We start from the raw sequence: 87,708 nt of genomic DNA, 5'->3' as shown, positions 1-87,708 counted from the left end.
ATCGGTGGATCAAGGCTTAGCGCTACTTTCCCGCGCATTGGTCCCTGACACCCGCCTCGGGCCCCTCGGCCGGCACCTACCGCTCCACCACTACGGGGTGGGGAGAATCCCGGACTTCGACACATATGAGGACAGACACTGTCCAGTCGTGCACAAAGGACGACAACAGGCTTGCCCTCCAGCTTCGGTCACAGGCGCGCTCACAGGAGACCGTTGGTCATACCAGACGCACGCCGTGCGGGCGCGAACGTAAAGGCGCTCCAGCGCATGCTTGGCCATGCCTCCGCGGCGATGACGCTCGACCGGTATGCCGACCTCTTTGAGGACGACCTTGACTCAGTCGCTGCAGCCCTCGACCAAGCCAGGGCAGAACAGCTCCAGCAGTAACGCAGCGGTAACGGAATACCTGCGAGCAGGTGTTTTCACGTGTGAGCAAATGATGGCAGATTCCGCGGAATCACAAGGAATTTGAGGGCGTTCCCCGTCATGACGCGGGCGTCCATATGGGTTCAAATCCCACCGTCACCGCCAAATAGCGAGGTCCCGCTTCCCTTATAACAAAGGGAAGCGGGACCTTTCTGCTTTGTCTAAAGAGCCTTGCGTGGCAACATTCTGACAACATCCGACCGTGAGACTGCGTTATCTGGAGCCTCGGCGGAGGTCATGCGGCGTCACCCTTGGATTGCCCGAGCGCTTGACCTTCTAGTGGTGAGAGATCTTCCCCGGACGATGGCGGCAGAAAGACCCAGGAGGGCTACCAGGGATCCAAACATGATGGCAACGCCTGAGAAGTATTCAGTGACAGTCATTTCGGTGCACCTTCCATCTAGTGGTGCACCGAAGCTACCCCTCCAAGCTCGGCATTAGCGGAGGATCGCCGCAGAGTTTGATCAAGTTTAGGAAACGGCCCGAAAGACCGGTTAAGTGTCCTAACTAGGTGCGGTGGCCCGCTCTGCCCCCATGCATCGGAGCGGGCCACCTACCGTAACCGTAGATCCTGTGAGGGGTCGCTGGCCGTTACGGCAACGGTAGATGAATGATACGACCGGCAGGTGAACGGCTTGCAACTTGCCAGCACGCTTATCAAGTTGAGTGACTAACCTACCCGCCGGTAGCGTCAGACACGGCAACCTCCGCATGTCCCCCATGTGCGGAGGTTGCTTCGTTAAGAACCCCGCCGGACACAATCTAGCGGGGTTCTCTACGACCCAGGATTAGATGTAGCTAGGCTCCTCTGTCAGCCAAGACATCCCGCGCTAACTGCAAAAGCTGAGGACGGGGCAGCGGCCAATCAGGTCCGATATCCCGCCGGATCCTAGCCTCAAGCTCGCCAGCCACCTCTGTTTCGGTCAGCGCCGCGTTCTCCTCACGGAGGTCATGCATTGCCTTCGCGCTCGCCATCGTGAACTTACCGACGAACGTCGCCCGCTCATCATCGTCTGGTATCAGGTCTTTCAAGCTCATGGTGTCCCCCAGTCTCGTTGAAGTCCGACGTGGTCAGCTTACGGCCCCGGCACCCCCACCGAAGCCCCATCCGCGGAACAAACGTTCTGGTATCACCGGTTTTAGTTATGAATATTGTCTTCGATATAGCGGGCGACCCATTCTTGAAGCTGTGCGGCGTTCCAGCTGGGTGTGGTGACAAGGAGCACTTCGCGGTCTTCACGGATAGCGCCGATGATCCCGTCCTCCTTCGCCAGGTTTTTGACCATACGGTCCACCATGCGGGAGTGCTCGTGGGCGATGTCTTCTCGCAAAGAGACCTCGAGCTCACGGCCGCGGAGCGCGTCCTCACCGAGGTCCTCGACCTCGACAAGCGGTTCGTCCTGGCCGACCATATCGTCATTGGCACCGTTCAGTCGCTTGATGGCCGCCGCGGCCGTGCGAGCCAGCTTGTCATCAGCGGACGGCACCCGCCCGCTGACCTGCCCTCGGGCAGCCCCCGGAACGATCTCAGCCATTGCGGCTTCCTCACCATCACTGGCGAGCACCGGATGGTTCTGCCAGATGTAGGACTTGATGCGGTGGTATCCGACCCGCCACCGCGCGCCGGGGGCACCGCGCTCCACGACCCGGCACAGGTAAGAGGTCACACCATCCACGACCGCAACAGACTCTGGCGACAACGTCGGCTCTGTGCCAATGCCGTAGCGAACCCACGAAGGGCTGGTCGAGGCATCCGACTCCGCGGTTTCCGTCGTCCGCTCGGTCAGTACCGATTTCACCCAGCGCCAGAGGGGTACGAGGCTCTCCACTGTCCCGTCCAGGGTTGACGGTTTCGTCAGAGTGGTTGGCCAGAGATCGGGTTAGATTCTCCAGCGCGCGCGGTCGCTCTTCCAAGAAATCCTGTAGCGCCGCGGCGGCCTCTTGCTTATTCATCCTCGCGTAGGTCTTCATGGCAAATGAGTAACACAGTTGAGTACGAGCCTCGTCCTTCTGGACGGGGCTCGTACTCGTTTTCCACTAATTGATCGGTGCGGGCGGCCGTTCGCCGCTGAGCACGGCGAGGGCGTTGTCTGCGGCGAGCATCGCCATCGCGGTTCGCGTCTCCACTGTGGCGGAGCCCAGATGCGGCAGTAGCACCACGTTCTCGAGCTCGAGCAACTCGGGGTGCACACGGGGCTCGTGCTCATAGACGTCGAGCCCAGCGCCCGCGATCCGTCCGTCGCGAAGCGCAGACGCGAGCGCCGCTTCGTCGACGATCGGTCCGCGCGCGGTGTTGACGAGGTACGCCGAGCTCTTCATCGCCGCGAGCTGTTCGGCGCCGATCAGATGGTGCGTGGCAGGCCCGTAGGGGCAGTGCAGCGAGACGACGTCGGAGACGGCCAGCAACTCGTTGAGATCGACCCGCCGGGCGCCTAGCTCGGCGGCGATCTCGGGATCGATGTCACTGCGCGACTGGTAGACGATGTCCATGCCGAAGGCCTTGGCCCGGCGCGCGGTCGCCTGGCCGATGCCGCCCATGCCGACGACGCCGAGGGTCTTGCCCTGCAGGCTGCTGCCGAGCAGGAAGAACATACCCCACTTCCAGGCCTGGCCGGAGCGGATGAGCCGTTCCCCCTCGCCGAGCCGGCGGGTCGACATGAGGATGAGGCCCATTGCGATGTCGGCTGTGGCGTCCGTGAGCACGCCGGGGGTGTTGGCGGCGACGATGCTTCGTTCGGTGCAGGCGGGCACGTCGATGTTGTCATAGCCCACGGCGACGTTCGCGACCACTTTGAGCTGCGGGCCGGCGGCGTCGAGCAGCTCGGCGTCGATGCGTTCGGTGAGCAGGCTCACCACGGCATCGGCCCCGGCTACTCGGCGCAGGAGCTCCTCGCGGCCAATCGACTCCGGACCCGGCCAGGCATCGACTTCGTGCTCGGCGCGCAGCTTCTCGATTGCGGCTTCGGGTACACGTCCCGTGACGACGACCCGGCTCATGCCGTCTCGATCCACTTGCGCAGGCGGCCGAGGCCGTCGCGGATATCGGCGACGTCGATGCCCGAGTAGGCGAGCCGGATGTACTGCCGCTCTTCGCCGGGCTGGCGGCGGCCGAAGTGTTCACGTGTGCAGAAGGAGACGCCGGTTTCGTACAGGGCTGCGGAGGCGAAATCGCCAACTGCCGAGTAACCCATGCGCTCCATGACCTCGGTGACGTCGGGGAAAAGGTAGAACGTCGACTGCGGCACGGCGACGTGCATGCCGGAGATGTCGTTCACGAGTTCGCATGCGGCATCCCGGCGCCCGCGCAGGATGTCGAGCATCTGCTGTACGGGTTCCTGGGTGCCACGGAGCGCTTCGATGCCGGCCCATTGCACGTAGTGCGTCGTGCACGACTCATCATTGGTGTTGAGTGTGCTGAGAATTTTGGCGATCTCGATCGGGGCGACGGCACAGCCCAGGCGGGATCCGGTCATGGCGAACTTCTTGCTGAATGTGTAGAGGATCACGGTGCGCTCCGCCATACCGGGAAGCGACGCGATCGAGCTCGAGACACCCTCATAGCGCGTCTCGAAGTAGGCCTCATCGGAGAGCACCCAGAGGTCGTGCTCCTGCGCAAGCTGCGCGATTGCCTCACGCTCGGCCGCCGTCGACTCGGCCGAGATGGGGTTCTGCAGGTCGTTGTAGATGATTGCGACCGTGTTCGGGGTGATCGATGCGCGCACCTGGTCGAGGTCGATCGCGAAGCCCTCGCTCGTGGGCAGGTAGCGGTAAGGCACGGCCGTGCCACCGAGGTACTCGATCTGCGATTCGTAGATCGGGAAGCCAGGGTTGGGGTAGAGCACTTCCTGGCCGGGGTTCATGACCGCCTGCAGGAACTTCGTGATGACGGGCTTGCCGCCGGTCATCACGACCACGTTTTCGGGGGAGAACTTGATACCGCGGCGCGAGCCGAGGTCATCGGCGAGGGCTTCACGCAGCTGCGGGATGCCGGGGCCGGGGCAGTAGCCCGTGTAGCCGTCACCGATCGCCCGGTTCATCGCCTCGACGATATGTGGGGCCGTCGGGATGTTGATGTCGCCGAGATGGAAGGGGTACACGAGGTTCCCCTTCGCTTTCCAGGCGGCCGCGGCTTGGGCGACGCTGAAGGCGGTTTCGGTGCCCAGACGTTCAAGCCGGTGCGCGAGTTGCTGCATGCTGTTCCACTCCTCATCGAGTTGACGATCGATCCTCCGGCGGATTCAGATCTAGTATAGGCTAATATATCAAACCGCGAAATAAGATATACGGATGAATCTCACAGGGAACAGCGCCCTCGAAGCGACGACCGCCAAAAAGCGAGGCCCCGGTTCCCTTTGTTGAAAGGGAACCGGGGCCTTCTGCTTTGCTGGTCTGTTTTGCACTCTGCGCTACATTGCGGCGGGGTGCTGGTCTCCCTTATGTCCGCGCAGATTTTCCTGGACCTTGCCGAACAGATCCTTGATGGTGGATTCGGTGTTGGTCAACATGTCCGGCTGGACGTAGATATTGTGGGTCGGCGACACCGTGTATGTGGTCTGGAGTCCGCCGCTGCTGTCCACTCCTTCCAAAGCGATGGTCACTCCGGAGTCCTTCCGCGCGATGGCGCCGATCCGTCCGAACACCAGTGTGGCCTCATCGGGCTGGAAGCTGACCGTCAGTCCGACGTGCGTCCGGTTAAGGTCTGTGGCCGCAACAGCCTTCTCGTTGCCAGTGCCTGCGTAATTCATGACTACTCCTTGCGTGAGAGAGAGCGACTTACGTCAGAAGTCTATGGCCGCCTCTTAACGCCGTACAGGGAGGCATTGAGCAGTCCGGCGGCAGGCGCTTGAATGGACTCCACATCCCCACCGGCAGGAGGCCGTCATGAATACCAAAGGCAGCAGAAGCACGGACTACACCTTCCTCACCACCTGGCGCGTGGCCGGAACCACGGAAGACGTCGCAGAACTCCTGAGCGACCCCGCCGGCCTCCCCCGCTGGTGGCCGTCGGTCTACCTGGCCGCGGAACTCCTCCACCCTGGCCAGGAGAACGGCGTGGGCCGGATGGCCCGGCTCCACACCAAGGGCTGGCTTCCCTACACCCTCCGCTGGACGCTGACGGTCACGGAACCAATCACCAACAGGGGCTTCGCGATCCGGGCCACCGGCGACCTGGACGGCACCGGCCGGTGGACCTTCGAGCAGGACGGCCCGGAGTCCGTGATCACCTATGACTGGCGGGTTACCGTCACCAAACCGCTGCTGAGGCGCCTCAGCTGGCTCCTCAAGCCCGGGTTCTCCGCCAACCACCGGTGGGCGATGGCCCGGGGGCAGGAAAGCCTGGCGCTCGAACTGCGCCGCGGGCGGACCGGAACCGACGCGCACACAGTGCCCGCACCGCCGCCGCCCACGTTCCCGCGTTTGGCGGGGCGTGGGCGGCGGACGGTCTAGCTACTCTGTGGGGTGTTGATCAGGCGTTGGCGAGCTCCGGTTCCCGGGGCGGCGCCTCATTCCTCTCCTTCCGGGATTTGCCGAACCGCAGGTAGAGCGACGGAACCACGAAGAGGTTAAGCAGGGTGGACGTCACCAGCCCGCCGAGGATCACGAGCGCCATCGGGTGCTCGATCTCGTGGCCCGGGATGTTGCCCAGGACCACCAGCGGAACGAGGGCCAGCCCGGTGGCGAGCGTGGTCATCAGGATCGGTGAAAGCCGCTCCCCCGCACCGCGCAGCACCAGCTCCGGACCAAAGCGCATGCCCTCATACTTCTCCAGGTGCTGGCAGTGGTTGATGAGCAGGATGCCGTTCCTTGCCGCGATGCCCATGACTGTCAGGAAGCCCACAATGGAGCCCAGAGACAGCACGCCACCGCCAAGGAAAGCGGCAAACACCCCGCCCACCAGGGCAATCGGCAGCGTGAGGATCACCAGCGTCGCCAAACGCCAGCTGCCGAAGGCTACCTGCAGCAGCAGGTAGATGACGGCCAGTGCCCCGATGGCGAGGGTTAGCAGCGTGTTGGTTGCCGCTTGGCGTTCCTGGAACTCACCCAGGATTCTCGTATGGAAGCCCGAGGGCAACTCCACTTTCTTGAGCCCTTCCTCCATGGCCGCAACAACGTGGCCCAGCTGGCCTTCCTTCACATTGGACTCGATATCGATCCGCCTCGAGTGTGCATCGCGCTGGATGACATTCGGGGTCGGCTTGAGCTGGATACTTGCCACATCGGACAGCAGGATTTTCTGCCCGCTGGGGGTATCGATCGGGAGGTTCCTGATGCTGGTGATGTCGGAACGGACCTCTGGCGGACTCCAGACCTGGACGTCATATGCCTTGCCGCCCCGGTAAACGTCACCGACTTCCTCGCCGGCCACGAGTGTAGCCGCAGCCCGCCGGACGTCGCCCGGCTTCAGCCCGTAGCTCTGGGCCTTTTCCAGATCAACCTCGATACTGATCTGCGGAATGTCCTTCTGCAGGGCTGTATGGGGGGAAACGGTTCCTTCAGTCTGCTCAAAGATCGCCTGGATCTCCGCGGCCTTTGAACGCAGGAGCCCCAAGTCGTCCCCATAAAGCCGGACGACGACGGCGTCGCTGGCGCCCGTGAGAACCTCACGGATCCTCTCCTTCAGGTAGGTTTGAACGTCGCGCACGATCCCGGGATACCCATCCACGACTTCATGGATTGACTTCAGTGTCTGGTCATAATCCACCGCGGGGTCGATGCTGATCCAGTTCTCACCGAAATACACACCCACGACCTCGTCGGCGTTGAATGCCTGCCCGATGTGCGAGCCGCAGTTCCGGACCCCCGGGATGGTCAGCAGTTCCGTACAGGCCTTCTGGCTGACGCGGTACTCCTCCGTGACCGAAGTGCCCGGCTGGGTCAGCCAGTGCATCAGGAAGTCGCGCTCCTTGAAGTCAGGCAGCAGCGACTGCCCCAGCAGCGGTGCCGTGATGGCACCGATGGCCGCCATGGCGCCGAAGGTGGCGTAACCTGCCACCGGACGCCGGATGCCCTTGCTGAGGATGCGGTGGTACCCGCGCTTGAGCACCCGGACCAAGGGTGGCTCCTGCTCCTTTAACGGGACCTTGCGCATGAAGATCAGCGCAAGGGCAGGGGTCACTGTCAAGGCCACGGCCATTGATGCCAGCACCGCCAGGGTGTAGGAGATGGCCAAGGGCCTGAAGAAAGCGCCCGTGAGTCCCTGGAGGAAGAAGATCGGCACCGCGGCCGCGATGATGATCAGCGTGGCATAGATGATGGGTCCGCGGACCTCCAGGGAGGCCTCCAGGACCACCGAGGCGGTGGAGCGGGTTCCGCCGGACGCCCGGTGCTGTCTCAGTCTTCGGATGATGTTCTCGATGTCGATGATGGCATCATCCACCACCACCCCCACGGCGATCACCAGCCCGGCCAGGACCATGGTGTTCACAGAAGCACCGGTCAGGTAGAGAACGGAGGCCGCCGTTACGAGCGAGAGCGGGATGGCGATCAGGCTGATGAGCGCGGTCCGCCACTGGAAGAGGAACGCTCCCAGCACCATTACCACGAGGATGCAGCCAAGCAGGAGCGCGCGGCTGAGGTTATTGAGGGATTCCTCGATGAAGGTCGCCGGACGGAAAATCTCGGTATCGATATTGATACCGCTGAGTCCCGGCTCCATCTGCCGCAGCGCTTCCTCCACGCCCTTCGTGACTTCCAGGGTGTTGCCCCAGGGAAGTTTCTCAACGATGAGCATCAGCCCCTCGCCCTGGTTGATCACGGCATCGCCAATGAGCGCCTGATGGTCTTCCACTACATTGGCCACGTCACCCAGGCGCAGCGGCTTCCCGTTCCGCTCCTCAATGGGCACTTGCGCGAGGTCCTTGGGAGTGGTGATGGGCAGTACGTGCCGGATGCCGAGCCGCTGGTTCGGCGTCCCGATGTAGCCGCCGGTGCCGATGACGGCGCCCGGCGAATACTGGAGCAGGCCGGCATCCAGGGCATCGGCCGTGACTTCCATGACCTGGTTCAGGGTGACGTCATTGGCCTTCAACTTCTCTGGGATGGCCTGGACCTGAAGCATCTGCAGCCGTTCGCCCCAGATGGCGATGTTGGCCACGCCGGGCACCCGCAGGAGGTGGGCGCGGATTTTCCAGTAGGTGATCATTGACATTTCCATCAGCGAACGCTCATCCGACGTCAGGCCGATTTTCATGACCCGGCTGGTGGATGACAGCGGCTGCAGCATCACCGGCGGCGCCGCCCACGTAGGCAACGACGGAGTGACGTTGGCGATGCGCTCCGAGACGAGCTGGCGGGCCTTGAGAAGGTCCGCCCCCGGGGCAAAAAGCAGCACGATCGAGGACAGCTGCTCCACGGATTTGGAGCGAATTTCGTCCAGTCCTTCGACGCCGTTGAGGGCGTCTTCGAGCGGAACGGTCACCAACTCTTCCACTTCGGACGCAGTCAGGCCAATGCAGATGGTCTGGATTTCGACCTTCGGTGGCGCGAACTCCGGGAAGACATCCACCGAGGCCGTGCTGAGCTGGACGCCGCCGAACGCCATAATTGCCACTGCTATGGCCACCACCAAGGCGCGGAATTTCAGGCTGAACCCGACAATCCGGCGCATGTCAATGCCCCTTCGTACCGAATTCGGCGCCAAACAGTTCCGCTGCGCCCACGGTGACAACATCGGTTCCTGCCGGCGGACCGGACCGGAGCTGGACCCTGTTGTCAGTGATCCGCTCCACCGTCACAGCGGCCCGGATGTAGGTCCGCGGCTCGGGATTCGTGTAAACCCAGGTCTTACCGTTCGCATCGTAAACCAATGCGCCGTATGGCATTTCCAGGGCGCCCCCCGTGCCCTTGGTGACCTTCGCTGTGGTCACCTCCAGCCGTTCCACTGCCTTGTCTGTCAGCGTCAGCCTGTTCAGATCCGGGCCCGCCTTTTCCATGGTGGCCGCGGCCTGCCCGGCGGGAGCAGCGGCAGGTTTTACTACCGCACATCCGGAGAGGCCCATTGACGCTGCGAAGACCAGCACGAGAATAGGACGCCAGCCCCCAAAACCACTATTGCTTTTCATGACAATTCCGACCTCTCTGGCAGAACCGGTCCGTTGTTAATCACCAATGAGCTCCCCCAGTCCGTGTTAGCAGCCGGACCAAAACGGAGGAACAGGACCGGCAGGACATACAGGGTGAGCAGGGCCGACGTGATCAGGCCGCCCCACACGATCAGCGCCAGCGGCAGCAGCATGCCGGAGCCGACAGACCCGCCAAGCAGGACAAGCGGCACAAGTGCCAGCCCTGTAATGACTGCGGACAGAATGGTCGGCTGGAGCCGTTCGGAAGCCGCGTGCTCCATGTGAACCGCCGGAGGCGCTGCCGGATCCTTGCTCTGCAGGGACTGGTAGGTCCCCATCAGCAGGACGACGTCCCGGATCGCAAAGGCCAGGACCGCAGCGAGCGCCACCAGCACGTACACCGAGCCGATTCCGCCTGCGAGTTCCGCGGCAACCACACCGCCGGCAAGGGCGACTGGCAGGAGCACGAAGGACAGCCCCGCGAGCCGCCAGCTGCCAAGGACCGTGAGGAGCAGGACCAGGACACCCGCCGCTGCTGCTGCTGCAAGCCACCAGAACAATGCGCCAGCGGCCTGCTGTTCACCGTACTGCGGAGGAATCTCTGCGTGGTATTCCAGCGGGAACTGAAGCGACCGGATCGCTGCCTGGACCTCTGCCTTGACGGCACCAAGATCCCGTCCCTGAATGCTGGCTACAACGTCGATGCGCCTCGAGGTGTCGTCGTGTTGGATCACCGTCTGGTTCGGCCGGAGTGTCACCTTGGCAACGTCGCCGAGCCGGACATATCCGCCCTCGGGCTTGTCCACCACCATGTCGGTAACGCTGTTGAGGCTGTTGCGCGTGGCCTGCGTTCCCTTGACGATGACCTGGAAGACTTTCTGCTGCTCGAACAGGTAACCGACTTCAATGCCTTGAAGGACGGTGGCTGCGGCACGCCGGACGTCGCCCGGCTTGATGCCTGCCTTTTGAGCCGCTGCCAGATCCACTTCGATCTCGGCAACAGGCTGCTCAATCGTGACGTCCACCCGCGGATCGACCACGCCGTTCGTCCGGGACAGGATCCCGCGGATTTCCTCGGCCTTCTCGCGGAGGATATCCAAGTCAACACCGTAGACACGTACCGTGAACTGCTGGTCATCGGATTGCGTGGCAGCGGCAAGCTGCTGTTCCGGATAGGTGGTGACAGTGGGCGTCAGGCCCGGGTAGCCCTCGACGATTTCCCTGACTTCGGAGCGGACCCTGGTGTAATTCGCATCTTCATCCATGGTCACCCAGATTTCGCTGGAGCTGACGTCGGATGACGTGTCCGACGTGATGGCACGCCCTACGTGACCGCCGACCGCCGAGACGCCGCGAATGGATCGCAGCTCGTCCGTGGCTTTGGTCATGACCCTGTTCATGACGTCCGTGCCTGTACCGGCGACGGACTCCCACTGAACGAGGATCGTCCGGTCAGGCACTGAAGCGACCACCGGCAGGTCCCTGGTCAGCCCGGGAACAATCGCAATGGCCGCAATGGCCATTACCGCCGCCGCCAGCGCAAACACGGTGGCGAGGGTTCCGGTGAAGGACTTAACGGATCGGCGGTAGCCGAGCTTGAATTTCCGGACAAAGGATGGCGTGCGCCGCTCCCGCTGGTGTCCACCCAACAGCACGCTGGCCAGCGCCGGCGTAACTGTCAGTGCAACGAGCATCGCAACAGCCGTAGCCAGCAGGTAGGACAGCACCAGCGGTTTGAGGAACGCCCCCTGGGCGCCGGGAACAAACAGCGACGGTGCAACTGCCAGTAGAGCGGCCAGGCCGGCGAAGAGAACGGGAACCCGGGAGCGCTTCAGCGCGTGCGCGAGCAGGCCCTCCCGTGTTGCCTTGTCGTCCGTCCTTTCCTGTCGGAAGCTGTAGAGATCGGTGATGACGTCTCCGATGACAACCACCAGGGCAAGCACAAGCCCGGCGAAGGCCATCGTATTAAGCACGGCACCTTGGAACTGCAGCACCAATGCGGCAGCTACGGCGGCAACCGAAACGGCAACGAAAGCCAGGAGGGCGTACCGCCAGGACCTGAAGATCAGTCCGACGGCGGCTGTGACCACCAGCAGGCTCACGAGCAGCGCCACACCGAGTTTGCCGACAGCCGACTCCACGAAGGATGCCGGGCGGAAGACGGTCGAGTCCACTGTGATGCCGGAAAGGCCCGGGCGGAGACCGTCCAGGACGTCTTCGACGCTCTTGGTGACTTCGGCGACGCTGGTGTCGGGGAATTTCTCGATGACGAGGAGCAGGCCGGGCGACTTGCCCGTGACCGCTTCACCGATCAGCGGCTGGTGATCCTCGCTCAGGGTGGTGACATCGGAGAGCTTCAGCGCCTTGTTCTGGGCTCCCTCGACGCTGACCTTGCCAAGATCTTCCGGAGTCCGGATGGGAAGGACGTGCTGGATACCGATGCGCTGATTTGCAGACTCCAGGAATCCGCCGGTGCCCGGCGTTGATGCCTCAAGGAAGCTCAGCGGTGAAACCCACACGGCGTTGCCGGCAGTCTCAATCACCTGGTTAAGCGTGACGTTGTTCGCCCGGAGCTTCTGCGGATCGACCTGGACCTGAATCTGCTGTTCGCGCTGCCCGAAAATGGACACATTGGCCACGCCGGGAACGCCCATCAGGGCCGGTTTGATGTTCCAGCGGGCGAGAACCGACATGTCGATCTGCGACACGTCCTCAGACGTGAGCTGGACCATCATGACGCGGCTCGTCGACGACAGCGGCTGCATCAGTACCGGCGGCTGCGAGACATTCGGCAGGGCGAAGGCCTGCGTAAGCCTTTCCGCCACCAACTGCCTCGCGCGGAGAATATCGGTGCCCGGTTCAAAGACCATCTCAATGGATGACAGGCCCGGAACTGACTTAGAACGGATCTCATCAAGCCAGGCAACACCGTTGAGCAGGTCCGCCTCCATGGGCGACGTAATGAGCTGTTCGACCTCAACGGCCGACAGCCCAAGTGCTTCGGTTTGAATCTCCACGTGTGGCGGGGAGAATTCGGGAAGATTGTCCACTGGCATGGTCGGCAGGCTCGTCATTCCGAACCCTAAGATGCCGGCCGCAGCGGCTAACACGATCAAACGAAATTTAAGACTCCAGCGGACAAGCCAACCGGTCATATCCTCAGCCCCCATCGTTATTGGCTCCGGCGGCGTTGCCGGGTGTGCCAATTACTGATGCGCCTATTCAGGAAACGCCCGCAGCGGCGTTGCCGCGGACGAATGCCGAGCTGCCTCCCTCAACCCTGCGTGCCCCCGTATCGGGGGCACTGCCGGCGGAGGCGGTATGGATTGCCTCGCCGGACTGTGAGCTATTAGCACCTGTTCGAATTAGATTCATTCAAGTGATGGACAAGCGAGACCAAGTTCATTCTGACACAGCGAAATCGGCTTATCAACGCAAATTTGGCCCGCAATTCCGCCGATTCTGCGGCAGCGCAAGGTTTATCGTTGCATCACTGGCGCGAAATTTCCGCCGGAGCCGAACACCGGTCTCCGGCTGCCCGGATGTCACAATCCGGGCACCAAATTCGCCCGGCCCCCGCGCCTTCGTTGACTCCGGCAGGAACGGCCGCAAAGGTAAAGCCATGAGGCTTCAGCGAATCACCAATGGACTGACATGCACGACGGCGGCTGCCGCACTCGCGCTCTTGCTGACCGCCTGCGGGCCCAGCCAGCCGGCCGGCCAAGGGAGCGCGGAGCCTGGCTCCCCCAGCACCAGCCAGGCTGCCCCCGAAACTTCCGCCCCGTCGTCGTCCTCCTCTTCTGCGGCACCATCTGGTCCTTCAGCGTCCCTGTCCTCTGGGGCGCCCCAGGCCAGTTCCGCCGGCGCCCAATTGTGCAAGGCCTCGACACTGAAAGCCACGACGGATGCCACCGGCGGCGGCGCGGCCGGCAGCGTCTACATGGAACTGATTCTGACCAACACCGGAAAGGCCTCCTGTCATCTCAAGGGCTTCGCCGGCGTCTCGCTGACCAGCGGCCCCAATGGCCAGCCGATCGGGGCGCCGGCCCAGCGCGACACGACGGTTCCCGTCGGCGACGTGCTGCTGGCCCCGGGCCAGTCCGGAACTGCCGTGCTCCGCTACACGCAGGCGGGCAACTACCCCGACTGCACCAAGACGCCCGCGGCCGGGTTCCGGGTCTACCCTCCCGAGGACACAGCGTCGCTGTTCGTGGCGCGGCCATCAGACGCCTGCAGCAACGCCTCCATTAAGCTTCTGAGCATCGGGGCGTTCCAGGCCCGCTAGGTCATTCGGGCCGCCGTCTGCCAGTTCCGTCTCAGAGCCTGTTCGGGTCCCGCATCCGTAAGTACACTTGCGCATACTCAGGGTCCTTGGTGGCAGCACCGGGCCCCCGCGGGATTGCCTCGCGGACTGGGCACGGGCCGAAGGCGGGTTGATAACGTGACGTCACTCTGGTTGGACCGCACCGATACTTTCAGCGGCGACGAATTCAGTCAGGGAGAGGCCTACGACACCGTCGTCGTCGGCGCCGGCCTGACCGGGCTGGTGACGGCTCTGCTGCTGGCACGGTCAGGGCAGAACGTCCTGGTCCTCGAGGCAAGAACCCCCGGAGCCGTGGCCACGGGCAACACCACCGCCAAAGTCACCGTCCTGCAGGGAACCGTCCTGTCCGGCCTGCGGCGACAGTATTCCGCCAAGATCGTGGACGCCTACGTGGCGGCCAACCGCGAAGGTCAGGCCTGGCTGCTGCGGTACATGGAAACCCGCAGGGTGCCGTTCCAGGAACGCGACGCATACACCTACGCCACCACGCCAAAGGGGACAGAGACGCTTCGCGAGGAACTCGCCGTGGCCCTGGCCGCCGGCGTCGAGGTGGATTATGTCCGCGACGCCGGCCTGCCTTTCCCGGTGCGCGGCTCCCTGCGCCTGGGCGGACAGGCACAGATCAATCCCATGGACGTTGTCCTCGCCCTGGCTGAGGACGTGCGCTCGCACGGCGGCAAAATCGTCTCCGGCGTCCGCGTCCAGAACGTCGGCGGAACGGACCCGGCCACAGTTGAGACCGACCACGGACGCGTGCATGCCAACGAAGTGGTGCTGGCCACGGGCACGCCCATCCTGAACCGCGGCCTGTACTTCGCCAAGCTCAAGCCCAACCGATCGTACGCCGCTGCCCTGGAGTTGTCCGGAGACGCCGTACCGCCGGACGGCATGTACCTGTCCGTGGAGCAGCCTGTCCGGTCACTGCGGGATTATCCTGCCGACGGGCGGCGCCTGCTGCTGGTGGGCGGCAACGGACATCCCGTGGGAAGGGCGCGATCGGAGCAGGCGCACCTGGACGAGTTGCTGGCCTGGGCGGCCTCACATTTTCCGGTGGCGAGGGTGACCAACACCTGGTCCGCGCAGGACTACCAGGCCACCAACCTCATGCCGTTCTTCGGAAAATTCCCCCGCGGACGGGGCCGCATCTACTTCGCCACGGGGTACAACAAGTGGGGCATGACCAATGCGGTGGCCGCGTCCCTTGGCATCGCCGCGGACATCCTCGGGGGCCAGTTGCCCTGGGCCAACACCATTCACCGCCGCGTGACGTCCCCTCCGGGTGCGGCATCCGCCGTGGCGCTCAACGCGGACGTTGCCGCAACGCTTGCGAAGGACTGGGCGCAGGCCGGCCTCAAGAAACTGCCACCGGAATCCGGAACCCCGCCTGCGGAAGGGACGGGCGCCGTGGCCCTGCGCGGCCGCAAACCCGTTGCAGCGTCAACCGTGGAGGGAACCACCTGTACGCTGTCCGCCGTCTGCACCCACCTCGGCGGGATACTCCACTGGAACGACAACGAAAAATCCTGGGACTGCCCCCTGCACGGTTCCCGGTTCAGCCACGAGGGGAAGGTCCTCGAAGGACCGGCCACGCACGATCTTCCCCAGGCTGAATGAGCCGGCGGGGCTGAGGCGGGGCTGACGCGGGGGCTGCGCGGGCTGAAGGGGGCTGCGCAGGGCGGATGCGGGCTGAAGCCGCAGGCAATACTGTCGGTGCCTTGGGGCATGATGGAGGCATGCAGTCGCAGGAGCCCGCCGGCACGTCCGGCGGCACATCTAGGGTGGACTCGATGGGCCAGTTCAGCCGGCCCACCCGGGAATGGTTCCTGGGTGCGTTCTCCGAGCCCACGCCCGCCCAGCAGGGCGCATGGGCGGCCATTTCCTCCGGTTTGCACGCCCTCGTGGTGGCTCCCACAGGATCCGGAAAGACGCTGGCGGCGTTCCTCTGGGCGCTGGACCGGCTGCTGGTTTCCGGCGCAGCAATGCCCGCGGAGCTGCCGGGGCTGGAAGACCCTTCCGCCGGAGTCGCGGGCGGCTCCCGGGCAGGCAAACAGCCCCGGGTCAGGAAGCCCAAACGGAAAACCCGCGTGCTGTACATTTCGCCGCTCAAGGCGCTTGGCGTCGACGTCGAACGCAACCTCCGCTCGCCCCTCATCGGCATCACGCAGACGGCCAAGCGGCTGGACCTGCCCGCGCCGCTGATCACCGTTGGCGTCAGGTCTGGCGATACACCTGCCTCGGACCGCCGCGCCCTGCTCAGCCACCCGCCGGACATCCTCATCACCACCCCGGAGTCCCTCTTCCTCATGCTGACGTCCAGGGCCCGGGAAACGCTGAGCGAGGTGGACACCGTCATCGTCGATGAGGTCCACGCCGTGGCCGGCACCAAACGGGGGGCCCACCTCGCGGTCTCCTTGGAGCGCCTCGATGCGCTGCTGCCCAAGCCTGCCCAGCGGATCGGTCTGTCCGCCACGGTGGAGCCAAGGGAGCTCGTGGCGCAGTTCCTGGCCGGTTCGGCTCCGGTCCAGATCGTGGCGCCTCCCTCGCGCAAGAACTGGGACCTCACCGTGTCTGTTCCCGTGGAGGACATGTCCGATCTCCAGGGCGCCGCCGGCGCTTTCGACTCCGGTCCCGCTTCAGGGCTGCAGCCGCAGGCCTCGATCTGGCCGCATGTGGAGGAAAAGATCGTTGACCTGGTGCTGGCCAACCAGTCCACCATCGTCTTCGCCAACTCGCGCCGGCTGGCGGAACGGCTGACAGCGCGGCTCAACGAGATCCACGCCGAACGGCAGCTCATGCCAGTCGGCGGCGGCTGGGAGGATCCGTCGCCCGCGGCGGGGATCCTGCCGGCGTCCACGGCCACGCCCGCGCACATGATGGCGCAGGCCGGCAGCACGGCAGGCGCCGATCCCCTCCTGGCAAGGGCCCACCACGGCTCGGTGTCCAAGGACCAGCGGGCCCTGATCGAGGACGACCTCAAATCCGGGCGGCTGCGCTGCGTCGTGGCCACGTCCTCCCTGGAGCTTGGCATCGACATGGGGGCGGTGGACCTTGTGGTGCAGGTGGAATCGCCGCCCTCCGTGGCCAGCGGGCTGCAGCGGGTGGGCCGCGCCGGCCACCAGGTGGGCGAAATCTCGCAGGGGTATCTCTTCCCCAAGCACCGCGCCGACCTGGTCCACACCGCCATCACTGTAGAGCGGATGCTGGACGGCAAGATCGAGCGCCTCAGCGTTCCGGCCAACCCGCTCGACATCCTGGCACAGCAGACCGTCGCCGCTACCGCCCTGGGCAGCATCGACGTGGAGGAGTGGTTTTCCACGGTGCGGCGGTCCGCACCCTTCGCCACCCTGCCCCGTTCCGCCTTCGAGGCCACCCTGGACCTGCTCGCCGGGCGCTACCCCTCGGACGAATTCGCCGAACTCCGTCCGCGCATCGTCTGGGACCGCAATGCCGGCACCATCGAAGGCAGGCCAGGCGCGCAGCGCCTCGCCGTCACGTCCGGGGGGACCATCCCGGACCGCGGCCTGTTCGGTGTCTACATCATTGGCACCGAGGCGGAAGGGTCGGCCTCCCCCGCCGGAACTCCGGGCGAGGGCAAGGCCCCCGGTACCGCGTCGCCGGCAAAAGGCGGCCGGCGCGTCGGTGAACTCGATGAGGAGATGGTCTACGAATCCCGCGTGGGCGACATCTTCGCCCTCGGGGCCACGAGCTGGAAAATCGAGGACATCACGCACGACCGCGTGCTCGTCTCGCCGGCCTTCGGCCAGCCCGGAAAGCTCCCGTTCTGGAAGGGCGACTCGCTGGGACGGCCGGTTGACCTGGGCCGCGCCCTCGGCGCGTTCGTCCGCGAACTGTCAGCGTCCGACGTCGGCCCTGCCACCGAACGCTGCAAGGCCAGCGGCCTGGACGACTTCGCCGCCAACAACCTGCTGCAGTACCTCAACGAACAGAAGCTGGCCACGGAGGTGGTCCCCAGCGACACCACCCTGGTGGTGGAACGCTTCCACGACGAACTCGGCGACTGGCGGGTCATTCTCCACAGCCCGTTCGGCATGCCCGTCCACGCGCCGTGGGCCCTTGCCGTGGGCCAGCGCCTGCACCAGCGCTACGGCCTGGACGGCTCCGCGATGGCGGCCGACGACGGGATCGTGCTGCGCGTCCCCATGATGGAGGACGAACCGCCCGGCGCCGAGCTGTTCCTGTTCGACCCCGAGGAACTGGAGCAGATCGTCACGGCCGAGGTGGGCGGCAGCGCCCTGTTCGCCTCCCGCTTCCGCGAGTGCGCGGCCCGTGCCCTGCTGCTGCCGCGGCAGACCCCGGGTAAGCGGCAGCCGCTGTGGCAGCAGCGCCAGCGGTCGGCCCAGTTGCTGGATGTCGCGCGGAAGTACCCGTCCTTCCCCATCGTGCTGGAAACCGTTCGGGAGTGCCTCCAGGACGTGTACGATCTGCCGGCGCTGAAGGAAATTGCGGCATCCGTGGAACGCCGGGAACTGCGGATCGTACAGACAACCACCCAGCAGCCGTCGCCGTTCGCCAAGTCGCTGCTCTTTGGGTACGTGGCGCAGTTCCTGTACGAGGGCGACTCCCCGCTGGCCGAGCGCCGTGCCGCCGCCCTGGCCCTGGACTCCACCCTGCTCAACGAGCTCCTGGGCCGCGTGGAGCTGCGCGAACTCCTGGACACCAGGGTCATCGAAGCCACCGAGCGCGAGCTGCAGCGGCTTGCTCCCGACCGTAAAGTCCGCGGCGTCGAAGGCGTCGCCGATCTGCTGCGGCTCCTCGGTCCGCTGGCCCCCGATGAAGTGGCCGCCAGGCTCGCCCCTCCGCTGGTTGAGCCCGCCGAAACCGAGCCCGCCGAATCCGCCGCACCGCTGGCTGAGCCCGCCGAATCCGAGCCCGACGCGACCCTCGTCGCGGCCGCCGTCGCGCACCTCGCCGCGCTGCAGCGGGCCAACCGGGCCATCAAGGTGGCCATCGGCGGCGTCGAACGGTTCGCGGCGGTGGAAGATTCCGCAAGGCTGCGCGATGCCATCGGGGTCCCGCTTCCCATGGGCGTGCCCCTGGCCTTCATCGAGCCGGTGGCGGATCCCCTGGGTGACCTCGTCTCGCGCTACGCGCGTACCCACGGCCCCTTCACGGCCACGGAAGCCGCGGCCAGGCTGGGACTTGGCGTCGCCGTCGTCGGCACGGCCCTGAAGCGGCTCGCCGCGGACGGCCGCGTGGTGGAGGGCGAGTTCCGGCCCCACACCGAGCCCGCGGCGGGCCAGGCTGGCACCGGCGACACCGGCCCGGGCCGTGGCGCCGCCGCCTCAGGCAGCGAGTGGTGCGACGCCGAGGTCCTGCGCAAACTGCGGCGCCGTTCCCTGGCCGCGCTTCGGGCCGAAGTGGAACCCGTGGACGCCACTGCCTATGGGCGGTTCCTGCCCGCCTGGCAGAACGTCCGCACACCGGGTGCCGGGCGCGGGCTGCCGGCGCTGCGCGGCCTGGACGGGATAGTGACGGCCATCGATCAGCTGTCCGGCGTGCCGGTTCCGGCGTCCGCGTGGGAACCTCTGGTGCTGGCCAGCCGGGTATCGAACTACCAGCCGGCCATGCTGGACGAGCTCATGGCAGCCGGCGAGGTTCTCTGGTCCGGGGCCGGCTCCCTGCCCGGCAACGATGGCTGGATCAGCCTGCATCTGGCGGACTCGGCCGAACTGACGCTGAACCCGGCGATCGACTTCGAGCCCGGAGACGCGCAGCAGAGGCTGCTGGACTATCTCCAGACCAACGGCGGCGGCTATTTCTTCCGTCAGCTGACGGATGTGGCCGGCGGTATGGACTCGGTCCTCAGTGACCAGGAGGTCGTGTCCGTGCTGTGGGACCTCGCCTGGGCCGGCCGCGTAACCGGAGACACGTTCGCTCCCGTCCGGGCCCTGATCGCCGGCGGGCACACCGCCCACCGGCAGGTTGCCCGGGCACCGCGCGCCCGCTCCCCGCGGCTGAGCCGGCTGGGGCGCTCGCACGGGACCGGGTTGCTCGGCTCCCCGGGGCTCACCGGCGGGCGGTACGGATCGGTGACCGGCTCGGCGCCCACGCCGCCGTTGGCGGCCGGGCGCTGGTCAGCGCTCCCGGCGCCCGAGCTCGACCCCACCATCCACGCCCGCGCCACTGCCGAGCTGCTCCTCGACCGCTACGGCGTGGTCACGCGCGGCTCGGTCATGGCCGAGAACATCCTGGGCGGATTCGGACTCATGTACAAGGTGCTGGCCCGGCTGGAGGAGGCAGGACGCTGCCGGCGCGGCTACTTCATCGAGCACCTCGGGGCGGCCCAGTTCGCCGTGCCTGCCACGGTGGACCGCCTGCGCTCGTATTCGGAGGACACGCAACTGGCCAAACCGGAACCTGTGGCGCTGGCCCTCGCCGCCACCGATCCCGCCAACCCGTACGGCGCCGCTCTGGCGTGGCCCGCCCTCAGCGTCGAGGCCGGCAGCGGCCACCGGCCGGGGCGCAAGGCGGGGGCGCTTGTGGTGATGGTCGACGGCGCGCTGGTGCTTTACGTGGAACGCGGCGGTAAGACCCTGCTCGTTTTCACCGAGGAGGAAGCCGTTCTCGCCGCCGCAGGTGCCGCCCTCGTGGACGTCGTGAAGCGCGGCGCCGTGGACAAACTCGTTATGGAAAAGGTCAACGGCCACGGCATCCTGGACACTCCGGTGGCAGCAGCCCTGACCCACGCCGGGGCCTACTCCACTCCGAAGGGACTGAGAATCCGTGCCTGAGGGCGACTCTGTCTGGCGTGCAGCGAACCAGCTGCACGCTGCCCTTGCCGGGCAAATACTCCTGGCCTCCGACTTCCGTGTACCCCGCTTCGCCACGCTGAACCTCCGGGACTGGACCGTCCAGGAAGTCGTGCCGCGCGGAAAGCACCTCCTCATGCGCCTGGTGGGCCCTGCCGGCGACCGGCTCACCATCCATTCGCACCTCAAGATGGAAGGCAGCTGGCAGGTCTACCCGCCGGGCGGCCGGTGGCGGAAGCCGGGCTTCACCGCACGGTGCGTCCTCCGCACGGCGGCGGCAGACGCAGTCGGGTTCTCACTTGGCGTGCTCGAGGTCATCGAGACCGCAGAGGAGGACAAGGCCGTGGGGCATCTCGGGCCGGACCTGCTGGGGCCGGACTGGGATCCTGCCGAGGCCGAGCTCCGGGTGGCATCCGCGCCGGACGTTCCCGTCGGGGTGGCCCTGCTGGACCAGCGCAACCTTGCAGGCATCGGCAATGTCTACCGCTGCGAGGTGTGTTTCCTGGCCGGGATACACCCGGCATCTCCCGTCGCGGCCGTGACGGATCTGCCGGCCATGTTTGCCGACGCCAAGCAGCTTCTCGAGGCCAACCTCGGACCGGGCCGGCGGACCACCCTGCTCAACTCGCGCGGCCTTCCCGTGGGCCGCGCCGCCGGCCGGCCAGGTTACTGGGTCTACGGGCGCGAGCACCAGCCTTGCCTGCGCTGCCGGACACCCATCCGCCGCGGCGTGCTCGGCAAGGCCCAGCCGGCAGGATCGGCCGGTTCGCCGGACCTGGTCACCGAGGAGCGCGACATCTATTTCTGCCCCAAATGCCAACCGCTCATCGGCGCCGGCCAGGCCTGACGCGAACCGCATCTCCGGCCCTGACACGCGCCGCACCTCCGGCCGCCACGCCATTGGCGCCCCGGAGACAAGGAGCCGCCCCTCAGGCAGTGGCCACCGGTTCCCCGGCCTCTTCGGCTGTCTCTTCGGCGGCCTCTTTCGCGCTGGCCCGTGCGGGGGCCGGTGCGGGGGTGGCCGCCGGAACCATGAAGCGCGGCAGCAGGAGCTGGACCAAAGGCCCGATGGCCAGCGCATAGACCACGGTGCCCACGCCCACCGAACCGCCCAGCAGCCAGCCCGCGGCGAGGACCACCACCTCGATCAGCGTCCGGGACACGCGGACCGACCATCCGGTGCGCCGGGCCAGGCCGGTCATGAGTCCGTCGCGGGCACCCGGGCCGAAGCGTGCGCCGATGTAGCATGCGGAGGCAATCGCGTTGAGCGCCACCGCGCCTCCCAGAAGGGCGATCTGCCCGCCGAGGTGGGAGAAGGACGGGATCAGGGCCAGGCCGACGTCGGCGAACACCCCCACCAGCACGGCGTTGCAGAGCGTGCCGAATCCCGGCCACTGACGCAGCGGAATCCACAGCAGCAGCACGAGGAAGCTGACGATGATCACCACGATGCCGATGCTCAGCCCGGTTCGTCCCGCCACGCCCTGGTGGAACACGTCCCACGGGTCCAGGCCGAGTCCGGCACGGATAAACATGGCCAAGGAAATGCCGTACATGGCGAGGCCGGTGAAGAGTTGTACGAGTCTGCGAGTCATCATTGAACCATCCTGAAGGACAACTGGCCTTGTTTTCCATGGCCAGTTTGAGATACTGGCCTGATGACCGGCTCCCTGACCCCCACCGCCCTCGCCCGGCTGCTCGGCCAGTGGCACCTCGGCGCCGCGCCCGCCTACCGCGAGCTGGCCGACGTCGTCCGCCTTCTTGTCCTGGACGGCCGCATCCCGCTGGGAACCGCGCTCCCCAGCGAGCGGACCCTGTCCGCCACTCTCGCCGTCAGCCGCACCACGGTGACGGCGGCCTATGCCGCCCTGCGCGACCAGGGATTTCTGAGCAGCGGCCAGGGCACGCGCGGCCGCACCTGCCTGCCCCGGACAGCGGGGCGGTCATCGGGGACGGACCGGGAAGGCGGTGCGGGGCTGTCCGGGGCGCCGGGACTCGCGGTGCCGGACGGCGTCATCGACCTCGCCTATGCTTCCCTCCCGGCCAGCGGCGAAGTCGTGCACCGGGCCTTTGCCGCCGCCCTGACGGAGCTTCCTGCCCTGTTGCCCGGATTCGGTTATGACGCCCTCGGCGTTCCGGCCCTCCGCGAGGCCGTTGCCGCGAGGTACACCGCCGTCGGCGTCCCCACGTCGGCGGCGCAGATCCTGGTGACGTCGGGCGCCCAGCATGCGCTGAACATCGTGCTGCGCGCCCTCGTCGCCCGGCAGGACCGGGTACTGGTGGAGCACCCGACGTACCCGAACGCGCTTGATGCCATCCGGGCCGCAGGCGGAAGGATGGTGCCGGTGGCCCTGCCGCCTGCGCCCGAGGCCGGCTGGGACATCGCCGCCACGGAGGCGGCCCTGCTGCAGCAGCGGCCCAAAATGGCCTACATGGTGCCCGACTTCCACAACCCCACCGGCCGCCTGATGCCCGATTCCCAGCGCCGCCGGCTGGTCCGGGCCGCCGCCGCTTCGGGCACCATCCTGGTGGCGGATGAAACCCTCCGCGAGCTGAACCTCGACGGCGGCACCGCGGCGCCGCTGGCCTCCTTCAGTCCGGCCGTGGTGTCCATCGGATCGCTGAGCAAATCCCACTGGGCCGGCATGCGCACGGGGTGGATCCGCGCGTCCGAAGGCATGATCCAGCGCTTCGCCGCCGTCCGCACCACCATGGACCTTGGCGGGCCCGTGGTGGAGCAGCTCGCGGCCGCGCACCTGGTGCGCAACCTGACGGAGCCGCTGCCCGGCCGGCTGGCCGCGCTCCGGGAGAGCCGCTCGGCGCTGCTGGAACTGCTGCACGGCCATTTGCCGCAGTGGCAGCCCGAACGGCCCGACGGCGGACTGGCAGTCTGGTGCCGGCTCCCCGCTCCCAGCAGCACGGCACTGACCGTCATCGCTCCCGAGCTTGGCATCCGCCTCGCGGCGGGCCCGCGCTTCGGAGTGGGCGGCGTCTTCGAAAACCACCTCCGCATCCCCTTCACGCTGCCGCCGGACCAGCTGGAAACGGCTGTCTTGGCGTTGCGCTCGGCCCAGGACAGGCTGGACGCCGCCCCGCAGCTGCGCCGGACGCTGCGGGACTCCCCCGCCGTCGCCATCGCCTGACGCCGGGATTGCCTGGCGCGCCGTGTCCTGCTTCGTCTTGAGGAGCTACGCGTAGACCTTTGCGAGGAACCCGCTCCAGGCCGCAGCCGTGGCCGCGGAATCGCCGTCGGCGCCAAAGTCGTGCACGGTCATGCCCACCGGGGCGCCGAAGGAGTTGCGGCCAAAGAACCGGTACAGTGCATCCCCGGTCCGCAGGCCCAGGAAGTGCTCATTGGAGAAGTCCACCTCCCCCGAAAGCCGACCCACGCCGTCGAGCTCCACGTCGACGGCGTCGCCCGCCGACGCGCCTTCGACGCCGAGCGCCTTCTTCAGCCGCACGAAGCCGTCCGGCAACTGGGACGACGGCGGGGCCTGCACGTCCGTGAACACCACCGGCTTGCCGTCGAAGTGCTTGAGGTACTGGCCCAGGGTGTGAAGGTAGAACTCGGTGTGCTTGCTGGCGCCGTCGTACTGCTCGTCCCAGTTGTCCACGAAGATGCCGCTGTGGACGTAGTGGAGTTTGGCGCGCCCGCCTTCGAGCGGTTCCAGCACGTGCTCCAGCTGGTTGAACCAGCCGTCCGGCCCGTCCATGCGGGTCACCAAGTGGTGCGGATACTCATCCACCGTCTTCACGGCCGGCCACTGGTCCGTGGGGAACATCCACGCCGGGGTGTCCTTGGTGACGGCTTCCCAGACGCGCTCGGGGGTGCCGGGCAGTTCGGTGTCGAAGACGATCTCGAATTCGCGGTTGTCAGTCATTGTCGTGCTCCTTCGCTGGTATTGGCTTGGTTGATGGCGTCCTGGTTGGTTTGAGCGTCGGGTGAAGGGCGACGACGATACGGTGCCTGCGGCCGCGCGCGCCGCCGGAGCCGCCGCCTGCCGGAGCGTTCACCGCTTCAGCGCCGCCCGCGGCAGCACCGCCGTCGTGATACTTGTCCACGAGCCGCGTGACGGCGACGCCCAGTTCCTCGGCGAAAGCGGCGCGGTCCGCGGCGGAGCGGAAGGTGATCTCGCCGTCGATCGCGAACGTGGCGAGTTTCTGCCTGGCCGCGGCCGCGCCGGTGATGAGCCTGCCCACCTCCTGGACCATCCGCCCCGCCAGCGCCAGCAGCCAGAAGGCTGAGAACCGGTCCGAAAAGCGGTGCGGATCCGGCGCCACGGAGGCAAGAGCCACGGGTGAGATCAGGTACGAGGCGGCCGTGGCCTGCACCACGCGCTCGGTGACGTTTCCCTTGCGGCGCTCCTCCACGAGCTCCACCAGCCCGTGCCGTTCCAGGGCCTTGAGGTGGTAGTTCACCTTCTGCCGCGGCAGGCCCACCCTGCCGGCGAGCTGCGTGGCTGACCAGGGCTCGGCCAGCTCATGGAGGATCCGGGTGCGGATGGGATCCAGGGAAGCCTCCGCGGCCGCGGGGTCCTCGATCACTTCGATGTCCAACATGCCTCCAGCCTGCCTACCGACAACTTTATTTGTCAAGAACTTTTTTGTCGTCGGTAGCCCGTTTAGACGGTTCCCTGCTGGCTCGACGTCGGGCAACGTCTAGCACGCAGGGAACCGTCGAAACGGCGGAGGGACGCGCCCCGGTAGAATGGACCGGTGATGCAATCCCCCCTCCCCGTGCGCGACGGCGTGAATGCCACCCGCCTGCGTCTGCCGGACGAGGGGCCCTGGACCACCGCGATGGACTACATGATGCACCGCTGGGGGCACATCGACCCGCAGGGCATCGAGGACCGGTTCGACGCCGGCGAGATCGTGGGCGAGGGCGGCATCCCCCTGGACCGGCGCACCAGGCTCGAGGACCACACCTTCATCTGGTACTACCGCACCCTCCCGCCGGAGACCCGCCTGCCCGTGGAGCTGAACATCCTGCATCAGGACGATCACATCCTCGTGGTGGACAAGCCCCACTTCCTGCCCACCACGCCCGGCGGAACGTACATCCAGGAATCGGCGCTGGTGCGGCTCCGGAACCAGCTCAACCTCCCCGATCTCATCCCGATGCACCGGCTGGACCGCATGACCGCCGGCATCCTCCTCCTCTCCACCAACCCCGAGACGCGCGGCAGGTACCAGGTGCTGTTCGAGAAGCGCCAGGTGCAGAAGGAATATGAGTGCGTTGCCGCCGCCCAACCGGCTGCCGGGCACGCCGCCGTCGACTTCCCCGTGGTGGTCCGGAACCGGATGACCAAGTCCCGCAGCTACCTGCTCGCCGAGGTGATCGACGGTGAGCCCAATGCGGAGACCCGCATCGACCTGATCAGGACGTTCGACGGCGGTTCGCCCGCCGTCGGTTCGCCCGCCGTCGGTTCGCCCGCCGTCGGTTCGCGCGGGTCCGGTTCCCGCGGGCTGTACCGGCTCGAGCCGCATTCCGGGAAGACGCACCAGCTGCGGGTGCACATGGCCTCGCTTGGCCTGGGTATCCTGCACGACGCGTTTTACCCGGACCTGCTGGACAAGGCCCCGGACGACTACACCAAGCCGCTCCAGCTGCTGGCCCGCGGCATCCGATTTGTCGACCCCATCACCAGGAAGCCCGTGGAGTACCGCAGCCGGCTTGAGCTGAGCGAAGTCCGCTGACTCCGGAAGTACCGCCCAGGTCGGACTAGCTCCGGCCGCCGCCCGTCTCACCGGGATCAGCGGCGGAGCGACCGCCGGCATCGTTGCCAAGGACGCCGCGGAAAATGTCGGCCATCTCGTCGCTGAACAGGACGAACTCCACAAGCCCAATCACGGACTCCCTCGAGCTGCCCGCATACCCGCGGACGGCGTCGAGCGCCACCTGCGCAACCTGGCGGGCATCCCAGCCATAGACGCCGGCACCCACCGCGGGGAAGGCGACCGACCGCGCCCCGAGGCCCTCGGCGATCCGCAGGCTCTCGGTGAAGCAGGATGCCAGCAGCGCGGGGTTCGTCTGGCCGACGTGCCGGTTGGGCCCGACGGTGTGGATCACCCAGGTGGCCGGCAGCCGGAAACCCGGAGTGGCCACGGCCGCCCCGACCACAAGCCCGTTCTGCAGTTCGCCGGAGCGCAGCAGCCGGCAGGCCTCCAGCAGCTCCGGCCCTGCCGCCCGGTGAATGGCGCCGTCCACGCCGCCTCCGCCCATGAGCGAGGAATTTGCCGCGTTGACGATTGCATCCACATGCCGCGCGGTGATGTCGCCCTGAACAATCTCGATCCTCATGCTGCCAGTGTGGCACCGCAGCCCGTCCCCGCGAAGGGCTGCGCAGCGTGCCGGCGCCAAGTGCGGTACGTTGTGCGAATGGACTTCGGCAACGCGGACACCTGGGGGGCCGCGATCTACTTCTGGATCATTCCGGCGGTTCTCGGGGATGCCATATTTCCGCCCATCCCCTCGGAAATGGTCCTGATCACCGGCGGGGCGCTGTCCGCGGAGGGCCGGGCCAACCTGTTTCTGATCGGCAGCCTGTCCGCCGCGGCCTCGTGGCTCGGCGACGTTATAGTGTTCCAGCTGTTCAAGCGCCGCCTCAGCCATGTCCTGGACCACTGGGCGTGGGGCCGAAAAGTCCACCGCGGCATCCACGAAGCCATCGCCAAGGCGGGCCGCTCCTCCACCTACGGCACCATCATCGGGGCCCGGTTCATTCCCGGCGGCCGGCTAGCCACCTCGGCGGCGGCCGGCATCGCCGATGTGTCAACCCCCGGCTTCAGTCTTTGTGCGGGACTGGGCGGGGTGCTCTGGGCTACCTGGCTGGTGGGCCTGGGCTACTTCACCGGCTCCGCGACCCGACTGCCGTTTTGGGCGAGCTCGCTGATCGGCCTGGGCGTGGGCCTGGTGATCGGGGCCTTGGTGGGCGTGATCGCCACGCGGCGGCGCGGAAATCGGTCGCCCGTGGACGAGCCGGACGGCCCCGCCGAACCGCTCCGCTGAGCCGGACACGGACGATAGAAAGAGCCGGGCGGAATCCGTCAGCGGAAGCCCTCAGACAGGCGCCCAGCGGCCGCGGTTGCGGCGGAGCACCGAAAGTGAGCCGGTCACCGCAACGCGTTCGACGGCGTCGCGCATCATCGCTGCCGACTCCCGGGCCTGGCTGTTCTCACCGCTGTATTCCGTGGCTTCCACGAGGAAGCGCAGGTTCAGCTGCGGCACGCCGCCCGCGAGTTCCAGCTGATTCGATTCCACGTGATGGCGCGTGCCCAGGGCCTCCACCGCGGCCGCCATCACGGCCTCGGGAGGGTTGCCCGGCTTCAGCCCGGTGATCTTGAGTCTGGTCTGGAACGACGGCATCCTCCAACCTTAACGTGTCCGCGCGAACGGGCAGATAACGCCCTCGGATCGTGCTTCTGAGGGCGTTATCTGCCCGTTCGCGCGATGGCCCTCATCCAGATGAACACCGGGACCGGACACGCCGGTTGAGCCCGTCGAAACCCGCGATTGAGCGATTGAGCCCGCTGGCTGAGCCCGTCGAAAACCAAGGTCTCGACAGGCTCGATAAGGGGCGCGCGGCAAACCCCACACGCTCTCTCACTTCCTGCCGCTTAACATCCAACCCTCTCTCAGCTTTCGCAACCAAAACCCAAACCCTCTCTCAGTGGGTGAGAGAGCGTCGGGGGGGAAAGTCCGCAGGAGGTGAGAGAGCGTCAGGGAAAACCCACGGGAGGTGAGAGAGCGTCGCGGAAAAACCCGCGAGAAATGAGAGAGCGATGGGGAAAAACCCGCGAGAAATGAGAGAGCGTCGGTGGTTGAACGCCGGAGGCTACCCGGTGTTGCGCAGGCCGGCCGCCACACCGTTGACGGTGATGAGCATGGCCCGCTGGAGGCGTTCGTCGATCTCGGCGCCGGATATGGTGCCGTCCTGAGCGCCCTCACGCACGCGGCGCAGGAGCTCCACCTGGAGGTAGCTGATCGGGTCGAGGTACTGGTCGCGGATTTCCAGTGAACGCTTCAGCGTGGGCTGGGCGTCCAGGAGCACGTTCTCGCCGGTGAGGTTCTGGATTTCGGAGACGGTGAGCGCATATTCCTCCCGGATGGCCCGGAAGAGGTGGTGCAGCTCCTCCGGAACCAGGGTGTCCACGTAGTAGCCGGCGATGTCCAGGTCGGTCTTCGCCAGGGTCATCTCCACATTGGACAGCACCGAGCGGAAGAAGTGCCAGCCGTGCATCATCTCCACCAGCTGGGCCGAATTGCCGGCCTCGCGGGCAGCCTTCAGCCCGGAGCCCACGCCGAACCAGCCGGGCACGATCTGCCGGGACTGGGTCCAGCCGAACACCCACGGGATGGCCCGCAGGCCGCCGAGGCCCGCTCCGGAATCGGGGCGCTTGGACGGGCGCGAACCGATGTTCAGCGAACCCAGCTGCTCCACCGGGGTTGAGGCCAGGAAGTACGCGGGCAGGTCGGGGTCGTCGATCAGGCTGCGGTAGCGGGCAAAGGCGGCATCGGAGATGGTCTCCATGACATGCCCGAACCGCTCACGCTGGTCATCGGACGTGCGCGGGGTGCGGTGCAGCGCGGAGCCCTGCATGACGGCGGCCAGCGACAGCTCCAGGTTCTCGCGCGCCAGTTCCGGCAGCGAGTACTTGTCCGAGATGACCTCGCCCTGCTCGGTGAACTTGATTTCGCCTTCGAGCACGCCGTTCGGCTGCGCCATGATGGCGTCGTAGGTGGGTCCGCCGCCGCGGCCCACCGAGCCGCCGCGGCCGTGGAACAGGCGGACCCGGACCCCGTGCTTGGCCGCGATGTCGCGGAGTTTGCGCTGGGTCTTGTGGATCTCCCACTGGCTGGTCATCACGCCGGACTCCTTGTTGGAGTCCGAGTAGCCGAGCATGACTTCCTGGACGTCGCCGCGCAGCCGGACCAGCTCGCGGTAGGAAGGATCGGACAGCAGCTGGTCCACGATCTCCGCGGAGGCACGCAGCTCCTCCACGGTTTCCAGCAGCGGCGCGAAGCCGATCTTGGCGTACGGGGCGTCGCCGAAGAGGCTTACGAGGCCGGCTTCGCGGGCCAGGACGGCGGCGGCCAGGACGTCGTCCGCGCCGCGGGTCATGGAGATGATGTACGTTTCGATGACGTCGGGGCCATAGGTGCGCAGGGCCCGGCGGATTTCACGGAAGACGTCGTACGTGCCGTCAGCAACGCCGTCGAGCTTGATCGGGTGGCCGGAGAGCGGCCGGCGGGACGCCAGTTCCGCGCTCAGTACCTCGAGGCGCTCGTCGCGGGTCAGTTCCGCGTACCGGATGCCGGGTCCGCCCAGGCGGTCCATGAGCTGCCCGACGGCGTCATGGTGGTGGTCGGCGTGCTCGCGGATGTCCAGCGTGGCCAGGTGCAGGCCGAAGGACGCGATGGCCCGCCGGACGCGGGCCAGGGCACCGTCCGCGGCGAGGGATGCCGAGTGGTTGCGCAGCGAGAGTTCCAGCAGCTCCAGCTCGGAGATGAGTTCCTCGGTGGACGTGTAGTCGCGGCCGGGCTGGTGTGCCGACCCTGCAGCCACACGCTTGCCGGTGTTGATGAGCTTGGCCTTGATGCAGGTCAGCTTGAGCCGGTACGGTTCCTGGGCGTTCAGCTCCAGGATGCGCCGGTCCAGGCCGGGCAGCTTCGCGAGGTCGGCGTCGATCGAATCGAGCAGCGTCTCGTCGGCGCCTGCGAGGGCAGTGGAGTTGGACAGGATGGAGATGAGTTCGTCGATCATGGCGATGCTGATGCGGACCGCGTGCTGGTTCTGCAGCTGCAGGATCTCGTGCGTGACCGCGGCCGTGACATTCGGGTTGCCGTCACGGTCCCCGCCGATCCACGAGCCGAACTTGATGGGGGCGTTCTGGGCCGGCAGGGTGACGCCGTGCTCGCCGAGGAGTTCGGACAGGTCCGTGAGCATCTCCGGCAGGGCGTCGGTGAGGATGCTGCTCAGGTAGTAGATGGCGTTGCGGGCCTCATCCACCGGCGTGGGCCGGACCTGGCGGAGCTCGTCCGTCTGCCACATCTGGTCGATGATCTCGGACAGCTGGCGGTCCTGGCGGCGGCGGGCCGACGTGCCTTCCTCGGTGGGTTCGGCCAGCACGTCGGAGAGCTTGCGGATCTTGTCCAGCACGGAGCGGCGCGAGGCCTCGGTGGGGTGTGCGGTGAAGATCGGGCGCACGTCGAGCTCATTGACCACTTCCTGCAGCACGGCCGGGCCGGCCTGGCCGGCGATGTCCGACACCGCCTTGGCCAGCCAGCCGTCCTTCTCCTGCCGGGTGCGCAGGCCGCGGACCCGGTGGACCTGTTCGGCGGCGTTGGCCAGGTGGAAGTAGAAGGCAAAGGCCCGGACCAGGTCGGTCGCCTGCTCAAGCGGCAGGGAGGCGAGCAGCTCGCGGACCTGGGCAACGACGTCGTGCGCGCTCCAGGGCCCGGTGGCGTCCGCTCCGCCCCGGGCGGCCTCCTTCGACTCCTTGGTGAGCAGGCGCACCTGCTCCACAAGATCGAGGAGTTCGGGGCCGTGCTGGCGCACCAGCGATTCGCCCAGCAGGGTGGAAACGCGGCGGACGTCCGCGCGGAGTTCTGCGGCGAGATCTGTTTCTGAATTCATTGCAGTGTCAGCCATGGAAACTATCTTTCGAGGGTTCGGACTTGGCTCGTACACTGCGCTGGATACTGTGAGCCGGGTTACTTGTTCCTATGGGATGTTACCCGCAGCCGGCGGGAGGCCGGGAATATGTCTCAGATGCTGTCCTGCCCTTGAACTCCTCGGGCCGGGCGCGGTATGTGTCCGCGGGCCGCCTCATCCTGCGCGGGTATTTGCCCATTTCCAAGGCTACGCCGGCCGTCCCGTGCCCGGCAGTCCTAAGTACGGGGCAGCTGCGGAATGAAGTCCCGCCGCACCGGGTTGACCCCTAAGCTGGCCAGATTGACACCCACCTTGGAGGAAACCATGAGCACCGCACCAGACGCCCAGCTGGAACGCTGGCGCCGCTTCCGCAGCAGCCGAAACACCGCCCTCGCCGCGGACTACGGCTGGCTGACGCTCACGTCGTTCCAGTGGCTGGAAAGCCAGCCGTCCGCCGTCGATCTCGCTCCCGGTTTGTGGTCAACGGACGGCACGACGGCGGCGCTCACCGCCGCGGCGTCGGACGGCCTAACGCTGGTGGAAACGGGAGAGCCCGTGGACGGCACCGTCACGGCGCGGCTCGCCGACGAGGAGTCCCTGATGTGGGTGCAGTTCGGCGGCGAGGACGGCAAACAGGTAGTGGTGGAACTGGCGATGCGGGCCGACAAATATGCCATCCGCACCCGGGATTCGAAGTCGCCGGTGTTCACCGAGTTCGACGGCGTGCCCACCTTTGATTACCGCCCGGACCTGGTGGTTGAGGCACGGTTTGAGGCGTTTCCCGAGCCCGAGGACGTTCCGATTGCAACCGCGAACCCTCTGGTGGACGGCGTGCACCGGTCCGTCGGTGAGCTGGTGTTCCGGCTGCCCGGTAAAGACCACGAGTACCGGCTTCACGCCGAGGAAGAGAAGCTCGGAGCCCTGACCGTCACGTTCCACGACGAAACCAACGGCGATGGCACGGACGAATGGCGGAAGGTGTCCACGGCCCGACCCAGGCCCGACGGAACCGTGATCCTCGACTTCAACCGCGCCATCAACTACCCCAGTGCCTTCACGCCCTACGGCACGTGCCCCATGCCGGTGAAGAACAACAGCCTGGACGCCCGGATCGAAGCCGGCGAAAAGCAGCCCGCCCTGACCGACTGAGCGCGAACTGGCACTTAAGCCCCGCCCCTAAGCGCGAACTGGCAGCTAATGCCCGCAAACCTGGGTTTTGCGGGCATTAGCTGCCAGTTCGCGCTGGTGTGCTTTGGCCTCAGACGATCGCGGACACCCCCGTGACGGCGCGGCCCACGATGAGCGTGTTGATCTCATGGGAGCCCTCGTACGTGTAGATGGCCTCGGCGTCGGCGAAGATCTTGGCCATCCGGTAGTCGGTGACGATCCCGTTGCCGCCCAGCAGGGACCGGCCCATGGCCACGGTTTCGCGCATCCTGGCCGAAGTGTAGGACTTGGCCAGGGCAACCTGCGCCATGTCCGCCGCGCCACGGTCCTGCAGCTGCGCGATCCGCACCATCATGCCCATGCTTGCCACGGCGTTGCCCAGCATGGTGACCAGCTGCTGCTGGATGAGCTGGAACTTCGCGAGCGGACGGCCGAACTGCTGGCGCTCGACGGCGTACTGCCGGGCGACGTCGAACGCCGCCAACTGCTGCCCCACCGCCTGCCACGCCACCATGATCCGTGACCCGCGGAGCAGGGCGTTGGTGTCCTCGAAGCCCTCGATCCCGGCAAACCGGTCGGCCTCGAGAACGCGGACGTCCTCGAACACGATGTCCGCGTTCTGCACCGTGCGCAGCGCAATCTTGTTCTCGATCCGGCTCCGGCTCACGCCCGGCAGACCGGCATCCACGATGAAGCCGCGGATGGCGCCGTCGGCCTCGTCCCTCGCCCACACCAGCATGTAGTCGCAGAACGTCCCGTTCCCGATCCAGCGTTTGGCGCCGTTGAGCACCCAGCAGTCGCCGCCGTCGTCCGAGGCCCCGGTCAGGCTCGAGATCCGTCGCGCCCGGGTTTCCATGCCGCCGGCGACGTCCGAGCCGTGCCCGGGCTCGGTCAGGGCGAAGGCGCCGGTGGTCCGCAGGTTCGATGCGTCAGCGAGCAGGCGGTTCCGCTGCTCCTCCGAGCCGAACTCGTAGAGCGATTCCACGAAGAGATCGTGATGGACCAGGAAGAATGTGGCGATCGAGGTGTCCACGCGCGTCATTTCCGCGATCACCAGTCCGGCAAACAGATGGCTGTAGCCGCGCTGGGCCGGCGTGCTCAGCTCCAAGGCAGCGAGCTTCGGCAGGAGGTGCGCGGGGAACTCGGCGCGGTTCCACCACTCCCCCGCGAACGGTGCGATCTCCGCGGCCAGGAATTCCCGCAGCTCCTGGAGTTTCCGCTGTTCGGGGACGCTGAGCATCGACTCGTAGTCGAAGAAGTCGGCATCGGGCAGGGCCTCAACCCCGGTGGCCTGCGTCATTTCGGGCCCATCCGGATTGCCCCGTCAAGGCGGATGGTTTCACCGTTGAGCATGGCGTTGTCCACGATGTGCGCGGCGAGGTTGGCGTACTCGGCCGGCCGGCCCAGGCGGGACGGATGCGGCACCTGCTTCCCCAGCGACTCCTGCGCTTCCTGTGGCAGGCCGGCCATCATGGGCGTCTCGAAGATGCCCGGCGCGATGGTCACCACGCGGATCAGCGAGCGGGCCAGCTCGCGGGCCAGCGGCAGCGTCATGGCCGCCACCGCACCCTTCGAGGCGGCATAGGCCGGCTGGCCGATCTGGCCGTCGAACGCGGCGACGGAGGCCGTGTTGATGATGACGCCCCGCTCCTCCCCTCCCAGTTCCGTCACGGCGGGTTCCGTTGCTGCCATCGCCGCGGCGGCCAGCCGGATGACGTTGAAGGTACCGACCAGGTTGATCTGGATGACGCGGTTGAAGGTTTCCAGCGGCAGGACGCCGTCGCGCCCCAGGACTTTCCCGGGCGTGGCCACCCCGGCGCAGTTCACCACGATCCGCAGCGGACCCAATTCTGCTGCGGCGTCGACGGCGGCCTGCACCTGTTGCTCGTCAGTCACGTCGGTGGGAACAAAGACCGCCGTGTTGCCGGCGGCCGTGCCGGCGGGCCCGGCGCTGTCCTGCAGGCCGCCGGCCAGCCCAGCGCTGTCCTGCCCGCCGTTGCCTTTGCCCCGGGCGCTGCCGGCGTTCAGTTCGTCGGCCAAGGCGGCGCCGGCCGAGGACCCCAGATCCGCGAGGACGACCGATGCGCCGGCGTCGAACAGCCTCCGGGCCGTGGCAGCGCCCAGGCCGGACGCCCCGCCCGTGATCAGCGCGACGGAACCCTTGATGTCCATACATCCTCCTTGATGTGGAACCGGCCACCGGCCGCGAACATTAGTTAGTGAATGTTAACTGAAAGCGCACCCGGGCGCACCCTCGCACCTGCGGTGGCGGCCATTCGTTAGGCTGGCACCATGACGCAGCCCGATGCGGAGGCCACCCGCGGAGCCACGGCACATCCGGACCAGCCGCGCCCTGAAGCCGAACCCGGAGACGCCGCGCCCGCGGACTGGGCCATGCGCGCCAACGCGGCCGCCCGCTCGGTCACCGGGCTGTTCGGCCAGCGGCTGTTCTTCCTGCCCGGCACCCACATCGCCGCCATTATCCGGCCCTCCGGCCGCCTGAAAAACCTCGCCCGCCCGTGGCACTACTGGTGGCAGGCGCACTACCTGGACTGCCTCGTGGACACCGGCCGCCGCGAACTCGGGACCGCGGGGCAGCCGCCGGCGAAGTTCGACGGCGAACGCCGCCCCAGCGCGGGCCGGCTCGCTTCGCGGCTGGTCACCGGCATCCGGCTGCGCAACTTCCTGAAGTACGTCAACAGCTACTACGACGACATGGCCTGGCTGGCGCTGGCCACGCTTCGGCTGGAGCAATTGGCGGAGGAGAGCCGCAGGCCCAGCCGGCGGCGCCATGGCCGCATCCGCAAGAGCCTGACGCTGCAGTTCGATTCGGCCTCCACGGACGACCTCGGCGGCGGCACATTCTGGAGCACGAAGAGGGACTTCAAGAACATCCCCGCCACGGCACCGGTGGCGCTGTACTACGCACGCACGGGCAACCTGGCCAGGGCACAGGCCCTGCTGGACTGGCTCGACGCCAAGCTTTTCGATCCCGGCCGGGGTCTCTACCTGGACGGCCTCCGGATCAACGCGGCGGGCGAGGCGGTCCTGGTGGACGCCATCTACACCTACAACCAGGGCCCGGTCCTCGGTGCCCTCCTGGAACTCGGCGGCACCGCCAACCTGGCGCGGGCGGCGGAAGTGGTGGACGCCGTGGCGCGGCAGCTCACCACCCCCGGAGCCGGAGCAACGGCCACCGGCACAACGGGCGCCGGCCACGCAGGCGCCGGCACCTCCGGCCCCGCCGTCCTCCGCTCAGACGGAACGGGCGACGGCGGCCTGTTCACCGGGATTCTGACGCGGTACCTGGCGCTCGCCGCCCGCGACGGACGCCTGCCGGCAGCGACCCGCGCAACCGCCGCGCAACTGGTCACGGACACCGCCGAGGCGTTCTGGGCCGGCCGGAGAAGCATCTCCCCCGACGAGGCCCTGGCGAAACACGGCCGGCCGGACAGCCTGGTCTTCTCGTTCGAGCCGGCACTGCCCGCGAGTTCCACGTACCCGCCGGGCACCGCCGTCGAACTTTCCACCCAACTCCAGGCGTGGATGACCCTCGAATCGGCCGCGGCGATCGCCGCCGGCCCGCGATAGCCCCCGCCGGAAGCCGCCGGCGCCCGCCGGAACCCCGCCGCCACCCACACGCACCCGGCCCAATTACGGCACGCAACAGTTACGTAATTGATGTGATCCTCATCACTTAAGCGCCCCGCGGCTTGGATGCTTAGGTTTGGCTAACCTACAGTTTTCGAAGTGAGCTGCACCTAACTTCCCCAGCTCACCAGGGCCCCGGTCCACCAGACTTTTGCAGAAAGAAGCCCCGATGAAGATCCGCAACAACGCGCTGGCCGGCATCGCACTCGCAGCCACCGCAGCCCTTGGCCTGTCGGCCTGCGGCGGCTCCCCCGCACCCGCCGGTTCTGCCTCCCCGGAAGCCACCAACGGCGAGATCACGGTCTACAACGCCCAGCACGAAAGCCTCACCCAGGAATGGGTAGACGCGTTCACCAAGGAAACCGGCATCAAGGTCACCATGCGCCAGGGCGACGACACCGAGATGTCCAACCAGATCGTCCAGGAAGGCCAGGCCTCCCCCGCGGATGTCTTCCTCACGGAGAACTCACCCGCAATGGCGCAGGTGGAGAACGCCGGACTGTTCGCTGACGTGGACAAGGACACCGTCGCCCAGGTTCCCGAGGCGTTCCGTCCGAGCACCAACAAGTGGACCGGCATCGCCGCCCGCTCCACCGTTCTTGTCTACGACAAGGCCAAGCTCACCGAGGACAAGCTGCCCAAGTCCCTGCTGGACCTGGCCAAGCCTGAGTGGAAGGGCAAGTGGGCGGCCTCACCGTCCGGTGCTGACTTCCAGGCGATCGTTGCCGCCCTGGTCGAGCTCAAGGGCGAGGCTGCGGCCGACGCGTGGCTCAAGGCCATGAAGGACAACGCCAAGGTCTACAAGGGCAACAGCACCGCCATGAAGGCCGTCAACGCCGGCGAGGTCGACTCGGCCCTGATTTACCATTACTACTACTTCGGCGACCAGGCCAAGACCGGCGAGAACTCCAAGAACGTCAGCCAGTACTACTTCAAGAACCAGGACCCGGGCGCCTTCCTCTCGGTCTCCGGCGGCGGCGTGCTGAAGTCCTCCAAGAACGCTGACAAAGCCCAGGCCTTCCTGAAGTTCATCACCGGCAAGAAGGGCCAGGAAGTCCTGCAGAAGGGCACCTCCTTCGAGTACGCCATCGCCTCCGAGGTCCCGGCCAACGAGAAGCTGGTCCCCATCAAGGATCTTCAGGCCCCAACCGTGGACCCGGCCAAGCTGAACTCCCAGAAGGTCACCGAACTGATGACCAAGGCAGGACTGCTGTAATTCTGTGATCACCGATTTATCGGCGCCGGAGACTTCCGGAAGCACGACGACGGCGGGCCGGGGCAAGCGCCCCCGCCCGCCTTTCGGCGTATCCGCCGTCGCCGTCCTGGCAGTGCTGATCGCACTGTTTTCCCTTGTCCCGCTGGGATACGTCGCCTTCATGACGGCCGCAACCGGCTGGGACACGGCGGCAGCGCTGATCTTCCGGCCGCGCGTCGGCGAACTGCTGCTGAACACCGTGCTGCTGATCGTGATCACTGTGCCGCTGTGCCTGGTCCTGGGCGTGGGCGGCGCCTGGCTCGTGGAGCGGACCACGCTTCGCGGCCACAAGATCTGGGCGGTGCTCCTCGCGGCTCCGCTGGCCATTCCTGCCTTCGTGAACAGCTACGCGTGGGTGTCCGCCGTACCGTCGCTCGAGGGCCTGTTTTCCGGCGTGCTGATCGCCACGCTGTCCTACTTCCCGCTCGTCTACATCCCGGCAGCGGCGACCCTCAGCCGGCTCGATCCCGCTGTGGAACAGTCCGCGGCATCGCTGGGGTTCGGCGCGTGGCGGGCCTTCTTCCGCGTGGTTCTGCCGCAGCTGCGGATCGCCATGACCGGCGGCGCCCTGCTGGTGTCCCTGCACCTGCTCGCCGAGTACGGCGCGTTCGCCATGATCCGCTTCGACACCTTCACCACAGCGATCATGGTGCAGTACCGATCAACGTTCAACGGCACTGCCGGAAACATGCTGGCCAGTGTGCTCGTATTCTTCTGCCTCATCCTGCTGGTCCTTGAGGTCCGGAGCCGGGGCAACGCGCGGTACGCACGGGTGGGCTCGGGCGCGCAGGCCAAGGCGCTCAGGCTTCCGCTGCATCTCTACCAGCTCCCTGGCCAGCTGTTCCTGCTTGCGCTCACCGCATTGGCGTTCGGGCTGCCGCTGGTCTTTGTGCTGCGCTGGATCATCGCCGGCGGCGCGGACATCTGGACCGCCGACGAATTCATCCCCGCCCTGCTGCAGACCCTCGGCTACGGCCTGGCCGGCGCCGTGGTCACCACCGTCGTCGCGTTCCCCATGGCGTATCTCGCCGTGCGGCACGCCAGCTGGTTCAGCAAGGCGCTGGAGCTGTCCAACTACGTCACGAGCTCCATGCCCGGAATAGTGGTGGGCCTTGCCTTCGTCACCGTCAGCATCCGGCTGGTCCCCGGCGTGTACCAGACCTCGGGGGTCCTGATCGCGGCCTACGTGCTCCTGTTCCTGCCGCGGGCACTGGTGAACATCCGTGCCGGGCTGGCCCAGGCACCGAAGGAGCTGGACGAGGCGGCGCAGGCCCTGGGCAGTCCGCCGCTGCTGGCCTTCCTCCGCGTCACGCTGCGGCTGACGGCCCCGGCCGCGGCGGGCGGCGCGGCGCTCGTCTTCCTGGCCATCGCCAACGAGCTCACCGCAACGCTGCTCCTCTCCCCCAACGGCACTAAGACGCTGGCCACGGAATTCTGGAGCAAGAGCAGCGAAATCGACTACGCCGGCGCCGCGCCCTATGCCCTGCTGATGATCGTGATCTCGGCACCCATGACCTATTTGCTCTTCCAGCAGTCCAAGAAAGTAGCGGGACAGTGACCGAACAATCCCCGTCCAGGCTCCCGGAACCACGGGTCTCAGCCTCCGTGGCGCCCAGCACCAACAGCCACCTGGAGATCGACTCGGTCACCAAGGACTTCGGTTCCCAGGCCGTCCTCAAGGGCGTCAACCTGTCAGTGGCCAAGGGCGGCACCACCGCCATCGTGGGTCCCTCCGGTTCCGGCAAGACCACGCTGCTCCGCCTGATCGCCGGCTTCGAACACCCCGGCACCGGCACCATCCTGCTGAATGGCAACCCGGTGGCGGGCAACGGCGTGTGGAAACCTGCGCACAAGCGCCACATCGGCTACGTGGCCCAGGACGGCGCCCTGTTCCCGCACCTGACCGTGGGCCAGAACATCGCCTTCGGGCTCAGCGCCGCAAAGCTCGACGGCGGCCGCCGCGCGGTTTCGGCCCGCGTCAACGAACTGCTCGAAATGGTCTCCCTGGACACCGCCATGGCCAAGCGGCGGCCGCACCAGCTGTCCGGCGGCCAGCAGCAGCGGGTCGCCCTGGCCCGCGCCCTGGCCCGCGAGCCCGAACTCATGCTCCTCGACGAGCCGTTTTCCGCCCTGGATGCCGGCCTTCGAGTGGCCACGCGCCGGGCCGTGGCGAAGGTGCTCAACGAGGCTGGCGTGACCACCATCCTGGTGACCCACGACCAAGCGGAAGCGCTGTCCTTCGCCGACCAGGTGGCCGTCATGCGCGGCGGCAAGCTGGCGCAGATCGGTAACCCGTTCGTCGTCTACACCCGCCCGGCGGACCGTGCCACCGCCGAATTCCTCGGTGACGCCGTGATCCTTGACGCCTGGATGGAGGGCTCCCTGGCCACGTGCTCACTCGGCGGCATCCCCGTCCGGCGCCCGCCGGCCCAGGGCCGGGTCCAGCTGATGCTCCGTCCGGAGCAGATCCGCATTGCCGAGGACGGGCCCATCCGCGGAGTGGTGGTGGACACCGACTACTTCGGCCCCGAGACCACCGTGCGCCTGAAGCTGGCCGTGCCGCCGAAGCTCGCCGGAGCGATGAAGGACCACCGCTATCCCGGCGGCGGCGAAGTGATCACCATCCGGCACTGGAACGCGTCCATCGCCCAGCCCGGCACCGAACTGTGCCTGCGCGTGGTGGGCGAAGCGGTGGCGTTCCCCATCGACGCCGACTGAGCCGCTCCCGCTGCCGAGCCCGTTTCAGCTGATTGAGCCTGTCGAAATCCCGGCCTCCGAGGGGCCCGCGTAGGCTTGGGCGCATGAGTGTTCAGCCGGGTCTTCACCGTCAGTACTGTTCAGTTGCCGCTCCCACCCAGCTGTGGCTGGACGCCGACGGCCGGCTCTCCGGAGGCCCCACATTCACGGGACTCCTGCACGGCGACACCCGCATGCTCTGCCGGGCGTCTGTCACCGTCAACGGCATGGAACCGGAACAGGTCTCCGTGGACCCGGCCCCTGGCGGCGTCCTGCGGGTCCGGGGACTCACCAGGGGGGTCGCCGGGCACACGGCGGATCCCGCCGTCGAACTCCTGCAGACCTGGACCGTCACACCCGGCGTGGTCCGGCACGCGCTGCGGATCAGCACGTCCCTCGAGGAACTCGACGTCGAACTCGCCATTGACCTCGCGGCCGACTTCACAGACATGGCCGGCATCCGGCTGAGCCGCTTCCGCGACCCGCAGGACCCCGTAAAAGATGACGCCGTGCTGCGCTGGCACGACGACGGCCGGAACCTTACGGTCTCGGCCCCCGGCAGCACGGGGCCGGGCCAGCAGCTGCTGTGGCGCGGCACCGCGGGCCGCGGCCGGCCCTACGAAGCCGAATGGCAGGCTGTGCTGGATGACCACGGCGGTGCCGTGGTGGCCGCCGCGCCTTCCTCGCTCACGTTTCCGGCCCACGCAGTGCCCTCCGGGCCGCTGCAGACGCTCCTCGAGAATTCGCTGGATGAGCTGGACGGCCTGCGCCTGGCCACGCGCCAGCTGCCCGACGCCCCCTTCATCGCGGCCGGCGCGCCTTGGTACTTCACCCTGTTCGGCAGGAGCTCGCTGTGGACCGCGCGCATGCTGCTGTCCCTCGACGCAGGGCTGGCGGCGGGCACGCTCCGCGTCCTGGCGGAATTCCAGGGCAGCAAGTCCGATCCGGAGGCCGCCGAGGAGCCCGGCAAGATCCTGCACGAGCTCCGCGCCAAGGAGCTAGTACTGGAAAGCGAAGGGCTCCGCCTCCCTCCCCAGTACTTCGGGGCGGTGGATTCCACGCTTCTTTGGCTGTGCCTGCTGGCCGAACTGTGGCACACGGGCAAAGCCGACGACGCCGTCCGTACCCTGCTGCCGAATGCGCGCCGTGCCGCGGCCTGGCTGCTCGCGTCCGCCAATCCCGACGGAACGGCGGGAAGCTCCGGGTTCCTGACGTACCAGGACCCCACCGGCCACGGTTTGAGCAACCAGGGCTGGAAGGATTCGGCGGACGCCATGCAGTTCCGCGACGGACGGCTGGCCGACGGACCCATCGCTTTGGCGGAAGTCCAGGCGTACGCCTACCAGGCGGCCCTGGCCACGGCGGAGCTCTTCGACGCCACCGACGCCGATGCCGGGGCTTCCACCGCCGGTGAGCTCCGGGACTTCGCCGCCGACCTGCAGCAGCGGTTCCGCGAGCGCTTCTGGGTGGAGGACGCCGTCGGAAGGTTTCCGGCCATGGCGCTGGACGGCGGCGGCGTGCCGCTGGATATCCCGGGCTCCAACATGGGCCACCTCCTCGGCACGGGCATCCTGTCCCCGGAGGAGACGCACCTCGTCGCCGCGCGGCTGCTCAGCCCGGAGCTGTTCACCGGTTACGGCATCCACACGATGTCCAACCGGGCGGCCGGATTCTGGCCGTACAGCTACCACTGCGGTTCAGTGTGGAGTCATGACACCGCCATCGCCATCCGGGGGCTCCTTGCCGACGGCTTCACGGCCGAAGCCCGCACGCTCGCGGACGGGCTGCTGACGGCATCGGAGTCCTTCGGGCACCGCCTGCCGGAGCTGTTCGCCGGCGCCCCCGCGTCCCAGTCCGCCGGCCACGCCGTGCCCTACCCGGCGTCGTGCCATCCGCAGGCGTGGTCCTCGGCCTCGGCCGTGGTGGTGGCCCAGGCCCTCGGCGCCCTGGCCTGACCGGTCGCCCTGGCCTGACCGGTCGCCGTGGCCTGACCGGTCGCCGTGTCAGGACCTACCGGGCGGTGGCCAGCAGCGTGTACTTGAAGGATTTCAGGGTGACGTTGCCGCCGGTGGTGGCGGCGTTGACCGTGTGCTGCCCCTCCCGGGGGAACACCAGGGAGGTCAGGGTCTGCTCCCCGCCGTTGACGAACACCTCAACCGAGGAGTAGTCCACGAAGACGGTCAGCTCCACGCTCCCCAGGCCGGGCGCGTTTGAGCCGCGGGCCGGGCTCTGCGCGGTTCGCCGGTCGGTGAAGACCGGGCCGAGTGCCTCCGCACCTGGCACCACCGCCGCCCGGGACAGCGAGGCCGTTCCCTCCGCGAAGTTGTACCCGATGGTGGCGAAGTCCGCCGAGCCGCTGCCGAGCTTCAGGAGAGCCTCCGCACCGTCGTCGGCCTGCGTCCTTTCCAGTGTGACGTCCAGCCGGTAGGCACCGCTGCCGGGGGCGGGAAGGTCCCCCGCGCCCCCGGGAGTGACGGGCCTGCTGTCCGCTGTCTTGGAGTCGCCTTCCAGGGCCGACATGGCGCCGGTGGGCGTCGAGACCAGGGAGGGCCTGCCATGGACGGTCTTGAGGCGGATGTCCCGCACGATCGAGTCGGCGCCGCCCTGCCAGTCGGTGGTCGGCAACTGGCGGGCGTAGGTCCAGTTGTTCATCCAGCCGATGGCGTGCCGGGACGCCGTCCTTTCGTTGTCCGGAAGCCGGGGATCATCCCAGGTGACGGCCGCGTAGAAGTCTGATCCGGCGTCGAGCCACTGATGCTTCTCGTCAGCCGGGGTGAAGGTGGTCCCGTCCCAGGTTCCCGTCCAGTAGGCCACGCCCGTGGTCCGCCCCTCCCCGGAGCCGTTGGCGCTCGCGGCCAGGACCCAGGTGCGCTTGGCCGGGTCGCCGTCGAGGTCCAGCTGGAAGAGATCCGGGCATTCGAGGATTCCCAGGCCCTTGCGCTCGAAGCCGGAGACATAGCGCCAGTCCTTCAGGTCGCGCGAGGTGTAGAGGCCGATTTTCTCGCCTTCGGCCAAGGCCATGACCCACTGGCCCCTGGCCTCGTCTCGGATGATTTTCGGGTCGCGCCAGTGCTCCTTGCCCGGGTTATCCATCACGGGATTCCGGTCGTAGGCCTTGAACGTGTAGCCCTTGTCCGTGGAGTAGAACAGGGACTGGCGCTGGATGCCCTTGTCCTGCTGCGTCATCACAGCCACCACGGCGCCGTTGCCGAATCCTGCCGTGTTGTCGTGGTCCACTACGGCGCTGCCCGTTTCGATGTCGCCCAGGCCGTTCTTGAACTTCTCAATGGCCACTCCCTCGTCCTTCCAGTGCACCAGATCGGTGCTGGTGACGTGGTACCACTCGGTGCCGTTGCCCTCCGGGTGGTCGGCGTTGTACAGGTAGTAGTAGTGCCATACCCCGTCGAGCATGAACGGCCGCTGCGGATCGTTCATCCATTCCTTCGCGGGCGTCAGGTGGTAGCCGGGGCGGAACTGGGAGGCTCCCTCGGGCCTGGTGAACGACTGCTGGTCGGGCGCGGGCGACGACTGGGCCGGTGCCGGCCCGGTCCTCCCCTGCTCCTGCTGGCCGGAGCCGCCGGCCAGGCCAACGGCCGCAGCCACAGCCAGCACCGCCGTGAGGGCCGCCGCCACCGCAATCCAGGTGGCACGCGGGCCGAGCTTGCGTAGGGAAAACCTCTGCATGTCCGCCGATCGTGTTGGGAGTGGCATCAATTTTAGCGCGGCGGAGCTGTCCCTTGCTGTTCTCCGGTTCAGGCCTTTTCTGCTTCAGGCTCCTGTCAGGCCTGCAGGGCGTTTCTTCTGGGGATACGGCGTTTCGCCCCGTGCCAGCATCTCCACGAATCCCGCAATTTTCCGTTCCCGGGTGGACGCCTGTTTCACCGAGTTGGTGCGGTAGATCAGGGCGTAGCGGTTGACGGATGTCAGGACGTCGAACATGGCCTGGGCCTCCGGGACCGCGGCAATCGCGGCGGCAAGATCGGCCGGGACCTCCGCCGACGCCTGCCCCGAATACGCGGCTTCCCAGCGGCCGTCCGCCTTGGCGGCGTCGACGGCGGTCCGGCCTGCCGCCGTCATCCTACCGGCGGCTTCGAGCTTCTCGATGCGGTCCACGTTCCGTGCGGACCAGACACTCTTGGGCCCGCGGCGGGTCATCCGCTGGAAGGAACTGTCGTCGTCGCGCCGTTTGCCCTGTCCGTCGATCCAGCCGAAGCACAGCGCTTCCTGCAGGGCGGCCTCGTAGTCCAGCTCTGTGATGCTGCCGCCCTTCTTGTGCAGGACCAGCCACACGCCCGGACTGGTGTCGTGGTTGTGTTCAAGCCACGTGCGCCATTCAGCAGCATCCTTGACCAGGAGTTCCTCGAGTTCAACAGCCATCCGCCTATTCTGCCCCCGGTGCCGGACGAATCAAGTCATGGCATCATGGCCATGACGGCGCTTTCCGAATCCGAGGAGAACCCATGCTGCGTGCCCGCCCCGTTCATTTCACCTCCCGGATGGAACCGTGGGAGCGGCTCCTCACAGACCTGGGCATGGTCAAGACCCTGGACGACGACTCTTGGAAGGAGTTCGACGCCTGGTCCGGCCGGCTGGCGCTCCAGCACACCCCGTCCGGCACCGCGGACGACGGCGTCACTTCCTTCGGCGTCGAAGTGGGCGATCCCGAGGAGTTCGCCCGGCGCACCAACCTGGCCGGGGCGGAAACGGGAACCACTCCGGCCGAGCTCGTGCCGCCGGATATCGGCGATTCCTGCAGGATCACGGGCGCGGACGGCTTCAGCTTCATGGCGGACAAGGCAGCCCACGACGTCCAGTGCGCCGGCGCGGATCCGGGGCTGAAGGTGGTGGCGGTCTGGTTCACCGAGGACGCGGCTGCGGCGGCCAACACGTTGCGGAGCATCGGCGCCCGGTTCCGCCCCGTCCCCGACGCCGACGAAACGGCCGACTTCACCGCCAAGAACGGCGGGGTGCTCATGGTGCGCCCCGGTTCCGGGCCGGCGCGGTCCGGCTTCGGTTTCGAGTACGACGGCGATCTGGACGCCTTGCGGGACCGGCTCACCGCCGCTGGGCACCAGGTCAGCATGACGGAAGAGGCCTTCGGGCGGACGCTGCACGTGGCCAACCCGGATGCGGCCGGAGGTGCCGCACCGGGTTCCCACGTGCCGTCCACGCTGTGGGTGTCGGCCAGGCGTCCGGTGTAGCTCCGCGGTTCGATGCGTGTTCGTTCGATGCGTGAGATCCCGGCACTCCACAGGCACTTTGGCATCCGCTAAGAGCTGAGATCTCACGCATCGAACGCCGGACGCGTGGGGATGGGGTAGAACTTAACCATGAACGTGCGCACCCCCGACCCCAATCCCGGCTGGCTGTCCGACGAAGACCTGTTCGAGGCCCGCGGAAGGCTTCCCATGGTCTATGTGGAGGCTGTGCCGGTCCGGCTCGATCCCCTCGGGTTTGTGAATGAGGTGGGCACCCTCCTCCAAGCGGACGAGGACGGCACCATGGTCCGTTCCCTGGTCTCCGGGCGCGTGCTCTACCGCGAAACCATCCGCGCCGCCCTGCTTCGCCACATGGAGAAGGATCTTGGGCCGCTGGCCTTTCCGCAGCTGCCCATCAGCCCCGTGCCGTTCACCGTGGCCGAATACTTTCCTGCGCCGTCGCACACCGGCTTCACCGACGACCGCCAGCACGCCGTCTCGCTGGCCTACATCATCCCCGTTACCGGCGAATGCGAGCCGCGCCAAGACGCCCTGGAACTGACGTGGATGACCCCGCAGGAAGTGCTCAGCGAAGGCGTCCAGCTGGAATTCAGCGGTGGCCGCGGGGCTCTGGTTCGGCAGGCCCTGGCCTACGCCGGCGTAGGCAGCTGACGGCCGGGCGTCCGCGCCTCCCCGACTTCGCAGTCACTCCTTTGTAGACTGTTGGGCGGACCGCAAGAGAACTTAAGGACTCCCGATGAACCACCCACCAGCTGCCCAGAACTTCCGCGAACAGCAGGCTGGATCTCTGCAGACGGGCGACCACCTTCTCCTGCCGGACGGCGAGCGGTCCGCGGAAATTCACTCCGTGGAAGTCGAAAACGACGATTTCGGCACTCCCGCGATCGTCCTTGCAACCCTCACCGGGGGCGGCATGCTCCGCATCGCAGCCGGATCCTCGGTCCGGATCGCCGGGCCGCAGCCTGCCTCCGATCAACCCGGCCCGGACGGCTCCCCGCTCACCGCCCCAAAGACCGTCGCCCCGAAGGACAAGGCCCTGGAGAACAGTGCCGGCAAGGACGGCTCCCCCAACGCGTCCGACGCCGGCACTCCGCTTCAGGTGCTTGAGAACCCCGGCGGCGGGGCGGCTGTGCCCGCGGCGCCGGCCGCCGTCGTCGTACCTCCCCTGCCTGCCACGACCCCCGCGGTGATCGGGCCCAGCGCCGACGATCTCGCCCTGATCCCGGAGCCCGCCGGGACCCCCGAATCCGTGGTGGAGGCCGTCGCGGAAGCGCATCCGGATTCCGTGGGCGTGCTGCTTCTGGCCGATAAGCTGGTGAAGGGCATCAACACGAAGTCCGGCAGCTGCCTCAAGGATCTCAGCGACCTCGCGCACGAACTTTTCATCATGCTTAAGGACCCCGATGCCGCGCTGACCGTGGCGGACCTCCTGAACGTGCTGCCCTTCGACGGCAACCCGGGCCGCTGGGCGTCAGTGGAGGCGTCGCTGGCGCTGTCCACCTACATCTGCCGCCAGACGGGGCAGAAGGACCGCGCGGCCGTCTACGAGAAGCTGCTCCGGGCCCGGGAAAACCAGGAAACGGACGCCTTCAAGGCCCGGATGCAGGCCAGGGTGCGCCAGCGGTCGCTGAATGAGCCCAACCTGTACGACAAAGAGATTTTTCGGTCCATGGACAATTCCAACCATGAGGCCGAGCGCGAATGGCGTCGCCTGCGGCTCGAGTCGCTGCTGTTCCTGCGCGCCCACGGCGGGTCGCAGACCATCAATGCCGGGGAGCTGGAACGGCGGATCGCCAATGAACTGGAATCCGTCCGGGCATAGCTTTCCAAGGATCAGGCGCGTGCCCGTGGTGACCCCGTCAGGCGTCCAGGAGATTGCCGTTTTCCTCTAGCCCGGGCTGTGCCGAAGTTGTAGATTCAGGCCATGACAAACAATCTGAGCGTTGTGATCAACTCGGACGCCCCGCAGGTTTGGACAATGCTGCGTGAACCCTCCAAGGTCGCACAGTGGCATGGCTGGGAGGCCGACGACCTCGCGGCGGAAATCAATGAGATCTACTTCAACACCACCGTGGTCGAGGGCGCAGACCACACCACGCTGACGGTCGACGGCGGCGACATCTTCACGCTCAAGCCGGTTCCCACCGGGACGGAGGTCAGCGTCACCCGCGCCGCGATGGACCACAACTCCGAATGGGCCGCCTGGGACGAGGACATCACCCAGGGCTGGCTCACGTTCCTCCACCAGTTGCGGTTCGCGCTGGAGCGGCACCCGCACGGCAAGCGCCGGACCTGCTTCTTTTCGGTGCCGGGCAGCGGAGGCTCGGCGATCGAGAAGCTGGGCCTGAAGGACGTCCCCGCCCGGGGCGAGGATTATTCGCTGACCCTGGCCACCGGCGAGGAAATCTCCGGCAAGGTCTGGTACAAATCGAACCACCAGGTGGGGCTCACCGTGCACAGCTACGCGGAGCACGGCGAGGGCCTGCTGATCGTGGCGGACCAGCCGGTCATCCCGGATGTCAGGCCCGACGGCGGTTCGATGGTGATCCTGTCGACGTACGATCTGGGGGCACACAGCCTGGAAACCATCCGCACCCTATGGGACGATTGGCGCTCTGAGAACTACCCCACATCGGAACCCATCCACTGAGGTTTCACGCAGGGAAGCTGGCACACTTGAACCGTGCCAGCCAATCCTGTACCAGAGCCGCCAGCCCGCCAGTCGGAGTTCTCTTTCCGCGTGGGCAAGCGGCTCACTGAGTCCTGCCGCCCGTCCCCCGAACAGGTGTCAGCCAACGGTGGCGAGTTCCTCGGCAGGACCGGCACCATCACCACGCCGCACGGCGAGATCCAGACGCCGGCCTTCATCGCCGTCGGAACCAAAGCGACCGTGAAGTCGGTGCTGCCTGAGTCCATGGCGGAGCTCGGGGCGCAGGCGCTGCTGGCCAACGCCTACCACCTGTACCTCCAGCCGGGTCCGGAGGTCCTGGACGAGGCCGGCGGGCTGGGCGCCTTCATGAACTGGCCCGGCCCCACCTTCACGGACTCCGGCGGATTCCAGGTGATGAGCCTCGGCTCGGGCTTCAAGAAGGTCATCGACATGAAGTCCGTGGACCAGTCCGGGCCCGATGATGCCGTGGCCGCGGGCAAGGAGCGCCTGGCCCACGTGGACGACGACGGCGTGTGGTTCAAGAGCCACCTCAACGGGGACCGGCACCGCTTCTCCCCCGAGATCTCCATGCAGGTCCAGCACCAGATCGGCGCGGACATCATGTTCGCCTTCGACGAGCTCACCACGCTGCAGAACTCCCGCGGCTACCAGGAGGAGTCGCTGGAGCGCACCAGGCTGTGGGCCCTCCGTTGCCTCGATGAGCACTTCCGGCTCACCTCGGAGCGCGCGGGCAAGCCGTACCAGGCCCTGTTCGGCGTGATCCAGGGTGCGCAGTACGAGGACCTGCGGCGGAAGGCCTGCCGCGACCTCGGCGCGATGGCCTTTGACGGGTACGGGATCGGCGGGGCCCTGGAGAAGGAGAACCTCGGCACGATTGTGCGGTGGTGCAACGAGGAACTCCCGGAGAACAAGCCCCGGCACCTGCTGGGCATTTCCGAACCGGACGACATCTTCACCGCCATCGAAAACGGCGCCGACACCTTCGACTGCGTCTCCCCCACCCGCGTGGCCCGGAACTCGGCGTTCTACACGCCCACCGGCCGGTACAACCTGTCCGGCGCGAAGTACAAGCGCGACTTCGGCCCGCTCCAGGAAGGCTGCGACTGCTACGCCTGCCTGAACTATTCACGCGCCTACATCCACCACCTGTTCAAGGCCAAGGAGATGCTCTCCGCCACGCTCATCTCCATCCACAACGAGCGCTTCGTGGTGAAGATGGTGGACGACGCCCGGCTGGCCATCGAATCCGGGGACTTCTTCGAGTTCAAGGCGGAGACCCTGGCGCGGTACTACACGTAGGGTCTGATGCGCCTCTGGTCGCCGCGCCCTGCCCGCCCCTCTCGGCCGGCCGGCCCCCGCCGGCCGGCCCGCCGTTTCGACGGTTCCCTGCGCGCTCGACGTATCGCCGCGTCGACCACAGCAGGGTACCGTCGAACCGGGTTTCCACATAGCCAACTTGAGGTCTGGAACCCAGACGTGGCGAGGCCGACGCTGGAACCATGACCCAGCCGAAACCTCAGCTTCCCGCCGGCAAGATGTGGCGCACGCAGGAATTGCTCAGCGCCGGCGTTCAGCCACGGGCCATCACCCATTTGGTGCAGAGCGGCGACTTGGTGCGTCCCAGGCGCGGCTGCTACGTCCGCGGGAGCTGGTGGAACGAACTGAAGCCGGGCACGCGCAGCCGTTACCTGATCCACGCCCACTCACACGGGACGCTCACGACGTCGGCCGGCAGCTTTGTCTACAGTCACACCTCGAGCGCCCGCTTGCGCCGGCTTCGCCTGTGGAACGTTGATGACCGGATCCACCTGACCCAGGCGACTTGCCCCTCCGGTATATCCCATGGAGCCGGCGTCGTTGCCCATACCCGCGCCCTGGGGCGGGGCGAGGTTGGCTTTGTGGATGGTCTCCCCTGCACGTCACTCGAGCGGACAGTGGTGGACTGCTGCCTGATGTTCAACCTGCGGCAGTCCGTGATCCTGGTCGATCATGCCTGCCGGCTTGGCGCGGATCTTGAGGTTCTGCGGACCTGCTGCGCCGAACTGGCCGGGCGCAACGGGGTCGCGGCGCTGCGCGGCGCCGTCGAACTGGCGGATCCGCGCTCCGAGTCGCCCGGGGAATCCCTGACCAGGGAACTGCTGCACAGGCTCAAGATCGAGCCGCCCGAGCCCCAGTACGTGGTGCACACTCCGCTCGGCGAGCACCGCCTGGACTTCGCCTGGCCCAAGAAGAAAGTGGCGCTCGAATTCGATGGAAAGGCCAAGTATTTCGACTATCAGCCCACCGGCGAAGTCCTGTTTGCCGAACGCCGCCGCGAAAAGGCACTCATGGAACAGGGCTGGATCTTCGTGCGGATCGAGTGGAAGGACCTGTTCAACGAGGCGGAATTCAAGTACCGGGTGCTCCGGGCGCTCGGCAGAGGGCCGGCCGCCTGACTCCCCACCGTCCCAGTGCTCCCGCCGTTTCGACGGTTCCCTGCCGGGCTCGACGTCTCGCAGCGTCGAGCGGGGGCAGCAACCGTCGAAACGGCGGCAGGTCGGGCGGGAACGTACGACGGCGGGTGGCCGGCTACGCTGCCTGGGTCACTGCCCCGTAGCTCGGCTCGCGCCTCTTGACCCAGCCGATCACCAGCGCCGTCACGGGCACAAAGAGGAACTCCACCAGGGTCTTGTAGAGGAAGCCCGCCACGACGTAGTTCACGAACATGCCGAAGTCCGTGATGCCGATGACGGACGCGGCAATGCTGCAGAAGATCAGCGTGTCCACGAACTCGCCGGCCACCGAGGAGCTCATGATGCGCGCCCAGAGGGACTTCTCGCCGGTACGCGCCTTCATCCTGACCAGGATCCAGGAATTGATGGTCTGGCCGGCCAGGAACGCCAGCAGGGAGGCCAGCACGATCTGCGGAACCGGGCCGAGCGCACCCTCGAGGGCTGCCTGCTTGGAGGCGCCGAACTCATCGTCGAAGCCAGGCAGCGCGATGATGATCCAATAGCAAATGGAGGCAAACACCGAGAGCGCGAACGTGGTGATGATGGCCTTGCGCGCCACCTTGAAGCCGTACACCTCGCTGATGACGTCACCCAGGATGTAGGCCAGCGGGAACAGGAAGAAGCCGCCGTCCGTGACGATCGGGCCCAGCACCACGCCCTTGGAGGCGCCGATGTTGGAGAGGATCAGCACCACGGCCATGACGGCGAGCATGATGCCGAAGTAGGGCGAGCCGATTGAGGCAAACCTGGGCGCAGCTGCGGCCGGAAAAGTCTTGGCGGAAGTCATGGATGTTCCATTCATAGTGGTTCGCTCGGTTGCCCGCGTCCTGCCAGAGGAACACGCGGTCAGCCGGCTGTATTAGCACTGGACGGTCCGCTGCGGACTGGCCGCCGGAACCGCCCTCCATTCTCTCACCCGGGGCGCCGTCCCGGACCCGAAGTCCGGAAGCCGGCCACCAGCCGTCGCCCTCGCCCATTTCGATGGTTCCCTGCCGCACTCGACGCTTCGTAGCGTCGTGTGCGCAGGGAACCGTCGAAACGGCGCGCGGACCTAGCCGCGAGTGGCGTCGATGAGGTCCTTGTCGTCGTCCCTGCGGCCAGCGTCCGTGCCGCCGTCCGCGGCAACAGCTGGCGACCAGGCATCGCCCTGCTCGCGGTCCAGGTGCGTCACCTTCTTGTTCTTCAGCGCGAAGACATAGACCAGCAGGGAGATGGCGATGGCCACCGTGACGTAGGTGAAGAACAGGTCCACGCGCTCGGCCTTCTGGAACGCGGCACCCAGGAGCGGAACCGTGCCGCCGAAGAGTGAGTTGGCGATCGCGTAGCCCAGTCCGACGCCCAGCGCGCGGATGGAGGCCGGGAACAGCTCGGCCTTCACGAGGGCGTTGATGGACGTGTAGCCGCCCACGATCAGCAGGCCGCCCATCATGAGCAGGAACGCGGTGAACGGATCCTTGGTGCCGGCCAGGGTAGACAACAGCGGCCAGGTGAACAGGACGCCGGTGATGCCGAACCAGAGGAGCAGCGGCTTGCGGCCGACCTTGTCCGAGATGATCCCGTAGACGGGCTGCAGGAGCATGAAGATGAGCAGCGCCCAGAAGTTGATCACCGAGGTGTCGGTCTTGGCGATACCCGAAGTATCGTTCATGAACTTCAGGATGAAGTTGGTGTACGTGTAGAACGCCACAGTGCCGCCGAGGGTCACACCGATGCAGATCAGCAGCGGCTTCCAGTGCTGGGTGAACAGCAGCTTCATGGTACCGGGCCGGGCCTCGCCGGCCACGACGGGGGCCTTGGCGGCCTCGACCTGCTCCGCGGACACGGTTTCTTCCATGGAGCGCCGCAGCCACAGGACCACGAGTGCGGCCACGCCGCCGATCGCGAACGGAATGCGCCAGCCCCACTCGGTCAGATCACCCTTGGGCATGGCGTTCTGCAGGATCACGAGGACCAGCAGGGCCAGCATCTGGCCGCCGATCAGGGTGACGTACTGGAAGCTCGAAAAGAAGCCGCGGCGCTTGGAGGTGGCGGCCTCGGACATGTACGTGGCGCTGGTGCCGTATTCGCCGCCGACCGAGAAGCCCTGGATCAGGCGCACGAGGATCAGCAGGAGCAACGCCCAGACGCCGATCTGCTGCGTGGTCGGAAGGATGGCGATGGCGAAGGATCCGGCGGACATGAGCGTCACGCTCAGCGTGAGCGCGGCCCTCCGTCCCTTGCGGTCGGCATAGCGGCCGAAGAACCAGGCGCCGATCGGGCGCATCAGGAACGACGTCGAGAAGACGGCCATCGCCTCAAGGCCGGCCTGCAGCTCGTCCTTGGAATTGAAGAAGTGGGACTGGAAGTAGGCTGCGAAGACTGTGTAGACGTAGAGGTCGTACCACTCCACGAGGTTGCCTGCGGAGCCCTTGAGGATGTTGCTCACGGCCCTGCGGGTCTGGGCTGCCTCATTCTGGGTCACGGCTTGCTGGGTGCTCATCGATGAACCTTCCTTGACGGCGCCGCCACCGGCGACCGTTCCGGGCGTACTTTCGTGCTGTCCATGGCAACTTTGCTCATGGCTCCTCCTCGACGTTGACAGTCCCCCTGGAACAGCAGAGGACCCGATCCAAACTATTCGTGATTCAGGGCACAACCAACGGGGACGGGGATTTCCTAACACTTCCTTAGGTTTTCCCGCCCTGCTCATCCCGGTGCTGGCCTCAGCGCAAGCATCAGCGCAAGGCAAAAAATCGGGAGAAGGGGTAATCTCCAAAGCGGGCAGCCGGATGCGGAGGCCCGACCAGCGACAAAGGGACCAGGCCATGGAAGTGCTCATCGTCGAGGACGACGACGCCATGGCAGCCGCTCTTGACGCAGCGGTCGTCTCCGCAGGCCATAGGGCAACCAAGGTGTCCCGGGGAGCTGACGCCCTCTTGGTCCATAGGAAGTTCGAGATAATCCTTCTGGACTTGGGGCTTCCGGATATTGACGGCCTCGAGGTGCTGCGGAAGCTTCGCCAGGTCACGCCGTGTCCCATTCTGATCCTCACCGCCCGCGATGATGAGCGGAGTGTGGTGCTGGGGCTGCGGTCCGGCGCCGATGACTACCTCGTGAAGCCGGTAAAACTCGTTGAATTGCTTGCCCGCATCGAAGCTGTCACCCGGCGCGCCGGCCGTCCCGGCGGGAAGATGCAACAAAGCATTGTGCTGGGAGACCTCGAGGTCGACGTCGACCGGCGCGTAGCGGCACTCGGTTCACGCGTACTGCCCTTGACGGCCACCGAATTCGATCTGCTCGCGCTGTTGGCCCGCCACGCCGGTTCCGTAGTCACCCGGGAACAAATCCTGGACGCGTTGTGGGGTGATGCGTTTCTCGCATCCTCACGATCCCTGGACGTGCACCTGACGGGGCTGAGAGCCAAACTGCAACTGCCCGGATTCATCATCAACGTCCGCGGCGTCGGTTATCGGATCGAGGCAGATCCTACGTGAAACTGCGTGTCCTGGGCGTCCTCAGCCTGCTGTCCGTACTCATGGTCATCATCGTCTCCAACGCCATCCTGATGTCCGCCAGCCGTGAGCTCACCCAAGAGCTCCAGATCAGCCGGGTGGCAGCGCTCAACCGGTTCGCACAGGTGGCATACGACGCCGCACTGGACGGCGACTCCACCCAGCTACAGAGAGAGATGGACAGGTACTCCGCGCTTTACGAAGAGGGAGTTCTGATCCGGCTCCAGCAGGGCACCTTGCGCTCCGGCGGCCTGACCGAGGACCGGGCAGATGTCCGGGACGCAGTGGCGAGGGCGAACCTGAACCTCAGCGACACCACGCTCACCCCGCTGCAACCCTTCGGAACCGGTTCTGAAGTGATCTCCCGGTCCTTTGGAAGCGCCAGCCAGGTCCTTGGCGAGGCCGTCCTCGAAGTCAACGTGGAGGCGGCCCGGCAGAAACTGCGGGAGCGGTGGCTCGTCGTCGGCCTTGCGGCGTCCGCGCTCGGGACGGTGCTCCTCCTAGGTGCGGCGCGGGTGACCAGATGGGTGCTGCGTCCCGTCCATCGCCTGAATTCGGCGGTGACCGAACTCGAAACAACGGGCCGGACGAGTCATCTTCCCGAGGACGGCCCGCCGGAACTGAGGCAATTGAGCCGTTCCTTCACGACGATGGCGCGAACCGTCAGTGAAAGTATCGATTCCCAACGTCAGCTGATAGCGGACACGTCCCATCAGTTGCGCAATCCCGTGGGCGCGCTGCGGTTGAGGATCGATTTACTGCAGCTGGAACTGCAGACGGCCCGGGAACAGGCTGCGGCAGCAGGAGTACTGACAGAACTTGAACGCGTGGAGGAGATCCTGGACGGGGTACTAAAACTGGCGGCGGCTGAGCATAGGGCCTTCGAGGATTCTGCACGCAGCGCACTTGGCCCCGCTTCCGGCGGGAACAAGGCCCTCATCGATCCCTACCCGGTTCTGCAGGAAGAAGTCGAACGGGCAGGGCCCGCCGCCCAGCGCGCCGGAGCCTCAATCCTGCTCGAGGGACCACCCGCTCCGCCAGTGCAATTGGCCTGTAACGCCGCCGAACTCGCCCAGATGGTGGGGGAACTTCTCAACAACGCGATCAAGTACGCCCCGGGCGCCCACATTTCCGTGGCCGTCCGCGAGCACTCAGGAGCGGTGACAATCGAAGTGTCCGACGACGGTCCGGGACTTTCGGCGGAGGAAAGGGCTGCGGCCACGACCAGGTTCTGGCGGTCACCGCGGAACCGGGAGATTCGCGGCAACGGCCTGGGCATGACCATCGTCGACAAGCTTGCGGGAGCCAATGGAGGTCGCCTGCTGCTGGCGGAACAGTCACCCCACGGCCTGATTGCATGCCTCGAGTTTCCCTCCACGGTGACCCCACCCGGTCAGGAGCATCCGCATGGCTGACTTCACCGCCGCCCAAGGACTTCCGCCGCGGAGGACCGCCCTTAAAGCCGGCCTGGCCGCGGGCCTGGCCGGCGTACTCCTGCCATCTCTTAGTGCATGCACATCGGAGAACCGTCTGAGCACGGTCACCGTGGCAGGGGGTGAGCAGGGAGGCTTCTACCTTGAGTTTTCAACGCTGCTTGCAGAGTCCCTTCAGCGTCATGGGGTAGCTGACAATGCCGTGGCGCTGACCACCGGGGGCAGCCTGGACAATCTGGAGCACCTTCTGACCGGCAAGGCCACCTTCGCCGTCGCGCTGGCAGACGCAGCGGCGCAGCAGCGGGCAGCCAAAGGCACATCAAATGTCGAAATTGCCGCCCTCGGAAAGGTATATGAAAACTACGTCCACTGCGTCGTCCGGAAGAACAGCGGCATCCGGGACTTCACCGAACTTGCCGGGAGGACCGTCGCCGTCGGCCAGCCCGGCTCGGGGACTTCGCTGATTACTCCCCGCCTCATCGACGCTGCCGGGCTGAACTCCTCCCCTGCCGGTGCCGGTGCCCGGGAGAAGACGGTCACCGTCATGAACCTCGGGCTGAACGATGGGCTTGACGCGCTCCAGGGCGGATCAGTGGACGCCTTGTTCTGGTCCGGAGGAGTGCCTACAGCCGCTATCGCTGCCACCAACAAAGAAGCCGGGCTCCGATTTCTCGACCTCTCTGCATTGATCCCGGCGATGCGGACACGTTACGGCGTCTTCTACGATCGAGTGCTGATCCCCGAGGGCGGCTACGAAGGCATTCCGGCTGTGTGGACGGTCGGCGTGGCCAACCTGCTCCTGTGCCGAAACGATCTGGATGACGGCACCGTGAAGAGGACCGTCGAACTCCTGGTGGACCATGCCCAGGAGCTCATCCCGCGGTCCAGTCTCGGGGTGCAGTTCCTGAGCGCGGAATCGCTCATCAACACGGCGGGACTGCCACTGCATCCCGCAGCTGCGGCTGCGTACAGGACGCTGCACGGCTAGCCTTCGGAGGCGTCGACGGCGGCCGCCTACCCTCAGCTGGGATCCGCCACCGTCCCCATGAACAGCGGCAGGCCTGTCTCGACGTGGATGATCTGATAGTGGAACGGCCGGTCGAACTCGATGGTCCGGTCAGGCTTCGGGGGTGCGCTGGTGACCCTGCCGTTGATCTGGGTTACCGCAGCCGCCACCGTGCCCTTCTCTGCGACGGTGATGTTGGCTGCCTGCGCGGCCTGCGTGATCATCAGGCCCTCCTGGATGGCGTCGAAGTCTGTAGTGGTGCTGAGGGTCTTCTGCAGTCCCATTGCACCCAGGACCTTGCGGAGGTCGAAGCTGCACTTGTGGTCCCACCGCGGCAGCTGGATCTGGACCGTTTCCTGCCGAGCGGAATCCATGGTTCCGGCGATCTCAGCCAGAGTTTCCGCACTCAGCACCGTGCCTGTGCCCTCGCCTGTGCCCTCGCTGGCCACGGGGTCGGGCAGGACCAGCCGCATCACGAAACCTTCGGCATAGGGAAGGTCCACGCCCCGCCATCCCTGGCCTTCCGCGTACTTCATGGGCAGCAGGTTATGCATGGCAGGAGCGGTGATCGCCTTGCCCTCGGCCGTGGTGAACGGCAGGTCAGAGGTGTTGCTGGGATCGAACGGAACACTCCATGCAGCGGCGAAGTACAACGCGTTGAGGAGGCTGAAGGTGTTTCGGCGGTCGTATTCCGCGGGAGCTTCCTTGATCCGGCCGCCGGTGTTCTTATCCACCCATGCGTCGATGGCAGGTTTGGTGGCCGCCTCGTCGCTGAAGTCCACCGGGTACACACCCGTGCCGTACTGCCGGGCCAGCGTGTCAAGGTAGGCCGCACCGGTGGTGACTCCCTTGTCCACAAACAGGCCGTTCGCCGGGTGCATGACCGGCTTCCGCGGAGGGTTCCCTTCATCAACGGAGCCGGGGTCGCCGTCGAACTTTTCCAGGGACGCCAGCAGCGCGTTCGTGGCTTCATCGCGGTGTGTGGCGGGAAGCCCGAGGGCGTGGTCCATCTCGGCAGCCGCCTCCCCCGACGCACCGGCACGCAGCATGGCGAGGGCAATCAGCAGGCTGCCCGGCGAGGAGACAGTGTTACCGTTGGCGCCGTCGCCGCCGTCGGCCAGCAGCGCCTCCCCGAGTGTCAGGGCGGAGTCCCGGAGGGACCGCAGCTCCGCGTCGTAGCCGGCGAGCTGCACCGAAACCCGTTCGACGCCGTCGGCCTTCAGGAGTCCGGGCTGCGGCGCAGAGCACGCTGTCAGCGCCACCACCGCAGATACCGCCACCAATTTAGCCACTCGAATCCTGTTCATTGCCGCCCCTCAGACAAACCGCGGAAAACCGCCTATCCACAGTCAACCAGCAGGGTCTGACAGTATCGATGCCTGTCCGGTCACGGTTTGTTGTCGTTTCGGTCTCGCGCTCCGACGCTCTCTCACTATTCGCAACGTTTTCGCTAACGCTCGCTCACTTCCTGCACGTTCCGGGTCAACGCTCTCTCTGGCGTTGCGCCGCCGGCGTATCCTCGAGACACACCGGAAGCGGAGCAAATCTGCTGCCAGCGGGACCCGGTTCCGGAGGAGCGATCGATGGCGCAGCAGTTCACGACCGTAGACGAGTACATCGCGTCGCAGCCCGACGAGGTGCAGCCGATCCTTCAGGCGATCCGCGCCCATGCCCATACGGCGGTGCCCGGCGCCGGTGAGATGATCAGCTACGGCATCCCCACCATCACACTAAACGGGCGCTACGTGGTGTATTTCGCCGCCTGGAAACACCACGTCTCCGTCTACCCGGTTCCCCACGGAGATGAAGCGTTCGAACGGGAGATCGCACCGTACCTGGCCGCCAAGGGCACGCTGAAGTTTCCCTTGGGGAAGCCCGTTCCCTACGAACTCATCGGCAAGGTGGCGGCAAGGCTGGCGGCCGAGAGGCACGGCGTAAAGTAAAACGCCCCGGCCCGATCAGCGCCACCAAACCGGGCGGCAGCGCCGTCGTCGTCTGTTCCTGAAACTAGCGCCGGGGGATGTTGCGCAAGTTGCTCCGGGCCATGCTGACGGCCTCGCCGGCGCCGCGGTTCAGGACCACCTTGGACATCGCCGTGGCGAAGCCCAGGACCTGCGCCCCCTTGATCTTCGGCGGAATCGAGAGCGCTTTGGGATCCGTGATGAGTTCCACCAGCGACGGTCCCGGATGGGCGAACGCCTCGCGGTAGGCCTCCTCGATACGGGCCGGATCCGTGACGCGGACCGAATGGAACCCAAGAGCCTGGGCCACGGCCGCATAGTTGGCGTCCGGCACGTCGACGCCGAAGTCAGGCAGCCCGTCCACCAGCATCTCAAGCTTGACCATGCCCAGGGTGGAGTTGTTGAACACCACCACGTTCACCGGCAGGCGGTAGGCGGCGACCGTGATGAGCTCGCCGAGCAGCATTGACAGTCCGCCGTCGCCCGAGACCGAAACCACCTGGCGCCCGGGATAGGCCAGCTGCGCGCCGATTGCGTGCGGGAGAGCATTGGCCATGGAGCCGTGCAGGAACGATCCGATCAGCCGGCGGGTGCCCAGCGGGTTGATGTACCGCGCAGTCCAGACGTTGCACATCCCGGTGTCCGCGGTGAAGATGGCGTCCTCGGCGGCCACCTGGTCCAGCAGCGAGGCGGCGTACTCCGGGTGGATGGGCTGCTTCTTTTCCACTTTGCGGGTGTAGGCGCCCACGGCCTTGTTCATGAGCCGGTCGTGCTTCTTGAGCATCTGGTCGAGGAAGCGGCGGCTCTTTTTCGGCGTGAGCAGGGGCATCAGTGCGGCAAGTGTGGGCAGCACGTCGCCATGGACGGCGATGTCGACGTCGGTCCGCCTCCCCAGCTTGTGGGCGGCGCGGTCCACCTGGGCCGTGCGCGTGCCTGGAAGGAACTGGTCATACGGAAAATCGGTGCCGAGCAGGATCAGCAGGTCCGCGTCCTCGATACCCTCAGCGGCAGCACCGTAGCCCAGCAGGCCCGTCATGCCGATGTCGTACGGGTTGTCGTACTGCATGAAGTCTTTGCCGCGGAGCGAGTGGCCGATCGGTGCCCGGACCAGCTCGGCCAGGGCAATCACCTCATCGTGGGCGCCCTGCACGCCGGCACCTGCGAAGATGGCCACTTTCTCCGCCGAGTTGATCGCATCGGCGAACGCCTGGACGCTCTCCGGCGCCGGCACCATTGCTGCGGGAACGAACGCCGCGGGAAGCGGCGTGTCAGCTGTTGCGTCAAGCCCGGCGATGTCGCCCGGAAGGGTGACGACGGCGACGCCCCCTAATGCGACGGCGTGCTGGATCGCGCTGTGCATCACACGAGGCGCTTGTTCTGCCGTGCTGACCAGTTCCGAGTACACCGAGCATTCGTTGAAGATCCGGTCTGGGTGGGTTTCCTGGAAGAATCCGCTGCCGATCTGTTTGCTGGGAATGTGCGAGGCAATGGCCAGAACAGGTGCCCCGGACCGGTTGGCGTCGTAGAGCCCGTTGATCAGGTGCAGGTTCCCGGGGCCGCACGAGCCGGCGCACACAGCGAGCCGGCCGGTCAGCTGGGCTTCAGCCGCGGCGGCGAAGGCGGCCGCCTCTTCATGCCTTACATGAATCCAGTCGATTCCGCCCTGCTGGGAGCCGCCGGTCTGGCGGACGGCATCGACGATCGGGTTGAGGCTGTCCCCCACGATCCCGTAAATTCGCTGCACGCCGGCAGCCTGCAGTTGTTCGATGAGCTGGGTTGCAAGTTCCTTGGCCATGGGTGCACGCTCCCGCGATCGGATTGATGTGCTGACAGGGCCAATATAGTCCGCCCCGCCTTGGGGCGGTTCCCAGGTTTTTAACGGACGACGGCGGCGCACGGCCGCGGGGGCCGGCGCCCGGACGCCCCATGAAGTGAGAGAGCGTCGCGGAAAAACCCGCAGGAACTGAGAGAGCGTCGCGGAAAAACCCGCAGGAACTGAGAGAGCGTCGCGGAAAAACCCGCAGGAACTGAGAGAGCGTCGCGGGTTCTGGCATCTCCGGGGGCGGCGCTCCCTAGCTCCCCGAGTGCGCCTGCAGGAACGTGTACACCTCGGTCTCGTCCACGCCGGGGAAGGCGCCCGGGGGCATGGCCGCGAGCAGGTGCGAGTGCGCCCGCGCGGACGGCCAGGCGTTGCCCGCCCATTCCGACGTCAGCGAGGCCGGAGGCCGCCTGCAGCAGTTCTCATCCGGGCACGTGGACTTGGACCGCTCGGTGGTGTCGCGGCCGCGGAACCATTTCACCTGCGCGTACGGCACGCCCACGGACAAGGAAAACTCGCCGTTGGCGGAGCGCTCGGTCCGGGCCGTGCACCAGTACGTCCCCGCCGGGGTGTCCGTGTACTGGTTGTACGCACTGAACTTGTCCGCCACGTCGAACACCATGCGGCTGGTCCAGTATTTGCACGACGGCTGACCCTCGATGGCGCCGGTGTGGTCCTGCGGAAACGTCACGCCGTCGTTCTCGTAGGCCTTGTATATGATGCCGCTCTTATGGGTCTTCTGGAAGTGGGTGCGGATGTCCAGGTGCTGGGTGGCCAGGTTGGTGAACCGGTGGGCGGCCGTTTCATAGGACACGGCGAAGGCGTCCCGGACGTCCTCCACGGCGATTTCCTTGGCTTGCTTGGCCTTCTGAAGGAAATCCACGGTGGCCTGCTCCGGGAGCATCAGCGCTGCCGCGAAATAGTTGGTAGCGACGCGCTGCATCAGGAAATCCCCGTAGTTGTTGGGGGTCTGGTGGCCCAGGACGTAGTGGCCCAGCGCCTGCAGGAGTACCGAACGGGGGTCGTGGTCCGAGCGCTGGTTCTGCGTCAGGTAAATTCGGTGGTTCTTGAGATCCGTCACGGAACGGGTGGAATGCGGCAGGTCACCCACGTGGTGAAGGCTGAACCCGAGATGCGCCGCGATGTCCGCGATGACGTGGTGGGACAGCGGACCGCTGGTGTGTCCCACCGAGGCCAGGACCTTCTGCGCCTCGGCCTCGTACTCCGGGAAGTAGTTGTTCCGCTCGCGCATCATGGCCCGCAGTTCAGCGTTGGCGCGGCGGGCTTCTTCGGGCGTCGCCACCTGCTCATTGAGTTTGCGCTCCAGCTCGTGCTGCAGGCCCACCATGGACTCCAAAACATCCATCGGGAGCCGCGAACTGATGCGGATTTTCGGCAGGTTCAGGGACTCGTAGATGGGACTGCGCTGGTACCGTTCCAGCTCGATCTCCAGCGCCGCACGGCGGTTTGGTGGCTCGGCCCCGAGCAACTGGTCAATGGTGACATTCAGCCCGGCCGCCAGCTGCTGCAGGAGCCCCAGTTTGGGCTCCCGCTTCCCGTTCTCGATCAGGCTCAGCTGGCTTGGTGCGGTCCCGACGGCGGCACTCAGGTCATCGAGTGTCATGCCAGCCGCTTTGCGCAGGTGGCGGACGCGGCGTCCCAGGCTGATGACATCCAGTTCCGGGGTGGCAGGGGACGACGGCAGGGTGGCGGCTTTGCGGTTCCAGCTTGTAGGCGACATTTATTGAGCATACGCGAAGAAACGCATTTCTTTCCATGGTTTTCATCTAGTAACCCTCTTGAAAGTGCAGAAAAGTAGAACACACGGAAAGAAACACCGCACCGGGATCCGCCGGCCGGATCTGCAAGGAAGCAGGGACGGCCGGCCCGGACAACCCGGAGCACAAACAAGGAGACAAAGATGACTGCAGCATTTGAGCCCACCCAGCAGACGCCCGAACAGCAGGCCGCCGCACTGGAGCTCGAGTGGGCCGCCAACCCGCGCTGGGAAGGTGTGACCCGTGATTACAAAGCTTCGGACGTCGTCCGCCTCCGCGGCCGCGTCTCCGAAGAACACACGCTGGCCCGCCGCGGCTCCGAAAAGCTGTGGAAGCAGCTGACCGAGGAGCACAAGGAAGGCAAGTACACCAACGCCCTGGGCGCCCTCACCGGCAACCAGGCCGTGCAGCAGGTCAAGGCCGGTCTCCGCGCCATCTACCTCTCCGGCTGGCAGGTGGCTGCCGACGCCAACAACTCCGGCCACACATACCCGGACCAGTCGCTCTACCCGGCCAACTCGGTTCCCACGGTGGTCCGCCGCATCAACAACGCCCTGCTCCGCGCAGACCAGATCGAATTCTCCGAGGGCATCCAGACGGTCGAGGACTGGCTGGTGCCGATCGTTGCCGACGCCGAGGCAGGCTTCGGCGGCCCGCTCAACGCCTACGAGCTGATGAAGTCCATGATCCAGGCTGGCGCGTCGGGCGTTCACTGGGAGGACCAGCTCGCCTCGGAGAAGAAGTGCGGCCACCTCGGCGGCAAGGTCCTGATCCCCACCCAGCAGCACGTCCGGACCCTGAACGCCGCCCGCCTGGCCGCCGACGTTGCCGGCACCCCGTCGGTGGTCATCGCCCGCACTGACGCCGAGGCGGCAACCCTGATCACCTCCGACGTCGACGAGCGCGACCAGGAATTCATCCTCCGCGAAGGCGGACAGCCGGTCCGCACCGCGGAAGGCTTCTACAAGGTCCGCAACGGCATCGAACCCTGCATCGCCCGCGCCAAGGCCTACGCCCCGTACTCCGACCTCATCTGGATGGAAACGGGCACCCCGGACCTCGAACTGGCCCGCAAATTCGCCGAGTCCGTCAAGGCCGAGTTCCCGGACCAGATGCTCTCCTACAACTGCTCGCCGTCGTTCAACTGGCGCAAGCACCTGGACGACGCCACCATCGCCAAGTTCCAGCGTGAACTCGGCGCCATGGGCTTCACGTTCCAGTTCATCACCCTGGCCGGCTTCCACGCCCTGAACTACTCGATGTTCGACCTCGCCCACGGCTACGCCCGTGAAGGCATGAGCGCCTACGTCGAGCTGCAGGAGAAGGAATTCGCCTCCGAGTCCCGCGGCTACACCGCGACCAAGCACCAGCGCGAAGTCGGCACCGGCTACTTCGACGACATCGCCACTGCGCTCAACCCGAACGCATCCACCCTGGCCCTGGTGGGATCCACCGAAGAAGGCCAGTTCCACTAACACTTCCCCAACTAGATAGCAGTAGGTGTCGTTTTGGAGGCTCAAAACGACACCTACTGCGACTCAGTTGGGAACCTTTCAAGGAGAATTCCCATGAACAGCTTCACCGACAACTTCACTATCAACGGGATAACGTTGACCGCCCAGCCCATTTGCCGGCAGGGCGAGGTACTGACGCCGGATGCGCTGGCGTTTGTGGCCAAGCTGCACAACGCGACGGCCGGGCGGCGCGAGGAGCTGCTGCGGGCGCGCAGGGCACGGCGGGAGCAGATCGCCGCCGGCCAGGACCCGCGATTCCTCCGCGAGACCGAGTCCGTCCGCAACGACCCCAACTGGCGCGTCGCTCCGCCGGCGCCGGGGCTGGAGGACCGCCGGGTGGAAATCACCGGACCCGTGGACAAGAAGATGACCATCAACGCGCTGAACTCCGGCGCCAAGGTGTGGCTCGCGGACATGGAAGACTCCTCCACGCCGTCCTGGCGCAACGTCATCCAGGGCCAGCTCAACCTCACGGACGCGCTGGAACGCCGGATCGACTTCACGTCCCCGGAGGGCAAGGACTACAAGCTGCGCCCGGCCGAGGACCTGCCCACCATCGTGGTCCGCCCCCGCGGCTGGCACCTGCCCGAGAAGCACATGCTCATCAACGGCACGCCCGTGGCCGGCGGCATCGTGGACTTCGGCCTGTACTTCTTCCACAACGCCCGCCGCCTGCTGGCCCAGGGCAAGGGACCGTACTTCTACCTGCCGAAGATCGAAAACCACCTCGAGGCCCGGCTCTGGAACGACATCTTCATCCTGGCCCAGGACCTGCTCGGCATTCCGCAGGGCACCATCCGCGCCACGGTATTGATCGAAACCATCACGGCATCCTTCGAAATGGAGGAGATCCTGTACGAACTGCGGGACCACGCCTCCGGACTGAACGCCGGCCGCTGGGACTACATCTTCTCGCTGATCAAGAACTTCCGCACCCGCGGCCCCCGGTTCGTGCTGCCGGACCGCGGCCAGGTGACCATGACGGCCCCGTTCATGCGCGCCTACACCGAGCAGCTGGTGCGCGCCTGCCACAAGCGCGGCGCCATGGCGATCGGCGGAATGGCCGCAGCCGTTCCCAACCGCAAGGACGAGGCCGCCAACGCCAACGCCTTCGAAAAGGTCCGCGCTGACAAGACCCGCGAGGCCGCCGACGGCTTCGACGGCTCCTGGGTGGCCCACCCGGACCTGGTTCCCGTCTGCCGCGAGGTGTTCGATGCCGTGCTCGGCGACCGGCCCAACCAGCTGGACCGCCTGCGCGAGGACGTCACCCCCGACGACCGTGCGCTGATCAACGTGGCCGCGACCCAGGGCACCATCACCGAGCAGGGCATCCGGAACAACATCGAAGTGGGCATCAGGTACATCGAGTCCTGGCTGCGCGGCAACGGCGCCGTGGCCATCCACAACCTCATGGAAGACGCCGCCACCGCGGAGATCTCCCGCTCGCAGCTGTGGCAGTGGATCTACGCCCGCGCCATCACGGACCACGGCGAGATCATCAGCCGCGAATGGGTCGAGGACATGTTGGACGAGGAGTTCGCCGGGCTGGAACGCTTCGACGGCGACCGCTTCGCCGACGCCCGCGACATTTTCGAGGAAGTCACGCTGAGCGACAAGTTCCCCAGCTTCCTCACCGTTCCGGCCTACGCCCGCTACCTGCACGAAGCCCGCGAGGGCGCGGACGCCACGGCCGAGGCCATCGAGGACGAGCTCGTCGCCGCCTAAATTTCCGTCAGCCGGGCTGCCGCGCCTTCGCAACAGCAACCCCGAAATCCGGGGAGGCAGCCCGGCAACGGAACCCACCTCTTCATAGCGCGAACTGGCAGCTAATTACCGCAAACCCAAGGTTTGAGGGCATTAGCTGCCGGTTCGCGCTGTTGTGCGGGGGCTTAAGTGTTCGTTCGCGCTTGGCGTTTGAAAGACGTACGACGGCGGCGCTTGCCTTAGCGCTGCTTCGGCACCGTCCGCACGGACAGCGTGGTTCCGAGGATGAACAGGAGCACGGAGCCCAGGATAATCAGCAGCGGGACGTCCCAGGAACCGGATGCACCCTGCACGTACCCCAGCAGCGTGGGCGCCACGGCGCCGAAGCAGTACCCCGTCCCCTGGACTATGGCCGACATCCGCCCCGCCGAGGCCTGGTCGCGCGCCAGCTTGATGATGGCGATGAAGATCAGGGTGATGCCGCCGCCCTGGGCGATGCCGCCGAAGGAGGACCACAGCCACCACAGCTGGGGAGCGAACAGCAGGCCCAGCGGCACGGTCAGCCACATGGCTCCCAGGGCGAGCGCCACCGCCGTCGTACTGGCGAACCTGGCCACCAGCGGAACGCCCATGCCGCCCGCAATGGCGAGGATCTGGAAGAGGGACGATCCCGCTCCGGCGGCGGCGGGAGCCATCCCCAGTTCGTCCGCCAGCAGGGTGGGAAGCCAGGCAGTGACTCCGTAATAGGAGACGGCCTGCCCGGCGAAGCCAGCGGTCAGCCCCACGGTGATCCAGCGCGAGGCGGGGCGGCCTGCGGCCGGAGGGCCGCCCGAGCCGTCGTCCGGTGCCGGGATGAAGGCACCGCGGCCCGCCGCGATCACCCAGAAGCCGATGGCAGCGACGGCGAAGGCAGCGCTGGCCGCGAGGGCGGGACGCCAGCCGGCAACCTCGGCCAGGGGTGCGGTGACCACGGACGTGACGAACGAGCCGATATTCAGGGCAGCCGTATACATGCCCATCGCGGTGCCCTGGCGGCGCGGGGAAAAGTCCCGGCGGATGATCAGCGGCACGGCGATGTTTCCGATGGTGATGGCCAGGCCCAGGATGACCGTGCCGATCATCACCAGCGCGCCGCCCCCGGCGGACCGGACCACGACGCCGGCAAGGACGCCCAGGAGGGTCAGAGTGATGGCCACTTCCGCTCCCAGCCGGCGGCCGGCGAGTGAGGCGAGGGGCGCGGCCAGGGAGAAGCACAGCACCGGAATTCCCGTCAGCAGGCCCAGCTCCACCGGCGAAAACCCCAGGTCCTGCTGCATGGCCCCCGCCACGGGAGCTACCGCCACGAACGGACCCCGCATGTTCAGGGCGATCAGGCCGATGCAGGCGAGCAGAATCCAGCTGCCAGGGACCCTGGAGTCCGGGCGGCCCTTCATACGGCGGCCGGGGCGGCGGGCGGTTGCACGGTTACGTGGCTCATCACTTCATTGCTATCACGCCGCGGCCAAATCGATGGAAAAAGTCGGCGGGCAGGAGCGCATCGCTGCACTCCTGCCCGCCGGAAACGCTATTCAGTTACGCAGCATTCAGTTACGCGGCACGCTCAGGCCAGGTACCAGTCCCGCTGGGCGTTGGCCACGCCGGGCGCCTCCCGGAACTGCTTGGGCTGTGCCACCCAGCCGACGCCGTTGGCGATAACCTGTTGGATCTGGGGCTGGTGGTAGACGGGATACTCCTGGTCGCCCGGGCTGAAGTAGAAGATCCGGCCCTTGCCGCGGGAGAACGTGACACCCGAGCGGAAAACTTCGCCGCCTTCAAAGGAGCTGATGAAGATGAGGTCGTCAGGTTCGGGGATGTCGAAGAGCTCCCCATACATCTCCTGCTTGGGGATCACGATGGGGCTTTCCACGCCGGCGGCGATCGGGTGCGAGGGCTTGACCGTCCACACCAGTTCGCGTTCGCCGTCGTTGCGCCACTTGAGCGAGCAGGTGGTGCCCAGGAGCTTGGTGAAAATCTTGGCGAAGTGCCCTGAGTGAAGGACGATCAGCCCCATGCCGCCCAGCACGTGCCGCTCCACACGCTCGACCACTTCGTCGCTGACCTCGGCGTGGGCCACGTGCCCCCACCACAGCAGGACATCCGTCGCGGCCAGGGTTTCCTCCGACAGCCCGTGCTCGGGGTCCGCCAGCGTGGCCGTGGTGATGCCGGAATCCGGGTAGAAGCCCTTCAGCCCGTCGGCGATGGCTCCGTGAATGCCCTTGGGGTACATCTCCCCCATGGTCTCCGGCTGGTTGCGGGCCTCATGGACGCCTTCGTTCCACACCAGGATGTTGAGTTTGTCAGTCATGTCAGAGCCTCACTTCGCGCTGTTCTACGGCGGACTTGTAGCAGGCATCGAGCACCAGTGCGCGGCTCAGTGCCACGGAGCCGTCGTGGGCGCCCCACACAGTCTCACCCCCGCGGACGGCGTCAACAAAGTCTTCCACGACGGCCTGGTGCGCGCGGCCGGGTTCGGCCACCACTTCGTAGTCCGCGTTTTCGCCGTCCTTCTCCTTGAAGATGCGGAGGTCCGCAACGGGGGCGTTGGAAGCGCCGACGGCGCGCAGTTCGGCGCCGCCGTCGGTTCCGTAAACGGTGAAGTCCATCAGGTCGTCTTCTTCCCTGTACGCCGCCCAGCCGGCCTCGAGGATCAGCGTGCCGCCGCCCTCCAGGCGGATGAACGCCGACGCGAAATCTTCAACTTCGAACTTGTGGGTCGATTTCATGGCGGTGTACCGGGCGTTGCCGCCGAGGCCGCGGGGGCCCAGCTCGGAGTGGGTGGAGGCCGAGACGGAAAGGACCTTCGGTTCGCCGAGGAGGTGCAGCGAGTAGTCCAGGACGTGCACGCCGATGTCCGCCAGCGGTCCGCCGCCTGCCAGTTCGGGGTTCGTGAACCAGCTTCCCAGCATGGGGATGCCCTGGCGGCGGAGCCAGGATGCCTTGGCGTAGTACGGACGGCCGAGTTCGCCGTCGTCGATGATGCCTTTAAGTTTCTGGATGTCGCCCCGGCGGCGGTGGTTGAAGGCAACGTCCAGGACGCGGCCTGCCTTGCGCGCGGCCTCGACCATCTTCCGGCCCTCTTCGCCGTTGCGGGCCAGCGGCTTTTCGCTCAGGACGTGCAGACCGCGCTCGAGCGCCGCGACGGCGATCGGCGCGTGCAGGAACGTGGGCACCGCGACGCTGACGGCATCGAGTCCTTCCAACTCGATCAGGTCCTCCCAGCGGGCAAACGTGTGGGGGATGCCGTATTCGGCCTTGAGGCTGCTCAGGAGGTCCGCCTCCATGGCGGCAACGGCGACGAGTTCCACGCCCTCAATATCCTTGTAGGCCTTGATGTGCTGTTGACCGGCCCATCCGATGCCTACAACCCCGATCTTCAGGGGTGCGGGCTGTGCCTGCTGCTTGCTCACTGGAAATTCCTTTGCTTTTTTGGGTTGTTGAGCTTTGGTTGATGAGGGCCGCGTCAGCCCTTGACGGCACCCGCGGTCATCCCGGCGACGATCCGTTTCTGGCAGACAAGCACCAGGATCACCAGCGGAATGGTAATCAGGACCGACGCCGCGCTGATGGCGCCGATCGGCTGATCGTATTCGCTGGTGCCGTTGAAGAAAGCGATCGCCACCGGCACCGGCCGGGACTCCGGGGACGTCGTCAGCGTGACGGCCAGCAGGAATTCATTCCACACTGAAATGAACACCAGGATGGCCGTTGTGGCAAGCCCCGGAACGGCCAGGGGGAGGATTACCTTCCGGAAGGCCAGGAACGGCGACGCTCCGTCGATGTATGCCGACTCTTCCAACTCCTTGGGGATTTCCCGGAAGAAGGAGGTCAGCGTGTAGATCGCCAGGGGTAGGGCGAAGGTGAGTTTGGGGATGATGAGCCCGATCAGGGTGTCGTAGAGGCCGATTTCCCGCCAGATGGAGAACATCGGCGCCGCAATGGCGATGGCCGGGAACGTGGTGACCGAGAGGATCAGCGTCAGGAGCAGAGCCTTCCGCTTCATCTTCAGCCGGGCCAGGGCATAGGCGGCGAAGGAGGCGAAGACAAGCGCGACGGCGGTGGTCACCACGGCGATGATGACCGAGTTCCGGAGGGCCAGGAAAAAGTCCGGGTTGCGGAACACCACAAAGTAGTTGTCCAGTGTGGGCTGGCTGGGGAACAGTTCCCCGGCGCCCAGGCTCTCCCCCGCCTTGAGGGAAGTGTTGATGAGCCAGTAGAAGGGCACCAGCGAGAAGGCCATCACGGCCAGGACGAACATCCAGGTCAGCGGGTGGAGCCTGGACTCCCCGCGGCGGAGCGGCTTCCTGGTGGGCCGCGGGCGGGGGCCCGCCTTGGCCGCGGCGCGGCGTTCTTCGAGGACCGTACTCATTGCTTCTCCTGGGCGGCTGCGCGGATGTTCCCGCCGGCGAACCGGATGTAGATGACGGATACTGCCATGACGGTCAGGAACGTGAGGATGGACAGCGCGGACCCTTCCCCGACCAGCCGGTTTTCCCGCAACTCGGTGTAAGCCAGCATGGACATCGATTCCGTTCCGTTGGCGCCGCGCGTGAGGACGAACGGCAGGTCGAAGACCCTGAGGGCATCCATGGTGCGGAAGATGGCGGCCAGCACGATCGCCGGTTTCAGCAGCGGCAGCGTGATGTTGATGAATGTGGTCCACTTGGTGGACCCGTCCAGCTCGGCTGCCTCGTAGACCTCGTCAGGGATCACCTGGAGGCCGGCGAGCACCAGCAGTGCGACGAACGGGGCGGTCTTCCACACATCCGCCAGCACGATCACTGCCATGGCGTAGCCGGACTCGCCGAGCCAGACGATGTCGCCGCCCGGCAGGCCCAGTCCCCTGAGCACCGTGGTGACGAGGCCCAGGGTCGGCTCGAACATCGTCTGCCACGTGATGGCGCTAACCACGGTCAGGATCGCGTAGGGCAGCAGCACGAGGGTCCGCAGCAGCCCGCGTCCCCGGAACGTCATGTTCAGCAGCAGCGCCATGGCCGTTCCGAGGACGAGTTCCAACGACACGGAAGCCGCGGCGAACGTGAACGTCTGCCCGAAGGCCGACCACCAGGCGCCGCTGCTGAGCGCGTCCAGGTAGTTGTCCAGTCCGACGAACCGTGACAGCCCCGCCTGCCGCACGCTGTATTGGTGAAGCGACAGCCAGACGGCGTAGCCGATGGGAACGGCGGCCACCAGGAACATCAGGATCAACGAGGGTGCCACCATCCGGACCGCCAGCCGGCGTTCCGCACGGTCGTACCCGAAAGTCCTCGGCCGTTCGGCCAGCTTCTGTGCCGATGTCATGGCTAGAAGCTGTCCTGTGCGGTCTTGATGTCCTCGGCCATCTTCTTCGTGGCCTCATCGGCAGATGCCGATCCGGACAGGACCGAATGCACGTTCTTGTAGATCGCCTGGGAGATCTGCGGGTAGACCGGGGACTGCGGGCGGGGCTTGGCGCCCTTCACGGAGGCCAGCAGTTCCTTTGCGAACGGCATGGCCTTCAGGACCTCGGGGTCGGAGTAGGCTGCCTCGTTGACGGGAGCCTGTGAGTTGTCCATGGCCACGTGCTTCTGCCACTCGGGAGTGGTGGCGAAGTTGATGTACGCCAGTGCGGCTCCGCTGTTCTGGGAGAAGGCGGAGATCGCAAAGTTCCATCCGCCCAGCACACCGCTTGCAGCGGACTTGCCGTCGAAGGACGGCAGCGGCGACACGTCGAACTTGCCTGCCAGCTTGGTCTTGTTCAGCAGCCGGTAGACGTGTGGCCAGTTGCGCTCGTACCCGAAGTTGCCGGATTCGTATGCCAGCCGTGTCTCGTCTTCCTTGTAGGTCATGACCGCGCGGTCGGCCGAGCCGTTCTTGATGCCGTCCGCCATGAACCGGAGAACTTCGCGGGTCTCCGGGGAATCGATCTTCACCTCGCCCTTGTCGTTCACTGCCTCGCCGCCTGCGCTGTAGAGGAGTTCCAGGAAGTTGACGGTCAGGCCCTCATACTGCTGTGCCTGGTACACAAGTCCGTTGCCCGGGGCCTTCGCGGCCTCGGCGTAGAGCTCCTGCCACGTGGCCGGCTTGGCCACCTTGCCCTTGGCGGAGTAGATGAGGCCGGCGTTGGTGTAAAACGGGGTGGCCCAGTACTTGCCGTCGTACAAGGCGGTCTGCGCGGTCGACGGGATCAGGCGATCCTTGATTTTCTCCATCACCGGGGTCTGGTCCAGCAGCCAGTTCTGCGCGGCAAACTCAGGAGCCCAGGTGACGTCCATCATGAAGATGTCGCATTCCGTGGACTTGCCTTCCAGGCGCTGCACAGTCTGGGTGCGCTGCTGGTCCGTGCTCGAACCGATCTCCACGTACTTGGCGTTCATGGTCGGGTTCGCCTTGTGGAAGGCGGCGGTGGTGTTCTTGTGGATCCCGCTGGCGTCCTTGCCGCCGCAGATGGTGATGTCGCCCTTGGCGCCCTCCGCACTTTTGGGGTCGACGGCGGCAGCCGTGGAATTCGGGGTGGCCGCCGGGCTGCCGCCGCAGCCGGCGAGCAGAACTCCCATGGCCACGGTAGCCACAACACTCTTGGCCAGACGACGTCGTCCGGCTGGCATGGATGCCTTCACGAGTTTCCTTTCGATTTGCCTACCCTGGTCCGCCAGCAGCCTTCGCTGGTGGCCGGGACGGCCGCGTTGATATGACGTGGTGACGAAGTTTTCAGTGCCAAGCTTTTGACTTTTGCTTTACAAAAGCCTGCAATTCCTCGGTTGTAAGTAAAGCTTTCATGCGTCTCAGGGCGTGTCAATGAGCTAAGCGCATTGATTTTCGGCTTTTATCAACTGTCTTCTGACACTGAACATGCACTTGGGCGCCGCTTTGGATGGAAGGTGGCAAAAGCACCGGGGACTTTCTCGCGGGCGTGCGGGCAAGCGGGAGCGCAGAAGTTTCGGCGGTGCGCCGCGGCAGGTGGCGCCCCGGCCGCGGGCGTGCCGGCAGCGGGAGCTACGGGCGGGCTGCGGCCGCCACGGCGGATTCGACGACGGCCGGCGACAGCACGTGCTCGATGACCATGCGGCTGGCGCCGAGGATGGCGGCGTCCGTCTTGGCGCGCGACTGCTCGATCCGCAGCCGGGCCGTCGCAAGCGGCAGGGACCGCCCGTAGACAGCCTCCCGGATCCCGGCCAGCAGCTGGTCGCCGGCCCGGGACAGGCTTCCGCCCACCACAATCACGGACGGGTTAAGCATGTTGACGCAGATGGCGAGGACTTCGCCGACGTCGCGGCCGGCCTGCCGCAGGGCGTGGATGGCATGCACGTTCCCCTGGGCAGCCAGGTCCACAACATCAGCCCCCGAGCTGGCGTCGATCCCCAGGCTTTGCAGTTTCCGGGCCAGTGCAGGGCCGGAGGCAAGTGCTTCCAGGCATCCCGTGTTCCCGCACCGGCACAGCACGCCTTCGCCGCCCGGCACCCGGACGTGGCCGAGGTCGCCGGACGTGCCGTCCGCGCCGCGCTGAAGTTCGCCGCTGCTGATGATGCCCGCTCCCACGCCGGTGGCCAGCTTGATGAAGAGGACGTCGGCATACTCGCCCCAATGGGCGTGCCGTTCCCCCAGCGCCATGATGTTGACGTCGTTGTCCACTAGGACTTCAGCATCGATCTCCTTACGGATGTAACCCACGACGTCGAACCCGTCCCAGCCTGGCATGATCGGAGGCTTCACGGGCCTGCCGCTGCCGTGTTCCACGGGCCCGGGGAGGCCAATGCCGATACCGGCGATGTCAGCCTCGGTACGTCCTATCTGCGCCAGGAGTTCCCGGCCGCTGTGGAGTACCCAGTCCAGCACCGTCTCAGGCCCCCGCGCCACGTCCAGCGGTTCGGAGTGCCGGGCTAGGACGCTGCCGTTGAGATCAGTCAGGGCGATCGCAGCATGGCTGGCGCCGACGTCGGCGGCCAGGACCAGCCGGACCTTGGCGTTGAAGGCAAATTTCGACGGCGGCCTGCCGCCGGAGGAGGCGGCCTCGCCGGCAGGACCCACCAGCCCAAGGGCGGTCAGGGCATCGATCCGCGCGGCAACAGTGGTCCGTGCCAGGCCCGTCTGCTCGGCCAGTTCGGCCCGCGTCCGGGGCCTGCCGTCGCGGAGCAGCTGAAAAAGATCACCGGCGCGGGCCAGGAAGCCCGCGTCGACGGGCCGTTCCTGCCGCTCGAAAGTCGTCTCCATGGTTAAGGAATAGCACACGATCCGCGGAACCCAGGGGCTTAGCGCATGCCTTTTCATAACTTTTGATTGACTATCGACAAAAGTCGCCGTAGGTTCGATTGAAACAGCAGCCGTCCCTGAGGAACCAACATGTCCACTCCAGAATCCGCGCGGCGGCAGGGCGATGACGCGCCTGCGGACGCAGCGTCCGTCCGTCCGCTGGGCGTAGCGATGATCGGTTACGCGTTCATGGGCAAGGCCCACTCCAACGCGTGGCGGAACGTCGCCAGCTTCTTCGACGTCCCGGCCTTCGAACAGAAGGTCCTGGTGGGCCGTGACGCGGACAAGGTCTCTGCCGCCGCGGCGAAGTACGGCTGGGCCGAGTCCGCCACCGACTGGCGGGCGGTAATCGCGCGCGACGATATCGACGTCGTGGACATCTGCGCCCCTGGCTGGATGCACGCCGAGATCGCCATCGCCGCTTTGGAAGCGGGCAAGCACGTCCTCGTGGAAAAGCCGCTGGCCAACACCCTGGCCGAGGCCGAGGCCATGACCTCCGCCGCCCGTGACGCCCGGGAACGCGGGGTGCAGTCGATGATCGGGTTCAACTACCGCCGGGTCCCGGCCCTCGCGCTGGCCAAAGAGCTGATCGCGGAAGGCCGGCTCGGAACCGTCCGCCACGTCCGCGCCGCCTACCTGCAGGACTGGCTTGCGGACGACCACGCCCCGATGACCTGGCGGCTGCGAAAGGAAACGGCCGGCTCCGGCGCCCTGGGCGACATCGCCTCCCACGCCATCGACCAGGTCCTGTTCCTCCTCGGCGACGCCGTCACCGAAGTGTCCGGGCGCCTGCGCACCTTCGTCACGAGCCGCCCGGGAGCGGACGGCCCGGAGGACGTGACGGTCGACGACGCCGCCTGGGCCACGCTGTCCCTCGCCTCCGGGGCGGTCGCCTCGGTCGAGGTGTCGCGGGTGGCCACCGGGCAAAAGAATTCGCTCAGGCTCGAGGTCTACGGCGACAAAGGCTCCCTGCTCTTCGACCTCGAGGCCCTGAACGAGCTCGGCTTCCTGGACGCCACCCTTCCGGTGCGGGAGCAGGGCTTCCGCCGCATCCTGGTCAACGAACCCGAGCACCCCTACCTGGACGCTTGGTGGCCCCAGGGCCATATCATCGGCTGGGAGCACACCTTCACCCACGAGATCCGGGACTTCCTGACCGCCATCGGCAACGGAACCGCGCCGTCGCCGTCGTTCGATGACGGCCTGGCGGTCCAGCGCATCCTCGCGGCCGTGGAGGAAAGTTCCGCAGCGAAAAGCTCCACCATCCAGCTGACCAATCCCCTGACCGATTCCCCCGCCGAAGGAGCCTGACATGGCACGCCCTTACACCCTGTTCACCGGCCAGTGGGCAGACCTGCCCTTCGAGGAAGTCGCCAAACTCGCCTCGGGCTGGGGCTATGACGGCCTCGAAATCGCCGTGTCCGGGGACCACCTGGACGCCTGGCGCTGGGACGAACCCGGCTATGTCGAGTCCAAGCTCGCGGTCCTGGAGAAGTACAACCTGAAGGTCTGGGCCATCTCCAACCACCTCAAGGGCCAGGCCGTCTGCGACGACCCGATCGACTTCCGCCACGAAGCGATCGTCGGTTCCAAGGTCTGGGGCGACGGCGACCCCGAAGGCGTCCGCACCCGCGCCGCCGAGGAAATGAAGCACACCGCCCGGCTCGCCAAGGCCCTCGGCGTGGACACGGTCGTTGGGTTCACCGGCTCCTCCATCTGGCAGTACGTCGCGATGTTCCCGCCCGTCCCGGCCAAAGTCATCGACGCCGGCTACCAGGACTTCGCCGACCGCTGGAACCCCATCCTGGACGTCTTCGACGAATGCGGGGTCCGGTTCGCCCACGAAGTCCACCCGTCGGAGATCGCCTACGACTACTGGACCACCGTCCGCACCCTCGAAGCGATCGGCCACCGTCCGGCGTTCGGCCTGAACTGGGACCCGTCCCACTTCATGTGGCAGGGCATCGACCCGGTCTCCTTCATCTGGGACTTCAAGGACCGGATCTACCACGTGGACTGCAAGGACACCAAGCTCCGCCCCACCGGCCGGAACACCGTCATGGGCTCGCACCTGCCGTGGGGCGACCCCCGCCGCGGCTGGGACTTCGTCTCGGCCGGACGCGGCGACGTCCCTTGGGAGTCCTCCTTCCGCGCCCTCACCGCCATCGGTTACACGGGTCCCATCAGCATCGAGTGGGAAGACGCGGGCATGGACCGCCTCCACGGCGCCCCGGAGGCACTCGCCGCGCTGAAGAAGTTCGACTTCCCTGCCTCGCAGACCAGCTTCGACGCCGCCTTCAGCAGCAAGGACTGATACGGGAAGTGCCTGCTCCGACTCGAATAGAACTGCCTGCGGAGAGGAGACCCATGGCCAAGAAGCCCACGGTCTATGACGTGGCCGAGCGGGCCGGGGTTTCCATCGCCACCGTGTCCTTCACCTTCACGCAGCCGCATCGCGTCCGCGAATCCACCAAGGAAGCCGTATTGGACGCTGCCCGGGCGCTGGGCTACCTGCCCAGCGCCAGCGCCCGCGGCCTGGCCCGGGGCAAGACCGGGGCGATCGGGCTGTTTTCGTTCGACTACTTTGGGCGTTCCAGCACCGAGGCCGCGCGCAATGCAGCCGTGCGGACCGCCAGGGGTCCCGGTCAAGCCAGCCATGACCGCGACTCCCTGTTCTCGGACGACGCCAACAAGGACTTCCGCCTGTTTCCGCTGTACCACGACGAGGTGCAGAGAGGCGTGGAGATGGAGTGCAGGCGGCGCGGTTACGTGCTCATGATGGGCGAAGGCCACGGCGCCAGCACGGAAGCGGACATCGCCGAGATCGCAGGCCGCGTTGACGGACTGGCCGTCTTCCCGAACACCCTCCCGGGCGACGTGCTGCGCCGTATTTCCAAGCGGATTCCGGTGGTTGAACTGTCCAACCCCGCTGAGGACAACGGGCTTCACCGGGTGTCGGTGGAAAATGGCGCCGGCATGACTCTGCTGACCGAACACCTGCTCCAGGACCACGGCCTGCGCCACATCATTTTCGTCGGACCTGAGGGGTCACCGGACAGGGAGCGCCGGTTCCGTGGTTATGCGGAGGTGATGAGCCGCGCCGGGCTGGACATCCGCACGCTTCCCCGGTCCGGCCCCACGGACCCAGCCTCCGACGTCGACCGGACCATCCACAGACTGCGGGCCGCGGAGCAGCTTCCGCAGGCCTTCGTCTGCGCCGTTGACGCCGAGGCGCTGCTCTACATGGACGCCCTGGCCCGGGCCGGAATCAATGTCCCCGGGCAGGTCGCGGTGACCGGCTTCGATGGCCTGGTGGCGGGGCTTGTCAGCCGTCCTACCCTCACTACCATCCGGCAGCCCCTGGTGGAACTGGGCAGCACCGCAGCCTCAATCCTCATTGACGAAGTCTCCAAGCCCAGTCCCGTGCCGATCGTGAAGGAACTCCCTGTGAAGCTCGTGGTGCGGGAAAGCTGCGGCTGCGGGTCCTGATCCGGGGCACCGCGATCCCCGGGTGGCCATACCCGCCGGTTAGGCTTTCTATATCCACCCCTCACCGGAGGCATCCATGACGCACACCATCCGCAAGGCAACAGCGGACGACGCCGGGCGGCTGGCCGAGCTGGCTGCAGTCACCTTTCCGCTGGCATGCCCGCCGGGATCGTCACGGGAGGACATCGCTGCCCACCTCGCCAGCACTCTCCGCGAGCGCCACTTCCGTGGGTACCTCGCCGATCCCGCCGTGACGGTCCTTGTCATTGACGCGGACGGAGACCTCCGCGGCTACAGCCTGCTGGTGGACCGGCCGGCCTCCGATCCGGACGTGGCCTCCGCGCTCAGCGCCCTGCCGTCGGTGGAGCTCAGCAAATGCTATGTCCACCCGGACCACCACGGGCTCGGCGCCGCGGCCGAACTCATGCTCGCCAGCCTCGAGTCCGCCGCAGGTACGGGGGCTGCCGGAATGTGGGTTGGCGTCAACAGCGAGAACGCCCAGGCGATCCGGTTCTACGAAAAGTCCGGTTTCCGGAAGGTGGGAACCAAGTCGTTTCAGCTTGGCAGCACCGTGGAACACGACTTCGTGATGGAGCGCGGGCTGGGATAGCTAACCGCCAAGGTCCTTGTAAAGCGGCAGGCGGGGGTCATTCCGGAGCTTCAGTGCCGGCGGCAAGCCCTCCACGCTTCCCTCCCTGCCCCGGGCGCGGATGGTGATCCTGGAACGGCCCAAAAGAACGTTATCTGCACGGAAATCGCCCATCCGGTCCGGAAGGATCGGTGCCAGGTGGACCTCGCCCCGGGTGAAGTCGGGGTCAAAGCGCAAAAGGATGCGGGCCAGCTGAACGGGAGCAGCGGCCGCCCACGCCTGTGGAGAGCACGCCGTCGGGTACGGCACCGGCTCCGGGAAGTCGCTCCGGTCAAACCCGCAGAACAACTCCGGCAGTTGTCCGGCAAAGTGGGCCGCCGCCGCGAAGAGCCCGCTCGCGATCCGGCTGGCCTCGTCCACGAAGCCGTACCGCATGAGCCCGGTGGCGACGAGCGCGCTGTCGTGCGGCCAGACCGAGCCGTTGTGGTAGCTGACGGGGTTGTACGCGCCCATGTCCGAGGCCAGTGTCCTGATTCCCCAGCCCGTGAACATCTCCGGTGCCATGAGGCGCTCCGCGACCATCGGAGCCTTATCCTCGTCGACGAGTCCAACCCAGAGACAGTGGCCCATGTTTGATGCGCACGAGTCGACCTGCTGCTTGTCCTTGTCCAAAGCGATGGCGTAATACCCCTTGTCCGGCATCCAGAACCGCTCGTTGAAGGAGGCCCTTAGACGTGCAGCGCGCCCGGCCCAGTGGCGCTCCAAGGAATGGTCACCCGTCCAGCGGGCCAGCAACGACCGTGCCACGTAGGCGGCGTACACGTACCCCTGGACCTCGCACAGCGCGATCGGTGGCTCAGCCATCCTGCCGTCGGCAAAATTTATCCCGTCCCACGAGTCCTTCCATCCCTGGTTTAGCAATCCGTGGGGGTTGGGCCTCTGGTACTCCACAAAGCCGTCCCCGTCGCGGTCCCCGAAGTGCTCGATCCATTCCAGGGCGCGATCCGCATGCGGCAGCAGCGACTCGATAATGTCCTCGCCCAGGCCCCAACGGCTTAGCTCACCCAGCAGGCTCACGAACAGCGGGGTCGCGTCGGCAGTGCCGTAATACGCGGTACCGCCCAATGCAAGGCCGGCGTTGATGCCAAACCTCACCTCATGGGGTATCCGGCCTGGTTCTTCTTCCGAATCCGGGTCCACCTTTGTCCCTTGGAGCCCGGCCAGGGTTTGCAGCGTCCCGGCCGCCAGGTTCGGATCAACCAACAGCGCCATGTAGGCGGACAGCAGGGAATCCCGGCCGAAGAGCGCCATGAACCAGGGGGCGCCGGCGGCAACTGCAGCCCGGTCAGGGTGAGCGTCATCGAATATCCGGAGGGAACCCAGATCGTTCTGGCTGCGGTTCAGTACATTTTGAACGTTCCGATCCATGACGGTCACCCGCGGTACATGCTCCTCCCATGCCAGATGCCTCTGAACGCCCATCCGGTGGTGCGGAGGCGATGCCTCGGAAAAGGGCTCATCCGGCCCCACTCCATTGATCAGCGGAACCACGATGACGGCGGTGGTCCATTGTCCCCTGGGCGGAATCTCCACCCGGAAAGCCAGTGCATCCTCGCGTACCAGCGCCCCTGCTGCGCGGATGGCCGCAGCCCGGCGCTGGCCGTTGCGCTCGACTTCGATATGGAGCTCCGCGCCTTGGACCGACCTGCGGGCAACTGCATCGGTTGCGGCCCTGCCGCCCTTGACATCGAAGAGGTCGGCCATATCGGCCTCGACGCTAAGCTCGATGTCACAGTCGGCCGGCTCAGACGAGTAGTTGATGATGGTGATGTCATCCCTAAGCCCGGGTCCAATATGCCGCTCGTGCCGGACCACCAGGGGGCTGTCGAATCTACCGTCCGACCAGCGCGCCCTGCCGACAAAAGTGGCCTGGAACGACGTAGGCGTCTGAGCCCCCAGCGGTTCGCGGAGGGACCCGTTGACCCGGAGCATCCAGCGGGAAATAATCCGTGTGTCCTGGTAGAAGACGCCTTGTGATCCGCCAGGAATGATGTCGCCGTTGTGTGATGAGATGCAGAACGAGGATCCTTCGACCACGGTGACCGCGCCGGCTTCGGATGGACCCGCTTCAGTGTCGGCATTCCAGGCATTCATGGGCTGATCCCTTCCCTTGCGCAGGCGCCGCGGCTGGGGTCAGGCACCCGGCGACAGCGAATCCTGTATCTGATTCTCATGCACCGTGGCCGGATCGGGAACCCCGAAAGGCAACTTCTGCTCAAGCAGCCGGGTGAACAGATCCAGGTGGTCCGCAACCATCCGATCCGAGCTGAACCGTTCCTCGACGGAGGCGCGGCAGGCTGACCTGCTGAGCTCGGCGGCCCGGGGCAGCAGCGCCGGCAGCTCTTCCAGGGGGGCCAGGTAGCCGGTGGATCCGTGGTCCACCACCTCCGGTGCGGCGCCGACGGGGGTGCCTATTACCGGGGTCCCCGTGGCCAAGGCTTCAATCATCACCAGCCCGAAAGGCTCAGACCACTGGATGGGGTTCAGGAAGGCGCAGGCTTCGCCCATCAGCGCGTACTTTTCGGCGTTCCCCAGCTCGCCCATAAATTCCTCGTTGGGCCCCAGAAGCGGCTCAACAACCTCCCGGAAGTAGCGCAGCTCGTCGGGTTCGCGGATTTTTGCCGCAAGGCGCAGCGGGATTCCGGCCTTCCGGGCGATGGCGATCGCTTCGGCGGGACCCTTGTCCGGGGACATTCGTCCCACAAAGCACGCGTAGCCTCCCTGCCCGTTGCCCGTGGGGACGGCTGCCAGATTCATCCCGTGATGGATGACGCGGGCGACCGGAACGTCCGGCGCATGGCTGACCTGGTCGCGGGAAATGGCAATGATGCTGGCGGTCTTGCCGATGGCCCGGTAAATGTCCACCGCTGACGGCGTCAGCTGGCAATGGATCGTCGTCACCACCGGAACAGCGGACGGGCGATGGGCGTACAGCGGACCGGCCATCGTGTGGTCGTGGATCACGTCCACACCCCGCATCCCCCGGTACGCCCGTATCACGTGGCTGAGCTCCGAAAGGGTGGACCCCAGCTCAGCAGGTTCCGAAACCCTCATCCCCGAAACACGAGGGACCGGGCATTCGCTGTCAGAGGGAACAGCCAGCAAAACCTCATGCCCCGCAGCCGCAAAACCACGGGCAAGGCTGTCCACCACCCTCTCGGTGCCGCCGTAAGCGGGCGGAGGAACGGGAATCCAGGGTCCCGCAATAAGTCCTATCCGCATTCCCTGGCCTCCCAGGTGACAGAGCAGACGGCCCCGCACAATGGCTGTGGCGCCGTCCCCGGCGCATCGGGGCAGAATAATCGATGGCGTTCGGATGAAGAGCATCCGACGGCTGACTTCATAACCTACGTCAAACGATATTGTCCGCAGGGACGCCGGGCAAGGCTGGTAAATGGAGCTGCGCGCTGTGGCCAAGCCAACAGTGCTCGGTAGGAATGCCATCGCGTGGGATCGGGTTGTTGCAGGCATGAAGATTGAAATCTGGTCAGACGTCGCGTGCCCGTGGTGCTACATCGGCAAGCGCCGGTTCGAGGCCGCCCTGGCGGAATTCCCGCACCGGGACGAGGTAGAGGTGCACTGGCGCAGCTACCAGCTGGATCCCTCCCTGCCGGAGCACTACGACGGCACTGAGCTGGACTACCTCAGCACGCGCAAGGGCATGGCCCCGGAACAGGTCGCGCAGATGTTTGAGCACGTGGCAGCCCAGGCCAAAGGCGAGGGGCTCAACTACCGGTTCGACGCCGTCGTCGTCGCCAACAGCTTCACGGCCCACCGGCTCATCCACCTCGCCGCCGCGCACGGCAAGCAGGACGCCGCCAAGGAACGGCTGCTCAGCGACCACTTCGAGCACGGCAAGGACATCGGCAGCCGGAACTACCTCACGTCCCTCGGCGGAGAGCTGGGCCTTGGCGCCGCCGACGTCGCAGAACTGTTCAGCACGGACAAATACGCCGACGACGTCCGGCACGATTTTGCCGAGGCACGCGCTTTGGGCATCACCGGCGTGCCGTTCTTCGTGATCGACCGCAAGTTCGGACTCTCCGGGGCCCAGCCGGCAGCGACGTTCAGCATGGCACTCGAACAGGCCTGGCAGGACGCGCATCCGCTGGTCATGGTCGGCACCGACGGCTCAGCCACGGGAGACGCAGAGGGAGACGCCTGCGGACCGGACGGCTGCACCGTCTAAGTCAGCGCGGCGCGGCTCGGCGCGGCATGAACAGGTGCTAGGTGGTCCCGTAGAAGGGGTCGTTCAAGTCGTCGCGGTCGCGCGCCGCGTCCCTGCCGAGCCGGTCAAGGACGTCCAGATGGGTGTCGAGTCCCACCGGCTGCTCACCCGGCCGGCCGAGGAGGTAGCCCTGCCGGCGATGACGGGCTGCTGCGGTGCAGCGGTAAGGCCGGGCCGCAAGAGCCAGGCGAGCGTATGGGGTTCTTCGATGCCTTCGGCCACGACCCAGCCTCCGGACTCTTGGATGAACGTAATGGCGGCCGCGACGGTGGCCATCGAGGACGGGTCCGCATCGAGACGGGCAATGACCTCCCGGTCGATTTTCAGGATGTCGAACCGGACGAGCCTGAGGGCATGCAGGCCAGCGTTGCTCTTGCCCATGTCGTCCAGGGCCAGCCGGAAGCCCTTGTCGTGGGCTTGCCTGAGCGTGCGGACCGGGTCCGCGTGGTTCAGCGCGGCTTGCTCGGTAACCTCCAGCACGACGTCCCCCGGTTCCAGGCCGGCCACGGCCAATTCGGCAATGAGGTTGTCGAGGTCGAAGCCGGGCAGCGCGTCCGGATGCACGTTCAGGAACAACAACCCTTCCCACTGCCGGCTGCACACCTCTGCCAGCACAGCAGACCGTGCGCGGGCGTCCAGGGCCGCGGCGACTCCGAGGCGTTCGGCCAGCTCGAATGCCTCCTGGGGCCCGTTGATCCGGGAACCCTCCGGAAGGCGCATCAGTGCCTCGTGGGCAAGCACCACTCCACGGCGCAGGTCCCAGATCGGCTGGAAAGCTACGCTGAGCGGTTCACTGCCTGAAGCAAAGGCTGTCAGCTCGATGATTTTCTCGGCGCTGACCGTGTGGTCTTCCGCCATGGATTTGAAGGACACGCTCTGTCGCCGCCCAAGCCGCTTGGCTTCGTAGAGGGCCGCGTCGCTGCGCTCCCAAAGTTCCTTGAGAGCAAGCGGCTCACCTGCGTCGCTGGAGGCGATGCCTGCGCTGAACGTCACTCCGGGGAAGCGTTTGGCGAGGGCCGCACGGACCTGTTCGAGCGCTTCGGCTGCCTGTCCTTCGTCGCTGCCGGGCAGGATGACGGCGAACTCGTCGCCTCCCAGGCGGAACGGCGTATCGGAGTCGGCGAGTTCCTCCAGTGCGTCGGCAAGGGCCACCAGGACGCGGTCGCCGTGACTGTGCCCCAGCCGGTCGTTGAGCTGTTTGAATCCATCAAGGTCAAGCAGCGCCAGCGTCACCACCGGGTACCTCGCGTCCGTCAGCGCAGCCTCAAGTGACGGCTGGAACGGGCGGCGACCCGAAAGCCCGGTCAGCGGGTCCGCGTCGGCCTGCCGCTGCGCCTGCAAATGGCGGCGTTGCAGGGACCGTCCCCCGAATACATAGGACAAGGGGGTCGCGACCAATACCGCGGCCAGCAGTCCGAGGAGTTTGTTGGACCCAAGGTCCCCGGCCATTCCGGTGATCATGTCGGCGCGCTGGTCAATCTCCAGCACCAGGGTTCCTTCCGGCGCGGACACCGGCACCAGGAATTCGTACCTGGTCACGCCGGTGCCGCCGATTTCCGTTTCGGTTTCGACGGTTGTTTCACCCGTCGAGAGCACCTCGGAAAAACGTGATGCGTCAGCATTGTCCGACTCGCCCCCGCCGGCCTCAGTGTCACCACTGGCGATCAGCGTCCCGGCCGCGTCGAACAAGCCCACGTAGACCGTGCCCGCGCTGCGCTGCAGATGGTGGATCTCGGCAGCAACCGCTTCCTCACGCTTGGCCGGGTCCGAATCCGCGGCCAGGGTTTCCTCGAGTTCTGTGGCCACCTCCTCGTAGGTCTGCCGGTAGTCTTCCAGCCCACGGTCGAGGATCTGCTGCCGGGCCACGCCGTACTCAATCAGTCCTGCAACGAGCAACGCGGCCGACACCGCGATCGCCCAGCGGACCATGAAGGCCAGGCCCGGCGCACTGAAACCGCGTCTGCCGTGGCGTGGCCGCCTACGGTTGGACCCGCTTTCTTGTTCGCTATCCGCCCAAATGTGATGCCCATGATGTTCCACAACGCCCCCAGTCGCAATGAATAGGCACACTCTACCTGCGCCACCTTCATCCGACAGCGAGAGGTCAGATGGTTTGCTGACAGATCGCGGTAAGGTGTGCGTATGCCAAGGATTTCGGCCCCCAGCAATGCTGCGCAGCGCGCCGAGACCCAGCGCCGCATCCTGACGGCGTTCGGCGAACTCCTTTTCACGCACGGGCTGCCCGGACTCACCATGACGGACGTGGCGCGGCACGCAGGCATCGGCCGCACTGCCGTGTACAACTACTACGCCGACATCGAAGAGCTGCTGATCGCCTACGCCCTGGTCGAGACCGAGCGGTTCCTGTCCGAACTGCGTGAATCGCTGAACCGCCTGGACAACCCGGTGGACCGGCTCGCCCTGTATGTGCGGGCGCAGGTCGAGGACCTCAGCCGCCGGCACCTGCCGCCCGGGCCTGCCATGGGCGCCGTCCTCTCGCCCGCGTCCTTCGCCAAGCTTGCCGACCATGTGGGCGGCCTCAGCGACCTGCTCCAGGACATTCTGCGCGACGGCATGCAGGAGGGCTACTTCCCGGTGGCGGATGCCCGGCAGCAGGCGCAGCTGATCCACGGAACACTGTCATCCAGCGCCGCCCGCGGCAGCGACGAGCCGGAGGACCTGGAAGAGCGTATTACACGGACTGTCCGCTTCATCCAGCTGGGAGCCGGCGCCAGGTTTGACGACGGCGGCCGCCCGGTGCGTCTTAGCCCTCCGCCCGCCGCGGCGGGCTAAGCCGGGCAGTGGAACAGGGCGTCCGGCGCCCTGGGCGGCTGGTGCCGTTCAGGTCATGCTCGAGCCAGGCGGTTACGGAACGGGCCGGGGCTTAGGGCTTGGCGCCCCGTGTGGGACTGGCTGTGGGACTGGCTGTGGGAATGACCGGCCACGGGGAGTCATCGGCAATGCGCCGGCTTTCCCGCGGGCAGCTGAGCTGGCCCGGTGTCTGGTCGACGAGCGCGGGCTTGATCAGGCCGCGGTAGTCGCCGGCCAGGATCACGTCCACGCTGGCATCCGAGCGGCCGTCCTGGAAGTAGTCGGAACCCGGCACGTTGCGCTGGACGCTGAAGGCCGCAGCCTGTCCGGCCGCTCCGGAAACGACAGCTGCCACGCCGCGGTAGCCGGTCTCGGTGTTTCCCACGGCGCCAACAACAAATTTCCGGGCACGGAACTCGTTGGCCGCGGACTTGGCCAGGCCCGCCCGACTCGTCGAATTGTAGACGTTGACCTTGACCTTGGCGTTGGGCGTGTAGTCGAACGTGGTGCCAGGGCAGAGAGCCGCCCTCTCCTGGGTCTGTATCGCCGTCGGGAACTTGATCTGGCCGCTCATGACGCCCACGGCGCCCAAGATGCCGGCGACAGTCAGGGCAAGGAGCAGGACGAGCACTACGCCGTGCAGGATGCGTCGCCGCAGCCGGCCCGGGTCGTCCAGCGTGTCGTCCGGTTCCTCGAACGTGGCCCGGAGCTCGGGGCCGGTGACGACGCGGTGCCCGTGCAGGACCGTGGCATCCTTGGGTTTTCTAGCCATCGATCACCAGCACGCGGGCGTGGATGGCGGTGCGCTGGTGAAGGGCCGTGCGGACCGCCCGGTGCAGGCCGTCCTCCAGGTAGAGCGTGCCTTTGTACTGCACAACATGCGGAAAGAGGTCGCCAAAGAAGGTTGAATCCTCGGCCAGGAGGGCTTCAAGGTCGAGGGTCCGCTTGGTGGTCACGAGTTCATCCAGGCGCACAGGCCGCGGCGGAAGGGCGGCCCAGTCCTTGGGCGTGCTGAAACCATGGTCGGGGTAAGGGCGTCCCTCGCCCACAGCTTTGAATATCACCTTGTAAGCCTAAGCACCTTGCCCGTTCAGGGGAATGTGGAACCGGCCCGGTCCGGAGGTTGTAGCCAAACAGTAACCATGTGTCACATCTGGCCGACTTGCGCCCGCCTCAGCCGGCCAGCCGGCGCCGGCTGTCAGAATGGAGGCATGACTGCACCCCCTGCGAATGCTGCCGCCGCCGGCTTTGGCGCCCACACGCCGTCGGCCCCTGCCCTTGCCCTGCTCCTGGACGTCGACGGCCCGGTCGCCAGCCCTGTCACGAGGGACGTGAAGCCGGAAATCATCTCCGATCTCGTGGCCCTGGCCACCGCAGGTATCCCCGTCATCTTCAACACCGGGCGCTCGGACGCATTCATCCGCGAGCAGGTCATGGAGCCGATGATCGCTGCAGGCATGCCGGCCGGGACCCTGATCCACGCCATCTGCGAAAAAGGCGCTGTGTGGTTCAGCTACACCGCTTCCGGCCCCGGCCCGGTTCACGTGGACCACGAGCTTGCCGTCCCCGCAGCGTTCGGGGACGACGTCCGGCGGATGGTGGCCGAAGACTACGCCTCGCACATGTTCTTTGACGAAACCAAGCGCGCCATGGTGTCCGTGGAGCAGCACATCGAGGTGCCCAACAGCGAGTACCTCGCCGAGCAGCGGCTGTTCGATGCAGAGGCGATGGAGCTGATGGAGCGCCACGGGCTGGGCGTGGTCAGGCTGGAACACCACGCGCCGAATTCCGATGACGAGATCGACTACCGCGTGGACCCGACCATCATCTCCACGGACATCGAGTCCATCCGCCTCGGCAAGGACCTCGGCGCGAGCCGGGCGGTGGAGTTGCTTGCGGCCCAGGGCATCACGCCGCAGGCCTGGCGGACAGTGGGCGATTCCCGGACGGACTACGCCATGGCAGACTGGCTTCACCACAACGACCACCAGGTCAAGCACGTGGACGTCCGTCCCGCAGACGGCGTGCCGGTCAAGCCCTACGACATCCTCACGGCCGCTGATCTGGGCCTGGACGCAACGGTCATTCACGACGACGCCGGAGGGGCCTTCCTCCGCAGCTGGCGGGAAGCGCTGGCTGGCTGAGCCCGCTGCCGCCGCTGCAGGAGCGCCGGAATTTTTCCTGCAGTTTTTTCGGCAGGACTATCATGCAAGTAAGACCCCACCCCCGAACAGCACGGAGAAACACCATTACAGACGTAACGGTTCAGGATGACATTTACTACGGAGGCCAGGCATCCGAGGACGTACCCGCGCATGCGGAAGTAACGTCGCCGGCTGCTGTTGCGCGCCTCAAGCACCGCCCCGACATCGTCCGCCGCTCGGGCCGGTATGCGCTGATCAACGAGAACCGGACGCCGTACCAGGCGATGGTGGAGGATCTGCTGTTCCTGCGCAACGTGCTGGCCGCGGCCGGGCTGGACTACCTGCTGGTCCGGGGCAACAACGACCGCCCGGTGATCGCGCTGGACTGGAAGAACCGCAAGAAGCTGCGCGCCGCCCTCGTGGACGCCTGCCAGAGCGAACCGTTCTACTCGATGACCGTGGACGCCAAGAAGAAGACGGCCGTGCTGGTGGCCGACGGTGAACTCTCAACCAACCGGCAGGCACGGATCTTCCGGCTGTACCGTCCCCGCGTGGAGCCCGCCGGCGGCTTCGAATTCGGTGCGTCGGCCGGCGTGCAGGTGGAACTGTGGAGCTTCCAGGGCAACGAAGTGATCCTGCCGATCGAGAATTCGCTCACCCGCCGCACCATGATGGCCCACGACGCCGTCCGCGGAACCGTTGAGCGCTACGGCCACACCTGGCCCACCATCGAAAACATGTTCGCGGACCACGCGAGCGACATCAGCTTCGACATCGACCTGGTCTTCTCGTGGGTGGACGGTAGTTCCCCCGAATACATCGCAGCCCGGCGGGCGCGGATGGCCGGAGCCGTCGTGGGGGAAGGCGACGACCACGAGGCGCGCTACCGCCAGATCAACGAACTCAAGTATGCGCTCCGGTCCGTGTACATGTTCGCCCCCTGGATCCGCCGCATCTTCATCGCCACGGACTCCCCCGCGCCGGA

69 protein-coding genes and 1 pseudogene (1 of these 70 cut by a window edge) are annotated in these 87,708 nt (G+C 66.5%); 35 read left to right on the top strand and 35 right to left on the bottom strand.

The features are described from left to right. Positions 1–237 precede the first annotated feature (237 nt). A pseudogene (locus J7I89_RS25120) lies at positions 238–387 on the top strand (site-specific integrase); the annotation flags it as partial. A gap of 837 nt (positions 388–1,224) precedes the next feature. On the opposite strand, the gene J7I89_RS10035 reads toward J7I89_RS25120, so the two are convergent. The 5 genes from J7I89_RS10035 to J7I89_RS10015 all read right to left on the bottom strand — a co-directional run bounded on the left by J7I89_RS10035 (position 1,225) and on the right by J7I89_RS10015 (position 5,171). Beyond that, the gene (locus J7I89_RS10035) at positions 1,225–1,464 is read right to left on the bottom strand and encodes a hypothetical protein (RefSeq protein WP_214969575.1); all 240 of its coding nucleotides are present in this window, start codon (positions 1,462–1,464) and stop codon (positions 1,225–1,227) included. Between the two features lie 101 nt (positions 1,465–1,565). Then, a complete protein-coding gene (locus J7I89_RS10030) occupies positions 1,566–2,255 on the bottom strand; it encodes a hypothetical protein (protein WP_214969573.1) in 690 nt (229 codons plus the stop codon). Between the two features lie 208 nt (positions 2,256–2,463). Next, on the bottom strand, positions 2,464–3,423 hold the full coding sequence (locus J7I89_RS10025) for a D-glycerate dehydrogenase (RefSeq protein WP_214969571.1): 960 nt from the start codon (positions 3,421–3,423) through the stop codon (positions 2,464–2,466). Continuing rightward, on the bottom strand, positions 3,420–4,619 hold the full coding sequence (locus tag J7I89_RS10020) for a pyridoxal phosphate-dependent aminotransferase (RefSeq protein WP_214969569.1): 1,200 nt from the start codon (positions 4,617–4,619) through the stop codon (positions 3,420–3,422). Before J7I89_RS10020 ends, J7I89_RS10025 begins: the two co-directional genes overlap by 4 nt. A 213-nt stretch (positions 4,620–4,832) precedes the next feature. Beyond that, positions 4,833–5,171, bottom strand: a complete 339-nt coding sequence (locus J7I89_RS10015) for a hypothetical protein (RefSeq protein WP_214969567.1) — start codon at positions 5,169–5,171, stop codon at positions 4,833–4,835. A 136-nt stretch (positions 5,172–5,307) separates the two neighbouring features. On the opposite strand from J7I89_RS10015, the gene J7I89_RS10010 reads away from it, so the two are divergent. Then, positions 5,308–5,874, top strand: a complete 567-nt coding sequence (locus J7I89_RS10010; protein WP_214969565.1) for an SRPBCC family protein — start codon at positions 5,308–5,310, stop codon at positions 5,872–5,874. Between the two features lie 19 nt (positions 5,875–5,893). On the opposite strand, the gene J7I89_RS10005 is transcribed toward J7I89_RS10010, so the two are convergent. Genes J7I89_RS10005 through J7I89_RS09995 form a run of 3 tightly spaced genes read right to left on the bottom strand, consistent with a single transcriptional unit; the run spans position 5,894 to position 12,643 of the window. Then, positions 5,894–9,034 carry an efflux RND transporter permease subunit gene (locus J7I89_RS10005; RefSeq protein ID WP_214969563.1) on the bottom strand — a complete coding sequence of 1,047 codons (3,141 nt, stop codon included), beginning with the start codon at positions 9,032–9,034 and terminating at the stop codon, positions 5,894–5,896. Between the two features lies 1 nt (position 9,035). Beyond that, the gene (locus J7I89_RS10000; protein WP_214969561.1) at positions 9,036–9,488 is read right to left on the bottom strand and encodes a hypothetical protein; all 453 of its coding nucleotides are present in this window, start codon (positions 9,486–9,488) and stop codon (positions 9,036–9,038) included. Next, the gene (locus J7I89_RS09995; RefSeq protein ID WP_214969559.1) at positions 9,485–12,643 is read right to left on the bottom strand and encodes an efflux RND transporter permease subunit; all 3,159 of its coding nucleotides are present in this window, start codon (positions 12,641–12,643) and stop codon (positions 9,485–9,487) included. The genes J7I89_RS10000 and J7I89_RS09995 overlap by 4 nt, the downstream gene beginning before the upstream one ends. 467 nt (positions 12,644–13,110) lie before the next feature. Between J7I89_RS09995 and J7I89_RS09990 the strand changes: the two genes are divergently transcribed. The 4 genes from J7I89_RS09990 (at position 13,111) to J7I89_RS09975 (ending at position 21,429) form a co-directional block, all read left to right on the top strand. After that, positions 13,111–13,773, top strand: a complete 663-nt coding sequence (locus J7I89_RS09990; protein WP_214969556.1) for a DUF4232 domain-containing protein — start codon at positions 13,111–13,113, stop codon at positions 13,771–13,773. A 156-nt stretch (positions 13,774–13,929) separates the two neighbouring features. Then, positions 13,930–15,426, top strand: coding sequence for an FAD-dependent oxidoreductase (locus J7I89_RS09985; protein WP_214969554.1), 1,497 nt, complete (start codon positions 13,930–13,932; stop codon positions 15,424–15,426). Positions 15,427–15,545: 119 nt separating this feature from the next. Then, a complete protein-coding gene (locus tag J7I89_RS09980) occupies positions 15,546–20,564 on the top strand; it encodes a DEAD/DEAH box helicase (protein ID WP_251045110.1) in 5,019 nt (1,672 codons plus the stop codon). Then, positions 20,557–21,429, top strand: coding sequence for an Fpg/Nei family DNA glycosylase (locus J7I89_RS09975; protein ID WP_214969552.1), 873 nt, complete (start codon positions 20,557–20,559; stop codon positions 21,427–21,429). The genes J7I89_RS09980 and J7I89_RS09975 overlap by 8 nt, the downstream gene beginning before the upstream one ends. 82 nt (positions 21,430–21,511) lie before the next feature. Here the strand turns inward: J7I89_RS09975 and J7I89_RS09970 are convergent, their stop codons facing one another. Then, a complete protein-coding gene (locus tag J7I89_RS09970) occupies positions 21,512–22,180 on the bottom strand; it encodes a YitT family protein (protein WP_251045109.1) in 669 nt (222 codons plus the stop codon). A gap of 60 nt (positions 22,181–22,240) precedes the next feature. Here J7I89_RS09970 and J7I89_RS09965 point away from each other — a divergent pair, with 60 nt between their 5' ends. Beyond that, positions 22,241–23,725, top strand: a complete 1,485-nt coding sequence (locus J7I89_RS09965; protein ID WP_214969550.1) for a PLP-dependent aminotransferase family protein — start codon at positions 22,241–22,243, stop codon at positions 23,723–23,725. Between the two features lie 45 nt (positions 23,726–23,770). On the opposite strand, the gene J7I89_RS09960 is transcribed toward J7I89_RS09965, so the two are convergent. Both J7I89_RS09960 and J7I89_RS09955 read right to left on the bottom strand, forming a co-directional pair. After that, positions 23,771–24,463: an SRPBCC domain-containing protein gene (locus J7I89_RS09960; RefSeq protein WP_214969548.1), complete on the bottom strand. Its 693-nt coding sequence runs from the start codon at positions 24,461–24,463 to the stop codon at positions 23,771–23,773. Next, on the bottom strand, positions 24,456–25,142 hold the full coding sequence (locus tag J7I89_RS09955; protein WP_214969546.1) for a helix-turn-helix domain-containing protein: 687 nt from the start codon (positions 25,140–25,142) through the stop codon (positions 24,456–24,458). Before J7I89_RS09955 ends, J7I89_RS09960 begins: the two co-directional genes overlap by 8 nt. Positions 25,143–25,301: 159 nt before the next feature. On the opposite strand from J7I89_RS09955, the gene J7I89_RS09950 reads away from it, so the two are divergent. Further along, on the top strand, positions 25,302–26,282 hold the full coding sequence (locus tag J7I89_RS09950) for a pseudouridine synthase (protein WP_214969618.1): 981 nt from the start codon (positions 25,302–25,304) through the stop codon (positions 26,280–26,282). A 25-nt stretch (positions 26,283–26,307) separates the two neighbouring features. Here J7I89_RS09950 and J7I89_RS09945 read toward each other — a convergent pair whose 3' ends face one another. Continuing rightward, a complete protein-coding gene (locus J7I89_RS09945; protein ID WP_214969544.1) occupies positions 26,308–26,886 on the bottom strand; it encodes an O-acetyl-ADP-ribose deacetylase in 579 nt (192 codons plus the stop codon). 78 nt (positions 26,887–26,964) lie between these two features. Here J7I89_RS09945 and J7I89_RS09940 point away from each other — a divergent pair, with 78 nt between their 5' ends. Further along, positions 26,965–27,594, top strand: coding sequence for a DedA family protein (locus tag J7I89_RS09940; protein WP_214969542.1), 630 nt, complete (start codon positions 26,965–26,967; stop codon positions 27,592–27,594). 51 nt (positions 27,595–27,645) lie between these two features. On the opposite strand, the gene J7I89_RS09935 is transcribed toward J7I89_RS09940, so the two are convergent. Together J7I89_RS09935 and ppc are read right to left on the bottom strand one after the other, a co-directional pair. Then, positions 27,646–27,951 carry a hypothetical protein gene (locus J7I89_RS09935; protein WP_078029890.1) on the bottom strand — a complete coding sequence of 102 codons (306 nt, stop codon included), beginning with the start codon at positions 27,949–27,951 and terminating at the stop codon, positions 27,646–27,648. Positions 27,952–28,420: 469 nt separating this feature from the next. Then, positions 28,421–31,237 (bottom strand): phosphoenolpyruvate carboxylase, encoded by a 2,817-nt coding sequence (gene ppc, locus J7I89_RS09930; RefSeq protein WP_214969540.1) that lies wholly within the window; start codon positions 31,235–31,237, stop codon positions 28,421–28,423. A gap of 327 nt (positions 31,238–31,564) precedes the next feature. On the opposite strand from ppc, the gene J7I89_RS09925 reads away from it, so the two are divergent. Beyond that, entirely contained in the window at positions 31,565–32,389 is an 825-nt protein-coding gene (locus J7I89_RS09925) for a DUF1684 domain-containing protein (RefSeq protein ID WP_214969538.1), read from the top strand. Between the two features lie 109 nt (positions 32,390–32,498). Here the strand turns inward: J7I89_RS09925 and J7I89_RS09920 are convergent, their stop codons facing one another. Continuing rightward, entirely contained in the window at positions 32,499–33,707 is a 1,209-nt protein-coding gene (locus J7I89_RS09920) for an acyl-CoA dehydrogenase family protein (protein ID WP_214969536.1), read from the bottom strand. Beyond that, positions 33,704–34,579 carry an SDR family NAD(P)-dependent oxidoreductase gene (locus tag J7I89_RS09915; RefSeq protein ID WP_214969534.1) on the bottom strand — a complete coding sequence of 292 codons (876 nt, stop codon included), beginning with the start codon at positions 34,577–34,579 and terminating at the stop codon, positions 33,704–33,706. Before J7I89_RS09915 ends, J7I89_RS09920 begins: the two co-directional genes overlap by 4 nt. Positions 34,580–34,801: 222 nt before the next feature. On the opposite strand from J7I89_RS09915, the gene J7I89_RS09910 reads away from it, so the two are divergent. From J7I89_RS09910 to J7I89_RS09890, 5 genes are all read left to right on the top strand, one after another. After that, entirely contained in the window at positions 34,802–35,998 is a 1,197-nt protein-coding gene (locus J7I89_RS09910; protein ID WP_251045135.1) for a glycoside hydrolase family 76 protein, read from the top strand. Positions 35,999–36,227: 229 nt separating this feature from the next. Beyond that, the gene (locus tag J7I89_RS09905; protein WP_214969531.1) at positions 36,228–37,274 is read left to right on the top strand and encodes an iron ABC transporter substrate-binding protein; all 1,047 of its coding nucleotides are present in this window, start codon (positions 36,228–36,230) and stop codon (positions 37,272–37,274) included. A 4-nt stretch (positions 37,275–37,278) separates the two neighbouring features. Continuing rightward, on the top strand, positions 37,279–38,871 hold the full coding sequence (locus J7I89_RS09900; protein ID WP_214969529.1) for an iron ABC transporter permease: 1,593 nt from the start codon (positions 37,279–37,281) through the stop codon (positions 38,869–38,871). Beyond that, positions 38,868–40,031, top strand: a complete 1,164-nt coding sequence (locus J7I89_RS09895; RefSeq protein WP_214969527.1) for an ABC transporter ATP-binding protein — start codon at positions 38,868–38,870, stop codon at positions 40,029–40,031. Before J7I89_RS09900 ends, J7I89_RS09895 begins: the two co-directional genes overlap by 4 nt. Before the next feature lie 83 nt (positions 40,032–40,114). Next, the gene (locus J7I89_RS09890) at positions 40,115–42,004 is read left to right on the top strand and encodes a glycogen debranching N-terminal domain-containing protein (protein ID WP_214969525.1); all 1,890 of its coding nucleotides are present in this window, start codon (positions 40,115–40,117) and stop codon (positions 42,002–42,004) included. 55 nt (positions 42,005–42,059) lie between these two features. Here the strand turns inward: J7I89_RS09890 and J7I89_RS09885 are convergent, their stop codons facing one another. Together J7I89_RS09885 and J7I89_RS09880 are read right to left on the bottom strand one after the other, a co-directional pair. Then, positions 42,060–43,733 (bottom strand): glycoside hydrolase family 32 protein, encoded by a 1,674-nt coding sequence (locus tag J7I89_RS09885; RefSeq protein ID WP_214969524.1) that lies wholly within the window; start codon positions 43,731–43,733, stop codon positions 42,060–42,062. 84 nt (positions 43,734–43,817) lie between these two features. Continuing rightward, entirely contained in the window at positions 43,818–44,426 is a 609-nt protein-coding gene (locus tag J7I89_RS09880; RefSeq protein WP_214969523.1) for a YdeI family protein, read from the bottom strand. Between the two features lie 83 nt (positions 44,427–44,509). Here J7I89_RS09880 and J7I89_RS09875 point away from each other — a divergent pair, with 83 nt between their 5' ends. From J7I89_RS09875 to J7I89_RS09850, 6 genes are all read left to right on the top strand, one after another. Next, the gene (locus J7I89_RS09875) at positions 44,510–45,250 is read left to right on the top strand and encodes a VOC family protein (RefSeq protein WP_214969522.1); all 741 of its coding nucleotides are present in this window, start codon (positions 44,510–44,512) and stop codon (positions 45,248–45,250) included. A gap of 129 nt (positions 45,251–45,379) precedes the next feature. Continuing rightward, the gene (locus J7I89_RS09870; RefSeq protein ID WP_104140364.1) at positions 45,380–45,919 is read left to right on the top strand and encodes an NUDIX hydrolase family protein; all 540 of its coding nucleotides are present in this window, start codon (positions 45,380–45,382) and stop codon (positions 45,917–45,919) included. Positions 45,920–46,004: 85 nt separating this feature from the next. Then, on the top strand, positions 46,005–47,090 hold the full coding sequence (locus tag J7I89_RS09865; protein ID WP_214969520.1) for a DUF6707 family protein: 1,086 nt from the start codon (positions 46,005–46,007) through the stop codon (positions 47,088–47,090). A 102-nt stretch (positions 47,091–47,192) separates the two neighbouring features. Continuing rightward, complete coding sequence (locus J7I89_RS09860) at positions 47,193–47,918, top strand: SRPBCC domain-containing protein (RefSeq protein WP_214969518.1); 726 nt, start codon at positions 47,193–47,195, stop codon at positions 47,916–47,918. A gap of 33 nt (positions 47,919–47,951) precedes the next feature. After that, on the top strand, positions 47,952–49,238 hold the full coding sequence (gene tgt, locus J7I89_RS09855; RefSeq protein WP_214969516.1) for a tRNA guanosine(34) transglycosylase Tgt: 1,287 nt from the start codon (positions 47,952–47,954) through the stop codon (positions 49,236–49,238). Positions 49,239–49,438: 200 nt separating this feature from the next. After that, positions 49,439–50,374: a type IV toxin-antitoxin system AbiEi family antitoxin domain-containing protein gene (locus tag J7I89_RS09850; RefSeq protein WP_214969514.1), complete on the top strand. Its 936-nt coding sequence runs from the start codon at positions 49,439–49,441 to the stop codon at positions 50,372–50,374. Between the two features lie 133 nt (positions 50,375–50,507). Here J7I89_RS09850 and J7I89_RS09845 read toward each other — a convergent pair whose 3' ends face one another. Together J7I89_RS09845 and J7I89_RS09840 are read right to left on the bottom strand one after the other, a co-directional pair. Beyond that, the gene (locus J7I89_RS09845; RefSeq protein ID WP_214969512.1) at positions 50,508–51,218 is read right to left on the bottom strand and encodes a queuosine precursor transporter; all 711 of its coding nucleotides are present in this window, start codon (positions 51,216–51,218) and stop codon (positions 50,508–50,510) included. 264 nt (positions 51,219–51,482) lie between these two features. Next, on the bottom strand, positions 51,483–52,910 hold the full coding sequence (locus J7I89_RS09840) for an MFS transporter (RefSeq protein ID WP_214969510.1): 1,428 nt from the start codon (positions 52,908–52,910) through the stop codon (positions 51,483–51,485). A gap of 325 nt (positions 52,911–53,235) precedes the next feature. On the opposite strand from J7I89_RS09840, the gene J7I89_RS09835 reads away from it, so the two are divergent. The 3 genes from J7I89_RS09835 to J7I89_RS09825 are packed head-to-tail and all read left to right on the top strand — an operon-like array spanning position 53,236 to position 56,343. Further along, a complete protein-coding gene (locus tag J7I89_RS09835) occupies positions 53,236–53,904 on the top strand; it encodes a response regulator transcription factor (protein WP_214969508.1) in 669 nt (222 codons plus the stop codon). After that, positions 53,901–55,337 (top strand): HAMP domain-containing sensor histidine kinase, encoded by a 1,437-nt coding sequence (locus tag J7I89_RS09830; RefSeq protein ID WP_214969506.1) that lies wholly within the window; start codon positions 53,901–53,903, stop codon positions 55,335–55,337. The genes J7I89_RS09835 and J7I89_RS09830 overlap by 4 nt, the downstream gene beginning before the upstream one ends. Then, positions 55,330–56,343 (top strand): TAXI family TRAP transporter solute-binding subunit, encoded by a 1,014-nt coding sequence (locus tag J7I89_RS09825; protein WP_214969504.1) that lies wholly within the window; start codon positions 55,330–55,332, stop codon positions 56,341–56,343. The genes J7I89_RS09830 and J7I89_RS09825 overlap by 8 nt, the downstream gene beginning before the upstream one ends. A gap of 32 nt (positions 56,344–56,375) precedes the next feature. Here the strand turns inward: J7I89_RS09825 and J7I89_RS09820 are convergent, their stop codons facing one another. Next, positions 56,376–57,668 (bottom strand): serpin family protein, encoded by a 1,293-nt coding sequence (locus tag J7I89_RS09820; protein WP_214969502.1) that lies wholly within the window; start codon positions 57,666–57,668, stop codon positions 56,376–56,378. 276 nt (positions 57,669–57,944) lie between these two features. On the opposite strand from J7I89_RS09820, the gene J7I89_RS09815 reads away from it, so the two are divergent. After that, on the top strand, positions 57,945–58,304 hold the full coding sequence (locus tag J7I89_RS09815) for an iron chaperone (protein ID WP_214969500.1): 360 nt from the start codon (positions 57,945–57,947) through the stop codon (positions 58,302–58,304). Between the two features lie 64 nt (positions 58,305–58,368). Here J7I89_RS09815 and J7I89_RS09810 read toward each other — a convergent pair whose 3' ends face one another. Both J7I89_RS09810 and J7I89_RS09805 read right to left on the bottom strand, forming a co-directional pair. Continuing rightward, entirely contained in the window at positions 58,369–60,117 is a 1,749-nt protein-coding gene (locus tag J7I89_RS09810; RefSeq protein WP_214969499.1) for a pyruvate dehydrogenase, read from the bottom strand. 277 nt (positions 60,118–60,394) lie between these two features. Then, positions 60,395–61,882 (bottom strand): helix-turn-helix transcriptional regulator, encoded by a 1,488-nt coding sequence (locus J7I89_RS09805; protein WP_214969497.1) that lies wholly within the window; start codon positions 61,880–61,882, stop codon positions 60,395–60,397. A 180-nt stretch (positions 61,883–62,062) separates the two neighbouring features. On the opposite strand from J7I89_RS09805, the gene aceA reads away from it, so the two are divergent. Both aceA and aceB read left to right on the top strand, forming a co-directional pair. Beyond that, positions 62,063–63,394 (top strand): isocitrate lyase, encoded by a 1,332-nt coding sequence (gene aceA / locus J7I89_RS09800; protein WP_214969495.1) that lies wholly within the window; start codon positions 62,063–62,065, stop codon positions 63,392–63,394. A gap of 93 nt (positions 63,395–63,487) precedes the next feature. Then, entirely contained in the window at positions 63,488–65,158 is a 1,671-nt protein-coding gene (aceB, locus tag J7I89_RS09795; protein ID WP_214969493.1) for a malate synthase A, read from the top strand. A 218-nt stretch (positions 65,159–65,376) separates the two neighbouring features. On the opposite strand, the gene J7I89_RS09790 is transcribed toward aceB, so the two are convergent. From J7I89_RS09790 to J7I89_RS09760, 7 genes are all read right to left on the bottom strand, one after another. Next, complete coding sequence (locus J7I89_RS09790) at positions 65,377–66,570, bottom strand: CynX/NimT family MFS transporter (protein ID WP_214969491.1); 1,194 nt, start codon at positions 66,568–66,570, stop codon at positions 65,377–65,379. A gap of 167 nt (positions 66,571–66,737) precedes the next feature. Further along, positions 66,738–67,481 carry a ThuA domain-containing protein gene (locus J7I89_RS09785; RefSeq protein WP_214969489.1) on the bottom strand — a complete coding sequence of 248 codons (744 nt, stop codon included), beginning with the start codon at positions 67,479–67,481 and terminating at the stop codon, positions 66,738–66,740. Position 67,482: 1 nt separating this feature from the next. Next, on the bottom strand, positions 67,483–68,583 hold the full coding sequence (locus J7I89_RS09780; protein ID WP_214969487.1) for a Gfo/Idh/MocA family protein: 1,101 nt from the start codon (positions 68,581–68,583) through the stop codon (positions 67,483–67,485). A gap of 53 nt (positions 68,584–68,636) precedes the next feature. Continuing rightward, positions 68,637–69,542, bottom strand: a complete 906-nt coding sequence (locus J7I89_RS09775; RefSeq protein ID WP_214969485.1) for a carbohydrate ABC transporter permease — start codon at positions 69,540–69,542, stop codon at positions 68,637–68,639. Continuing rightward, entirely contained in the window at positions 69,539–70,474 is a 936-nt protein-coding gene (locus J7I89_RS09770) for a carbohydrate ABC transporter permease (RefSeq protein ID WP_214969483.1), read from the bottom strand. The genes J7I89_RS09775 and J7I89_RS09770 overlap by 4 nt, the downstream gene beginning before the upstream one ends. A 2-nt stretch (positions 70,475–70,476) precedes the next feature. After that, positions 70,477–71,772 (bottom strand): ABC transporter substrate-binding protein, encoded by a 1,296-nt coding sequence (locus J7I89_RS09765; protein ID WP_308159858.1) that lies wholly within the window; start codon positions 71,770–71,772, stop codon positions 70,477–70,479. Between the two features lie 376 nt (positions 71,773–72,148). After that, complete coding sequence (locus J7I89_RS09760; RefSeq protein ID WP_214969481.1) at positions 72,149–73,363, bottom strand: ROK family transcriptional regulator; 1,215 nt, start codon at positions 73,361–73,363, stop codon at positions 72,149–72,151. Positions 73,364–73,492: 129 nt separating this feature from the next. Here J7I89_RS09760 and J7I89_RS09755 point away from each other — a divergent pair, with 129 nt between their 5' ends. From J7I89_RS09755 to J7I89_RS09740, 4 genes are all read left to right on the top strand, one after another. After that, a complete protein-coding gene (locus tag J7I89_RS09755; protein ID WP_374102014.1) occupies positions 73,493–74,713 on the top strand; it encodes a Gfo/Idh/MocA family protein in 1,221 nt (406 codons plus the stop codon). A gap of 1 nt (position 74,714) precedes the next feature. Continuing rightward, entirely contained in the window at positions 74,715–75,716 is a 1,002-nt protein-coding gene (locus J7I89_RS09750) for a sugar phosphate isomerase/epimerase (RefSeq protein ID WP_214969479.1), read from the top strand. 53 nt (positions 75,717–75,769) lie between these two features. Beyond that, a complete protein-coding gene (locus tag J7I89_RS09745) occupies positions 75,770–76,891 on the top strand; it encodes a LacI family DNA-binding transcriptional regulator (RefSeq protein WP_214969477.1) in 1,122 nt (373 codons plus the stop codon). 76 nt (positions 76,892–76,967) lie between these two features. Continuing rightward, positions 76,968–77,501, top strand: a complete 534-nt coding sequence (locus J7I89_RS09740) for a GNAT family N-acetyltransferase (RefSeq protein ID WP_214969475.1) — start codon at positions 76,968–76,970, stop codon at positions 77,499–77,501. Here the strand turns inward: J7I89_RS09740 and J7I89_RS09735 are convergent, their stop codons facing one another. After that, the gene (locus J7I89_RS09735) at positions 77,502–79,634 is read right to left on the bottom strand and encodes a glycogen debranching N-terminal domain-containing protein (protein WP_214969473.1); all 2,133 of its coding nucleotides are present in this window, start codon (positions 79,632–79,634) and stop codon (positions 77,502–77,504) included. A 39-nt stretch (positions 79,635–79,673) separates the two neighbouring features. After that, positions 79,674–80,762 carry a glycosyltransferase family 4 protein gene (locus J7I89_RS09730; protein WP_214969471.1) on the bottom strand — a complete coding sequence of 363 codons (1,089 nt, stop codon included), beginning with the start codon at positions 80,760–80,762 and terminating at the stop codon, positions 79,674–79,676. A gap of 247 nt (positions 80,763–81,009) precedes the next feature. On the opposite strand from J7I89_RS09730, the gene J7I89_RS09725 reads away from it, so the two are divergent. Further along, positions 81,010–81,729 (top strand): DsbA family oxidoreductase, encoded by a 720-nt coding sequence (locus J7I89_RS09725; RefSeq protein ID WP_214969612.1) that lies wholly within the window; start codon positions 81,010–81,012, stop codon positions 81,727–81,729. A 63-nt stretch (positions 81,730–81,792) separates the two neighbouring features. On the opposite strand, the gene J7I89_RS09720 is transcribed toward J7I89_RS09725, so the two are convergent. Next, on the bottom strand, positions 81,793–83,697 hold the full coding sequence (locus tag J7I89_RS09720; protein ID WP_214969469.1) for a diguanylate cyclase: 1,905 nt from the start codon (positions 83,695–83,697) through the stop codon (positions 81,793–81,795). 213 nt (positions 83,698–83,910) lie between these two features. On the opposite strand from J7I89_RS09720, the gene J7I89_RS09715 reads away from it, so the two are divergent. After that, the gene (locus tag J7I89_RS09715; protein WP_214969467.1) at positions 83,911–84,561 is read left to right on the top strand and encodes a TetR/AcrR family transcriptional regulator; all 651 of its coding nucleotides are present in this window, start codon (positions 83,911–83,913) and stop codon (positions 84,559–84,561) included. A 91-nt stretch (positions 84,562–84,652) separates the two neighbouring features. Here the strand turns inward: J7I89_RS09715 and J7I89_RS09710 are convergent, their stop codons facing one another. Next, a complete protein-coding gene (locus tag J7I89_RS09710; RefSeq protein ID WP_214969465.1) occupies positions 84,653–85,351 on the bottom strand; it encodes a LytR C-terminal domain-containing protein in 699 nt (232 codons plus the stop codon). Then, positions 85,344–85,643 (bottom strand): type II toxin-antitoxin system VapB family antitoxin, encoded by a 300-nt coding sequence (locus J7I89_RS09705; RefSeq protein ID WP_104140389.1) that lies wholly within the window; start codon positions 85,641–85,643, stop codon positions 85,344–85,346. The genes J7I89_RS09710 and J7I89_RS09705 overlap by 8 nt, the downstream gene beginning before the upstream one ends. Before the next feature lie 147 nt (positions 85,644–85,790). Here J7I89_RS09705 and J7I89_RS09700 point away from each other — a divergent pair, with 147 nt between their 5' ends. Both J7I89_RS09700 and J7I89_RS09695 read left to right on the top strand, forming a co-directional pair. Further along, entirely contained in the window at positions 85,791–86,723 is a 933-nt protein-coding gene (locus J7I89_RS09700) for a hypothetical protein (RefSeq protein ID WP_214969463.1), read from the top strand. Between the two features lie 62 nt (positions 86,724–86,785). Continuing rightward, positions 86,786–87,708 carry the 5' portion of a stealth conserved region 3 domain-containing protein gene (locus J7I89_RS09695; protein WP_214969461.1) on the top strand. The gene runs 715 nt beyond the window's last position, so only the first 923 of its 1,638 coding nucleotides appear in the window; it begins with the start codon at positions 86,786–86,788; the stop codon falls past the right edge of the window.

The sequence above is a fragment of the Arthrobacter sp. ISL-5 genome (genome assembly GCF_018613835.1).
Taxonomy (GTDB): domain Bacteria; phylum Actinomycetota; class Actinomycetes; order Actinomycetales; family Micrococcaceae; genus Arthrobacter.
This window is presented reverse-complemented; position numbering and strand designations above follow the sequence as displayed.

Coding starts and splice junctions, on each gene's coding strand:
- J7I89_RS10035 (WP_214969575.1), bottom strand. CDS start 1,464: ATGAGCTTGAAAGACCTGATACCAGACGATGATGAGCGGGCGACGTTC.
- J7I89_RS10025 (WP_214969571.1), bottom strand. CDS start 3,423: ATGAGCCGGGTCGTCGTCACGGGACGTGTACCCGAAGCCGCAATCGAG.
- J7I89_RS10020 (WP_214969569.1), bottom strand. CDS start 4,619: ATGCAGCAACTCGCGCACCGGCTTGAACGTCTGGGCACCGAAACCGCC.
- J7I89_RS10015 (WP_214969567.1), bottom strand. CDS start 5,171: ATGAATTACGCAGGCACTGGCAACGAGAAGGCTGTTGCGGCCACAGAC.
- J7I89_RS10010 (WP_214969565.1), top strand. CDS start 5,308: ATGAATACCAAAGGCAGCAGAAGCACGGACTACACCTTCCTCACCACC.
- J7I89_RS10005 (WP_214969563.1), bottom strand. CDS start 9,034: ATGCGCCGGATTGTCGGGTTCAGCCTGAAATTCCGCGCCTTGGTGGTG.
- J7I89_RS10000 (WP_214969561.1), bottom strand. CDS start 9,488: ATGAAAAGCAATAGTGGTTTTGGGGGCTGGCGTCCTATTCTCGTGCTG.
- J7I89_RS09995 (WP_214969559.1), bottom strand. CDS start 12,643: ATGACCGGTTGGCTTGTCCGCTGGAGTCTTAAATTTCGTTTGATCGTG.
- J7I89_RS09990 (WP_214969556.1), top strand. CDS start 13,111: ATGAGGCTTCAGCGAATCACCAATGGACTGACATGCACGACGGCGGCT.
- J7I89_RS09980 (WP_251045110.1), top strand. CDS start 15,546: ATGCAGTCGCAGGAGCCCGCCGGCACGTCCGGCGGCACATCTAGGGTG.
- J7I89_RS09970 (WP_251045109.1), bottom strand. CDS start 22,180: ATGATGACTCGCAGACTCGTACAACTCTTCACCGGCCTCGCCATGTAC.
- J7I89_RS09965 (WP_214969550.1), top strand. CDS start 22,241: ATGACCGGCTCCCTGACCCCCACCGCCCTCGCCCGGCTGCTCGGCCAG.
- J7I89_RS09960 (WP_214969548.1), bottom strand. CDS start 24,463: ATGACTGACAACCGCGAATTCGAGATCGTCTTCGACACCGAACTGCCC.
- J7I89_RS09955 (WP_214969546.1), bottom strand. CDS start 25,142: ATGTTGGACATCGAAGTGATCGAGGACCCCGCGGCCGCGGAGGCTTCC.
- J7I89_RS09950 (WP_214969618.1), top strand. CDS start 25,302: ATGCAATCCCCCCTCCCCGTGCGCGACGGCGTGAATGCCACCCGCCTG.
- J7I89_RS09945 (WP_214969544.1), bottom strand. CDS start 26,886: ATGAGGATCGAGATTGTTCAGGGCGACATCACCGCGCGGCATGTGGAT.
- J7I89_RS09940 (WP_214969542.1), top strand. CDS start 26,965: ATGGACTTCGGCAACGCGGACACCTGGGGGGCCGCGATCTACTTCTGG.
- J7I89_RS09935 (WP_078029890.1), bottom strand. CDS start 27,951: ATGCCGTCGTTCCAGACCAGACTCAAGATCACCGGGCTGAAGCCGGGC.
- ppc (WP_214969540.1), bottom strand. CDS start 31,237: ATGGCTGACACTGCAATGAATTCAGAAACAGATCTCGCCGCAGAACTC.
- J7I89_RS09925 (WP_214969538.1), top strand. CDS start 31,565: ATGAGCACCGCACCAGACGCCCAGCTGGAACGCTGGCGCCGCTTCCGC.
- J7I89_RS09920 (WP_214969536.1), bottom strand. CDS start 33,707: ATGACGCAGGCCACCGGGGTTGAGGCCCTGCCCGATGCCGACTTCTTC.
- J7I89_RS09915 (WP_214969534.1), bottom strand. CDS start 34,579: ATGGACATCAAGGGTTCCGTCGCGCTGATCACGGGCGGGGCGTCCGGC.
- J7I89_RS09910 (WP_251045135.1), top strand. CDS start 34,802: ATGCGCGCCAACGCGGCCGCCCGCTCGGTCACCGGGCTGTTCGGCCAG.
- J7I89_RS09905 (WP_214969531.1), top strand. CDS start 36,228: ATGAAGATCCGCAACAACGCGCTGGCCGGCATCGCACTCGCAGCCACC.
- J7I89_RS09890 (WP_214969525.1), top strand. CDS start 40,115: ATGAGTGTTCAGCCGGGTCTTCACCGTCAGTACTGTTCAGTTGCCGCT.
- J7I89_RS09885 (WP_214969524.1), bottom strand. CDS start 43,733: ATGCAGAGGTTTTCCCTACGCAAGCTCGGCCCGCGTGCCACCTGGATT.
- J7I89_RS09880 (WP_214969523.1), bottom strand. CDS start 44,426: ATGGCTGTTGAACTCGAGGAACTCCTGGTCAAGGATGCTGCTGAATGG.
- J7I89_RS09875 (WP_214969522.1), top strand. CDS start 44,510: ATGCTGCGTGCCCGCCCCGTTCATTTCACCTCCCGGATGGAACCGTGG.
- J7I89_RS09870 (WP_104140364.1), top strand. CDS start 45,380: ATGAACGTGCGCACCCCCGACCCCAATCCCGGCTGGCTGTCCGACGAA.
- J7I89_RS09865 (WP_214969520.1), top strand. CDS start 46,005: ATGAACCACCCACCAGCTGCCCAGAACTTCCGCGAACAGCAGGCTGGA.
- J7I89_RS09860 (WP_214969518.1), top strand. CDS start 47,193: ATGACAAACAATCTGAGCGTTGTGATCAACTCGGACGCCCCGCAGGTT.
- J7I89_RS09850 (WP_214969514.1), top strand. CDS start 49,439: ATGACCCAGCCGAAACCTCAGCTTCCCGCCGGCAAGATGTGGCGCACG.
- J7I89_RS09845 (WP_214969512.1), bottom strand. CDS start 51,218: ATGACTTCCGCCAAGACTTTTCCGGCCGCAGCTGCGCCCAGGTTTGCC.
- J7I89_RS09840 (WP_214969510.1), bottom strand. CDS start 52,910: ATGAGCACCCAGCAAGCCGTGACCCAGAATGAGGCAGCCCAGACCCGC.
- J7I89_RS09835 (WP_214969508.1), top strand. CDS start 53,236: ATGGAAGTGCTCATCGTCGAGGACGACGACGCCATGGCAGCCGCTCTT.
- J7I89_RS09825 (WP_214969504.1), top strand. CDS start 55,330: ATGGCTGACTTCACCGCCGCCCAAGGACTTCCGCCGCGGAGGACCGCC.
- J7I89_RS09820 (WP_214969502.1), bottom strand. CDS start 57,668: ATGAACAGGATTCGAGTGGCTAAATTGGTGGCGGTATCTGCGGTGGTG.
- J7I89_RS09815 (WP_214969500.1), top strand. CDS start 57,945: ATGGCGCAGCAGTTCACGACCGTAGACGAGTACATCGCGTCGCAGCCC.
- J7I89_RS09810 (WP_214969499.1), bottom strand. CDS start 60,117: ATGGCCAAGGAACTTGCAACCCAGCTCATCGAACAACTGCAGGCTGCC.
- J7I89_RS09805 (WP_214969497.1), bottom strand. CDS start 61,882: ATGTCGCCTACAAGCTGGAACCGCAAAGCCGCCACCCTGCCGTCGTCC.
- aceA (WP_214969495.1), top strand. CDS start 62,063: ATGACTGCAGCATTTGAGCCCACCCAGCAGACGCCCGAACAGCAGGCC.
- aceB (WP_214969493.1), top strand. CDS start 63,488: ATGAACAGCTTCACCGACAACTTCACTATCAACGGGATAACGTTGACC.
- J7I89_RS09790 (WP_214969491.1), bottom strand. CDS start 66,570: ATGAAGGGCCGCCCGGACTCCAGGGTCCCTGGCAGCTGGATTCTGCTC.
- J7I89_RS09785 (WP_214969489.1), bottom strand. CDS start 67,481: ATGACTGACAAACTCAACATCCTGGTGTGGAACGAAGGCGTCCATGAG.
- J7I89_RS09775 (WP_214969485.1), bottom strand. CDS start 69,542: ATGAGTACGGTCCTCGAAGAACGCCGCGCCGCGGCCAAGGCGGGCCCC.
- J7I89_RS09770 (WP_214969483.1), bottom strand. CDS start 70,474: ATGACATCGGCACAGAAGCTGGCCGAACGGCCGAGGACTTTCGGGTAC.
- J7I89_RS09760 (WP_214969481.1), bottom strand. CDS start 73,363: ATGGAGACGACTTTCGAGCGGCAGGAACGGCCCGTCGACGCGGGCTTC.
- J7I89_RS09755 (WP_374102014.1), top strand. CDS start 73,493: ATGTCCACTCCAGAATCCGCGCGGCGGCAGGGCGATGACGCGCCTGCG.
- J7I89_RS09750 (WP_214969479.1), top strand. CDS start 74,715: ATGGCACGCCCTTACACCCTGTTCACCGGCCAGTGGGCAGACCTGCCC.
- J7I89_RS09745 (WP_214969477.1), top strand. CDS start 75,770: ATGGCCAAGAAGCCCACGGTCTATGACGTGGCCGAGCGGGCCGGGGTT.
- J7I89_RS09740 (WP_214969475.1), top strand. CDS start 76,968: ATGACGCACACCATCCGCAAGGCAACAGCGGACGACGCCGGGCGGCTG.
- J7I89_RS09735 (WP_214969473.1), bottom strand. CDS start 79,634: ATGAATGCCTGGAATGCCGACACTGAAGCGGGTCCATCCGAAGCCGGC.
- J7I89_RS09730 (WP_214969471.1), bottom strand. CDS start 80,762: ATGCGGATAGGACTTATTGCGGGACCCTGGATTCCCGTTCCTCCGCCC.
- J7I89_RS09725 (WP_214969612.1), top strand. CDS start 81,010: ATGAAGATTGAAATCTGGTCAGACGTCGCGTGCCCGTGGTGCTACATC.
- J7I89_RS09720 (WP_214969469.1), bottom strand. CDS start 83,697: ATGGTCCGCTGGGCGATCGCGGTGTCGGCCGCGTTGCTCGTTGCAGGA.
- J7I89_RS09715 (WP_214969467.1), top strand. CDS start 83,911: ATGCCAAGGATTTCGGCCCCCAGCAATGCTGCGCAGCGCGCCGAGACC.
- J7I89_RS09710 (WP_214969465.1), bottom strand. CDS start 85,351: ATGGCTAGAAAACCCAAGGATGCCACGGTCCTGCACGGGCACCGCGTC.
- J7I89_RS09700 (WP_214969463.1), top strand. CDS start 85,791: ATGACTGCACCCCCTGCGAATGCTGCCGCCGCCGGCTTTGGCGCCCAC.